At 58.2% G+C, this 115,343-nt stretch carries 89 protein-coding genes and 2 pseudogenes (2 of these 91 cut by a window edge); 51 read left to right on the top strand and 40 right to left on the bottom strand.

From position 1 onward, the window contains the following. The 10 genes from CIC07_RS12655 to CIC07_RS12610 all read left to right on the top strand — a co-directional run. Positions 1-378, top strand: the 3' end of a protein-coding gene (locus tag CIC07_RS12655) for a response regulator transcription factor (RefSeq protein WP_234992912.1). It extends 1,287 nt beyond the left edge of the window; the window shows 378 of its 1,665 coding nt (coding positions 1,288-1,665); its start codon lies beyond the left edge, outside the window; it ends in the stop codon at positions 376-378. Further along, positions 365-688 carry an L-rhamnose mutarotase gene (locus CIC07_RS12650; protein WP_076355794.1) on the top strand — a complete coding sequence of 108 codons (324 nt, stop codon included), beginning with the start codon at positions 365-367 and terminating at the stop codon, positions 686-688. The genes CIC07_RS12655 and CIC07_RS12650 overlap by 14 nt, the downstream gene beginning before the upstream one ends. A 692-nt stretch (positions 689-1,380) precedes the next feature. Continuing rightward, positions 1,381-2,901 (top strand): sugar ABC transporter ATP-binding protein, encoded by a 1,521-nt coding sequence (locus CIC07_RS12645; RefSeq protein ID WP_076355798.1) that lies wholly within the window; start codon positions 1,381-1,383, stop codon positions 2,899-2,901. Beyond that, positions 2,898-3,950, top strand: coding sequence for an ABC transporter permease (locus tag CIC07_RS12640; protein ID WP_076355800.1), 1,053 nt, complete (start codon positions 2,898-2,900; stop codon positions 3,948-3,950). The genes CIC07_RS12645 and CIC07_RS12640 overlap by 4 nt, the downstream gene beginning before the upstream one ends. A 1-nt stretch (position 3,951) precedes the next feature. Continuing rightward, a complete protein-coding gene (locus CIC07_RS12635; RefSeq protein WP_076355802.1) occupies positions 3,952-4,941 on the top strand; it encodes an ABC transporter permease in 990 nt (329 codons plus the stop codon). A gap of 71 nt (positions 4,942-5,012) precedes the next feature. Beyond that, positions 5,013-6,068, top strand: coding sequence for a rhamnose ABC transporter substrate-binding protein (gene rhaS, locus CIC07_RS12630; RefSeq protein WP_076355804.1), 1,056 nt, complete (start codon positions 5,013-5,015; stop codon positions 6,066-6,068). Between the two features lie 195 nt (positions 6,069-6,263). Continuing rightward, complete coding sequence (locus CIC07_RS12625; protein ID WP_076355806.1) at positions 6,264-8,015, top strand: methyl-accepting chemotaxis protein; 1,752 nt, start codon at positions 6,264-6,266, stop codon at positions 8,013-8,015. Between the two features lie 188 nt (positions 8,016-8,203). Continuing rightward, on the top strand, positions 8,204-9,685 hold the full coding sequence (locus tag CIC07_RS12620) for a protein adenylyltransferase SelO (protein ID WP_076356992.1): 1,482 nt from the start codon (positions 8,204-8,206) through the stop codon (positions 9,683-9,685). Between the two features lie 95 nt (positions 9,686-9,780). After that, positions 9,781-10,767 (top strand): cation diffusion facilitator family transporter, encoded by a 987-nt coding sequence (locus CIC07_RS12615; protein ID WP_076355808.1) that lies wholly within the window; start codon positions 9,781-9,783, stop codon positions 10,765-10,767. A gap of 265 nt (positions 10,768-11,032) precedes the next feature. Next, positions 11,033-11,602 (top strand): NUDIX hydrolase, encoded by a 570-nt coding sequence (locus CIC07_RS12610; RefSeq protein ID WP_076355810.1) that lies wholly within the window; start codon positions 11,033-11,035, stop codon positions 11,600-11,602. Between the two features lie 19 nt (positions 11,603-11,621). Here CIC07_RS12610 and thpR read toward each other — a convergent pair whose 3' ends face one another. Continuing rightward, positions 11,622-12,272, bottom strand: coding sequence for an RNA 2',3'-cyclic phosphodiesterase (gene thpR, locus CIC07_RS12605; protein ID WP_076355812.1), 651 nt, complete (start codon positions 12,270-12,272; stop codon positions 11,622-11,624). A gap of 89 nt (positions 12,273-12,361) precedes the next feature. Here thpR and CIC07_RS12600 point away from each other — a divergent pair, with 89 nt between their 5' ends. The 9 genes from CIC07_RS12600 (at position 12,362) to CIC07_RS12560 (ending at position 22,941) form a co-directional block, all read left to right on the top strand. After that, the gene (locus CIC07_RS12600; RefSeq protein WP_076355814.1) at positions 12,362-14,161 is read left to right on the top strand and encodes an ABC transporter substrate-binding protein; all 1,800 of its coding nucleotides are present in this window, start codon (positions 12,362-12,364) and stop codon (positions 14,159-14,161) included. A 212-nt stretch (positions 14,162-14,373) separates the two neighbouring features. Beyond that, positions 14,374-14,715 carry a DUF5658 family protein gene (locus tag CIC07_RS12595; protein ID WP_083687969.1) on the top strand — a complete coding sequence of 114 codons (342 nt, stop codon included), beginning with the start codon at positions 14,374-14,376 and terminating at the stop codon, positions 14,713-14,715. A gap of 140 nt (positions 14,716-14,855) precedes the next feature. Then, the gene (locus CIC07_RS12590; RefSeq protein WP_076355816.1) at positions 14,856-15,563 is read left to right on the top strand and encodes a GntR family transcriptional regulator; all 708 of its coding nucleotides are present in this window, start codon (positions 14,856-14,858) and stop codon (positions 15,561-15,563) included. Positions 15,564-15,719: 156 nt separating this feature from the next. Further along, a complete protein-coding gene (locus CIC07_RS12585; protein ID WP_076355818.1) occupies positions 15,720-16,832 on the top strand; it encodes an ABC transporter substrate-binding protein in 1,113 nt (370 codons plus the stop codon). A gap of 103 nt (positions 16,833-16,935) precedes the next feature. After that, the gene (locus tag CIC07_RS12580) at positions 16,936-18,579 is read left to right on the top strand and encodes an ABC transporter permease (protein ID WP_076355820.1); all 1,644 of its coding nucleotides are present in this window, start codon (positions 16,936-16,938) and stop codon (positions 18,577-18,579) included. After that, a complete protein-coding gene (locus CIC07_RS12575; protein ID WP_076355822.1) occupies positions 18,576-19,658 on the top strand; it encodes an ABC transporter ATP-binding protein in 1,083 nt (360 codons plus the stop codon). The genes CIC07_RS12580 and CIC07_RS12575 overlap by 4 nt, the downstream gene beginning before the upstream one ends. 35 nt (positions 19,659-19,693) lie before the next feature. Next, positions 19,694-20,656: a ComEC/Rec2 family competence protein gene (locus tag CIC07_RS12570; protein WP_157741909.1), complete on the top strand. Its 963-nt coding sequence runs from the start codon at positions 19,694-19,696 to the stop codon at positions 20,654-20,656. A gap of 2 nt (positions 20,657-20,658) precedes the next feature. Next, the gene (locus CIC07_RS12565; RefSeq protein ID WP_157741908.1) at positions 20,659-21,483 is read left to right on the top strand and encodes an inositol monophosphatase family protein; all 825 of its coding nucleotides are present in this window, start codon (positions 20,659-20,661) and stop codon (positions 21,481-21,483) included. Positions 21,484-21,588: 105 nt separating this feature from the next. Beyond that, positions 21,589-22,941, top strand: coding sequence for a hypothetical protein (locus CIC07_RS12560; RefSeq protein WP_076355828.1), 1,353 nt, complete (start codon positions 21,589-21,591; stop codon positions 22,939-22,941). Positions 22,942-23,059: 118 nt separating this feature from the next. On the opposite strand, the gene CIC07_RS12555 is transcribed toward CIC07_RS12560, so the two are convergent. After that, positions 23,060-23,491, bottom strand: coding sequence for a MarR family winged helix-turn-helix transcriptional regulator (locus CIC07_RS12555; RefSeq protein ID WP_175619185.1), 432 nt, complete (start codon positions 23,489-23,491; stop codon positions 23,060-23,062). 449 nt (positions 23,492-23,940) lie between these two features. Between CIC07_RS12555 and CIC07_RS12550 the strand changes: the two genes are divergently transcribed. Continuing rightward, entirely contained in the window at positions 23,941-24,846 is a 906-nt protein-coding gene (locus CIC07_RS12550; protein WP_076355832.1) for a cation diffusion facilitator family transporter, read from the top strand. A 94-nt stretch (positions 24,847-24,940) separates the two neighbouring features. On the opposite strand, the gene CIC07_RS12545 is transcribed toward CIC07_RS12550, so the two are convergent. Next, positions 24,941-25,819, bottom strand: a complete 879-nt coding sequence (locus CIC07_RS12545; RefSeq protein ID WP_076355834.1) for a radical SAM/SPASM domain-containing protein — start codon at positions 25,817-25,819, stop codon at positions 24,941-24,943. 201 nt (positions 25,820-26,020) lie between these two features. Here CIC07_RS12545 and CIC07_RS12540 point away from each other — a divergent pair, with 201 nt between their 5' ends. Both CIC07_RS12540 and CIC07_RS12535 read left to right on the top strand, forming a co-directional pair. Continuing rightward, a complete protein-coding gene (locus tag CIC07_RS12540) occupies positions 26,021-26,425 on the top strand; it encodes a RidA family protein (protein ID WP_076355836.1) in 405 nt (134 codons plus the stop codon). Positions 26,426-26,495: 70 nt separating this feature from the next. Then, a complete protein-coding gene (locus tag CIC07_RS12535) occupies positions 26,496-26,852 on the top strand; it encodes a nucleotide excision repair endonuclease (RefSeq protein ID WP_076355838.1) in 357 nt (118 codons plus the stop codon). A 123-nt stretch (positions 26,853-26,975) separates the two neighbouring features. Here the strand turns inward: CIC07_RS12535 and CIC07_RS12530 are convergent, their stop codons facing one another. Both CIC07_RS12530 and CIC07_RS12525 read right to left on the bottom strand, forming a co-directional pair. Next, positions 26,976-27,740 carry a YheC/YheD family protein gene (locus CIC07_RS12530; RefSeq protein ID WP_083687972.1) on the bottom strand — a complete coding sequence of 255 codons (765 nt, stop codon included), beginning with the start codon at positions 27,738-27,740 and terminating at the stop codon, positions 26,976-26,978. Between the two features lie 144 nt (positions 27,741-27,884). Continuing rightward, a complete protein-coding gene (locus tag CIC07_RS12525) occupies positions 27,885-28,733 on the bottom strand; it encodes an AraC family transcriptional regulator (RefSeq protein ID WP_076355840.1) in 849 nt (282 codons plus the stop codon). A 180-nt stretch (positions 28,734-28,913) separates the two neighbouring features. On the opposite strand from CIC07_RS12525, the gene CIC07_RS12520 reads away from it, so the two are divergent. Continuing rightward, positions 28,914-30,173, top strand: a complete 1,260-nt coding sequence (locus tag CIC07_RS12520) for a glucuronate isomerase (protein WP_076355842.1) — start codon at positions 28,914-28,916, stop codon at positions 30,171-30,173. Between the two features lie 24 nt (positions 30,174-30,197). Here CIC07_RS12520 and CIC07_RS12515 read toward each other — a convergent pair whose 3' ends face one another. The 4 genes from CIC07_RS12515 to CIC07_RS12500 all read right to left on the bottom strand — a co-directional run bounded on the left by CIC07_RS12515 (position 30,198) and on the right by CIC07_RS12500 (position 34,058). Continuing rightward, the gene (locus CIC07_RS12515) at positions 30,198-31,406 is read right to left on the bottom strand and encodes a chromate transporter (protein WP_076356998.1); all 1,209 of its coding nucleotides are present in this window, start codon (positions 31,404-31,406) and stop codon (positions 30,198-30,200) included. A gap of 208 nt (positions 31,407-31,614) precedes the next feature. Beyond that, positions 31,615-32,085 carry a hypothetical protein gene (locus CIC07_RS12510; protein ID WP_076355844.1) on the bottom strand — a complete coding sequence of 157 codons (471 nt, stop codon included), beginning with the start codon at positions 32,083-32,085 and terminating at the stop codon, positions 31,615-31,617. A 118-nt stretch (positions 32,086-32,203) separates the two neighbouring features. Then, positions 32,204-33,688, bottom strand: coding sequence for an alpha-N-arabinofuranosidase (locus CIC07_RS12505; protein WP_076355846.1), 1,485 nt, complete (start codon positions 33,686-33,688; stop codon positions 32,204-32,206). 13 nt (positions 33,689-33,701) lie between these two features. Continuing rightward, entirely contained in the window at positions 33,702-34,058 is a 357-nt protein-coding gene (locus CIC07_RS12500) for a DUF6171 family protein (protein ID WP_234992913.1), read from the bottom strand. Positions 34,059-34,191: 133 nt separating this feature from the next. Here CIC07_RS12500 and CIC07_RS12495 point away from each other — a divergent pair, with 133 nt between their 5' ends. After that, positions 34,192-34,986: a helix-turn-helix domain-containing protein gene (locus CIC07_RS12495; protein ID WP_076355848.1), complete on the top strand. Its 795-nt coding sequence runs from the start codon at positions 34,192-34,194 to the stop codon at positions 34,984-34,986. Positions 34,987-35,041: 55 nt separating this feature from the next. Here the strand turns inward: CIC07_RS12495 and CIC07_RS12490 are convergent, their stop codons facing one another. Next, a complete protein-coding gene (locus CIC07_RS12490) occupies positions 35,042-35,917 on the bottom strand; it encodes a helix-turn-helix transcriptional regulator (protein WP_076355850.1) in 876 nt (291 codons plus the stop codon). Positions 35,918-36,095: 178 nt separating this feature from the next. On the opposite strand from CIC07_RS12490, the gene CIC07_RS12485 reads away from it, so the two are divergent. Beyond that, positions 36,096-37,958, top strand: a complete 1,863-nt coding sequence (locus CIC07_RS12485) for a beta-L-arabinofuranosidase domain-containing protein (protein WP_076355852.1) — start codon at positions 36,096-36,098, stop codon at positions 37,956-37,958. Between the two features lie 163 nt (positions 37,959-38,121). Here the strand turns inward: CIC07_RS12485 and CIC07_RS12480 are convergent, their stop codons facing one another. Then, the gene (locus CIC07_RS12480; protein WP_076355854.1) at positions 38,122-39,399 is read right to left on the bottom strand and encodes an MFS transporter; all 1,278 of its coding nucleotides are present in this window, start codon (positions 39,397-39,399) and stop codon (positions 38,122-38,124) included. Then, on the bottom strand, positions 39,396-40,040 hold the full coding sequence (locus CIC07_RS12475) for a TetR/AcrR family transcriptional regulator (RefSeq protein WP_076355856.1): 645 nt from the start codon (positions 40,038-40,040) through the stop codon (positions 39,396-39,398). The genes CIC07_RS12480 and CIC07_RS12475 overlap by 4 nt, the downstream gene beginning before the upstream one ends. 341 nt (positions 40,041-40,381) lie before the next feature. Between CIC07_RS12475 and CIC07_RS12470 the strand changes: the two genes are divergently transcribed. The 7 genes from CIC07_RS12470 (at position 40,382) to pepF (ending at position 67,778) form a co-directional block, all read left to right on the top strand. Next, a complete protein-coding gene (locus CIC07_RS12470; protein WP_157741907.1) occupies positions 40,382-41,566 on the top strand; it encodes an ACP S-malonyltransferase in 1,185 nt (394 codons plus the stop codon). After that, positions 41,550-44,135, top strand: a complete 2,586-nt coding sequence (locus CIC07_RS12465; protein ID WP_076355860.1) for a non-ribosomal peptide synthetase — start codon at positions 41,550-41,552, stop codon at positions 44,133-44,135. Before CIC07_RS12470 ends, CIC07_RS12465 begins: the two co-directional genes overlap by 17 nt. Before the next feature lie 23 nt (positions 44,136-44,158). Further along, positions 44,159-56,101: a non-ribosomal peptide synthetase gene (locus tag CIC07_RS12460; protein WP_076355862.1), complete on the top strand. Its 11,943-nt coding sequence runs from the start codon at positions 44,159-44,161 to the stop codon at positions 56,099-56,101. Between the two features lie 28 nt (positions 56,102-56,129). Then, positions 56,130-63,107: a non-ribosomal peptide synthetase gene (locus CIC07_RS12455; protein WP_083687976.1), complete on the top strand. Its 6,978-nt coding sequence runs from the start codon at positions 56,130-56,132 to the stop codon at positions 63,105-63,107. Between the two features lie 90 nt (positions 63,108-63,197). Continuing rightward, on the top strand, positions 63,198-64,454 hold the full coding sequence (locus CIC07_RS12450; RefSeq protein WP_076355866.1) for a macrolide family glycosyltransferase: 1,257 nt from the start codon (positions 63,198-63,200) through the stop codon (positions 64,452-64,454). A 25-nt stretch (positions 64,455-64,479) separates the two neighbouring features. Then, a complete protein-coding gene (locus CIC07_RS12445) occupies positions 64,480-65,715 on the top strand; it encodes a macrolide family glycosyltransferase (RefSeq protein ID WP_076355868.1) in 1,236 nt (411 codons plus the stop codon). Positions 65,716-65,978: 263 nt separating this feature from the next. Further along, entirely contained in the window at positions 65,979-67,778 is a 1,800-nt protein-coding gene (gene pepF, locus CIC07_RS12440; RefSeq protein WP_076355870.1) for an oligoendopeptidase F, read from the top strand. A gap of 85 nt (positions 67,779-67,863) precedes the next feature. On the opposite strand, the gene CIC07_RS12435 is transcribed toward pepF, so the two are convergent. Next, positions 67,864-68,694 (bottom strand): helix-turn-helix domain-containing protein, encoded by an 831-nt coding sequence (locus CIC07_RS12435; protein ID WP_094248036.1) that lies wholly within the window; start codon positions 68,692-68,694, stop codon positions 67,864-67,866. Positions 68,695-68,806: 112 nt separating this feature from the next. Here CIC07_RS12435 and CIC07_RS12430 point away from each other — a divergent pair, with 112 nt between their 5' ends. Then, on the top strand, positions 68,807-70,216 hold the full coding sequence (locus CIC07_RS12430; RefSeq protein ID WP_076355874.1) for a HEAT repeat domain-containing protein: 1,410 nt from the start codon (positions 68,807-68,809) through the stop codon (positions 70,214-70,216). A gap of 207 nt (positions 70,217-70,423) precedes the next feature. On the opposite strand, the gene CIC07_RS12425 is transcribed toward CIC07_RS12430, so the two are convergent. From CIC07_RS12425 to CIC07_RS12410, 4 genes and pseudogenes are all read right to left on the bottom strand, one after another. Further along, entirely contained in the window at positions 70,424-70,870 is a 447-nt protein-coding gene (locus tag CIC07_RS12425) for an alanine racemase (RefSeq protein ID WP_076355876.1), read from the bottom strand. A 115-nt stretch (positions 70,871-70,985) separates the two neighbouring features. Continuing rightward, positions 70,986-71,093 (bottom strand): annotated as a pseudogene (locus CIC07_RS25425) (D-alanine--D-alanine ligase A); the annotation flags it as partial. Between the two features lie 284 nt (positions 71,094-71,377). Continuing rightward, complete coding sequence (locus tag CIC07_RS12415) at positions 71,378-72,022, bottom strand: C40 family peptidase (RefSeq protein WP_083687979.1); 645 nt, start codon at positions 72,020-72,022, stop codon at positions 71,378-71,380. Between the two features lie 138 nt (positions 72,023-72,160). Then, positions 72,161-72,313 (bottom strand): hypothetical protein, encoded by a 153-nt coding sequence (locus CIC07_RS12410; RefSeq protein WP_157741906.1) that lies wholly within the window; start codon positions 72,311-72,313, stop codon positions 72,161-72,163. A gap of 57 nt (positions 72,314-72,370) precedes the next feature. Here CIC07_RS12410 and CIC07_RS12405 point away from each other — a divergent pair, with 57 nt between their 5' ends. Further along, on the top strand, positions 72,371-72,973 hold the full coding sequence (locus CIC07_RS12405; RefSeq protein WP_076355880.1) for a DUF1349 domain-containing protein: 603 nt from the start codon (positions 72,371-72,373) through the stop codon (positions 72,971-72,973). Positions 72,974-73,071: 98 nt separating this feature from the next. Here the strand turns inward: CIC07_RS12405 and CIC07_RS12400 are convergent, their stop codons facing one another. The 6 genes from CIC07_RS12400 to CIC07_RS12375 form a co-directional block, all read right to left on the bottom strand. Next, the gene (locus CIC07_RS12400) at positions 73,072-73,791 is read right to left on the bottom strand and encodes an HAD family hydrolase (RefSeq protein WP_076355882.1); all 720 of its coding nucleotides are present in this window, start codon (positions 73,789-73,791) and stop codon (positions 73,072-73,074) included. Between the two features lie 39 nt (positions 73,792-73,830). Continuing rightward, on the bottom strand, positions 73,831-74,868 hold the full coding sequence (locus CIC07_RS12395) for a zinc-dependent alcohol dehydrogenase (protein WP_076355884.1): 1,038 nt from the start codon (positions 74,866-74,868) through the stop codon (positions 73,831-73,833). A 13-nt stretch (positions 74,869-74,881) separates the two neighbouring features. Beyond that, on the bottom strand, positions 74,882-76,126 hold the full coding sequence (locus CIC07_RS12390; RefSeq protein ID WP_076355886.1) for an aspartate aminotransferase family protein: 1,245 nt from the start codon (positions 76,124-76,126) through the stop codon (positions 74,882-74,884). A gap of 99 nt (positions 76,127-76,225) precedes the next feature. Further along, the gene (locus CIC07_RS12385; protein WP_076355888.1) at positions 76,226-77,422 is read right to left on the bottom strand and encodes an MFS transporter; all 1,197 of its coding nucleotides are present in this window, start codon (positions 77,420-77,422) and stop codon (positions 76,226-76,228) included. A 717-nt stretch (positions 77,423-78,139) separates the two neighbouring features. After that, positions 78,140-79,060, bottom strand: a complete 921-nt coding sequence (locus CIC07_RS12380; protein WP_157741905.1) for an ABC transporter permease — start codon at positions 79,058-79,060, stop codon at positions 78,140-78,142. Further along, positions 79,057-79,932: an ABC transporter permease subunit gene (locus CIC07_RS12375; RefSeq protein ID WP_157741904.1), complete on the bottom strand. Its 876-nt coding sequence runs from the start codon at positions 79,930-79,932 to the stop codon at positions 79,057-79,059. Before CIC07_RS12375 ends, CIC07_RS12380 begins: the two co-directional genes overlap by 4 nt. 176 nt (positions 79,933-80,108) lie before the next feature. Here CIC07_RS12375 and CIC07_RS12370 point away from each other — a divergent pair, with 176 nt between their 5' ends. The 3 genes from CIC07_RS12370 (at position 80,109) to CIC07_RS12360 (ending at position 84,070) form a co-directional block, all read left to right on the top strand. After that, positions 80,109-81,089, top strand: coding sequence for an aldo/keto reductase (locus tag CIC07_RS12370; RefSeq protein WP_076355890.1), 981 nt, complete (start codon positions 80,109-80,111; stop codon positions 81,087-81,089). A gap of 3 nt (positions 81,090-81,092) precedes the next feature. Then, entirely contained in the window at positions 81,093-82,337 is a 1,245-nt protein-coding gene (locus tag CIC07_RS12365; RefSeq protein WP_346775660.1) for an MFS transporter, read from the top strand. 155 nt (positions 82,338-82,492) lie between these two features. Next, entirely contained in the window at positions 82,493-84,070 is a 1,578-nt protein-coding gene (locus tag CIC07_RS12360; RefSeq protein WP_157741903.1) for a copper amine oxidase N-terminal domain-containing protein, read from the top strand. 216 nt (positions 84,071-84,286) lie between these two features. Here the strand turns inward: CIC07_RS12360 and CIC07_RS12355 are convergent, their stop codons facing one another. Continuing rightward, on the bottom strand, positions 84,287-87,214 hold the full coding sequence (locus CIC07_RS12355) for a glycoside hydrolase family 78 protein (protein WP_240923507.1): 2,928 nt from the start codon (positions 87,212-87,214) through the stop codon (positions 84,287-84,289). Positions 87,215-87,359: 145 nt separating this feature from the next. On the opposite strand from CIC07_RS12355, the gene CIC07_RS12350 reads away from it, so the two are divergent. Further along, positions 87,360-88,289, top strand: a complete 930-nt coding sequence (locus tag CIC07_RS12350) for an AraC family transcriptional regulator (protein WP_076355898.1) — start codon at positions 87,360-87,362, stop codon at positions 88,287-88,289. A 23-nt stretch (positions 88,290-88,312) separates the two neighbouring features. Here the strand turns inward: CIC07_RS12350 and CIC07_RS12345 are convergent, their stop codons facing one another. Beyond that, positions 88,313-89,200: a helix-turn-helix domain-containing protein gene (locus CIC07_RS12345; protein ID WP_076355900.1), complete on the bottom strand. Its 888-nt coding sequence runs from the start codon at positions 89,198-89,200 to the stop codon at positions 88,313-88,315. Between the two features lie 139 nt (positions 89,201-89,339). On the opposite strand from CIC07_RS12345, the gene CIC07_RS12340 reads away from it, so the two are divergent. After that, complete coding sequence (locus CIC07_RS12340) at positions 89,340-90,116, top strand: phytanoyl-CoA dioxygenase family protein (RefSeq protein WP_076355902.1); 777 nt, start codon at positions 89,340-89,342, stop codon at positions 90,114-90,116. On the opposite strand, the gene CIC07_RS12335 is transcribed toward CIC07_RS12340, so the two are convergent. Next, on the bottom strand, positions 90,106-90,510 hold the full coding sequence (locus CIC07_RS12335) for a helix-turn-helix domain-containing protein (protein WP_083687982.1): 405 nt from the start codon (positions 90,508-90,510) through the stop codon (positions 90,106-90,108). The two genes, CIC07_RS12340 and CIC07_RS12335, sit on opposite strands and share 11 nt — an antisense overlap. A gap of 2 nt (positions 90,511-90,512) precedes the next feature. Continuing rightward, complete coding sequence (locus tag CIC07_RS12330; protein WP_234992914.1) at positions 90,513-90,941, bottom strand: AraC family ligand binding domain-containing protein; 429 nt, start codon at positions 90,939-90,941, stop codon at positions 90,513-90,515. Positions 90,942-91,097: 156 nt separating this feature from the next. Here CIC07_RS12330 and CIC07_RS12325 point away from each other — a divergent pair, with 156 nt between their 5' ends. The 3 genes from CIC07_RS12325 to CIC07_RS12315 all read left to right on the top strand — a co-directional run bounded on the left by CIC07_RS12325 (position 91,098) and on the right by CIC07_RS12315 (position 92,905). Continuing rightward, on the top strand, positions 91,098-91,835 hold the full coding sequence (locus CIC07_RS12325) for a phytanoyl-CoA dioxygenase family protein (protein ID WP_076355904.1): 738 nt from the start codon (positions 91,098-91,100) through the stop codon (positions 91,833-91,835). Between the two features lie 15 nt (positions 91,836-91,850). Continuing rightward, a complete protein-coding gene (locus tag CIC07_RS12320; RefSeq protein ID WP_076355906.1) occupies positions 91,851-92,639 on the top strand; it encodes a xylose isomerase in 789 nt (262 codons plus the stop codon). 77 nt (positions 92,640-92,716) lie between these two features. Further along, complete coding sequence (locus CIC07_RS12315) at positions 92,717-92,905, top strand: hypothetical protein (RefSeq protein ID WP_076355908.1); 189 nt, start codon at positions 92,717-92,719, stop codon at positions 92,903-92,905. A 72-nt stretch (positions 92,906-92,977) separates the two neighbouring features. On the opposite strand, the gene CIC07_RS12310 is transcribed toward CIC07_RS12315, so the two are convergent. Next, positions 92,978-93,790 (bottom strand): serine/threonine protein kinase, encoded by an 813-nt coding sequence (locus tag CIC07_RS12310; protein ID WP_076355910.1) that lies wholly within the window; start codon positions 93,788-93,790, stop codon positions 92,978-92,980. Positions 93,791-94,254: 464 nt separating this feature from the next. Here CIC07_RS12310 and CIC07_RS25420 point away from each other — a divergent pair. Then, positions 94,255-94,474, top strand: a pseudogene (locus CIC07_RS25420) (SDR family NAD(P)-dependent oxidoreductase); the annotation flags it as partial. 129 nt (positions 94,475-94,603) lie between these two features. Here the strand turns inward: CIC07_RS25420 and CIC07_RS12305 are convergent. Then, the gene (locus CIC07_RS12305; protein WP_139334416.1) at positions 94,604-94,840 is read right to left on the bottom strand and encodes a hypothetical protein; all 237 of its coding nucleotides are present in this window, start codon (positions 94,838-94,840) and stop codon (positions 94,604-94,606) included. 288 nt (positions 94,841-95,128) lie between these two features. On the opposite strand from CIC07_RS12305, the gene CIC07_RS12300 reads away from it, so the two are divergent. From CIC07_RS12300 to CIC07_RS12270, 7 genes are all read left to right on the top strand, one after another. Beyond that, positions 95,129-96,205, top strand: coding sequence for a glycoside hydrolase family 11 protein (locus CIC07_RS12300; RefSeq protein ID WP_076355914.1), 1,077 nt, complete (start codon positions 95,129-95,131; stop codon positions 96,203-96,205). 46 nt (positions 96,206-96,251) lie between these two features. Beyond that, positions 96,252-97,334, top strand: coding sequence for a polysaccharide deacetylase family protein (locus CIC07_RS12295; protein ID WP_076355916.1), 1,083 nt, complete (start codon positions 96,252-96,254; stop codon positions 97,332-97,334). A gap of 276 nt (positions 97,335-97,610) precedes the next feature. Further along, a complete protein-coding gene (locus CIC07_RS12290) occupies positions 97,611-97,994 on the top strand; it encodes a VOC family protein (RefSeq protein ID WP_076355918.1) in 384 nt (127 codons plus the stop codon). A 75-nt stretch (positions 97,995-98,069) separates the two neighbouring features. Continuing rightward, complete coding sequence (locus CIC07_RS12285) at positions 98,070-98,612, top strand: GNAT family N-acetyltransferase (protein ID WP_076355920.1); 543 nt, start codon at positions 98,070-98,072, stop codon at positions 98,610-98,612. Positions 98,613-99,312: 700 nt separating this feature from the next. After that, positions 99,313-104,472 carry a DUF7507 domain-containing protein gene (locus CIC07_RS12280; RefSeq protein ID WP_076355921.1) on the top strand — a complete coding sequence of 1,720 codons (5,160 nt, stop codon included), beginning with the start codon at positions 99,313-99,315 and terminating at the stop codon, positions 104,470-104,472. 132 nt (positions 104,473-104,604) lie between these two features. Then, on the top strand, positions 104,605-105,051 hold the full coding sequence (locus CIC07_RS12275; protein WP_076355923.1) for a zinc-binding dehydrogenase: 447 nt from the start codon (positions 104,605-104,607) through the stop codon (positions 105,049-105,051). 27 nt (positions 105,052-105,078) lie between these two features. Continuing rightward, complete coding sequence (locus tag CIC07_RS12270) at positions 105,079-105,912, top strand: alpha/beta hydrolase (protein WP_076355924.1); 834 nt, start codon at positions 105,079-105,081, stop codon at positions 105,910-105,912. An 82-nt stretch (positions 105,913-105,994) separates the two neighbouring features. Here the strand turns inward: CIC07_RS12270 and CIC07_RS12265 are convergent, their stop codons facing one another. The 5 genes from CIC07_RS12265 to CIC07_RS12245 are packed head-to-tail and all read right to left on the bottom strand — an operon-like array spanning position 105,995 to position 108,552. Beyond that, positions 105,995-106,765, bottom strand: coding sequence for an ABC transporter permease (locus CIC07_RS12265; RefSeq protein ID WP_076355926.1), 771 nt, complete (start codon positions 106,763-106,765; stop codon positions 105,995-105,997). Continuing rightward, entirely contained in the window at positions 106,765-107,523 is a 759-nt protein-coding gene (locus tag CIC07_RS12260) for an ABC transporter ATP-binding protein (protein ID WP_076355927.1), read from the bottom strand. Before CIC07_RS12260 ends, CIC07_RS12265 begins: the two co-directional genes overlap by 1 nt. Further along, complete coding sequence (locus CIC07_RS12255; protein ID WP_076355929.1) at positions 107,507-107,887, bottom strand: DUF1048 domain-containing protein; 381 nt, start codon at positions 107,885-107,887, stop codon at positions 107,507-107,509. The genes CIC07_RS12260 and CIC07_RS12255 overlap by 17 nt, the downstream gene beginning before the upstream one ends. A 3-nt stretch (positions 107,888-107,890) precedes the next feature. Further along, complete coding sequence (locus CIC07_RS12250) at positions 107,891-108,247, bottom strand: DUF1048 domain-containing protein (protein ID WP_076355931.1); 357 nt, start codon at positions 108,245-108,247, stop codon at positions 107,891-107,893. After that, entirely contained in the window at positions 108,244-108,552 is a 309-nt protein-coding gene (locus CIC07_RS12245; RefSeq protein WP_277345212.1) for a PadR family transcriptional regulator, read from the bottom strand. Before CIC07_RS12245 ends, CIC07_RS12250 begins: the two co-directional genes overlap by 4 nt. Before the next feature lie 280 nt (positions 108,553-108,832). Here CIC07_RS12245 and CIC07_RS12240 point away from each other — a divergent pair, with 280 nt between their 5' ends. Continuing rightward, complete coding sequence (locus CIC07_RS12240) at positions 108,833-110,182, top strand: FAD-binding oxidoreductase (protein WP_076355935.1); 1,350 nt, start codon at positions 108,833-108,835, stop codon at positions 110,180-110,182. Positions 110,183-110,380: 198 nt separating this feature from the next. Here CIC07_RS12240 and map read toward each other — a convergent pair whose 3' ends face one another. The 6 genes from map to opp1C all read right to left on the bottom strand — a co-directional run. Next, entirely contained in the window at positions 110,381-111,127 is a 747-nt protein-coding gene (map, locus tag CIC07_RS12235) for a type I methionyl aminopeptidase (RefSeq protein WP_076355937.1), read from the bottom strand. Further along, entirely contained in the window at positions 111,124-111,927 is an 804-nt protein-coding gene (locus tag CIC07_RS12230; protein WP_076355939.1) for a TetR/AcrR family transcriptional regulator, read from the bottom strand. Before CIC07_RS12230 ends, map begins: the two co-directional genes overlap by 4 nt. Before the next feature lie 301 nt (positions 111,928-112,228). Next, entirely contained in the window at positions 112,229-113,437 is a 1,209-nt protein-coding gene (gene cntE, locus CIC07_RS12225; protein ID WP_076355941.1) for a staphylopine family metallophore export MFS transporter CntE, read from the bottom strand. Beyond that, positions 113,434-114,234, bottom strand: a complete 801-nt coding sequence (locus CIC07_RS12220) for an ABC transporter ATP-binding protein (protein WP_076355943.1) — start codon at positions 114,232-114,234, stop codon at positions 113,434-113,436. Before CIC07_RS12220 ends, cntE begins: the two co-directional genes overlap by 4 nt. Further along, positions 114,221-115,042 (bottom strand): ATP-binding cassette domain-containing protein, encoded by an 822-nt coding sequence (locus CIC07_RS12215; RefSeq protein ID WP_076355945.1) that lies wholly within the window; start codon positions 115,040-115,042, stop codon positions 114,221-114,223. The genes CIC07_RS12220 and CIC07_RS12215 overlap by 14 nt, the downstream gene beginning before the upstream one ends. A 1-nt stretch (position 115,043) precedes the next feature. Then, positions 115,044-115,343, bottom strand: the 3' portion of a protein-coding gene (opp1C, locus tag CIC07_RS12210; protein ID WP_076355947.1) for a nickel/cobalt ABC transporter permease. Its footprint extends 585 nt past the window's final position; 300 of the gene's 885 nt are visible here — the last part of the coding sequence; the start codon falls outside the window, past its right edge; it ends in the stop codon at positions 115,044-115,046.

The following is a 115,343-nucleotide window of genomic DNA, read 5'->3' as shown; positions in this document are numbered from 1 at the left end:
TCTGCCCGCCGGAGCGGCAGCAGCAAGCCCGTCGAGCTGGCCAAGCAGTGGATACGGGAGCATCTGGCCGAGGAGGTCACGATCAAGAAAATAGCCGATCATGTCTATTTGAATCCGACCTATCTCAGCGAATACTTCAAGCTGCAGACCGGAGAAACGATTCTGGATTACCTGACGACGCAGCGTATGGAGAAAGCCAGGGAGCTGCTCGGCGATCCGGAGCTCAGGCTGCAGGATCTGAGCGGCAAGGTCGGCTATCAGGATGTCAAGTATTTCAGCCGCCTGTTCAAGCAGAAGACCGGAATGACGCCCTCCGCCTACAGAGAGCGAACGCTCCGGTCGATACGAGAGGAGACGAAGCATCATGCCAAGCCGTAAATTCGCCTGGACCTGGACCGTGAAGGAGGAATGCCTCGAGGAGTATGTGAGGATGCATCTGGATCCCTGGCCGGAAATCATGTCCGAGCATTCCAGGGCGGGCATCCGCAATTATTCCATCTTCCAGAACGGCCGCCAGTTCTTTTATTGCTTCGAATGCGACGATGTCGAGGCGGCATTCGCCGTCATCGACGAGAGCGAGGCTTGCCGGCGCTGGAACGCCATCACCTCCGGCATGGTCGAGGGCTCGTTCGACTTCAGCCGGGCGGAGCCGATCCGGCCGCTGCGCGAAGTCTTTTATCTGAGCTGATTCGAACCGGACAAGGCGGGCTTCCCGCCTTTTTTCTGTTGGTGCCATAGCAGCGATTTCGAGGGCTTTCCCTGACTGCACCCAAGAGATTCATGTGCAAGCGGTTTCCGTCGAGGATTGGAGAGTTGAGGTATAGTAAATGAAGCGAAATCCATGATAAGGGAATCCGGGCTTGGAGGGAGAACTTGATGTCTGTTGCGCTCTGCAAGTTCATTCCATCATCCTTGAACCAGCTGCTGTTCATCCGCAATTTATACAGGAATGCCGACACGGATCCAGGGGCATTTCCGGACATCGGGCGAAACCTGGAAGGATTGTTGAGGCCCGAACGCTGGGAGGCATGGTCTAGATGATGGATGAGCGATTAATCCTGCCCAAAAATTGCGGAGGAAGGATTGCTCGATCCGTTCCTTTCAAGCTGGCATGGCCTGAGCAAGCTCCTTGTCGGAGCAAGCCCCGGTCATGCCTTTTTTGGGCTGCAGGAGCCCTCGATGACGTATCGTTCCAAGGAGATCCGCTGCCGCATCGATTCTTCCGAGGAAGAGCAGGCCGGACAATCTTATGCAAGCGCTGCCAACTGCCGAAGCCTTTCCCCCTTAACCGAGCTTTGTCTCCTTCTTGGCCTGCCGTCCTGGATGTAAGGTAGAGACATAAGAGGGAACTTCGAAGAAACAGTCCGAGGAGGTAAGGTCATGTCCGAGACAGGATACGTTCTGGAGCTGAACGGCATCACCAAAATATTTCCCGGCGTCAAGGCGCTCGATCAAGTCTACTTCAAGCTGAAGCCGGGCGAAATCCACGCTCTCATGGGGGAGAACGGCGCGGGAAAATCGACATTCATCAAAGTGATCACAGGGGTGTACTCGCCGGAGGAGGGAGAGGTGTTCCTGGACGGAGCCAGGGTGGACTTCCGCCATCCGACCGATGCCCAGAAGGCAGGCATCGCAGCCATCTACCAGCATGTCACCTGCTACCCCGATCTCAGCGTCACCGAGAATATCTTCATGGGCCACGAAAAGGTCCGGCGCGGTACAGGACGCATTCGCTGGAGCGAGATGCATGAGGAGGCCGGACGCCTGCTGAACGAGCTCGGAGCCGCCTTCAGCCCGAAAACGCCGATGGGCTCGCTGAGCGTCGCCGAGCAGCAGATCGTCGAGATCGCCAAGGCGCTCTCGGTCGACGCCAAGATCATCATCATGGACGAGCCGACGGCGGCGCTGACCGGCAGCGAGAGCGAGGAGCTGTACCGGATTGCGGAGCGGCTGCGGGATCAGGGCAAAGCCATCATATTCATCTCCCACCGCTTCGAGGATATGTACCGGCTGGCCAGCCGCGTCACGGTATTCCGGGATTCGAAATACATCGGGACCTGGAACGTCGATGAAATCTCCAACCACGATCTGATCGTCGCCATGGTCGGCCGGGAAATCTCCCAGCTGTTCCCCAAGACGGAGGCGGAGCGGGGGGAGGAGCTGCTGCGGGTCGAGAGACTGGGCCGAACCGGCTACTTCGCGGATATTTCCTTCTCGCTGCGGCGCGGCGAGATTCTCGGCCTGACCGGCCTCGTCGGCGCGGGCCGGACGGAGGTGTGCGAGACGCTGTTCGGCATCGCCCGGCCCGATGCGGGAAGCATCTACATCCACGGCGCCAGGCGGAGCCTGAGGAATCCGCTCGACGCGATGAGAGCCGGCATCGGCTATCTGCCCGAGGACCGGCAGAAGCAGGGACTCGTGCTGGAATGGGGCATCGGCGCCAACATCACGCTGCCGACGCTGGAGAAGTTCCGGGAGAAAGGCGGCATCAGCCTCCGCAAGGAGCAGGAGACTTCCAAGCGGCTGGCGGAGAAGCTGAGAGTGAAGGCCAAGAGCGTCTTCGATCTCGTCAGCTCCCTCTCCGGCGGCAATCAGCAGAAGGTCGTCTTCGCCAAGCTGTTGAATGCGGATCTGGATGTGCTCATCCTCGACGAGCCGACAAAAGGCGTCGATGTCGGCGCCAAATCGGCCATCTATGAAATCATCAGCGAGCTGGCGTGCCAAGGCTACGGCATCGTCATGGTATCGTCCGAGATGCCGGAGATCATCGGCATGTGCGACCGGGTGGCCGTCATGAGGGAAGGCCGAATCACGGCTGTGCTGGACCGCGAGGGCCTGACACAGGAAGCGATCCTGTCCGCTTCCATGGACGACAGCCGAGCCAAGGGGGTGGGAGCATGAGCAGCGAGCCGGCCCCTCAGGCTTCGGCAGACGGCCGCGCAGCCGTTGCCGCCAAGTCCAAGAAGCCTTCGCTTAGCGCGACGGTCGCCAAGTTCAGGGAGCTTGGACTGCTCGTCTTCATTATCCTGCTGTCGGCAGGCGTCCAGCTCCGCAATCCGAGCTTCCTTACGCTGGAGAATCTGACCGATATCGCGACCAATACTGCCATTCTCTCCATTCTGGCCGTCGGCATGATGCTCGTCATCATCACCCGCGGCATCGATCTGTCGATCGGAGCGACGCTTGCGCTGTCCGGAATGGTGTCCGCCTTGACGGTCAAAAACGTTCCGGGCATCCATCCTCTGATCGCGGTGGCGATCGGCGTCGGAATCGGCCTGCTGTGCGGCATGATCATCGGCATGCTCGTCTCGTGGTGGAGGATCCTCCCGATCATCGCCACCCTCGGCATGATGAACGTCTTCCGCGGACTCACCTTCGAGGCCAGCGGCGGCAAATGGATCAGCGCCCATCAGATGCCGGCCAGCTTCAAGGGGATCGCGACCGGAAGCGTGCTCGGCATCAACAATCTGATTCTGATCGCCATCGTCGTCTACATCATCGCAGCTTGCTTTGTCAGCCATACCCGCACCGGCCGCAGAATCTACGCCGTCGGCAGCAATCCCGATTCGGCCGAGGTGAGCGGCATCCGCTCCGGCAGAATTCTCTGGCTCGTCTATACGATCATGGGCGGACTGTCCGGGCTCGCCGGCGTGCTGTGGGTGTCCAAATTCGCCTCCGCCCAAGGGGATACGGCATCCGGATACGAGCTCAGCGTCATCGCGGCCTGCGTCCTCGGCGGCGTCAGCATCGCAGGCGGAGTGGGCAAAATATCCGGCATCATCCTCGGCTCAATCCTGCTCGGCATCCTGAACAACGCCTTGCCGATGATCAACGTGTCGCCGTTCTGGCAGATGTTCATCCAGGGCGCCATCATCCTCGTCGCCGTCCTGATCAATGCGATGGTGAAGCGGGGAATCGACCGCACCAACCTGATGAGGAGGAAGCTATAACATGGAACCCCGACTGCTCGCGAACAGGAGAGAGTTCTCCCTGAAGGCGTTCATCCTCCAGTGGGAATGGCTGCTCGTCGTCCTGATCGCCGCCATCTTCATCATGAATACGAATCTGTCGTCCTACTTCCTGGACTACGCCAACCTCAGGGACGCCACGATGGGCTTCCTCGACAAAGCGTTCATCGTGCTGCCGATGGTGTTCATCATCCTGATGGGGGACATCGACATCTCGGTCGCCTCCATCATCGCCTTGTCCTCCGTCATCATGGCCGATCTGTACAACCATGGCGTGCCCATGGCGCTGGCGATGCTCATCTGTCTGGCCGTCGGCACGGCGTGCGGCTGGATCAACGGAATGCTGATCGTGCGGTTCAAGGAATTGTCCGCCGTCATCGTCACCTTGTCGACCATGATCATCTACCGCGGCATCGCCTATATGCTGCTGGAGGATCAGGCATCGGGCAAATTCCCGGCCTGGTTCAAATTTCTCGGCTGGGGTTATGCCGGCTCGATCCCGTTCATCCTGATCGCCTTCGCCGTCTTCGCTGTCGGGTTCGCCTATCTGCTGCACCGCACCGCCTTCGGGCGGAGGGTGTACGCCATCGGCAACAACGCCATGGCGGCCCGCTACTCCGGGGTGCGGGTAGACCGGATCAAGATCATCGTCTTCACGCTCACCGGCCTGATGTCCGCAGTCGCCGCCCTGTTCCTCACTTCCCGGATGGGGAGCACCCGTCCCAACATCGCAACGGGCTATGAGCTGGAGGTCATCGCGATGGTCGTGCTCGGCGGCATCAGCACGGCTGGGGGCAAAGGCAGGATGATCGGCGCGATCCTCGCCGTCTTCCTGATCGGCTTCCTCCGCTACGGCTTGGGCCTGGTCAACGTATCCGCCCAATCGCTGCTCATCATTCTCGGCCTGCTCCTGATCTTCTCCGTCGCCATCCCGCAGATCAAGCTGCGCCGGGCCGGCGGCCGCAAAACCTGAACAGGCTTGCGACGCGCTTCTGCCGCTTTGCATAGATGACCTTGCTTACAGCTGAAAGGGAGGAAAGAAAAATGAAAAAGATCGTTGCAACGCTCGTATCCGCCATCCTGATCGTGGGCTTGCTGGCCGCCTGCAGCTCCAACGGCAACGGCGCCAATGCGGGACAGGAAGGCACATCCGGAGGCGCTGCCGGAGACAAGCAGAAGTATGCCATCATCTTCAAGAATACCGGCAACCCTTACGGAGAGAAGGAGATGGAGGGGTACAAGGAAGCGATACAGGAGCTCGGCCATGAGGTCATCCTGAAAGCTCCCGACCAGCCTACGGCCGAAGCCCAAATCGCGATGATCGACGAGCTCATTTCCCAGAAGGTAAGCTCCATCGCCATCGCCGCCAACGATCCGGACGCGCTGCAGCCGGCGCTTGAGAAGGCGATGAACGCCGGCATCAAAGTCGTCTCGCTCGATTCGGCCGTCAACGCCGAGAGCCGCCAGCTGCACGTCAACCAAGCCGATCCCGAGCGGATCGGACGCACGCTGGTCCAGGGCATCGTGGACATGATCGGCGGCTCCGGCGAAATCGCCATTTTGAGCGCAACGTCCCAGGCGACGAACCAGAACGCATGGATCGAATGGATGAAGAAGGAGCTTGAAGATCCGAAGTACAAGGACGTGAAGCTGGTGAAAGTCGCTTACGGCGACGATCTTCGCGACAAGAGCGTATCCGAGACGGAAGCTCTGCTGAAGTCCTACCCGAACCTGAAGGGCATCATCGCTCCTACGACCGTAGGCGTGGCGGCAGCCGGCAAGGTGCTTACGGACAAAGGCCTCAAAGGCAAGGTCCAGCTGACGGGACTCGGTCTTCCGAGCGAAATGGCCGAGTACATTGAAAGCGGCATCTGCCAATGGATGTATCTGTGGAACCCGATCGATGTCGGCTACCTGGCCGGTTTCGCTTCCGAAGGTCTCGTAAGCGGCAAGATCACAGGCAAGGTCGGCGACAAGATCGCCGCCGGCAAGCTTGGCGAGAAGGAAGTCATCCAGGACGGAGACGGCACGCAGATCATGCTCGGTGATCCGTTCAAATTCGATGCGGGCAACATCGCGGAGTGGAAAGCGGTTTATTGAGCCTTTTGATCAAGCCTTTTGATCAAGCCCCCGGTCCGCCTGGGGCTTTTTTTGCCGTCTCTGGACCGGCCGCGGATCGCTTCGGCATAGTCATAGCCATGCTATCAAAAAGTTGTCCGCTGCCGGGAAATATCTAAAGGATCGCCTCATCAATGTCGATATAATACTATCCCAACATGAGAGGTTGCCTATTGAATGAAAAAATACCGGTTCTTGCCCAAACGAAGTCTGATTCGAACGAGCGTGCTGCTGCTGGCTGTCCTTTTCCTCGGGGTCATGAGCCTGACTGCGGCTTTTGCCTATCAGAGCCAGAAAAATGAGTTCCACAACCAGCTGCGCGAATTGGGCAAGGCCATGAAAGGCCAGGTGCAGCTCCATGCCGTCGAGATCGCGGAAGCATCGGCTGTGCTGGACCGCAAGGAAGCTCCCGCGGCAGAAGCCTTCAAGATGCTCAAGGCGCAGCTCGTCGCCATGTCCGCCGAAGACCTCGTCATCAGCAACGCCTATCTGATGCTGCCCGAAGTCCGGGAAGACGGCGGTAAGCGCGCCCTTGTCAATCTTCAGGGAAATATGGATACCGAAGCCATGCAGCCGGGCTCCGTCTACGAGATGTCCGCTGTTTTCGAGGATGCGTTCAACAAGGCGATGAAGGAAGGCTTCGCGCTGACGGTTCCTTACGCCGATTCCGAAGGCGAGTGGGTCTCGTATTTGTCCCCGATCAAGGACGCCCAAGGCAAGACGCTCGCCCTGTTCGGCGTCGATTTCCACTACGATGACGTCAAGTCGAGCCTGTCCCGGATGTTGTGGAAGGATATTTTGGCCGGGGGAGGATTCACCGTAGTCGCTCTCCTGCTCATCATTTACTTCGTCTACCGCACGCTCAAGCCGCTTCGTCAGCTGGCCGAAGTGGCGAAGCTGGCGGCGGAAGGCGATCTGACCCAAGAAATTCCGGTCAACAGCGAAAATGAGATCGGACAGGCAGCCGCAGCCTTCAACCGGATGATCGCCAGCCTGCGGGAGCTCACCGGCAACATCCAGCTGGCGGCGAGGAGCGTGTCCAGCTCCTCCAACCGGCTTCAGGACAGCTCGAGGCAGGCCGTGGAGGCGACGAATGAGATCGCCGCTTCGACAGGCCAGGCGGCAGCGGGCTCCGAGCAGCAATTCCAGAGCACGAGGGAATGCCAGACGGCGATGACGGAAATGGCGATCGGCATCCAGCGCATCGCCGAATCCACCTCGATCGTATCGGAGCTCGCCGCCGAGACGTCGGAGAAAGCGGCTGATGGCGAAGGCGACATGGAGCGCGTCGTCGGGCAGATGAGAAAAATCGAAATCGATCTGAACGACACGGCCGCGATCATTCGGGAGCTGGAGGAGCATGGCGGCAGAATCGGAGAGATCATGGCGATGATCTCGGATATCGCGAGCCAGACCAATCTGCTCGCGCTGAACGCTTCGATCGAATCGGCCCGCGCGGGCGAGCATGGCAAGGGCTTCGCGGTCGTCGCCCAGGAAATCCGCAAGCTGGCCGAGCGTTCGGTGTCCTCTTCCAAGCAGATCACGGAAATATTGTCGGCAATCGGCAACGGCACGAGCGGGGCGGCGGCATCGCTGGAGCGTTCGGCCCATGAAGCGAGGTATGGAACGGAAATCGCCCAGCAGACCGGTCTGGCGTTCAGCTCCATCGTAAAATCGATTCAGGAAGTGAACAGCCAGGTGCAGGAGGTATCGGCTTCCTCGGAGCAGATGTCGGCAGGGACCGAGGAGATCGCCGCCTCGCTTGACGAGCTGGAAAGGATCGCGGTTACCGCGGCCAAGCTTGCGGGCAGCATCGCCACGGCGGCGGAGCAGCAATCCGCGGCTATGGGCCAAGTGGCCGGCTCCTCGGAGCAGCTGCAGCAGATGGCGGAAAATCTGACCGGAATCGTGAGCAAGTTCAAGATCTGATTCCTTCATGCATGAATCAGCCTCTTCAGCCGCGCGGATAGCGCGGCTGTTTTTCTGTTATCATCCGGGCTGGTTTCGGAGCTGCCTGGACTTGAGGATCCGCATAAATCTCGATGAAGCGAGGAAAGCGGGCCGTCTCAGGGTATAATAAGAAAATGATGCCAAATTCGAATTCCAATGGAGATGTCATGAAAGAAACCGATAGCAAGACCAGCTTTGGCTGGAACTTCGACAACAGCTACGCCCGCCTGCCGGAGCTCTTCTTTACCCGGCTCGATCCCAAGCCCGTATCGTCCCCGAGCCTGATCGTGCTCAACGAGCGGCTGGCGGCCGCCATGGGACTGGATCCCGAGGCGCTTCGCAGCGGTCAGGGAGCCGATTACCTGTCCGGCAACGCCGTTCCGGAAGGAGCGGAGCCGCTGGCCCAAGCCTATGCCGGCCATCAGTTCGGGCATTTCAACAGGCTTGGCGACGGCAGGGCGATCCTGCTCGGTGAACAGATCACCCCTGAGGGGCATCGGATCGATATCCAGCTGAAGGGCTCCGGACCGACGCCGTATTCCCGCCGCGGAGACGGCAGGGCGGCTCTGGGGCCGATGCTGAGGGAGCATATCATCAGCGAAGCGATGCACGGACTCGGCATTCCGACGACGCGCAGCCTCGCCGTGACCGCAACGGGAGATGAGGTTTACCGCGAATCCGTGCTGCCCGGCGCCGTCCTGACGAGGACGGCCGCCAGCCATCTGCGAGTCGGAACGTTCCAGTTCGCGGCACAGTGGGGGACGATGGACGATCTCGAGCGGCTGTCCGACTATGCCTTGCGGAGGCATTATGCCGGCCTCTACAGACCGGACGATGCCGGCCGCCATCTCGTCCTGCTCCGGGAGGTCATCTTCCGCCAAGCTTCGCTGATCGCGAAGTGGATGCTCGCCGGCTTCATCCATGGCGTGATGAATACCGACAACATGGCGATCAGCGGGGAAACGATCGATTACGGGCCTTGCGCCTTCATGGATGCCTTCGATCCCGCCACCGTGTTCAGCTCCATCGATTCGCAAGGTCGGTACGCCTATGGCAGCCAGCCGCAGATCGCGGCATGGAACCTAGCCCGCCTGGCGGAGTCGCTGCTGCCGCTGCTGCATGACGACGAGGAAGAGGCGGTCCGGCTGGCCGAGCATGAGCTCAGAAGATTCGCCGAGTCCTATGGCAGGCACTGGCTGGACGGAATGCGCGCTAAGCTCGGTTTATTCCATGAAGAGCCTGAGGATCAAGAGCTCGTGGACGAGCTGCTGCGGCTGATGAAGGAGCATAGGGCCGACTATACGAACACATTCCGCTTCCTGGCGACCGGCAAGCGGATGCCGGACGACATCCTGTGCGATTCGCAGGCATTCTCGGCTTGGATGGCCAAGCGGCAGGCGAGACTGGACAGGCAGCCGCAGACGGCCGAGCAGTCGGCCGTTCTGATGCGCGCCAGCAATCCGGCGGTGATTCCGCGCAATCATCGGGTGGAAGAAGCGCTGGCGGCGGCGGAACAAGGAGATCCGAGCGTCATGGAAAAGCTGCTGGCGGCGCTCGAAAACCCTTACGGCCATCGTCCCGGCCAAGACGAATTCGCTGTTTCATCCGGACAATCCGCAGGCTCCTACCGTACCTTCTGCGGAACCTGATTCCGGCAGCGTTTCGGTGTCGAAATTCCGAAACATAACGGGCGGCATCTGCGTATAACCGCTTCAGTTTGGAACTTACAGGAGGAAACGCTACGATGACTACCGATTCGACGAAAACCGGCTTCTGGCAATTAGTGAAGAAAGGAAACACTTCGTCCGCGACAGCGGCGATCGGCAATACAGGCCTTGCCATCGTTAAGGGCATCGCCGCCGCCACGACGGGAAGCGGCGCCATGTTCGCATCCACGATGCATTCCATCGCCGACGCGATCAATCAGGGGTTCGTGTTCGCAGGCAGCGTCCTGGCGGAGAAGAAGCCGACCAAGCGGTTTCCGACCGGATTCGGACGTGTCATCAATCTGTTCTGCATGATCGCCGTTCTCGTCGTCACCGTCATGGCGTATGAAACGATCCGCGAAGGCTTTCATCTCCTTGCGCATCCGGTCCATTCGAGCGGCTTCTGGCTCAATCTGATCGTGCTGCTCCTGTCGCTGGCGGTGGACGGATTCGTACTCGTCAAGGCGATGAAGGAGATCATGCATGAAGCCCGGGTGGAAGCCAAGGGAACGGGCATCGTCGCCGCAGCCTTCCGCAACGTAGGCAGGGCCGCCCCTCCGACCCGGCTGGTCTTCTACGAGGATCTCGTCGCCACGACAGGAGCATTGCTCGCGCTGATCGCGGTCATCGTGACGTCGCTGACGAGCTTCGAGCTGCTGGACGGCATCTCGACCATCCTCATCGGCTTCCTCATGATCGGCGTCGCCTTCCGGGTCGGCTACGACAATATGGTCGGCTTGATCGGCGTTGCCGCGCCGAGGGATGTCGAGGACAAGGTCGCCCGCATCATCCTGGCGCATCCTCAAGTCCGGGACATCTTCCAGATGAGGATCCTTCAGGAAGGCCGCTATTATCATATCGACGGCACACTCGAGCTGGAGCCGGGCCTTACGCTGGCGAATGCGGACGACATCATCTTCAAGGTCAGGGACAGCCTGCTCGGCGATCCCGATATCGCGGATGTCGCCCTCGGCATCATCGAGGATCAGGGCGTCCCCAACTGGAAGTTCGAGACGCAGGAGTAAGATCGGCAGACTTGGCAGACATGCGGAATTCCTTTCCGCATGTCTTTTTGTTTTGCCTGTATTATTTTGGATAAGTGCCGTTCAGGCCTCGCCGCCGAAATCGCTCCTCCCGCCGAAAATACCGATGGCGGATGGAGCGATAGTTCGATAGTATAGGGATTAAACGTCTTCAGCTCGTTATTTCACGGATGGAAGGCTCGGTGCCAAGCCATCAAAAGAGGCGACGGCAGGACGGCCGCGCGAATGATTTCAGAGGAGTGGGCATATGGAAGTCAATTTTTGCTCCGCATGCGGGGATGCCATGGAGACGAGGGATATCGACGGAACGCCGAGACGGGCTTGTGTTTCGTGCAGCTTCGTTCATTGGGGCCATTACAGCGTCGGAGTCGGCGCCTTGGTGGAGCGAGGCGGCAAGCTGCTGCTCGTGCGGCGTGCCCAGGAACCGGGAAGGGGATACTGGACCAATCCCGGCGGATACGCCGAACAGCTGGAGCAGCTGCATGAGACCGTGCAGCGGGAAGTGCTCGAAGAGGCGGGCATTCAAGCCGTCGCCACCGGCATTGCCGCCCTGCGCGATCAGCCGCGGCAGATCCATAATGTGTATGTGGCGTTCTCGATGGACTATGTCGGCGGCGAGCCGGTTCCCGATGGCGTGGAGGTCGATGCGGCAGGCTTTTTCAGCCTGGAGGAGATGGAATCCATGCATGTCGCCCCGTTCACGCGCTGGCTCGTCGACGTCGCGCTGAACGGCCGGTCGGACGGCTTGAGCTATGATTCCGATCCGCTCGTGCCTCTGGCCGGCTACGGGCTGTTCCGCATCCGACCCCAAGCGTGAGCCGCGCCGCGCTTTCCTATTATCCGAATGGAAAGCGGGCCACGGTTTCGTACATAGGCAGCCGATGCATATGCGTCCGGTACAAGACGATTTCATCGACGGTCCAGGACAACGATGCTGCGAAGTCGTCCGTTGCCCGGACTTCCGTCCCTCCGGAGCTCCCGGCAACTGAAGCTGCCGAATGCAGACGCAGCTGGGGCATCCGAAACGGCTCCGTTCCCCGGTAGTTCCGGGCGAGCGTAAGATGGGGGCTGTAAGCCCGCTCTTCGGCCTTGTATCCAAGGACAGAGGCCGCTTCCGCGACGATGCTCCTTGCTTGCTGCAACTCTTCCCTGTCGCCGCCGATTCCTGCCCAGAACACTTTCGGCGACTCGGGAATGCCGAAGGTGCCCGTGCCGCTCAAGCTCAAGACGAACGGCCGGAGCCGTCCGGACTGCATCGCCGCCGCGAGTGCGGAACGGAGCTCCGATACACGCTCCGGCGGCGTATCGCCGATGAATTGAAGCGTGATATGCAGATCTGCAGCATCCGTCCATTTTCGGAACGGATAGACGGTGCGCAGCTCATCCGACCAAGCTCCGATCCGGTCTTTCAAGGGACCCGGCAGAGGAACGGCGACAAAAACGCGCTGTCCGTCGCGGGCAGGTTTCGTTAAAGTAGTCTGATACAAAATAGCAGACCTCCTCCTGAAGAATTGTCTTTCCTATTGTAACCCAATCCCGGATTCGGCAGGCGAAGCGGGGAAAGGAGCGGCCAACGATGATTGAAACCGAGCGCTACCTCATTCTCTACGATAAGTATTCGACAGGAAGCCCCCTCGGGACGCCGATCGAGGTTGCCCTTGAAGAGCTGGCCGAAGCGCTGCGCTGCACGACAAGAAACGTGAAGCTCATCCTGAAAAAACTCGAGGACGACCACTGCTTGGGCTGGCTTCCCGGCAGAGGCAGAGGCCATCGTTCCCGCCTTGTCTTCAAGCAGGACCGGGATCGCTTGCTGCTCGAAGCATGCAAGACGGAGGCCAGTCAAGGCAATTATCGGATCGCTCTCGAGCTGGTGAACCGGTTCGGGAACGGGACGTCTGCCAAGGACGAGTTCATGGGCTGGCTGGGCGGCAGCTTCGGGGTCCGCAAGGAAACGGTTGAAGGCCAAGTCTGCTGCGATACGCTCCGATTCCCCGTCTATCGGAATGTATATACGCTCGATCCCGCCGAAGTTGAATTCGCCTTCGATTCCCATCTCATCCATCACATTTTCGATGGTCTTGTCGCCTACGACGAATCGAGCGAGCGTATCGTACCCGGACTCGCGCATGCTTGGAATGTCAATTCGGAAGGGACGGAATGGACCTTCTATCTGCGCAAGGGCGTCCACTTCCACGACGGAAGGGAGCTGACTTCGCAGGATGCGCTCTTCACTTTTGAACGTCTGCGGCAATCCCGATCGTCGAACGCCTGGCTGATGAGGAATGTCGCTTCCATCGAGGCGCTGGGGCGGCGCACCATCCGGTTCCGCCTGGCCAAGCCGAATCGGATTTTCGACCGTTTTTTGAGTTCTTCGATCGCGTCCGTGCTGCCCGCCGGCTTCAGTGCGATGGACGAATCCTCCTATTGGAGGCTGCCGGCCGGGACGGGAGCATTCCGATTGGAATCCCGAACTCCGCAGAAAATCGTTCTGACCGCGAACGAGTCCTATTACGCGGAGCGGCCTTATCTGGACCGCGTCGAAATTCTTGTTTTTGCCGAGGAGATGGAGCAGCCCTCCACGATCGGCTTGCCGGACATAATGCCGCTGGCAATGGATTCCGGGGTCCATCCGCCGCCTCAAGAAGACTGGCAGTCTCTGGCGCGCCTGTACAATGGCTGCACCATGCTGACCTGGAACGGAAAGCGGGACGGATGGGTGCGGAGCGGCGACCTCCGCAAGGCTGTCCGCCTCATGCTGGATCCCGTCGCGATGCAGGCGGAGCTTGGCGGAGAGCGGGCGATGCCTGCTTACCGTCTTCGTCCCCAGGACAGCGTGAACCACCTGCCGAGAACGGCTCCGGAATCCGAAGTGCGGGGGCTGATGGCACGCTCCGGCTACGATGGAACGCCGCTGAGACTGCTGGCTCATGAGAAGTATCGGAAAGACAGCAAATGGATCGCCTCGCGGCTGGGGAAATTCGGAATCAACGTGGAGCTGGTCGTCGCCGACTGGATGCAGCTGGTCGACGAGGCGATCATTGCCGGGGCCGACATGGCGCTCTCCGGCATGTTCCTCTCCGACGAATATGTGTGCGAGATCGACATGTATGAGCATGGAGGAGGCATCGTAAGCCTGTATACGGATGACCAGAAGGGCTGGATGCTGGAGCGGATCGATGCCGCGCTTGCTTCTTACAGCGAGGAGGAGCGGTACAGCCATCTGCGCGCGGTCGAGCTCCGTCTGCTGGAGGAGTCCCGCATCGTCTTCCTCCATCACAGGAGGCTGAATACGTTCGTTCACCCGACTATCCGGGGGGCGGCCTTCAATGCCAGAGGCTGGATCGACTTCAAGCGGATCTGGCTGGAGGAACAATAGCCGAGAAGGTGGGTCCGTCGCCCCGATCTGGTCAGCGGCAGCGATCTGCTCCGGTGCTACGAGCGGGTTCGGCAAGTAATGGCCGGAGAGGTCGCGCCCAGCCTAGAAAACGGCCCGGAATTCATATGATGCCATCCATGAAGCAAAGGACGCAGCTGGAAATGGAACCCCCAATCATGATACAATATGTATCATGATTGGGGGTTCCATTCATGCAGGCAAGAACATCGATGTCCGTATCGAACATCAAATCACGGAACGCCATCGCGAAGTGGCTTCTTCTCGTTCTGTCCGTCTTCGACGCCATCGCGACCGATGCAGGCATCCGGCTGCATGTCATACAGGAAGCCAACCCGTTCGCGGCTTTATTGTACGAGACGCATCCCGCGCTCTTCTATGGGTATAAGATCGTCCTGCCGTCGCTCCTTCTGCTCATGGGAGGAAGGACGGGCTCGATGCTGCTGTCCCGATTGATCCTCTTCGCTGCGGCCGTATATGCCTTGCTTGCCGCTTATCATCTCGTGTGGATCGTCCTGGCCGCCGGCGCAGGCTGAAGTAAGCTCCCGCCGTCCGCCCATCGGAGGCGTCCAGGAGGACAGCGGGCGAAATTCGCCAGACTGGCAGTTTCCGCTGAATTTTGATACCCTAATTCCAAATAGACCGGTATTTCCTATGGCGAGAGGATCGACACTTCATGGAAAAAAAGCTTCTATATATTCGTGTCAAAGAAGAGATTGAACGCAGGATCAAGAGCGGGGAGCTGAAGCCCGGGGACAAGCTTCCTTCCGAGCCCGCCTTGGCGAAGGAGTTCGAAGTGAGCCGCCCGACACTCAGGGAGTCGCTGAAGATGCTTCAGAGAGAGGGTGTGCTTCTAAGCAAAAATGGCGTTGGAACCTATGTGAACGAGCAGGGCTCCCTCATCATGAACCCGCTCAACAAGCTGAGCAGTCTCGGAGAGATGATCAAGCGGGTCGGCTACAAGGACAGCGAAGCCTATGTGAAGATCTATTCGCAGCAGCCGGAGCCGGACTGGTCCGATAAGCTGCAAAGCGGGGACCCGGTCGTCGTTCTGGAGCGGCTGAGAACGGCGGACGACCAGAAGGTGGCCTTCTATTACAACATTTTCCCGAAGGCAATCGCCGCCCGTCATTTCGAGGATGGCTTTTCCGGCGCTATTTTCGACTTCCTGCAGGAAAGGCTTGGAATCCGGATTTCCTACGCCTTGACCGAGATCTGTCCTGTCGGCACTGTCGAGGAAAGGGACCTGAAGGCTGCCGGGCTCCTCGGAGGGGATCTCATTCTCCTGAAGCAGCTTCATTTTGGAGAGGATGACCGTCCTGTCTTCTACTCGCTCGACTATTTGAAGAGCAGCGCGTTCAAGCTGTATGTCAAACGGGATTGAACGGCTGTTTGCAAGACCGCATCGCCTGGAATCGGGCGATGCGGTTTTTTTGTTTTCGTTCATAAAACCTTAACGGCTTGATTATGTTCCGCAAACATTTCTTTTTTAAAGTTATAGATGTCAGACAGCTTGGCAGATGAATGAGGAGGATGGATCATGATAAACAGTTGGGGGAAAAGAAAGAAGCATTCTTTGGGGCTGGTCGTGCTTGCCGCTGCAACCGTTCTGAGCGCTTGCGGCCAGAACAACGCGGGAGGCGCGGAGCCGAGTCCTCTGAAAGGCGCTGCGGCGGCGAACCAGGCCGGGTCGGAGTCCGGCGCGCCGAAATCGGACAAACTCGTCGTTTATTCCGCTTTGAACGAAGACGACATGATCCAGCTGAAGCAGAGATTCAAGGAAGATACGGGCATCGAGATGGAGTATTTGAACCTGGGCAGCGCGGGCGAAGCAAGCACGCGGGTGCAGGCCGAGAAAAGCTCGCCGAAGGCGGATGTGCTCGTAGGCGGTTCCGTGGAGTTTTACCAGCCGCTGGCCGAGCAAGGCGTTCTGGAGAAGTACACGTCTCCGAATGTAGCCGATATCGACGCCAAATTCAACGATCCGAACGGATATTGGCAGGGCTGGTACATGGGCGTTCTCGGCATCGTGCTGAACACCGAGAGATACAAGAAGGAGCTGGAGCCAAAGGGCGTTCAAGAGCCCAGAACCTGGGATGACCTGCTCGATCCGGCCTACAAGGGCCAATTCGTCACATCCAACCCGGCAACGGCGGGCGGCGGCTATATCTTCGTAGCCGATCAGCTGTTCCGTCTCGGCGAGCAGCAGGGGTGGGACTACCTGAAGAAATTGAACGCCAACGTCCACCACTACACGCCCAAAGCGGGCGACGGCATCCAGCTGACCGCAACGGGCGAGTTCATCGCCGGAATGTCCTGGGCCCATGATATCGTGAAATCGGCCAAGCAGGGCTATCCGATCAAGGTCATCGTACCGGAGCAGACCGCCTATGAGATCGGCGGAGCCGGCATCATCCATGGCGGAGCCAACACGGACAACGCCCGGAAATTCATGGATTGGCTGCTGACGAAGGAAACGGGAGAGCTGAATACGAAGATGTCGAACCGCTACTCCGTACGCGGCGACGTCGCGCCTCCGGAAGGAATGATTCCGGTATCCGAAGTCGATCTCGTCGATTACGACCGGGCCAAAGCGGCCGCGATGAAGGCCGATGTCGTGAAGCAGTTCACCGACATGGCCGGAACGAAGTAACGGACTGCGCATCGGCAAGGCTAGCGGGAACCCTCCCTGCCTTACGGCGAGAGGAGCGTTCCCGTCTCTTTTTCCGCCATGTTCTGGAACGGAGTGAATCTTAATGGCTGCAACAGCGTTGATGGACGCATGGAAACAAATGAAAAAAATGAAGCAAGAGCCCGTTCTGGCGACGGCGGCCGCCGCCGTCCTGCTGATCACCGCCTTTTTTGTCCTCTGGCCGATCGCCAAGGTGGTCAGCTACCCGCATCCAGCGGACTACATGCAGCTGTTCACCAACTCCAGATGGCTGCAGGCGGCCCGCAACAGTCTGATGATGACCGTGCTCTCCACGTTCTCCTGCACGGCGATCGCCTTTCTGTTCGCCTTTACGGTTGCCAGGCTGGATGTGCCGCTCAAGGGACTGTTTCGTTTCGTGACGCTGCTTCCGATCGTTTCTCCGCCCTTTATCGTGGCTTTGTCCTATATTCTGCTTTTCGGCAGGCAAGGCCTGATCACCAGGCAGCTGCTTCATTTCAATGTGGATATTTACGGGTGGCATGGGCTTTGGCTTGTCCAGACGATTACTTTTTTCCCCTACGCCTATGCCGTCATCTATGGCGTACTGCAATCGTCCGCCGTCCATCTGGAGTATGCCGCGCATAATCTGGGCGCGACGAGATGGCAGGCGTTCAGGCATGTCTTTCTGCCGCTGTGCAGGCCCGGAATCGCAGGAGGAGCTTTGATTACGGCAATGAACGTTTTGGCGGACTTCGGAAACCCGATGATCATCGGGGGCAACTTCACGCTGCTTCCCACCGAGGCTTACATGCAGATGTCCGGCTGGTTCGATCTATCCTCGGCTGCCGTGCTGTCGACGGCTCTGCTGCTGCCCGCTCTCGGCCTGTTTCTCGTCAACCGTCTGTGGGTCGGCAGGAGCTCCTATATCACCGTCACCGGGAGAGAGTCCAGCCTCAAGGCCTACCCGGCTTCTCCGCCGGTCAAGTGGATTCTATTTGCTTGCTGCCTGTCGATCGCCTTGTTCATCCTTGCGGTCTATGGAGTGCTGGTTTACGGCGCCTTCACAAAAACCTGGGGCTACGACTGGAGCTTTACGCTGGACAACCTGAACTACGTCACGGCGAAGCAGCAGGAGCTGTACAACAGCATCTCTTATGCTTTGCTGTCTTCGATAGGAGCTGCCGTGCTGGGCATCATTCTCGCCTATATCGTCCATCGCAAGCGAATCGGCGTCAACCGGCTGCTCGATTTCCTGGCGATCCTGCCGGGAGCCGTCCCCGGCGTGTTCCTCGGGCTGGGCTTCGCCTTGACCTTCAACCAGCCGCCGCTCCAGCTCGGCGGCACATCCGCGATCATGATTCTGGCCTTGATGTTCTGGAACCTGCCGACATGCTACAGCGCCTGCTCGGCCGGGTTTCAGCAGATCGGCCGTTCGCTGGAGGACGCTTCGCATAACCTCGGAGCGGGCAGCTTCCGCACGCTGCTCGGCGTTCTGCTTCCGCTGCTCAAGGGGCCGTTCCTCTCCGGAATGTCCGTTTCGTTTCTCCGGTCCGTCACCTGCCTGAGCGTGATCATCTTCCTATACTCCGTCCACACCTCGGTCGGCACGGTATCCATTCTCGGTCTCGTCCAGAGCGGGGCGTGGGGAGGAGCCTCGGCCTTCACTGTCGTCCTCATATCGATTGCCTTCGCCGTGCTGGCCTTGTCGCGGCTTATCCCATTCACCCAGGATCGGAGGAAACGATGAATCCATATCAAGTCCATATTCAGATCGACAGCCTATCCAAGTCGTTCGGCTCCTTCGCCGCCATCCGCAACGTGAGCCTCGATATTCCGGCAGGCAGCTTCACGACGCTGCTCGGACCGAGCGGCTGCGGCAAAACGACCTTGATGAGACTGATCGCCGGCTTCGACGAGCCGGATAGCGGCAGCATCCGGATCGATGGGCGCCAGGTCAACGGTATTCCGGCGTTCAAGCGCCAAACCCCGCTCGTCTTTCAGGATTACGCTCTCTTTCCCCATATGACGGTCGACGAGAATATCGGCTACGGCCTGAAGCTCCAGAAAATATCCCGGAACGAAAGCAGGCGGAGAGTGGACGAAATGCTCGGCATGTTCGGCCTGGATGGGCTCGGGAGCCGCTTGCCCAAAGAGCTGAGCGGCGGACAGCAGCAGCGTGTCGCCTTCGCGCGCGCGCTCGTAACCGGTCAGAAGATTCTGATGATGGACGAGCCCCTCAGCAATCTCGACGCCAAGATGCGGGTCGAGGTCAGGCAAGAGCTGCGGGAGCTTCAGCGCAGGACCGGCATCACCGCCGTGTTCGTTACCCACGACCAGGACGAGGCTCTGTCGATGTCGGACCGGATCGCCGTGTTCGAGCAGGGAACCATCCGCCAGGCCGGAACTCCATGGGAAATCTATTTCAAGCCCAACGATGCCTTCGTCGCTTCGTTTGTCGGAACGGCCAATTTCATCCGAGGGCAGGTAGCGGATCTAAAAGGGGATGAGCTGACCGTCCGCTGCGAGTCCTCCATCATCCGAGTCCGATCCCACGGCCGGCAATACGCGGTTGGGGAAGAGATTGCGATGGTGGCGCGTCCGGAATGCATCTCGATCGACGTCCAAGAGGATGGCGGGACCGAGCCCTATCCTAGCTGGACCGGCGAGATCCAGAGCAGCAGCTTCCTCGGCCGGATGTTCCGGTATGAGGTCCGCTGCGGTTCGACGACCTTCCTGGTGGATGATGCCGATCCGAGTCTGCGCGGCTTCCTGCAGGGCAGGGTCCGATTGCGCCTGAATCCCGATCGCATTCATGTCCTTCCCTGAAGCGTCGAAGGGAAAATTAAAGAGGAGGAATTACGTTGCCATTGCCTACTGCCGTTCACTTCCTCAACGTCGGATGGGGAGATGCCCACTTGATCCTTACCCCTTCGGGAAGCGTCACGTTGATTGACGGCGGAGACAGCCTTCAGGCTCCTTGCCGTGATCACCCGCTGTCCTGGATGAAGAGGCAGCGCATCGGACGTCTGGATTGGATGATCCTGACGCATCTTCACGAAGACCATTTGAACGGACTGCTGGATGTCGCCCGCAGCCTTCCGGTCGTCCATGCCGTGCTGCCTTATGAAATCCCCGACCTTCACCCCGATGCGGCAGCATCCATGACAGGCCGCCGCATCGAGGAGAGCCCGCAAGCGCTGCGGGTCAGCGGAATACTGGCCGGCTACCGGGAGCTGGTCAGGCTGCTCAGGGAACAGGGAACCAGGATCCGGTGGAGATCCGATTACAGCTCCGCGGGCAGCTCGACCGTATGGGAGGAAGGGCCTTGCCGTCTGGTCCACTTGTATCCGTGGCTGGGAGACCCGCTTCCAGGGCTGGAAGTTCTGGCAGAAGCCTCAAGGGAAGGAAATCTTTCTGCCGAGGATGCACTGGAGAAGCTGGAGCTTTTTTTTGACCGCTCCAACGACGACAGCTCCGTCTACCGTCTGGAGGAGGCCGGCGCCGAGGGGCAGGGCGTCCTGTTCGGAGGAGACTTGCTGGCTGCCGGCTGGGAGCGCCTCTCCGAGCGGATGGAGCTGAAATGCAGCGTGCTGAAAGTGCCTCATCATGGCTTGGAGGATGCTTTTGGCGAGCTGCTGCTGTCTGCTGCGCTGCCGGCTCATGCCGTCATCCCCATCTCGATCGCCCGCTCCGAACCTCTGGAGGGGCGTTGGAACGGGTTATGCTCCCCGCTCGGAGTCGCCGTTCACCTGACAGGCGCAACTGCGCCTATGGAGAAGAAGCGGCTGACTTCCGGATCGATCGAAGCGTGGATTGGAGGATGAGAATGAGCGGACTATACGAGCCGGAGATCGAGGAGGAGCTGCTGACAGCGGCGATCGCTTATGCGAGAGAAGCCGGAGAGCAGATCCTGCGCCGGATGAAAGAGCCCTATGCGCTCGGAGACAAGGTCAACCGGAGCGATCTCGTGACGGAAGTCGATCTGCATAGCGAGAACCTGATCCGGAGCCGGATCGGCTGCCGCTATCCGGACCATTGGATCCTCTCGGAGGAGCAGGATGGTTCCCGGGATTGCTTCCGCTTCATCGCCGATCCGCCGCCGGGATACGGATGGATCGTCGATCCGATCGACGGAACCGTCAACTTTGTCCACGGAATTCCGCATTTCGCCGTATCCATCGGCATCGTCAAGGACGGAAGCCCTCTTCACGGAGTTGTGTACAATCCGGCGACGGACGAGCTGTACCAAGCTTCTAGAGGCGGAGGGGCTTATCTCAACGGAAATCAGCTCCGGGCCGACGCGGAAGGAGATTTGGCCTGCTCGCTGCTTGCCACCGGCTTCCAAGCCTCGGATTGGAGAAAGGATTCCGTAGCCGCTTCCCAGGTCGCGCGGGTAGCGGGCGTTTCTCGCAGCGTGAGGGTGCTGGGCGCCGCCAGCCTGGATTTATGCCACGTCGCGAGCGGCCGCCTGACCGGATTTTGGCATGACGGGCTTTATCCTTGGGACGTGGCTGCGGGAATGCTGATCCTACAGGAGTCGGGAGGAGTCGTGAGCAATGCGGGCGGCGAGCCTTTTGCCCTGCACGACAAGACGCTGGTCGCATCCAACCCGAGCCTGCAGCCCGGCCTGCTCTCGCTGTTGTTTACATAAGCTTGAGAAGCCGATAACGCGAACCTTACAAAAGCCCTATATGATGAATAAGCTGTCTGACATCAAGATGTCAGACAGCAAAAGAATATTTGGGAGGTAGTAGGGATGAAGCAGCTTCGCAAATGGCTTGGATTGGTCGTGGCCGGCATCATTTGCTTGTCGGCGGCGGGATTGGGAAACCCGGGCCAGGCTCATGCGGCCTCGGAGCGGGAGCTGGCCGCTTATTGGGCGCCGGAGTTCTATCAGGATGTCAACGACACGTATGGGTACCGGGCCGATTATGTGACCAATTTCAACTATGACGGAGATTGGGTCGGCAACAACAATTGGGAGAACATCGACCGTTTTCCATTGAAGTCGTACATCTATTATTCACTCGTGGAGACGGAGACCCATTACTTCATCGGGTATTACGACTACCATGCACGCGATGACGGCCCCCTGAGCCTGGACAAGCACGAGAACGACCTGGAGGGCTTGATGGTTGTCGTACGCAAGGATGGAAGCGCGTATGGCTCCTTCCAGCTCATGGAGACGGTGGCGCACAACCAGATGTATCAGTACAGCAATCTTCCCCTGACGAACGGATCCGACAATCTGGATGGAGGCGTCCTGTTCAACGGCTCCCATCCCAAAGTATTCATTCAATCCAACGGCCAAAGTCCGATCGGGGGCCACGGCAACCACGCCTACGACGGCACCGGCGCACCTGGCGGAGACGGCATCGTCTATTATTACGGAGCCCGCGCCGATGTCGTCACGGACGCTTCGGGTAGCTATTCCAAACGGTACAGCTATGACTTGCTTTCCTTCGACGACTTCTGGAACCGCCGTTATGACATCGGAGACGGACACACCTTCGGCGGCTGGGGCAAGCTGGACGGCGACAATTATCAGGCGGACTCGGCCGCCATGCCTTGGGTTTGGGACGATCTTGATGACGGCCCGACGTTCGCAGGCGATTTTCTCAGCGACCCCGCCCATATGGTGGACACGCATTTGAACGGGCTCGGCGCCTTCTCGCATGCATATGTACGCCATCCCTATTATTCCCATCGCATTCAGGTCCAAAAAATGACCAGCTTGGCGAATCGGGATCCATTCGGAGGAAGCAGCGACATCTACGTCAAAATCCGCGCCAACGGAAGCGGAGTTTCCGACGACAGATTATGGAAGAAGAACGATGCGCCGATCGGCCAATCCTTCTCCGTCGCATGGGGAACGCTGGACGCTGCCTTCCCGAACCAATACAGCTCGGCCTACAACGACCGCTACGTCAATGTTCCTGCAGGCAGCGCCATTTCCATCGAGATCAACGATTCCGACGGAACGAGCGGCGACGATGCGATGGGCGCGCTGACGGCCTCGCCTCAACCTGGCCAAGTCGTCGCCTGGACGGATGCGCTCACCAGCACCGGCGAAGCCAGAGTGACCGCGACCATCTGGGCTGCCAATTAAGCGGCCTGAAGGCAGAGGCGGCTCGCTTGATCCTTCAAGAATGCGATCCGCTTCATGCGTTCTTGCCACGAAACGAAAAAACCGCGGATATCCGCGGTTTTTCGTTTCGTCCTTTCAGCTATGATTTGGTTTTGGGTGCTGAGCTGAGGGAATAGATCTGCTCCTCGATGATGTCGCTCGCCTTGCCCAGGAACTCGGCAATGAGCTCAAGCTCCTCCGGCGCGTAGGAGGCGGCCAGCTGGATCATCCTCGCATGCAGCGGGTCGTACGTCTCGCTGACCTCTTTCTTATCCTCGTACAGGGGAACGATGATGACCTTGCGGCGGTCCTTCGGATCGTTCTGCCTGCGCACGAATCCGTTTTTTTCGAGCCGGTCGATCAGAGCGGTGACGCTGCCCGTCGCAAGTCCGGTGAGCTTGGACAGCTCGCCCGCGGTAATCGGGCCTTTTTCATGAAGAATATCCACGGAAAGGTAATCGTTATTGTACAGCCCGAGAGAGGAGGCGGCATATTGCTGGTAAAGGACGGTACGGGTGCCGAGGCTCCGCATCCGCAGCGTGAGGCGCTCCTGCTCTGCTGTCGGTTGTTCTTGTTTCTGTTCGCTGGACAAAGGGCAGCCCTCCTTTTACTGTGCGAATATCTTGACTATCAAGATATTCGATTAAAGAGATGCTTGATGAGTTTAGATTGATTGTATCAAAACCGGAACCATTTGCAAAGGAATGTCGGATGACGGCAACAAGAAGCTGCGGGCCAGGTAGCGGGAGGGGGAATCACCCTATCCCTAGTTGCCGGCCTGCCAAGCGGCTCTCGTTATTTCCATGCCTTTCATAGGACATATTTGAACATGTCCTAAAGAGTGGCGTGGAAGAAACATTATTTACATGCCTAAATTAATTGAGCGCTAAGAAAAAACGTTTCTCTAGACCCACTTGCTCCTTTCTTGTTACCATAACCAGGTTGGTTGGAAGAGGGGTTCGAGGGGAGTCAGAATAACGGATGGAAGAGCAGCAAAAGAGATTCGATAATCTAAAATTGGGCGAACGAGGGGCCATCATAAGCATTCTGGCCTATATCTGCCTATCGGCGCTCAAGCTGATCATAGGATATGCTTCGAATTCGGAGGCGCTGCGCGCGGACGGCTTGAACAATGCGACAGACATCGTCGCCTCGATCGCGGTTCTGATCGGACTGAGGCTCGCCCAAAGGCCGGCCGACGAGGATCATCCTTACGGCCACTGGAAGTCGGAGACGATCGCATCCCTGGTCGCATCGTTCATCATGATGGCCGTTGGCTTTCAGGTGCTCTACGGAGCGGTCATGTCGATCTTCCAAGGCAAGGAGCAATCTCCGGATCTCGCTGCCGCATGGACCGGCCTTGCCAGCGCCGCCGTCATGTACTTCGTCTACCGCTACAACAAGAAATTGGCGGTTAAGATCAACAGCCAAGCCGTCATGGCGGCTGCGAAGGACAATATTTCCGACGCTTTCGTCAGCATCGGCACGGTCATCGGCATTGTCGGCTCCCAGTTCCACCTTCCCTGGCTCGACCCGCTGACGGCCGTTCTGGTCGGATTCATCATCTGCAAGACGGCCTGGGATATATTCCGCGAAGCTTCGCATCATCTATCCGACGGCTTCGACGAAACCCGGATCCAATCGTTCAAGGCAATCGTGCTGGGCGTCGCTGGCGTACGCGGAGTCAAGAGCATCCGGGCCAGAAACTACGGAAGCAACGCGGTCGTCGACATCGTCATTCTCGTAGCGGCGGATTCGGAGTTCCGGGCGGCGCACGATATCGCGACGAAAGTGGAGGAGGAATTGATCCTCACCGAGGATGTGTACGAGGTTCATGTCCATTACGAGCCGACCCGCTCCCCTAAGAAGCAAATCCGCGAAACATGAACAGCAAAAGCTCATCTCCATGCGCCCACTTGAGGCGGCTGCATGGAGATGAGCTTTTTGGCTGTCGTTGAGGCCGCTGCCGGACGTTGTGTCCCTACGTTCCGAAGCGCTTGCGATAGCCGCATTTGCGGCATAATTCCTCGACGGCTTCCCGGCGGGAAAACCCGTCGTACAGCTTGTTCGCGCGGTCGCCTTCGATGATCTCGGCGAACGGCTGCTGGTTGATGTTGCCGAGGTTGATGACGCCTTCGCCATCCAGGCAGCATGGAACGACCGTACCATTGGCGAGAATCGCGGCCTGGTTGCGGAGGCCATGGCAGAATCCTTTGCCGTCGTCCTCTTCGGCGTCCAGATCCGGCCATTCGAACTCGTGATCCTGGTTCAGATAGAGCCGGTCGGCGATTTTGAGTCCCGAGCCGCGCTGGAACTGCTCTTCGATCTGATAGTCCAGGCCGAACTCCCGCTCGATGATCTCCAGCACCTGGCGGTTGCGCTTGATCTCCTGGTTGGTGGCATTGTCCGTTCGCAGATTCCAGAGCCGGAGCGAGAACAGAATGTCCGTCGATTCCAGAGCCTCCTTGATGAACGACAGGATCGTCGATACATAGGCTTCTTTGTTGGTGGAGCCGATATGGCCGTCGAAGCTGTGCAAGGAAAAGTTCATCTGGCGCAGCGCAGGCTTGTTCAGCAGCTTGGCTTTATTTTTCATGATCAACGTTCCGTTGGTCGTAATGTTCACCTTGAAGCCGCGCTCATGGCTGAGATCCAGCAGCTGATCGATTTTGGGATGCAGCAGCGGCTCGCCCTTCACGTGAAGATAGATGTAGTCGGTATGAGGCTTGATTTCATCGAGTCTCTTGACGAAGTCGTCGACCTTGATGAAGCTGGCCTCCCTCTTGGTCGGAGGGCAGAACGTGCAGGCGAGGTTGCACACGCTCGTAATTTCAATATAGAACTTTTTGAATTTCTTCAAGACGGATCCTCAATTCTCTCTATGCGGATGCAAGTTAATGATCTCAGGACAGATATGGATCTATCATAGCATCTTCATTCTCTATAATCATCTTAATCTATGAACCAGGCTGTCGATGAGCCGGGGAAAAGGGAGAATGGCGGCCGAAGGAGAATATAACCTGGACCCGCTTACAACCATAAGAACAGAGAGGTGCTTAACATGAGTGAACAACATCACACCCGTTTCGTGAATCCGGACAAGCTGGCTCCGGCTTTCGGTTATACGCATGCCGTAGAGACGACTGCCTCCAGAACCGTGCACGTCTCGGGGCAAGTGGCATTCGGAGAACAAGGGCAGCTGATAGGCGAAGGCGACCTTGCCGCGCAGACGAGACAGGTGTTTGAAAATATCGCCGCTGCGCTCGAGGCCGTCGGCATGACCTTCCGGGATGTCGTGAAACTGACCTTCTTCATGACCGACATTTCCGGCATGCCGGTCGTCCGGGAGATCCGGGATCAATTCATCGACACGGCGCAGCCCCCGGCAAGCTCGGCAGTGGAAGTGCGCAGGCTGATCCGGGAAGAGCTGCTGATTGAGATCGAAGCCATTGCCGCCGGCAACTGACCGATAAGGAATTCCTTCCCCATCCATGGTATAATTCTTCTGATAGATAGGAAAAAGGACGTGAACAGCCTTGATAAGCATCACCATTCCGACACCGGAAGTGACCATCGCCAAACAGAGCAATCCCGATCAGAGCCATATTTTCGGATTTACGGATTTCCACCTGATCACGAGAGAAAAAGGCGGCATCTTCATGTTCTACAACGCCAAGGACGAGCTGCTGTTCGTCGGCAAGGCGCGGAAGCTGCGGCCTAGAATCAAGAAGCATTTCGAGGACTCCGTGTCGCCCATGAAGAAGCATCGCGACGAAGTGGCCAAAATCTCGGTCTGCGTCGTCGAGGACGCGGTTGACCGGGACATTTATGAAACCTATATCATCAATAAGTTCAAGTCGAAATACAATGTGGACAAGCAGTTCTACAACTGATTCAAGCAACGAAGCCCCCGTGCAGGATACAGCCGTATCTTGCACGGGGGCTTTGCGTTATGCCTTATGACGGCTGCGGAGCCGAAAAGGCATGCCTGATCGGCTCTCGGTTGTTGCTCTTGGCTATTTCTTCGTCGTGGACCTTTGTCCTCTCGCCGTTCTATCGAGGCGCCCGTAACGCAGTATTTTGCGGTACATCCGTTTGTCCGGCAGCGCGTTGAAGATGGATTTGTCCGGCTTGGAATTCACTTCAATGATCCAGGGACGCAGCTTCTCGTCGATGCCGACATCGACTCCATAGGCTCGGAAACGCGGGAAATAGGCGCCCAGATGGCTGCTGGCCTGCAGCGCAAGCCGGTTCAGCCGCTTCTCGTAAGCGGGACGATCCGCCTCTGGAACCTTGGAGCCGAGCAGCTCCCACAACGGCATCGGCTTGCCTCCGCTATGATAGTTGGTCACGATTTTGCGGGGAAGGGCGAGCCGCGCGACCGTTCCCGTTACTTCCCATTCATGCCGGGAATTGCGCTGCACCATGATTCGAAGATCGAAAGGCCTTCCTTCAATGCGCAGAAGCGGAATGCTCTTCTGAACCAAATACCGTTTTTTTTGCGACGAGGAAGCGAATGCGGCGTACGCTTTTTCGTACTGCCCGAATATACGGCTTCGAGTGCCGTTCTGAAGCCGGAACTTGCCGTTTTCCTTGGACAGCTTGAAGATGCCGAAACCTCCCGTGCCGAGGATGGGTTTCAAATAAACCGATCCATGCCGCTCCGCCATTCGCCGGACGGATTCCTTCGAGGCCATTGCCGTTGGCGGCAAATGCCCGGCAAGCTCTTCCTTTTTCATCATAATCCGATGTTTGCCGTGCTTGTTGTTCCAAAAAGGCACAGGATCCCTCCGTCGTTGATTGTCTCCAACTCAACTATATTCGCGATAGAGAAGGTCGGCCTGGACCATTCAACTAGATGGAACGAAGAAATATAGAATCAGTCCATAGAGGAGAGGCTTCCGTCCCTATGTAGCAGATTGCGATCAAGAATCCGGGCGGATCCCTTTCCGGTACAGATCGGGAGACATGCCGGTGTATTTCTTGAACGTCTTGCTGAAGTGGGAACCATGCTTGAAGCCGACCCGGTAGGCGATATCGGTGACAGGCCGCTGCCGGTCCATAGCGAACAGCACCTTGGCTTCATTTACACGTCGTTGGTACAAATAGTGGAACGGGGTGAGGCCTGTCACTTCCTTGAACAGCTTCGCCAGATAGTGCTTGTTCACATGCAGCTCCGCGGCCATCCCCTCCAGCGTGATGTCTTCCGCGAAATTCGCCTCGATATACGAGATGACCCGCTGCGCGCTGGCTTGCTTGGCGGAGGAAGGATCGGAGCCTTCTGCTTGAGGCTTCAGGGAAAATTCACGGATGAGCAGCAGCAGCTCGGTGAAGGCAACGAGGAAGCGGTCATGCGAGAGCGCATCGGTGGAGGAATAGAGCAGGCAGAGCCGCTGCAGCAGCGGCTCCAGCCTTTCCCGGTCGGATCGCTCCAGAGAAAGGCGCATGTTCTTGCTCTCTTCGAACGTCTTCAGAACGTCGGGCTCAATGAATGGAGGCCGCATCAGCTGGCCGGCAAACGAAGGATTGAAGTGGATGATCGTCCGGACGTAGTCGGCCTGCGCATCCACTTTCGGATAATGCAGCGTCGTGCCGTTGAGAAGAATCAGATCGCCTGGCTCCAGATCATAGATTTTGTCTCCGATCAGATAGATGCATTTGCCGCTGTGGAAATAATAGATTTCGTAATCCAGATGGGAATGGAAGGTTGCAGGTATCCGCGAAGTATTATGAAGCGCTTCAATAGGAAGCTGGAATTGCTCGCGCAGCGTCATTTTGGGACGGCTCCTTAGGTCGAGAGTTTCCTATTACCGTAACATAGTTTCCATATCATGACACCAACCAGGTATAAATAAGGAGCCGAGCAAGCCAATGAAGAACATGCCGGGAAAGACGTTGCAATGTTACACTGGCCGTAATGCGATGGATTTCTACTTTAAAGGAGAGCGATCACAATGACGACTGCATCTCAGCAGCAAGCTTCCTCCGTGCGCGCCACCGTCATGCGGCTGGCCCGGACGATGCCGGTGACGGACATGCACACGCATCTATACGCTCCTCAATTCGGGGAGCTGCTGTTATGGGGCATCGACGAGCTTTTGATCTATCATTACCTGATCTCGGAATCGTTCCGCTGGTCGGATGAAGACTACGACGCATTCTGGTCCAAGTCCAAGAAAGAGCAGGCCGACTTTATCTGGCAGCATCTGTTCGTCGACCATTCGCCCGTGAGCGAAGCGGCCAGCGGAGTCGTTGCCGTCCTGCATCAGCTTGGCCTCCCGGTCGCTTCCCGCAATCTGGACGACTATAGGCAAGCTTTCGCGGATCGGACGGCGAGCCAGCAGACGGACATCGTCATGCGCATTGCCGGCATCGGCAAGATCGTCATGACCAACGACCCGTTCGATCCGGCGGAACGGGAGGTGTGGCTTGCCGGAAAAGGCGCAGAGGATGAGCGCTTCCTGGCCGCCCTTCGGGTGGACGCTCTGCTCAATGATTGGCCGAATGCGGTGATCCAGCTGCGCAGTCTCGATTATGACGTGCAGGAGGAATGGACGGAGCGGACCAAGCAGGAGACCAGACGCTTCCTCTCGGAATGGGTGGACCGGATGAATGCGCTGTATCTCGCCGTATCCATGCCGGGCGATTTCGCCTATCCTGCCGAGGATCACCGCAGCCGGATGATCGATGAAGCGATGATTCCGGTCTGCACGGACAAGGGCATTCCGTTCGCGCTCATGATCGGTGTCCGCAGACGGGTGAATCCGCAGCTGCAGTCGGCCGGCGACATGAGCATGCGTTCCGACAGCGGAGCTGTGGAGGCGCTTTGCCGGAAATATCCCCGCCAGAAGTTTCTCGTCACGATGCTCGCACGGGAAAATCAGCATGAGCTTGCCGTGCTGGCCCGCAAATTCAGAAACCTGATGATATTCGGATGCTGGTGGTTCCTCCATATCGACTCCATGGTGGAGGAGATGACCCGGATGCGGATCGAGCTGCTGGGCACTTCCGTCATTCCCCAGCATTCGGATTGCCGGGTGCTTGAGCAGCTGATCTACAAATGGGGATATTCCCGAACGATCATCGGGAACGTTATGGCCGACAAATACGAACGGCTGCAGGACAGCGGCTGGCCGATCACCGAGCAGGAGATCGAAAGGGATCTGAACGACCTGTTCCATCAGAACTTCTGGCGCTTTCTCGGCAAAGCCTGACCGACGTCGATCCTGTTGGCAGCATCAGATGAATCCGATGAGCATGCCTCCAGCCGCTCCGGCGATGACCACGATCCAAGGCGGCAGCTTCCATAACGTCAGCATGAGAAACAGAATGGAAGCGAGAGCGAAATCGGCGGGACCGGCAATGGCGGAGGTCCACAGCGGGTCGTACAGCGCAGCGAGCAGAATGCCGACTACGGCAGCGTTGATGCCGGTCATCGCCCCTTGGATCCGGGGGCTTCGCCGAAGGGAATCCCAGAACGGCAAGGCGCCGGCGATGATCAGGAACGCTGGCAAGAAGATCGCGGCCGTAGCGACAGCCGCTCCGGATACGCCTTTGGCCATCGCGCCCAAGTAAGCGGCGAATGTGAACAGCGGTCCGGGGACGGCCTGCGCCGCTCCGTATCCGGCGAGAAAGTCCGCTTTGCTTACCAATCCGGCCGGTACCACTTCCCGTTCCAACAGCGGCAGCACGACATGGCCGCCTCCGAATACGAGGGAGCCAGCGCGGTAAAAACGATCGAATAGCGAAATCCATCCCCCCGGATACAACCGGCTCAGCAAGGGGAGAAGAAGCAGCAATCCGAAGAAGAGCGCCAGGCACGCGGCAGAGAATCTGCGGCTGATCGGGACCGGCAGGCTCGGCGCATCCGCGACATCTGATTTCCGGTACAGCCATATTCCGGCCAGTCCGGCCGCCGCGATCAGCAGCACCTGGCTGAATGCCGTTTGCCACATCAGCGTAACGGCCGATACGAGCACGACAATCGTTGCCCTGATCCTGTCAGGCGCTAGTTTCGGCCTCATGATTGCAATCGCCTGTGCCACAATGGCTACGGCTACGATCTTCAAGCCATGGATCCAGCCCATGCCTCCTATATCGAATCCCTTCAGCAGAAGCGCGAAGCCTGCGAGCGCGATGACGGAAGGCAGTGTAAAACCGAGCCAGGCAACGAGGCCGCCCAAAAAACCTGCCCGGACAAGCCCGATTCCGATGCCGACCTGGCTGCTCGCGGGACCGGGGAGCAGCTGGCAAAGCGCGACAAGATCGGCATAGCTTCGTTCGTCCATCCATCTGCGCTTGACGATGTATTCATGATGGAAATAGCCCAAATGGGCGACCGGACCTCCGAAAGCCGTCAATCCCAGCTTCATCGATACTTGAAGGACTTCCTTGAGAGCCCGCTGTTTGTCCAGCGGAGCATTTTCTGCGTTCGTGCCCGGATTCATCCGCTTCATCACTCCGATAGATTCATTCCATTCTTGATTCGCGATCGGCATGCCGACGAATCAGCCCTTCCATTATGGCATGAACGGGCGGAGGATGGATTCTCGACTTATCCGTCAAAGATTAAGATTATGTATAGCTGCCGATCCGATAACATGCTTGACCACATGGGAAATGGGAGAGGGAGTAAGACAGGAAGCAGAGCCGGCTTCAATGAACAGAGAGTCCATCCAGCCTTCCGCTGCGGATCAGCTGCCGCATGCGCGCATGTCTGAAGACGAAAAACAAATACACGCCGATATAAGTGGGCCAAGTCAGAAGGCCGTTCCTGAAATGAAGCTCATCTTGAAAAACGGCCGTACGACCCGAAGAAGCGGCTTGAACGCTCATTGTGTGCCTCCATGTTCTGATGATCGTGCCCGACTCGTCCGTCGACAGGACCTTGTTGCGGTCATCGATGGCGAGAAACGAAATCGTATGGGTGCCGAGCGGAACGAGCTTGAACAGATACATTCTAAGCTGATATGCCCGTGTCGACCATTGTTCAGGCAGCCGGTCCCTGCCGAGAGGCTTGAAGCCCAGGAGCGGAGAGGCGACGAGCTGAAAGGCTGCAGGGGATTTCAACTGATTCCATAAAACGTCTGGTGAGATGGGAAGTTCCGATTTCATCACGATGATCATGGGTTCGATTCCTCCTGGCTTGTCCGGTTCAAGGATGAATGCCGCCGAGCAAAAAAAGCGGGCCGCTTCGGCGGCCCGCTTTTTTTGCCCATTCATTTCAAGAGCCGCTGCTCCGAGTCTACACGGCGAACCGGATCGTCGCAACCGATGCGGGAGGCAGCTTCACCGCATACCCGGACCCAACCTGTCCGATGCTGTCGAGCGGCTTCAGGACGACCTGCCCGGGATTGGCGAACGTATTGGCGGCATGGATGGAGCCGCCGGCCAGAAGCTGTCCGCTGCATTCGAACCGACCGTTCGACCCGCGCAGCTCCAGCGCAATGTCCGCCTGCTTCTCCGGATGGAGATTGTACAGGCTCACATGGATGACGCCGTCTTTGCGGGAAGCCGTTGCGCCGATCTGCGGCATCGCTGCTTGATTGGAGCCCGCCTCATACGATCCGAACTGCCCGTGCAAGGCGAGCGCTTCGGCATCCTGATGCACGGCATACAGCTGGAAGGCATGATATGTCGGCGTCAGCAGCATGCGCTCGCCCTCGGTCAGAACGACGGCCTGCAGCACATTGACCATCTGGGCGATATTGGCCATCTGGACCCGATCGCAATGCTTGTGGAAGAGGTGGAAATGAATGGCGGCGACGAGAGCGTCCCTCATCGTATTCTGCTGGAAGAGAAAGCCGGGATTGCTTCCCGGCTCCGCATCGAACCAGCCGCCCCATTCATCGACGATCAGCCCGACCCGCCTTTGCGGATCGTATCGGTCCATTACCGTGCTGTGGCGGGTCAGCAGCTCATCCATATGGAATGCCCTGCCGAGAGTACGGGCGTATTCATCGGCGCCGAACTCCGTCGCCGAGCCTTTCTCCTGCCACGTTCCCGGAACGGTGTAGTAATGCAGGCTGAGGCCGTCCATTTGACCGGCGGCTTTCTGCATGAGCACCTCGGTCCAGCGGTAGTCGTCGGAATTCGCTCCGCCGGCTATTTTGTACAGCTTGTTGTCCCCGTATTGGCGGCAGTACGTCTGATATCGGCGGTACAGGTCGGCATAATGCTCCGGCAGCATATTGCCGCCGCAGCCCCAATTCTCGTTGCCGACGCCGAAGTAGGCGAGCTTCCATGGCTTGTCCCGGCCGTTCTGCCTGCGCAGATCGGCCAGGGGGGACTCGCCGTCGAACGTCATGTACTCCAGCCACTCCGACATTTCCTGCACCGTGCCGCTGCCGACATTGCCGCATATATAAGGCTCAGCTCCGATCAGCTCGCAGAGGCGGAAAAACTCGTGCGTACCGAAATGATTGTTCTCGACGACGCCGCCCCAGTGGGTGTTGATCATCCGCTTGCGCGACTCGCGGGGGCCGATGCCGTCCCGCCAATGGTATTCGTCGGCGAAGCAGCCTCCGGGCCATCTCAGCACCGGAATATGGAGCTTGCGCAGCGCTTCCAGAACATCGTTGCGGATTCCGTCCGTATTCGGGATGGGGGAGTCTTCTCCGACCCACAGGCCTTCGTAGATGCAGCGGCCGAGATGCTCGGCGAAATGTCCGTAAAGATTGCGGTTGATCGTGCCCGTTGTCCAATCGGTATGTACGACGGCTTTCAACATGCGGATTCTCCTCTCAAATTTGAGCGTGCTCTCCTGCTTGGACGGCCATTTCCCAGCTTGCGCGCTTGTCGGCCGAAGGGTGCGGGCAATGGCTGGGCTTGAGCCTGGCGCGGATGGCAACGAGGCAGCCGCAGTGCATGCAAGTCGTTCCGTAGGACAGGCTCTCGCATGAGGCGCAAGCCGACAGCCGCTGTTCATACAGCTGCTCGGACACGCTGTCTTCGGGACGGATCTTGGCCAAGATCCTCGCCAGATGCGATTCCGGAACGGCGACACTCTCGCGGCAGCCTTTGCAGGAATTACCGCTGCCAGCTGCCCTATCGGCCTTTAGATCGACGCTTAGGTCCCGGGCGCGCATGCTCTCAGACAAGCTTGCCGCCTCCTTTCTGTATGCGCTTTCTCAGTCGTTCTGGTATGATTATACCGGTCCCGAGCGCCATCGATCCATCCATTATGATCTTCAAAAAACTGACCTATCGTGCTGAGAGAGGAGAGTGCCAGCCTTGTTCCATCTGGTCAGCTGCGGATACCATTATGTTCATCCAGGCGGACTCGCCATCGAACGCCCACGCGGAGCGGGCAATTTCGCATTCGTCTTCTTCCGCAGCAAGTCGGAAATCATCGTAGAAGGAGTCCGCACGGTCGTCCCGTCCGGCACCCATATTCTGTTCCATCCCGCAGCCTCCCATCGCTATGCCGGAATCGAGCCGCCTTTCGTCAACGATTGGCTCCACTGCGAGGGCGAGGGGATGGAGGAATGGCTTCGGGACATCCAGTACCCGGTCAACGAGCCCGTAAAGGCGATCGATCCCCATCTCATTTCCAGAGGCATCATTGAGCTCCAGAGAATCAGCAGCCATGGAGGACAGCTCGCAGCCTCCATACTGGATCTTGAACTCCGGAGCCTGTTCATGAAGATCTGCAGTTCAAAGGGAGCATGGACGCTTCCCGAAGGGCAGAACCATTCCTACGGCGCTTTTGTCGATTTGAGGAGCGAGCTCCATAACTCGCCTCAGACGCGAGTCTCCGTCGAAGAGCTCGCAGCGCGCGTCAATATGAGCAAATCGTACTTCCAGCATGTGTACAAGCAGTTTTTCGGGGTGTCGGTCATGGCCGACATCATCAGAGGGAGACTGGAGTACGCCCAATATCTGCTCGTGAACAGCAGCCTGCCTGTAGCGGAGATATCGGGAATATGCGGATACGACAACGACACCCACTTCATGCGCCAGTTCAAGAAATTCATCGGCGTCACACCGCGGGGATACAGGGTATCCAGGCTTGAAATGAAACCGTGACCGCTGCGGCGCCGCATGACTGACTATCAGCACAACGCATGCGCCTGCCGCTCCCTCAGCGGTCGTCGATCGTCCGATGCTTCCTCCGGAATTCCCGCGGCCGAAAGCCGGTATGCTTGGCGAAGGTCCGAACGAAGAAGGGGAAGGAGCCGAAGCCCGCTTCTTCGGCGATGGAGCCGATGGGCTCGTCGGTATGGATGAGGCGCAGCTTGGCCTGCTCGATCCGATACCGGGTCAAATAGGACAACGGCGTGCAGCCGAACACGCTGCGCATGCAGCGGGAAATGTAGTTCGGGTGGAAGTGGACCGCCTCCGCGAGATCCGCATAGGAGATCGGGTCGCGGTAGTGTTGGCGAAGATAGGAGGCCGCATGCTCCGCGATCGCCAGACGAGGGTTCGCGGGCGGCTGCAAAACGGCGCCTTGAAGCAGCGTGAGCAGCATCTCCTGGAATAGGTTCTGCTGCTTCAGACGGTCGAGCGCGGAAGGCTCGTCCAGCAGCTGGTTCAGCTGGCGCAGCAGGCTGTAGACGGAATCGGGCTGGATGATGCTGCCGAACCGGGGAAGCTGAAAGGCGAACTGATGGATGCGGATGAAAGGATCGTCGGCCGTACGGGCATGCGGCTCCGCACTGTCCGCCGTCTCGCTCCAGGCTCCAAGCGTCTGCAGATGGACCCAGTAGAAATGGGTTTCGCTGCTGCACGGCTTATAGGAGCGGTGGGCGCGATCCGGCCTCAGCAGCAAGTATCGACCGGCACCGACATCGAATGTCGATTGCTCCTCGGCAACATGGAGGCAGCCCTTCGTAACGACGAGAAGGTCGAACACTCCGATGTCCCTCCGCGCGGGATGCGTGCGCCCGGGTCCGTAGGCATCTTCGCCGCTGAAGATGTAATGGGGCAGCGGAGGCGCGACAAAACGTATTTCCGGCATATAGGTGTAGCTCCTGACGGTATAATCAATTTTTAGAATAGAAGAGTCTCATCCTATTAGAACATTATGGCCGTGCTAAAGTCCAGATCGGACAAAAGCAGGTCGTGATTCGATCTTATCCGCATGACGCCGGCCGTGATATATTCCCTGGGTAATGCAACCGAAGGGGGAATCGGATATGAGCTTGAACAGATCGGCGTTTGAAACGCTGCCGCTTGGCCGCATCCTGCCGCTTGGCTGGATGAAGGATCAGCTGCTGCTGCAAGCGGATGGCCTGACAGGTCATCTGGAGGAGCATTGGGAGGATGTCGGTCCGGGCAACGGCTGGATAGGAGGCTCGGGCGAAAGCTGGGAACGGGGACCCTATTACTTGGACGGACTCGTTCCGCTCGCCTATCTGCTCCAGGACGAGCGCCTGATCGCCAAAGCCCGGCGATGGATCGAATGGTCTTTGGCCAGCCAGAGGGAGGACGGCTCCTTCGGTCCGGACCGGATCGAGTCTGTCAATCAGGATATAGATAAAAGCCAGGATTGGTGGCATTACATGATCATGATGAAGGTCATGATCCAGTACGAGGAGGCGACCGGCGACAGCCGCATCGTTCCTTTCCTCATCCGATTTTTCCGGCACATGCACAGGAACATCCAAGACCATCCGCTCAAGGACTGGGCTGTTCCGCGCGGCGCGGAGCTGATGCTGGCGCTTCATTGGACATACGGCAGGAGTCCGGAGCCTTTTCTTCTGGAGCTGTCGCAGACGGTGTCGGAACAGACGACGGACTGGACCGCCATCCTGGAACGCTTTCCGTTCTGGCGGAAGGTCGAGCACTGGGATCACCGCACGCATGTCGTCAACGTAGCGATGGGAATCAAGACGCCTGGCCTGCTCTACGAGCTGACGGGCGACGAGAAGCTCCGTTCGGCCGTCCACTGCGGCATCGACAGCCTGATGGCCTATCACGGGCAAGCCCATGGGATGTTCTCGGGAGATGAGTGGCTGTCCGGGACGCATCCTTCCCAAGGCGTTGAATTATGCGCCGTCGTCGAATATATGTTCACCTTGGAGCAGCTGGTCCGCATTTTCGGAGACGGACGATTCGGAGACATCCTGGAGAAGGTCGCCTTCAACGCGCTTCCTGCGGCGGTATCGGCCGATTGGACCTCCCATCAATATGACCAGCAGGTCAACCAGATCATGTGCAGCGTAGCCAAGCGGAGCTGGAGCAACGGCGACGAGGCCAATCTGTTCGGCCTTGAGCCGAACTTCGGCTGCTGTACGGCCAATATGCATCAAGGCTGGCCCAAGCTGGCTTCGCATGCCTGGATGTCCGACCGCCGCGGCGGGCTTGCCGCCGTCTCTTACATTCCTTGCATCGTAAAAGCCGCTGTCGGGAGCGGCAGCGAAGCCGAGCTGACCGTCAGCGGCGGTTATCCGTTCCGGGAGAACGTCTCCATCGGATTGAAGCTCGCCGGACCGGAGAAGTTTGCCCTTCATCTGCGCATCCCGGCTTGGTGCAAGGAACCGGCGCTGTCCATCAACGGCAAGCACTTGCGGCTGCAAGCTGCAAAAGGCTTTGCGATTGTGGAGCGGGAGTGGAAGGACGGCGATGCCATCGAGCTGAGTCTGCCGATGCAGGTCGAGCTGGCCTCGCGCAATATGGATGCGCTCAGCGTCGGACGCGGTCCTCTTGTGTATGCGCTTCCGATCGGCGAGAACTGGCTGCCGCATATCTCCAGGGAGAAGTTCGGCGATTGGGAGATCTTTCCGACGACGGCATGGCGGTACGGGCTTATCGAGGATGCCGGCTTTGAATTCGCGAGCGACGAGATTCCTTCCCAGCCCTTCCTGGCAGCGCATTCGCCCGTGAAGCTGAAGACGAAGGGCAAGCTCGTGCGCAATTGGCCAATGGCCGGAAACAATGCGGACGCTCCGCCTCTGAATCCCGTGACAGAAGGGCAGGAGGAGCAAGAGCTCGTTCTCGTTCCTTACGGCGGCGCGAAGCTTCGGATCGGAGAGTTTCCGAGAATTCAATCCCGCTAGCAGAGGAGAGAAAGGCGGAACGGGAACAACGGCTCGGCCGAAGGCTTCTTATGTCCCGAGCCTCCGGCCGAGCCGGCAACGCTCCGAACGACAGCCTCGTCGCATTCCGACGGGCTGTCTCTTCGCATTTGTGGCTAGCGGCCGCGTCGCATTCCGACTGGCGTCAGCCTTGCTCGCCATCGGCGGCGACTGCCGCTTGCGGTCCCTGATGCAGCTTGCGGACAAGCCGGGGGAGCGAGGCCAGATAAAATCCGCTGACCGCAACCGTGCAGATGGCAACGGAATAATGGAGCCAGGTGACCGAGATCCAGGCCGGGAATGCAAGAGCGATGCAGCCGAGAGCCAGTGAATGTCCCAGCATCATGACAGGCTCGATCAGGGCATTGACCCGGCCCATTCTATCCGGAGGGACGAGCTCCGGCATCCAGCTCCCGAGCGCGATGTTGATCGGGGCGATGGCGATTCCGGCAAAAAAGATGAGGACGAAATAGACATCGATCCGATCCGCCAAGCCCAGGCCGGCGATAAGCAGGCTGGAGAGGAAGAGGCCGCCGATCAGGATCGGAGCTCTCGTCAGCCGCCGTATCATCCATGGGCCGAGCACGCTGCCGATGAGGAAGCCTACTCCGAGGAATACCGTGATCAGCGATGAGTGGACGACGTATTGATCGGGGCTCAGCTTGTATTTCATGGCGAAGATGGGGAGCACGGCGAACACGCCGTTGACCAGGCCGAAAAACAGGAATCCGCTGATCAGGACCAATAACAGCCGATTGCCCATCAGGTATCGGAGGCCATGCCAAAAATCCTTGAGAAGCAGGGAGAAGCGGAGATCTTGGAGGCGGCCCGTTCCGTTCGGAGTGCGGGCATGGCCAGGGAAATCCCCCCGCGAAATCAGCAGGCCCGAGACCATGAAGCTGACGGCGTCCACGATGATGGCGCCTTCAATTCCGATGAAATGATAGGCGGCCGCGCCGAGGCTCATGCCGAAAAGCATGAACATGCCCATCACCATCTGATTGAGGCCCGAAGCCTGCACATAAGCGTCCTGAGGGATGCTGCCTTGAAGCAGCCCCATTTCGGCGGGACCGAAAAATTTGGAGATCGCGCTGCGGAGGAACAGAACCAGGAAGCAGGCGAACAGCAGGTCGAAATGGACGAACAGAAGCAGCAGCGCGGTAAGGCCCGCCCGTATCCAGTCGCTGTACGCCGCGATGATCTTGCGGTCGAATCGATCCGCAATGACGCCGACGATCCAGAATACCGCCAGTGTCGGGAGGGAGTACATGAGCTCGGCCGTCGTCGCCAGCGAAGGCTTTTCGCTGTACCGGTCGACCAGATAGAAGGCGAATGCCATATTGCCGACTACGCTGCCCAGCTGCGATGCGAAGGCCGCGAAGAACAGCTTGTTGAACGTCGAATTGCGAAACAGCGTCTTCATAGCGTTTCCTCCCTGGAGTTGGCTTGACCGGCGTGCCCCGGCCGAAGCATGCTGCTCAAATAAGTCAAAAGCGCCTGCAGCTGCATCCGGGTATTCGCCTTATCCATTCCCACGGTAAAAGAATGGGTGACGATTCCCTCTTGGAAAGAGGCGGCGATTCGGGAAATGTCCGTGACTTCCATGACGGGAATGAACTCTCCCCGGTCGACGCCTTTCTGCAGCAGGGCCGCAAATTGCGCGATGCCGCGGTCATAGCGGCTGCGAAGCAGGATTCGTCGCGTCTCGTCGCGCCAGCCGATCAGGAAATATTCATAGAAGGCGGGCATGAGCGACGAGTCGGTCAAATCCTGCAGCTGCCGGGAGTAAAGCTTGGTTACGACCTCCCAGATGGATGAGGACGATTCCTCCAGCGAATCGAGATACGGGCCGTAATCCGCATCCTGATGATCGAGCAAGGCTTCGAAAATCTCTTCCTTGGTTTGATAGTACAAGTAGATCCAGCCCCGGCTCATGCCCGTCTCCTCGATGATATCCTTGAGAGTTGCCGAGGCGTAGCCCTTATCCGCAAATACCCGCTTGGCCGCATCCAATATTTGCAGGCTCCTCTGTTCTTTTCGGCTCGTCGACAGCTTGGGCGACATTCCAACGACTCCTTTCCTGATTCCCCGACAAAATGAATCCTGTGTCATTTTCAGATTATATCGACCGCCCTTGTTTTTTTCAACCCGAAATTACGTCACCACCTAAAATATATAGATATTGATGAATATGGAATTATTTTGCTATACTGTGTTCAGTTCTTCCGCCTACACACCCCTACATCCGCAAGACAACGACTCTTCTGCCGTCTTTGTCCGCTTCTCTCAGCTGCAGTCATGCCCGATTGCTTCCGCATTCGTTCCGTCCCATACTCACTCATGGAGGGAAGGCAAAGATGAAAACGGCGCTGTTGTTTCCAGGTCAAGGTTCACAATATGCAGGCATGGGAAAAGCTCTTTACGACCGTTACGACACCGCCCGAAGAACCTTCGAGGAAGCTTCCGACACGATCGGCTACAGCGTTTCGAAGCTCTGCTTCGATGGAACCAAGGAAGACTTGACCCGCACAGACCGCGCCCAGCCCTGCATCCTCACCGTCAGCATGGCAGCCTTCCGGGTGCTGAACGAGCATATGGAGCTCGAGCCTTTCTACTATGCCGGCCATAGCCTTGGAGAGTTCTCGGCGCTCGCCGCCTCCGGAGCGCTCGGCTTCGCCGATGCCGTACGGCTGGTGACAGCCAGAGGGCGGCTCATGCACGAGTCGCAGCTGCAGGGGGAGGGAGGAATGATTGCTGTCCATGGACTTGAAGTTCCTATGCTTGAGGAAGAATGCGCTCGCCCGGAATACCGCGGCGCAGCGGTCGTTTCCAATCTGAATCTCGCCGGGCAGACCGTCATCTCGGGCAGGCGCGCCTCCCTTGCGGGCTTGAAGGAAAGGCTCGCTTCGCATGGAGCTGACATCGTCGAGCTCCAGGTCGGGGCTGCCTTCCACAGTCCTCTGATGAAGGAAGCGTCCATCCGTTTCAAAGACGAGCTGTCCCGTGTTTCCTTCGGGCCCATGCGCGGCTCGGTTCTTTCCAACGTAACGGCGCGCCCCTATCCCGACTCCGGAAGCATACCGGCCTTGCTGGCGGAGCAGATGGTTTCGGTCGTGGATTGGCGCGGCTGCATGCAATATCTCTTTGCCAGAGAGACGCGTCGCATGATAGAAGCAGGTCCGGGAGCGACACTGGGCAACATGCTGCGCCGGGATCCATCCACCTCCTGCCTCCTGGCATCAACCGACCGCGAAGCCGACTGGAGAAGCCTCGTCGGAGACGGGAAGCGGCCGCCGCGAGAGGCCGATATCGGCAGGATGCTGAAAGAAGCCTTGTGCGCAAGGAATGACAACCACAACGATTCCGCCTCCGAATACAAGCAGCGGATTTCCGCGCCATTCGCTGAGCTGAAGCGGCTGGCGCAGCTGGAACGGGAGGGGGCCGCCCTGCCTTCGGAAGCGGAGCATATAGCCCTTCAGGCTCTGGAACAAGTGCTGGACGCCAAGATGACTCCATCCGCACAGCGACAAGAAATCATGAACCGCCTAGTCCAAGAAGGAGGGATCCGGCTGCATGTACAATACGCTTAATGAAGCGTTGAGAAGAACATCCGAAGCCGAAGGGAGGGGAATTACATTCATATCCGGAGAGTCCGAGAGCGAGTTCATGGATTATGCGGCCTTGCGTGAAGCGGCTCTGGGCGCGCTCCATCGGCTTAGGGAGCATGGAGTCGAAGCCGGGGCTGAAGTCATCCTTCAGATCGACAGCAACCGCGACCTGCTCATCGTTTTTTGGGCCTGCCTTCTCGGAGGCCATATTCCGGTGCCGCTGTCGGTGGCGGGCAACGAGGAGCATGAGGCCAAGCTGGCGAGAATCGCATGCCAGCTGGATAATCCATACATGGTATCGGATTCAGTCCATGGCGGCGATCCCGGCTGGACAACAAGGTTTGAACATGCGCCTCGGCGCCGCTTGACCGCCGCGGCCCTAATGGACCGGTCCGTCCTCGCGACCGAGAACGAAACGGTAGGCCCCGACGATATCGCGTTCATCCAGTTCTCCTCCGGCACGACCGGCGATCCCAAGGGAGTGGTGCTCACCCACCGGAACCTGTTGGCGAATGTCTGCAACCTGAAGGACCGCTTCGGAACCGGCGATCGGGATTCCTTTCTCAGCTGGATGCCGCTGACGCATGATCTGGGCATGATCATGTTCCATCTGCTGCCGCTCGTCTGCGGTGCGGTCCAGTCCTTTCTTCCGACCTGGCTGTTCATCCGGCGGCCGATCTTGTGGATGAACAAGGCGGACCAGCTTGGAGCCACGATGCTGGCGTCGCCGAATTTCGGCCTCAAATATTTCCTGACCGCTTATCATAAGGCGGCTGCGCAAAAGGAAATCTCCTGGGATCTGAGCCGCATCCGAGCTGTGGTCAATGGCGCAGAGCCGATCGATGTCGAGGTATGCGGGCAGTTCCTCTCCGAGCTGGGTCCGTTCGGGCTCGACCGGAAGGCGATGAAGATGGGCTATGGAATGGCGGAAGCCTGTGTCGGCGTCTGCATACAGGAAGAGGACGAGGCGTTCACCACCTTCTACGTCCGGAGGGACAGCTTGAAGGTTGGCGATGCTGCCGTATTCATGCCTGCCGACGATCCGGAGGGATTGGCGCTGGCCGGTACGGGCACTCCTCTCGACGATTGCCGGGTCCGGATCTGCGACGACCTCGATCAACCGCTGCCGGAAGGTACGGTGGGGCATATCCAGATCGCCGGAAAAAATGTGACCCGCGGATATTACAACCGTCCCAAGGCGACCGAGCAGCTGTTCACGCCGGACGGCTGGGCGCGCACGGGTGATCTTGGATTTCAGATGGACCGCCGGCTGGCGGTTACGGGAAGAGCCAAGGACATCATTTTCATCAACGGAGCCAACTACTTCCCTCATGATATCGAGCGGCTGGCGGAAGAATGCTCGCAGCTGAAGATCAAACGGATGGTCGCATGCGGAATCTACAACAAAAACACGGGAACGGAAGAGGCGGCCTTGTTCATCCTGTACCGGGACAAGCTGGAGCAGTTCCTGCCCGAATCGGAGCGGATCCGCCGATATCTGAGCCGAGTCCTTGGGCTGCAGCTTTCCATCATCCTTCCCGTCTCCAAAATCTACAAGACGACGAGCGGCAAGCTCCAGCGGTACAAATACGCCGCTAGGTATAAGGAAGGCGCCTATGAACAAATCGAAGCTGAGCTCGCCAAGCTGATGCTTGCATCGGCCGCTCTACCCGGCCATGAACGGACCGGACCGGCGGGAGAAATCGAGCAGTCAGTCAGCCGGATATGGAGAGAGCTCCTGGGCAGGGATTCTATCGGCCTCCAGGACAGCTTTTTTGAAATCGGGGGCTCTTCCATGCTTTTGGCGCAGATGTACGAGCGGATCGAAGAGCTGTACCCTGGCGCGATCCTCATGACCGATATATTCGGAGCTCCATCGATTGAGCGGCTATCCGCGCTGATCGCAGGCTCAGCCCTCAGCGGCCGAGCCCACATCCGTCCAGATGCGGTGAAGCTTGCGCCCGGATTTTTCGCACCGGAATCGAGCGGGGCGGAAAACCGCTACCGGATGCTGCTGGACGGCGAGCGGCGCGGCAGGCTGCGCGCTTTCTGCCAACGCCTCGGCATCGGGGAAGAATCGGCCTATCTGGCCATGATGGCCTATTCTCTCTATGAACGCTCCGAGGAATCCTCCGTGACGGTGCATACGATGATGGACGGGCCAGGCTGGATCGTTCCCTTCACCGCCGATATCGGAGGCATGGACAGCATCGAGCAGCTGCTCCTTCTGGCTGCCGTAAGAAAGAAGCCTGGCGAAGCGCTCGTATACCATCTTTCCGATCTGGCGAAAGCAGGATTTGCTCCCGAAGCGGGACAAGCCCTATGCTTTCTCGGGATCAAGCGATGGGGGCTGCAGTGTGCAGATGTGCCGGATCCATTCGACATCAAGCTCGAATGGGAGGACACAGCGGGAGGAACGGTAGTGGAGTTCAGCTACCAGGCTTCCAGGATGAGCGGAATCCGGATGCGCGAGCTGTTCGGCTCGTTCGTCGACTCGCTGGAATCCTTGCTGTCTCCGGATCGAATGCCTGCCGAACCGGCTGCGCCATGAGCTTGGAAGGGAGAGAGCCTGCAGTGAAGAAAAATCTGCTGTCGCGCCCGGTGAGCGAAGGAAGCTTTTCCCCGGCCATCGAGGAATTGTCGGGCAAGGATATCGCCATCATCGGAATGGCTGTGAAGGTGCCGGGAGCGGACGCCCTGGATTCGTTCTGGAGCAATCTGTGCCGGGGCGAAGACTGGATCCGGGAGGCGCCTGAGGCGCGAGCGGGGCAATCGCCTGCGGAGGGCGGCCGGCCGGCTCCGGCAAGGGGCGGGTATTTGACGGAGATCGACGCCTTCGATTCGACCTTCTTCCGCATCCCGCCCAAGGAAGCGGACTTGATGGATCCGTATCAGAGAATTTTCCTGGAAACCGCCTGGAGCGCCATTGAAGATGCCGGGTACGGGGGAGAGCGCCTGAAAGGAAGCCGGACCGGCGTGTATGTCGGATCCGGTCACGAGCATGAGTACAAGCAGCTGATTGCCGCCGCCGATCCGAGGCTTGTCTCCGCGGCGGCAGCCGGGAATCTGCCGCCCATCATCGCGAGCCGGATATCCTACCTGCTGGATTTGAAAGGCCCGAGCATGGTCGTGGATACAGCCTGCTCCTCTTCTCTCGTTGCGGTTCATCTTGCCTGCCAGGCTTTGGCTTCGCGGGAATGCGACACGGCCATTGCCGGAGGCATCCAGCTGATGGTGGATCTGTCCAGCCCTCAGCCCAAGATCGGCATCGAATCGGCTTCCTCGACGGTGAGGGCATTTGACGACGAGGCGGACGGCACGGTCAGGGGAGAAGGGTCGGGCGCGATCCTGCTGAAGCCGCTGTCCAGGGCGATCGCCGACAAGGATCCGATCTATGCGGTCATCAAAAGCAGCGTCTCCAATCAGGACGGAAAATCCATCGGTATCACGACGCCCAATCTGACCGCGCAAGAACGCCTGATCATCAGCGCCTGGGAAAAGGCCGGCATCGATCCGTTGTCGGTCTCCTACATAGAGACGCATGGCACGGGAACGCCGATCGGCGATCCGATCGAGATCCATGCCATACAAAACGCTTTCCGGACTTACAGCGACAGGCAGCAGTTCTGCGCGATCGGCTCCATCAAGCCGAACATCGGACATCTGTATCATGCGGCGGGCATCGTCGGCCTGATCAAGTCTGCCCTTGCCTTGAGCCGCGAGCAGCTCCCGCCGTCTATCCACTTCAGCCAGCCAAGCTCAAAAATCGATTTCCAGCATTCTCCTGTCTATGTCAACGCTTCTCTCGCCGCTTGGAAGAGGAGCGGGCGCCCTCGCAGATGCGGTGTCAGCTCGTTCGGCATGAGCGGAACGAATGCCCATGTGCTGCTGGAGGAGGCGCCTGTTCTGGCGGCACTGTCTCCGCAGCCGGACGGCGGCGATGAGCCGGCTGTTCTCACCTTGTCGGCCCGGTCGCTTCCTTCCCTGCGTTCCTTGATCAAGAAGTACTTCCTTTTCCTCCTTGCAGCCGACCCGGCCGCTTTCCGGGACATCTGCTACACATCCAATATCGGCAGAGGCCATTACGGGCAAAGATTGGCGATAGCGGCCCATAACATGCAGGAACTGATGGACAAGCTGCATCCGCTCCTTCATGAACCCTTCTCCAGTCCGATTGCCGATCCGGAGGAAGGCGTCTGGTTTGGAGGCTTTAGACCGGATGGCGGTGCCGAATGGGAGCTGTCCGGCGAAGCCGTCATTTCCTTGGCGTCCGGCAGCAGCTGGAAGCAGGCCGCCCGCAGCTATGCTGGAGGCAAGGACATCGATTGGATTGAACTCCATACGGGAAGCAACCGCCGGGTCGTCGCGGTTCCGACTTATGCTTTTGACAGGCATAAGCATTGGTTCGCCGCCTCTTCGGCGCCCGGAACCGACAGCAAAGCCGTTGGAAAAGAACAGGGGGAGGCCGTGAAAGCCATGACAGCTGCAGGGAAAGCCAAGACAGATGAGGGAAAGGCTCTTACGGAACGCAGCCAGGCGCATGCGGAGGCCGTTCGGAAAATCATCACCGACGTGTCCGGATACGGCCAAGGCGAAATCGGAACGCATGCCAGCTTCATGGAGCTCGGTCTGGACTCCATCCTGCTTGTCAATGCGAGGCATGCGATCAAGGATCAATTCGGGATCGACATTCCGATGCGTCTCTTCTTTGAAGAGCTGTCGACGGCGGCCGAAGTCGGGAAGTACATTGCCGGCCTGTCATCGGAGCCGTCCGGCAAGCCGGATTTCATGCAGGCAAGCGAGGCCCGCCTCGAAGCCGCATCAGCCCTTGCCGAGGAGCTCGCCGCAGATGGAGAGTCCGCGGAGAAGGGCGATCTCGAAGGAATGGGGGACACCGAAGCCGTCATCCACAAACAGCTGGATCTTATGGCCAGGCAGCTCCGCCTGCTGGAGCGAGGCTCCTCCTCCCGAGAGAAGCGATTTCCCCCACCGCTCACCGGCCTGCCGAGTGTGTCGAAGCAGCCTTCAATCCGCCCTGAACCCCTTGCGGTCCACCGGACAGCCGCTGCGCCGCCTCTAGCCGCCAAGGACCGTCCTTACGTTCCTTACCAGCCGATTCAAACTTCGGCGAGATCGGGCTTCACCCCGTCTCAGCAGCAATTCATAGAATCCTTCATGGCCGCTTATACGGAAAAGGCAAGAAAGTCACAGCTTCATACCCAGAAGTACAGGCAGGCTGTCGCCAACAACCGGAACGTCGCCGGCTTCCGTCCTTATTGGAAGGACATGGTGTACCAGATCGTCGTGGACAAAGCGGAGTCGGCTGCCATTACGGATATCGACGGCAATGAATATATCGACCTGACCATGGGATTCGGCGTGAATCTGTTCGGCCATCGGGCTCCCTTCATTCAGAACGCGGTGAAGGATGCGCTGGACAAGGGCATGTGCATCGGTCCGATCAATGCTGTTGCCGGCCAGGTTGCCGTCCTTCTGAACGAATTGACGGGCATGGAGAGATCCGCCTTCTTCAATTCCGGCACGGAGGCGATCATGGTCGCCTTGCGTCTGGCGCGCGCTGCGACCGGCCGCTCCAAAATCGTGCTGTTTTCCGGTTCCTACCACGGCACCTTCGACGGCGTGCTCGCGATGGGCGGCGGAGCGGAAGGAGCGGGAGCTCCGATCGCGCCAGGCATACCGGGAGGCATGATCGATGACGTCATCGTGCTGAACTATGCCCATGATGATACAATTCGTATCATTGAGAGGCATGGGGATCAATTGGCGGCGGTGCTGGTGGAGCCCGTGCAGAGCCGAAGGCCGGACGTGCAGCCCGCCGAGTTCCTGAAAAAGCTCCGCGCCGTCACGTCGGAGCGAGGCATCGCCCTCATCTTCGACGAGGTGATCACCGGCTTCCGGATCCATCCGGGCGGTGCCCAAGCCTGGTTCGGTGTGCAAGCCGACATGGCGGTATACGGCAAAGTCGTCGGCGGCGGACTCCCGATCGGCATTGTCGCGGGAAGACCGGAGTACCTGGACGGCATCGACGGGGGCATGTGGTCGTTCGGAGACGGCTCGTTCCCTCCGAACGAGGAGCGGAGAACGTTCGTGGCCGGCACGTTCTGCCAGCATCCGCTGGCGATGAATGCCGCTCTGGCCGTACTGAGACGTCTGAAGGAGGAGGGACCCTCCCTGCAGGAGGAGCTGAACCGGAAAACGGGCCTGTTGGCCGACGGGCTGAACGCTTATTTCGAGAGGGAACAGCTTCCCCTGCAGATCGTCCGCTTCGGCTCCTTGTTTCGTTTTGTCCAGAAATCGGATTTGGAGCTGCTCTATTATCTGCTGATCGACAAAGGCGTCTATGTGTGGGAAGGCCGGAACTGCTTCCTGTCGACCGAGCATACGCATGAGGATATCGGGAACATCATCTCCGCCGTAAAGTCCAGCATCGCGGACTTGCGGAACGCCGGTTTCCTCCCGCCATCGCCATCGCCATCGCCGGAGCCGGAACCGGAGCGTTTCAAGGATAAAAGCCTGGAACCGGATCCCGCCGAATGCAGAGGCATGCCGCTGACGGAGGAGCAGCAGCAGCTCTGGTTCGCCTCCCGGATGAGCCCGGAGCTGTCTGCGGCCTATACGGAATCTGCGGTCTTGAGGCTGAAAGGAACGGTGGATCCGGCACGCCTGCAAGCGGCCGTGCATGCGGTCGTCAGGAGACATCCCATGCTGCGGACACGGTTTGCCGAGGATGGAAGCGCCCAATTCACGGAAACGGCTGAAACCGCTCTCCCGCATTTTGCGATCCATGGAGCGGAGGCGGACGGCGACGCCAATACGCCTCTTCCGCTGCCGGAGCTGGAGAGGGACTTTGATCTGACCCATGACTTCCTGATCCGGTTCGGATTCATCCATGCCGGCAATCAGGAGCATCTGTTCATCGTCAAAGCCCACCATATCGCAGCGGACGGCTGGTCGCTCATCCGGATCCTGGAGGAAATCGCAGGGTATTACACCGAGGAGGAGCGCTGCCCGGCGCCGGAAGCCGTTCCGTTTGCCGCGTATGCCGAGTGGCAGCGGCAGCTTGCATCCGACGAGCTCGAACGGGCTCGCGCATACTGGAAATCGAGGCTCTCGAACCCGATCCCGGATCTGGTTTTCCCGGTGTCGAATGGACTCGGAACCGAAAGCGCATCCTCGGGCGGCATGCTTCGCAGTGTGATCGGCGCCAAGCTGACCGAGGAGCTGAAAGCAAGCGGCAGGCGCAGCGGCACGTCGCTGTTCATGACCATGCTCGCCGCTTACAATGTGCTGCTGTACAGGTTATCCGGCCTGCAGCGAATCACGGTCGGAATTCCCGTCTCCGGACAGCTTCAGATGGGAGCCTCGAATCTGGTCGGCCAATGCGTCAACATGCTGCCTCTTACAAGCTGCCTTCCCACAGACGCTCATCGATTCGCAGCCTACAGGAAGCAATTGAAGCAGGAGCTTCTGGAGCTGCTCGAGCATCAGCGCGCCTCCTACGCCATCGTTGTCAAAGAGCTGGCAATGCAGGACGCCGCCCTCGTCCCGCCGGTTCTCCGAACGGCCTTCAATTTCGACAAGCCTTCCTCATTCCGGTTCGGCGAGGCGGAAGCGCAGCTCGAGCCTGCGGCTGTGGCAGCCGTCAAATACCCGCTCAGCCTGAACGTTCTTGACCTCGGAGGCGAGCTTGTCCTTGAGTTCGATTACGACAGCCGAATGATCGACGGGCGGGACGCCGATGCGTGGATGAAGGAGTACAGCCGGCTGCTGGCGGCGATCGCGGGCGACCGGGAGGATGATCTTCCGCTGCATGGCTTCGAGACTGCATTCGGAATGCTGGAGCACGGAAGCCATGGACCGGATGGTGTCGGGTCCGGAGACGGCTTCGTTGCGGATGAGCGCGGCTTCCCTTGCCTGCAGGGCGTTCCGGGACGCTTGCATTGGAGGCCGGAGGGAGAAAGGGATGTCCGGCCGACCGGGCTCGCGGCCGTGCTGAAGCCCGATGGGCGCATCGGCATTTTGGGGAGCATGGATAGGCTCGTGCATGCAAAGGGTTATGCTGTGCATCTGGACCAGCTGGAGGCTTTGCTCAACCGGAATCTGGATGAGGCACCTGCGGCTCTCGCATGGAGAGCCGATGCCGACGGCTCCCCAAGACTTGTGGCCTATGCAGGGACGCAGGCCGATGGCTGCGGCGGACGGAGACGCAGACAGGCTGCGGCATTGCTGCCGGAAGCGCTTATGCCGGATAGATGGCTGAGCGATCGAGGAGAATCGCCCCTCGCAGAGGAAGGAGCGGAAGCTGCCGCTTTGGCCGCCGATCCTGCCTTGCCGGCTGTTCGGACCGCAGCTCCGGAGACCGCCTTGCAAGCGCTCATCCTCGGCTTGTGGCAGGATGTGCTGAAGCGCAAGGATATCGGGATACACGATCCTTTTGTCCAGGCGGGAGGGAATTCGCTGGCCGCGACGATCATCGCCGCGAGACTGCAGGAAAAACGGGGCGCAAGGATGACCCTGAGCATGCTGTTCCGCTACCCGACAATCGCACAGTTGGCCGAAGCGCTGGATGATGCGCCGCTGTCCAAGGCCGGCGGCATTCCGCCTGCCGAAGCAGCGCCCTATTACCCGCTCTCTGCGCCGCAGCGCTCCATCTTCGCGGCGGAACGGTCGGGAGAAGCGGGAACCGCATACAACGTCGCCGGCTTGATCCGGGTAGAAGGAGAACTGGAGCTCGAGAGGATGGCCCTGGCCCTCCGTGAGCTGGCCGGCCGGCATGAATGCCTGAGGACGACCTTCCATCTCGAGGATGACGAGCCGGTGCAACGGGTCCATGTCTCTACCGCTGTCGATATAGCTGTCCATGAACTGCCCCATTCGGGTATAGACACAGCGATAAGGACCTCGATACGGCCGTTCGATCTGGAGAATGGACCGCTGCTGAGGCTGGAAGCTTGGCGGGAAGCGGAGGGGAGGATACGGTATTTGCTCCTGGACCTTCATCATCTGATCGCGGACGGGCTGTCGGCCCGATTGATTGTAGAGGAGCTGATCTCCCTGTATGCCGGCGGCAAGCTGCCAGCGGTCAGGCTGCATGCCAAAGACTACACCCAGTGGCAGCTCGGAAGGCTCGGCTCCGGATACTTGCGGGAGGCAGAGAAGTATTGGACCCGGCTCCTGCAAGGGGAAATCCCCCGCCTGGACTGGACGACCGATTATCCGTATCCCGCCGCTCGCCGGTACGAAGGCGCCCGCTATTCCTTCGCCATGCCGCCTGGGCTGCTGAAGAGCGTCTCGGCATACGCCACGTCCAATGGCCTGACCTTGTATGCGTACCTGCTTGCCGCTTATCTTGTGCTGCTGTCCGCCTATGGACGCCAAGAAGACGTCATCGTCGGAACAAGTGTCTCCGGCAGGCAGCATCCCGATATCGAGACCGTTCCCGGCATGTTCGTCCAGACCGTTCCATTGAGGAACCGCGTTCTGCCGGAGCAGGCATTCGCCGATTTCGTCCGGCAGGTTCAAGCCGGCTCTCTGGAAGCGTTCGAGCACCAGGAGTTCCCGCTGGAACGGATGCTGCCGTCGCTGGATCTCGACCGCAGCCTCAGCCGCAACCCGCTGTTCGACGCCGTGTACGTCTATCAGCATGAAGCGCTGGAGCCGAAGGCGATGAAGGGCGGCGGTGCCGTCTTTGAAGCGGTTGAATGCAAGACCGGCACCGCCAAGTTCGATCTCACTCTGGAAGCGGTCGAGTCTGCGGGCGGGCTCCGCCTTCATCTCGACTATGCGACGGCGTTGTTCCACCCGGGATCCGTGCGGGCGATGTCCGGACATCTGCTCCAAATTCTGCAAGCCGCTGCCGGAAACCCGTTGATTCCTTTATCCGAAATCAGCCTGCTTCCTGATGCGGAACAAGAGGAGCTCCGGCACGCGTTCAATGACACCTTGGCTGAATATCCGGCGGACCGGCCTGCGTACAGGCTGTTCGAGGAGCAGGCGCTGCGGACGCCACAGGCTGTAGCCGTCTCCTGCGGCGGGCAGCATCTTACCTACGAGCAGCTCAATGCCGGCGCGAATTCCCTTGCTGCGAGGCTGAGAGGCAAGGGGGTCGGTGCGGATGCTGCCGTCGGTCTCTTAATGAAGCGTTCGCCGATGCTGATAACCGCCATGCTGGGCATATGGAAGGCCGGCGGCTGTTATGTTCCGATCGATCCGTCCTATCCAAGAGAGCGGATAGCCTATATTTTGTCCGACAGCGAGGCCAAGTGGCTGATTACGGATGGGACGGGAGAGGATGCCGAAGGTTTCGCCGGAGAGATCATCCTTGGCGTCGAAGACCCGGATGAAGGGCAGGAGAGGCCGGGCAATCCGGCGCCTGCCAGCGATGCCGGCAATCTGGCGTATATCATGTACACGTCGGGATCGACAGGCAAGCCGAAGGGAGTCATGGTCGAGCATAGGGGGCTGACCCACTATCTATGGTGGGCGGACAAGACCTATGTGCGCGGGGACGAAGTCGCTTTCCCGCTGTATTCCTCCATTTCCTTCGATCTTACGGTCACCTCCCTGTTCACCCCCCTCTTGTCCGGCAACCGGATTCTGGTCTATCCGGAGGATGCGGAGAAAGCGCTGGAGAGAATCATCGAGGAAGGCGAAGCGGGCATCCTCAAGCTGACTCCATCCCATTTGAAGCTGCTCCATCTATACGATACAAGCCGTTCAGCCTTGAAACGGTTCATCGTTGGAGGTGAGGCGCTGGAGACGGCGGCTGCCGCGGAAGTAGCGGGGCTGTTCGGAGAGGATGCCGAAATCTACAACGAGTACGGACCGACCGAAACGGTCGTCGGCTGCATGATCGAACGGTTCGACCCGCTCAACCGTCGCAGCCAGGTGCCGATCGGCAAGCCGATCGACAATATCCGGCTCTATATCGCCGATCCGCAAGGGAAGCTGCAGGCGAAGCATCTGCCGGGAGAGCTCTGCATCGCCGGAGCCGGAGTAGCCCGGGGCTATTGGAAGCGTCCCGATCTGACCGACGAGAAATTCGTTCCGGGAATGTTCGGGGAATCCGGAAGAGTGTACCGGACGGGCGACCTGGTCCGCTGGCTGCCTGAAGGCGGGATGATCTATATGGGAAGAATCGACGAGCAGGTGAAGATCAGGGGCCATCGGATCGAGACCGGGGAGATACAGAACCTGCTGCTGGACCACCCCCTCATCCGGGAAGCGGCTGTCGCCGCCAAACCGGGTCCGGGAGGCGGACTTGCCCTATGCGCCTACTACGCGCTGGAAGAAGGGACTGAACTCGCCCAGGACCGGCTGGAAGCCTATCTGGAGGAGCGTCTTCCTTCTTATATGATGCCGACAGGGTTTATCCGCCTGGATCGTATTCCTCTGTCTCCCAATGGAAAGGTCGCCTATGGCAGGCTCCCGGAAATCGAGAGCGGGCAGGGGGAGAATAGCCCCGCCCCGCAGCCTCTGACCTCCATCGAAGCGGAGCTGCTGGACGCTTGGCGTGAAATTCTCCGAGCGCCTGAATCTACGATCGACGATGACTTCATGAGGCTGGGCGGAGATTCGATCAAGGCGATCCAGCTCGCTTCGCGGATGAAAAAAAGGGGAATCCGGCTTGAGGTGGCCGACATTCTGCGGGAAAAGAATATCCGAAAAATGGCGAGGAAGGCTGTCCGATCCGAACAATCGGACTCAGATTGCACTTCGCATCCGCTGGAAGGAGAAGTCCCGCTCTCTCCGATCCAGCAGTGGTTTTTCGGCTGCCGCTTCACGGAGATGGACTACTGGAATCAAAGTGTCACTCTCCGGGCAGCTCCCCGATTCGATGAAGATAAAGTCAAGGAAACGCTTGCCCGGCTTGTCGCCCATCATGACGTTCTCCGAATGAGATTCAGCCATGAAGCGGGCACTGCCGTGCAGCGCTTCGGTACAGGATCGGCCTGGTCCTATCGTTCCGCGGACGCTGCCGGTCCGGACAAGGGAGCCCGCGAAGCGGCTGCCATGGTTCAAGATCTGCACCGCTCGATCCGCTTGGAGAACGGTCCGCTGCTGGCCGCCGGACATCTGCGGAAAGAAAATGCCGACGAGCTGGTCCTGGTCGTACACCACCTCGCCATCGACGCGGTTTCCTGGAGAATCCTGCTGGAGGATTTCCACGATATCTACTCGGACTTGGCGCAGGGAAAGGCAGCGGCGCTGCCGGTCAAAACGGACTCCTACCGGACCTACTCGGAGATGATGCGCATTTATGCCTCAGGCGATTCGGGACAGAAGGAGCTTCGATATTGGCAGGGGCAGGCGGAGCTGCCGGCATCGGAGCTGCCCAAGGACGGTCCCGCAGACAATGGCCTGCTGAGGGATGCGGCATACGCAAGCCTTCACTGGACCGAGCAAGAGACGTCATCGCTGCTGAAGGCGGCTGCATGGACCTACCGCAGCGACCCGTCTGTCCTGCTGCTCGCCGCGTTGGCCCATGCTCTGGGCAGTTGGGGGGTCGCGGACGGCGTCTGGATCAATATGGAGGGACACGGCAGGGAAGCGCTGGAGGGAAGTCCGGACTTCTCGCGGACGATGGGATGGTTCACCTCCCACTATCCCGTCTATCTCGACGCCAGAGCCGCAGCCGATCCGGTCTCCTACGCGAAGCGGCTTCTGCAGGTCATGGAGGGCATTCCGAACCGGGGCGCCGGTTATCCCGCGCTGGCCTATCTGCCGTCAGGGACAGACGCCGCCGGAAGCAGGCTTCCGGCATTCAAGACGGAGATCAGCTTCAACTACTTGGGGGAGATGGACGACGAGCCTTACCGCGACGTCTTCAGCCTGGCAGACATTCCTTTGCACGGCACGGAAAGCCCGAGCTCTCAGCGGCCGTTCTCGATTGCGTTCAACGCGATGCTTGCCGATCGCCGATTGACCGTCGAAGCGGAATACAACCGCGATCAATATAAGGAAGCAACCGTTCAAAGGCTGCTGCAGGAGCTCATGCGCGGGGTGGAGGAAATGGTCTCGGCGGACAGCCCTTCAGGCATCCCGGAGCCGCCGTCCATGCTGGACGGTTCCGTCCAGCCGGATGGCCTCGAACCCGCAGCCGAGAACGGGTTCTCGATGCCGATCAGCGGGCCTGCCGGACCAGCGCCGAACGGCTCTGCCGAGGAGCAGCAAGCGTATCCTCTGTCCCCGATGCAGGAAAGCATGCTGTTCCATCATTTGCGCTATCCGGATTCGGAAGCCTACTTCGAGCAGTGCGTCCTTCATTTCAAGGGAAGGCTGCAGCCCGATCTGGTCCGGCGCTGCTTCCAGAGCCTGTCGGACAGGCATGATATCCTTCGGACCTCCTTCGCGGTGCGCGGCCTGGATCGTCCGCTCCAGGTCGTAGCTCCATCCCGGATCGTTCCTTTCCTCTACGAGGATTGGTCGGAAATGCCGGTCCAGGAGGGCAAGGACAGGCTGAGCGCGCATCTGGCGCTGGACCGCGAGCAGCGCTTCGACCTGCAGGGAGAAATTCCGCTCCGCGTCGCTCTAGTGCGGACCGAGCAGGAAGCCTACAGCCTGATTTGGAGCTTTCATCATATCCTTCTGGACGGCTGGAGCGTGGGCATCATCATGAGGGAGCTGTTCGGCCTGTACGCCGCGCTGAGCTCGGGAAGACAGCCCCGCATGGAGCCGGCCCATCCCTTCGGCGACTATATCCGCTGGATCGAAGGCAAGGACCGGACCGTATCGGAAGCTTTTTGGAAGGCTTACTTGGCGGGCTGCAAGAGCCGGCCGCTTCTTCCCAAGAAGGAAGGGGCGGAGGCAGGGCCATATATTCACGGGCATATCAGCCGAGTCTTATCCGGGGAGCTTCGAAGCGGCCTGGCCGGCCTGTCGGCGGAGAGGGGAATCACGCTCAGCAGCCTGTTCCAGGCGGCTTGGGCAGCAGTGCTGCAGAGGCTGAACGATGTCGGGGACGTCCTGTTCGGAGCTGTCGTATCCGGCAGGAATCCGGAGGCGGCGAACAGCGATGAGACGGTCGGGCTGTTCATCAATACGGTGCCGGTCCGGGCTGCGCGGCCGAACTCCAGCATAGTGGAGCTGGCTGCGGGGCTGCAGCGAGACATGGTGGAGAAGGAGGCGCACGCCCATGTTCCGCTGTCGGTTATCCAGAGCTCCGGGAACGCCATCGACCATGTGTTGATCGTGGAAAACTATCCTCTCCAGCTGGAGCTTCCCTTCGGGCTGGAATTGGCGGGTTACGACTGGTTCGAGCATACGAATTACGATTTCAATCTCATCATCGAGCCTCATGAGAGCCTTCTGATCCGGTTTGTCTTCAATCACGCCGTCTTTCAGGAGGAAGAGCTGGAGGAGCTGCTGGAAAGCTTGATTTCCGTACTGGAACAAATCGTGGAGCAGCCCGATGCCGAGCTCGAGAAGATCGGATCGGCTCAAGAGGACGAGAGCATGCCGCTGAACGCCGGAACCGCCATTGAGTTCCATTTTTGAACCGACAGCCTAGCCTAGGGGGAAAACGATGAATACGGAACGATCATTGCCGGAGGGCGGACCCTCCATACAAGAATTGAGAAGGCAGAAAAAGCATTGGATCAAGCAGCTGCTGGACCTCCATGAAGAGGAGACGCTGCTCGCCCTGTCCGTATCCCGCTCTGCCGAGGAGCCCTTCATCCACCAGGCCGTTCTCGAGATTCCAAAGGAGCTGGACGAACGGCTGCGTGTCATGAGCGGAAATGAACCCGAGGCTCTCTTTTTGATTTTGCTGGCCGCATTCAAGGCGATGGTTCAGAAGCATGCCGGAGGGGAAACCGTGACGGTGTCCTGTCCCCGCGGCTTCCGCCCTCAAGCGGAGCCGGACGTACATCCGGCCCCTGTATCCTGGCTGCCGACCATAGACTCCAGGCCGGGCAAGCGTACTTTCCGGGAATGGCTGTATGCCGTGAAGGCTTCTTATGAAGCCGCCCTCGGCAATGGGGATTATCCGCTGGAGAAGGTCGTTCAGGATATGAAGGTCATCCACGAGCGGGATTATGCGTTCCTGAACCACATCCGGCTGACGATGAAAGAGCTTCACGGAGAAGCTTCCTCCGACGAGAGCGGGAACGTTCACGGGCTGCTCCTCCGCTTCAGCCGGGAAAGCGGCCGCCTCGAAGGGCGCCTCGCCGGATCCGGCCGGTTTTTCGCCGCCAAGGATGTGAAGAGCCTGGCCGGCCGATTCGTCCACATGCTGGGCCAATGGGCATTCCATCCCGACCGCGCCATCGGCGGGAGCGGATGGATGCCGGAGGAGGAGCGGGCGAAGATTGTCCATGACTTCGGCTCCGGGAATAGCCGTCCTTATGGCGGCAGCGTCATGGAGCTGTTCGAGGAGCAGGTCCGGCTCCATCCGGATGCGCTGGCGATTGTGACGCCCGAGCATTCCGCAAGCTATATCGAGCTCCATGGCAAAGCGGCGCGGTGGGCTCGCCGCCTCATCCGCTCCGGAACGCTGCCGGGACAGATCGTCGCCCTTTACCTGGAACGGAGCCTGGAGACGGCTGTCGCGATGCTGGCTGTAATGAAAGCAGGCGCTTGCATCCTGCCCATCGACATCCAGACGCCGGGAGACCGCATCCGCTTCATGCTGGAAGATTCCGCCGCGAACGCGGTCATCACGCATTCGCGCTATGCTGAGAATCCTTTCTTCGCTGGAATAGACAAGGTGCTTCCCTGCGAGTCGCTGGATGAAGAAAGCGAAGGGGAATTCCAACCGCATCCTGTTGACGGGCAATCGGCGGCTTATATCATCTATACTTCCGGCACGACGGGGAAACCGAAGGGCGTGGTCGTCCCGCACGGCGGCTTGGCCAATTCCATCGCCTGGAGAAAGGAAGAATACGGCCTGACGGGGGAAGACCGGGCAATGCAGCTCTTTTCCTATTCCTTCGACGGCTTCATGACCGGATTCTTCACTCCGCTCGCATCCGGAGCGGGTCTGTTCCTTCCGACCGAAATCCAGGTCAAGGATCCCATGAGGCTCAGGCAGCTGATCGACGTCCATCGGATCACGCATTTTATTTGCGTGCCATCCTTGTACCGGCTGCTTCTGGAGCAGATCGGCCCGGAGGCTTCAAGCCCTCTGCGCATCGTAACGCTCGCTGGCGAGCCGCTGCCGCCATCGCTGATCCGGGACAGCCGGATCCGCCTGCCCAGGACGGAAATCGTGAATGAATACGGGCCTACTGAAGCCAGTGTCGTCGCCGTATTCAAGCGGAATGTCGCGGAATCGGCCGAAATCGCGATCGGGCGTCCCATTGCCAATATGCAGGCCTATATTCTGGATGACTCCTTGGAGCCTGTTCCTCCGGGCATCGTTGGCGAGCTGTGCCTCTCGGGGCCGGGATTGGCCGAGGGCTATCTTCGCCAGCCGGAGCGGACAGAGGAAGCGTTCCTGCCTCATCCGTTCCTGCCAGGCCAAAGGCTTTACCGGACGGGCGATCTGGCCAAATGGACGGAGGAAGGCGAGATCCGCTGCATCGGAAGGAAGGACGCCCAGGTCAAGCTGAGAGGCTATCGCATCGAGCTTGCGGAAATCGAGCAGCGCTTGGCCGCATATCCGGGCATTAGCGCCGCGGCGGCCATCTGCGAAGAAGAAGGCGGCGTGCCGGTCCGGATCTCCGCTTACCTTCAATGCGGCATCCTCCAGGCGAAGGAAATCAGGGACTATCTGGCGGGCGAGCTGCCGTCCTATATGATTCCCTCCCGCTTCTATCGGGTCGGCCGCCTTCCGCTGTCCGACAACGGCAAGACGGACAAGAAGGCTCTTCCGGCGCTCAAGGATGCCGCCGATCTGGACGAGGAATTCATCGAGCCGCGCAATGAAACCGAGCGGTTGCTGGCCGGGATATTCTCGGAGGTGCTGAGCCTCGGGAAGGTTTCGGCCGAAGCGAGCTTCTTCGAGGTCGGCGGACATTCCCTCAAGGCGACGATGCTGATGGCGAGAATCCAGAAAGCGTTCGAGGTCGACATCAGCATCGATGAAATCTTCGAGAAGCAGACCGTGAGCGCGCTCGCCGAAGCCGTCGCCGCCAAAAGCGCGAAGGCGTTCCGAGCCGTAACGCCAGCGGAAAAAGCGCCTTCTTATCCGCTCTCCTCCGCTCAAAAACGGATGTACGCCCTCTATTGCCGGGACCCGCGTTCCGTCGCCTACAACATGTCGGAAGCCCTGCTCATCGACGGCGATCTGGACAAGGAGCGGCTGAAGCAAGCTGTCGCCAAGCTGGTGGAGCGCCATGAGATTCTGCGCACGACTTTTGCAGCGGCAGGCAGCGGGCCGGTGCAAGTGGTGCATGAGGACAGCGCGTTCGAGCTGGATTTCGTGGAAGGACGGCCGATCGATCCGATGACCGCGATGCAGAGCTTTGTTCGTCCTTTCGATCTCGAAGCCGGACCTCTTTTCCGGATCCGAATCATTCGAATGGAAGAGAGGAAGCATCTTCTGCTTGTCGATCTGCATCATATCCTCGCCGACGGCTCCTCCGTAGGCCTCTTCATCAGCGAGCTGGCGCGGCTTTACAACGGGGAAAGGCTGGCAGAGCCCGCGCTGCAGTACAAGGATTTCGCCGTATGGCAGCATCGGAACCGCGATCATGAAGATGTCCGCAGCCAGGAACGATACTGGCTGAGCCGGTTTGCGGACGGCGTTCCTTCCTTGGAGCTGCCAAGCGATTTCCCCAGACCGAAGTTCAAGAGCATGGAGGGGGCGCGCATCTCCTTCACCGTAGACGCGGAGCTTGCCGCTGCCTTGAAGCGGCTGGCAGGCGATCAGGGCGCCACCTTGTTCATGGTTCTCTTGTCGGTCTATAATCTGTTGCTGTCGAAGCTGTCGGGACAGGAGGATCTGGTCGTCGGAACCCCGGTATCGGGACGGGTGCAGGCAGCGCTGGAAGAGACGATGGGAATGTTCGTCAATGTCGTTCCGATCCGGACATCGGTGGAGCCGGATCTCGATTTCGTCCAGCTCCTTGCCCGGGTCAAAAAGAACGCTCTCGGGGCGTTCGAGAACCAGCTCTATCCCTACGACGAGCTTGCCGTCAAGCTGGATTGCGCTCGGGATCTGAGCCGCAATCCGCTCTTTGATGTCATGTTCGTCCTGCAGAACATGCAGGAGAACCGCTTTGACTTCCGCGGGCTTCATTTCACGCATGCCGCGTTCGAGCCGAGCATTTCCAAGTTCGACCTGACCCTCGCCGGCTTCGAGGGCGGAGACGGGCTGCTGTACTTCGATCTGGAATACTCGACCCATCTGTTCCGCGAGACGACGGCCCGCCGAATTGCCGAATGCTTCCTGCATCTGCTGCGGAACGCAGCGGAGCAGCCTGGATCAAGGCTGGATTCCTTGACCTTGCTGCCTGCCGATCACCTGCGCCGGCAGCTGGAGCATGCTCATGCCGATGTCCTGAAGGAGGCGCCGGCCTCGTCGCTGCCGGAGCAGTTCAGGAAGCTGGCGAGGCTCCAGCCGGACCGGACCGCAATCATGCACGGCAAGAAGCGGCTGACGTACGGAGAGCTGGATGAGTTGTCCGACCGCTGGGCTGCTTGGCTGCTTGATAACGGGGTCGGCTTCGAGGATGTTGTTGCCGTACGGCTGGAACGGTCCTTCGAGAGCATCGTCTGCTTCCTCGCCCTGCTCAAGTCCGGCGCCGCCTATCTGCCTATCGATCCTGCCTTCCCTGTCGAGCGGGCTCGGCATATGCTGGAGGACAGCCGGGCAGTGCTCCTCATCACGGATGGCGATCACGACTGGAGCGGAATCTTCCGCGGCAAGATCGCCAAGCCGGGAGAAGTTCCGCTGCCGGAGAAGGGCAAGTTCGTTCCGGCCCGCGAGCCGGACCTGAACAGCCTCGCCTATATCATCTATACATCCGGGACGACAGGCAATCCGAAGGGAGTCGCGCTGGAGCATGCCGGACTGGCCAATCTGCCGTTCGTGTTCCGGGAGAGGCTCGGCATCGGACCGGATGATGTCATCCTTCAATTCGCGCCTTGCTCCTTCGACGCCTCTGTATGGGAGTTTTCCATGGCGCTGGGGACAGGCGGCTCGCTCTGCCTGGCAAGCAAGGAAACGATCGGCGATCCGGAGCTGTTCCGGCGTTACGCCGAAGAGATGGGCATCACGGCGGCCACATTCCCGCCGTCCTACATGGAGCGCCTGCAGCCGGAGACGCTAGGCAGCCTTCGCCTTGTCGTGACGGCCGGCTCGGAACCGTCCTCCGACATGCTCCGGGAGTGGTCGCGGCATATGCGCGTCGCCAATGCCTACGGGCCGACTGAAGCCTCCGTATGCGCGGCGATGTGGGATTATGCGGAAGATTCCGCGCATGCCAAAGTTCCTATCGGCAAGCCGATACCGAACAGCCGCATCTGTATCGTGGATGCCGCGCTCAATCCTCTTCCGCCGGGAGTCGCGGGACAGCTGGGCATCGCCGGCATCGGCCTGGCCAGAGAGTATCTGAATCAGCCTGAGATTACCGCCCGGCAGTTCGTCCGCAGCTCCATTCCCGGGTTTGAACGGATGTACTTGACCGGGGACCTGGCCAAGCGGCTGGAGGACGGCAGCCTTGTCTACCTAGGCAGGATCGACAGTCAGTTGAAGATCAGAGGATGCCGGGTCGAGCCGGGCGAGATCGAATCTCGGCTGACACAGCTGGGCGGGGTGAAGAGCGCCGCCGTCCGGCTGAGGCGGCAGCCGGACGGCAGGGGCGTTCTGGCAGCCTACTATAGCGGAGATGCCGCGCCTAATCCCCGGGAGCTTAAGGCGGCGCTGTCGGGCATGCTCCCCGGCTACATGGTTCCAGCCTTGTACTTCGAGCTGGAGGAGCTGCCCTTGACGGTCAACGGCAAGGTCGATGGAAAGGCGCTCGATCTCCTGCAGCAGCCGGGCGAATCCCCTCTAGGCTCCAGGCCACCGGCTGCCGGAGCGGAAGCTCTCGTTGCCGAGGTGTTCGAGGAGGTGCTCGCCATCAAGGGAGTCGGAGCCGACGACACGTTCAATGAGCTCGGAGGAGACTCCATATCTGCGATGAAGGCTGTATTCCTGCTGAAGAAAAAAGGATTTTCCGTGGAAGTCAGGGATCTTCTCCTGCGGCAGACGCCGGCAGCGTTGAGCCGCATAAAGCACCGGGGCGCAGGGGCAGCGGCCGAAGGAGAGAAGGCTGAACAAGCGATGACGGAGCCTTCGGCAGGCTGCGGCGAGGACGCGGCGGACTTGGCGGATATCCGCCGCCGGCTTGCCGTCCAGCAGGCCGCTTATGCCGCCCAGCTGCGGGAGCGTCCGGCTGTCGCCGCGATTCCGATCTTGGCCGTGCCGTCCTTGTTCCTGACGCGATCCGAGAATGTCGGCGCCATCATTCCGATTCCCGCGAGCAGAAGTCGGAAGGACATCGAGCTCACCGTCCTCGGTGTCGTCCGCAGCCAGGAAATGCTCCGATGCTTCCTTTCCGGGGAAGGAGACGGGGCCTGGAGCCTGCATGGCCGTCCGGACCGTCTGGATCTCCCTTATGTCGCGGTGAACAGCCCTCAGGCCGACGAGCTTATTCGGAGCGCAGCGGCGGAATGCTACCATGACCGCTTCGAGTTCGATCAGCCAGGCAGCCTGCTGTACCGGCTGGCGCTGATCGAGAACGGAGTGTCCGGCGAGAAGGTCCTCGTCTATTCCTCCCACCATTCCTTGTCCGACGGACTGACCTGCAGCCTTATCGCCGAGACGATCCGCCTGCCGGAAGCATCGGCTTCGGCGGAGTACGGCCGGCAGCCGGAAACGGGCTATCGCGATTATGTCGAAATGGTGGAGGCGGGGCCTCAAGGCATCCCGCTCGAGGTGCTGGAGCGCCGATTCCAGCTGGACGAGTACCGCCATGCCCTGAACGGCCTTGAACACAGCATCAGCCTGTTGCCGGCACAAAGCTCGAGCTCCATCACGCTGGAATTCCCGCTGGACGACGAGCGTCCGGAGCAAGGCTGGCATACCGTTCTCGGACTCGTGGCTTCCTTCGGGAAGGAAGTCCTGCGCATGGACGCTCTTCCGGTCCGGCTGGTCAGCAGCGGAAGAAGATATGGAAGCCGGTCCTATTATCATCTGGCCGGCAATTTCATCGACTATATTCCTGTCCTGCTCCGCACCGAAGAGGATGAAGAGCTTCGCTTAAGCCGAATCCGCGAGCTCATCCAGACCTCGTCCATCCATAACATCCATTTTGCAGCCCTGGACCTGACTCCTGCAGGCCGGCCGATTCTGCTCAATTACTTCGGAGCCGTTCAGAAGGACCACGAGCTGGAGCCTGTTCCCTATGAATCGGATGCTTCCTACGAGCAGGCTGCTGCGGACTACGGCATCAGCTTTTATGCCAGGCATACGAAATCCGGGCTCAGGGTGGACATCGCGCTTCCCTTCGTCATCGATGCGGACAGACTCGGCAATCGATTGGCCGGCAAGCCCGATCTGGAAATCCTGTCCTAGCTGCGCACCGCTTGAACCGATGCTTTCGGATGCCGAAGCAGAGCAGCAGCGATCCGAAAGCGTCGCATTATCAGTGAAAGGCAGGGACATATGGGAAAAGTCGCCTTTTTCAGCTATCCATTTTTCGGTCATGTCAATCCGACGGCAGATCTGGTGAGAGAACTGGTGGAGCGCGGGGAGCAGGTCTATTACTACTCGACGGATCCATATCTGGACTATATCTCCATGGAAGGCGTCATATGCCGAAGCTACGGGGACTTGACCGGTCTGCTCAACGACGAGATTCCGATCCATTCCTCGGATCCGCTGGAAATCATGCGGATTCTCGTCCCGCGCAAGCTAAGGGAACATCAGCGGATGGCCCAGCTGCTCATGAGAAGGGTCATGGAGGACGAGCCCGATTACATCATTCGGGACTGCGAGGCATATTGGGGCAAAATGATCGGCTGCACGCTTGAAATTCCCGTCATCTGCTTCATCACGACGATCGCCTTAAATGAAGAGATCATGGATGGGCAGACGGACTATTTTGCCCGCCATGTGCTCGGAACTCCGCTGGAGGGGCTCTCTTCCAGGCCCGGCGGAAGCCGGTTCAGCGACTATCTGAACGAATGCACGCGGGAGCTGTCCAGGCCTTACTCCATCGAATACAAAGCCATCGACGCGTTCTCCGGAGCGGATGCGTTCAATCTCGTCTTTACTTCCCGGGAATTCCAGCCGTTCGCGGATACATTCGGATCGGATTATCTGTTTCTAGGCCCTTCCATCCGGAAGGCCGAGGAAGGGCCGGCATTGCCGAAGCCGCCGGGGAGCCCGCCGCTTGTCTATATTTCCATGGGAACCGTCTACAACGACTGCCTGCCTTTCTATCGGAAATGCATCGATGCTTTCCGGGACAGCTCCTGGCAGGTCATGATGTCCATCGGCAAGCATATCCCCGTGGAAGAGCTTGGCGATATTCCCGACCATATCAGGGTCGGTTCCCATATGCCCCAGATCCGCATCCTGCAGCAGGCGGACGTGTTCATTACCCACGGCGGGCACAACAGCGCCAGCGAAGCGCTGTATTACGAAGTGCCGATGGTCATGTTTCCCCAAGCCGCCGACCAGTTCGCCGTCTCCGGCCGCATCCAGGAGATCGGCGCCGGGCTGGCTGGCAGCAGCCGGGACAGCTCGCCGGAGGAGATCGCATCCATGGCGCGCCAGGTTCTGGATGATCCCGCTTTCCGGCATTCCTGCCGGCAAGCCGGGCAGGCCATACGGGCTTCGGGCGGTGCCGGGCTGGCGGTCGACGGCATCTTCGCCTTTCTGAACCGGGCTGCGCTTCATGAATCCATGCAAGAATGATTTTACCGAGAAGGAGCATCGGACGATGGGCAAAGCCATGATTTTCAGCCTCCCCTTTTACAGCCATGTCAAGCCGACCTTGCCTCTCGTAACGGAGCTTCTGGCAAGAGGGGAAGAGGTCGTCTATTATTCCGACGAAGCTCAAAGAGAGCTTCTTCACGGTTATGGCGTCGAATTCCGCAGTTATGGAGAGACGCAGGGGCTGTTCCTCGACAACGACCCCGGCATCTATCTGAGCAATACGAGCCTGATGCTGGAGCACCTCGTCTCCGGCGTCATCGGCAAGAGCAAGACGGTTCTGAATGCCATCCTCTCCGAGGTGCTGGCCGATCCTCCCGACTATATCCTGCGGGATTGCGACGCCTTCTGGGGGAGAACGATCGGCGAGCTGCTCGACCTTCCGGTCGCCTGTTATTCGCCTACCTTCGCAATCAGCCGCGATCTGTTCGAGAAGGATCCGATGTTCATGATCCGGAACGTATTCAAGATCAAGGACGGCGAATCCAAGCAGCCGCCATCCGTCCAAGAGCTGGACCGCGAGGCGGCGGAGATCGCCATGAGGCATCAAGTCCGGGGCTTCGGGCTGGTCGATGCCTTCAGCGGGAATGAACCGCTGACTCTCGTATTCACATCCAAGGAGTTCCAGCCGCATGCGGATGCCTTGGATGAGCGGTTCGTCTTCATGGGGCCTCCGTTTCCGGCTGAAATGACGGAATCCTGCCTTCGGCTGGAGAAACGGGAGAGGGAGGGGCAGCCTCTCATTTATATCTCTTTCGGATCAATCTATACGGATCGGCCGGAATTTTACCGAACTTGCCTGGAAGCCTTCAAGGACGCCGAGGCGAGAATCATCCTGTCCGTAGGCAAAAATGTCGACCTGTCTCTGATCGGCGAGCCTCCGGCCCATATAACCGTCCGAAGATTCGTTCCCCAGCTTGAGATTCTTCGGGAAGCGGATCTGTTCATCTCTCATGGCGGATACAACAGCGTGTGCGAAGCGCTCCTGTTCGGAGTTCCCATGATTCTCATTCCGCAGGGTGCGGATCAATTCGCCATTGCGGACAGGCTGGACGAGCTGGAGGCGGGCGTTTATATCCGGGAGCCGGAACTATCCCCCGAACGGCTGAAGGAGATCGCTTGGCGGACGTTGAACGACATCCGCATCCGGACCCGGGCAAGAGAGCTGGGGCTGACGTTCTCCGGCAGCGGAGGAGCAGCCAAGGGAGTGGACGCGCTGTTCGAATACGTCGGAAGCTTTTGAGGCTTCGGCCATGACGATCGGTAAGAAGCCATGACAGCGGCCGGCGGCCATTCCGTCAGGGGACTTCCGGGAGGGAAGTGCCCGCGCTTCGGCTTGCGAGCCGGGCATTCCGGCGGACACAACCAGGCTTAATCCCATGAAGCATCCCGCGAAGCCGGCGGGATGCTTCTCTTTCGTTCCATCCTCGGCGGACCATGGTACAATGGAAAGGACTGGCGCCTGATGAAGGTCCAACAAGGTCATGAGGAGAGGGGTTTGGCGAAATGTCGAAAATCTTGGCCCGGTCCGAGGTCGACGTAGAGACGACTTGGGATCTGCGCGACATTTTTGAAACGAAGGAAGCTTGGGAGCAGGAATGGAATGCCATTCGGCGCGATCTGCCTTCCGTCACGAAATACGAAGGCACGCTAGGCGAAGGCGCGGACAAGCTGCTCGCCTGCCTGGTCGCGCAGGAAGAGCTGCAGAGCCGGATCAGCCGGGTGTACGCGTATGCCCATCTGCATCAATCCGGAGACAGCATCGATCCGGACAATCAGATGAACGCCGCCAAAGCGCGCGATCTTTCCTCGCAGGCCGGCTCCGCTTTTTCCTTCATCAAATCCGAAATCATCTCGCTCCCGGACGGAACGATCGCCGCGTACATGAGCGAGCAGCCCGCTTTGCGGGATTTCGAGCGGAGCCTCGGCCTGCTGCTGCAGAGCAAGCCCCATCGGCTGAATGCGGAGACGGAAAAGGTTCTGGCCTCCTTCGGCGAAGTGCTGGGCGCGCCATACCGCATCTATGAACGCGGCAAGCTGACGGATATGACCTTCCCGGCCGCGAAGGACGGGAGCGGGAAAGAGCTGCCGGTTTCCTTTGCGCTCTATGAGAACAAATACGTGGAATCGCCGGATACGGAGCTGCGGCGCAATGCGTTCAAAGCGTTCAGCGGAACGCTGCACAAATACCGCAACACCTTCGCCGAAGCCTACGGCACCGAAGTGAAGCGGCAGGTGATCGAGTCGCGCCTGCGGGGATATGATTCCGTCACGGACATGCTCTTGTCGCCGCAGCAGGTCACGACCGAAATGTACGCCAACATCCTGGACATTCTGCAGGAAGAGCTGGCGCCGCACATGCGCAAGTACGCGGCGCTCAAGAAGCGGGTGCTCCAGCTGGACGAGATGACGTTCGCCGATCTGAAAGCTCCGCTCGATCCTGATTTCAGTCCCGGCATCACGTTCCAGGAAGCGGGGGAGCTGATCAAGGAAGCCCTGGCCGTCCTCGGTCCCGAGTACGGCGAGATCGTGTCGGAGGCGTTCCGGGACCGCTGGGTCGATTATGCGGACAACGCCGGAAAGAGAACCGGCGCGTTCTGCATGTCGATTCCCGGTGTCCACTCCTATATTCTGATCAGCTGGGCGGACAGCATGAGAGGCGCATTCACGCTCGCCCACGAGGTCGGGCATGCAGGCCATCTGATGCTGGGAAGCCGTTATCAGAGGCCGACGAACGCAAGGCCGTCGCTTTACTTCATCGAAGCGCCATCGACGATGAACGAGCTGCTGCTGGCGGACCATCTGCTGTCGCGCTCGGAGGATCCCCGCATGCGCCGCTGGGTCATATCCCAGCTGCTCGGCACTTATTTCCACAACTTCGTCACCCATCTGCTCGAAGGGGAGCTTCAGCGGCGAGTCTACGGCCTCGCCATGAAGGATGTGCCGATCACGGCCGTGAAGCTGTGCGAGCTGAAGGGAGACATCCTCACTTCGTTCTGGGGCGAGGACGTCGTCATCGATGACGATGCCAAGCTGACATGGATGCGCCAGCCGCATTATTACATGAGCCTGTATCCTTACACCTATGCGGCTGGCTTGACCGTCTCCACTGCGGCCGCGCAGCTCATCCGGGAGGAAGGCCAGCCTGCTGTCGACCGCTGGCTGGAGGTGCTCCGCGCCGGCGGCTCGATGAGTCCTCTGGAGCTGATCCGGCTGGCAGGCGTCGACATGTCGAAGCCGGATCCGATCCGTACCGCCGCGACCTACGTCGGCTCCCTGATCGAAGAGCTGGAAAGCTTGTACTGACCGGCCCTCGCCTCGCGTTGCGGGCGAACGATAGACGACAAAAAAACCAGCTTTTGCCGGATGGATCGGCTCAAGCTGGTTTTTGTCATGCATACGCCGAGCGGTACTCCGTCGGACTGAGACCTGTTTCCTTGCGGAAGCATTTGGCGAAATAGTGGGTGTCCGGGTATCCGGTCCGTTCCGCTACGTCCTTGACGCTGAGGGAGGTGGAGGCAAGCAGCTTGCGCGCCATGTCCATCCGCTTGCGGCTGATGTATTTGGCCGGCGGCATCCCGAAGTGCTTCTTGAAGTAAGAGATGAAATAGTTCGGGTGGAGATGGAGGGAAGCCGCCAGATCGTTGATGCTCAAGCTGTCCTGCAGATGGGATTCCACATAGTCCTGGATGATGCGGATCCTCTGCATCTCCTCGCTGCGGTGGGTAAGCACCTGCACCGGGATGCTTTCCAGGAAGGAGGACAGAATTTCCAGCATGACGGCCTTCTCCCGGAGCAGCGATACGAGGGAGGGGCGGGCATTCAGCTCCGCCAGCTCGGCGAACAGCCTCTGCATCCGCTGCGGGTCGGGCGCATCGATGCAGAGCGGGGCGTCGATCCATTGGAACAAGTCGAACGGACCGACGCCGGCGTTGAAGTGGCACCAATACTTGGAGAAAGGCGGCTTGTCCGGAACAGCCGAATACGACTGCTTGACGAATGCGGGCATCAGGCACAGCTGGCCCGGCTTCGGGAAGCATTCCCGGCCATCCACCTTGAGCCAGCCTTCTCCGTCCATAATGAAGTAAAGCCGGTTGAATTCAGGCACATAGTCCAGATCCCGCCAGTCCGCCGTGCACTGGGTGCGGTGGGCGACCTGAACCCGGATCTGCAGGTTGCCGAGCAATTCAAGCAGCGTGGATTCCTCTTGTCGAAGCATCATTCGTCCAGCCCCATCGCTTAGTTTTGTCCCCTATTCCCTTAGGAACTTCCATTCTCGCCCATGGAATCGCGAACTATAATCAGTGTATCAGATTCCGGGAGGGACATCGATCATGACCACTATCCACAAGCCTGCCTTGCTTACAGACGAACAGATGAAAACGTTTATCCGCGACGGAGTGCTGCTGCTCCAAACCGACTTTCCGCAGGAGTTCCACGACGGACTGGTGTCTCAGCTTAACGAGGTCTACAACGAAGAAGGCAATCCGGGCAACAACATCCTGCCGCGGATCAGGGACCTGCAAAGGGTGTTCGACCATCCGGTCGTGACCGGCGCGCTAACAAGCGTGCTCGGACCCGATTACCTGCTGCATACTCACCGTCACGGCCACTTCAACGCCTCTGCGCAGCCGGGAGGCTGGCATAAGGACAGCTACTGGGGCTATGACCGGATGAGGAACCACCATCCCTGGTGGGCGATGATCATGTATTTCCCGCAGGATACGCCTCTTGAGCTGGGACCGACAGGAATCTTCCCGGGCACCCAGTGGCTGGAATCCCGCGTCTTCGAGGAGGAGAACCCGAAGGAAGAGGTGACGGCGAAGGGCGGAGCCGGCACCTTCGCCCTCATCCATTACGACATCTGGCACCGTTCCACGGCCAATATGCTTGGCCAGCCCCGTTATATGCTTAAGTTCGAATTCATGCGTACGACGGCGCCGACGGAGCCATCCTGGGACTGCCGGAATCCGGTATGGGCACCGGCGGCGGATGCGGCTGCCGGGCAAGGTGATGCGGCCATCATCTGGGAAGAGACGTGGAACTGGCTCTCCGGACGGATCGGCAGCCTGGCGGATTCGCAGCCGGACGATGCGGAAGCCATTGCCGGACTTGCGGCCGCTCTTGCCGGATCGGATGAGCGATCGGCCCTTGATGCGGCATACAGCCTAGCCGCCAGAGGACAGGGGGGAATCGCCGTTCTGGAGAAGGCGCTCCGACAGGAGAACAGCCGGATTTCCCGTTTGGCCGCCTACGGCCTGTCGGCTGCCGGAGCCGGATCGGTTGCCGGCCTGCAGGCTGCGCTTGGCAGCTCCGACAACGCGACAGCATGCCATGCAGCGTTCGCGCTTGGCGAGCTGAGAGAGCTTGCAGAGCTTGCAGTTCCGCAGCTTGCCGCGCTGCTGGCGGGACAGTCGGTGGAGGTGCGGCGCCAGGTCGTCGATTCGCTCGGAATGATCGGCAGCCCGGCAGAGCGGATCGTGCCGGCGCTCATCCGCGGCCTGCGCGACGAGGACGATCAAGTCCGGTTCATGGCTGCCCTCTCGCTGCTGCGCTTGAAGGGAGCGGCGGCGGACGCCGTGCCGGAGCTGGCTGAAGCTCTGCAGGATTCGAACCGCTATGTGCGAGGTCATGCGGCGGAAGCTCTGCGCTACATCGACAGCCCGGAAGCGAGGGAGGTTCTATTCCGCGAGCTGTTCAACCTGCGGTGGTGCTCCGACACGACCAAGGCCAGCACGTTCTGACCGACGGCGCCGACGGACCATGGACTTGTTCCCCATACGCTGTTAAGAAGCAGCGGACAGGAGCGGCTTGAGCCGCTCCTTTTTTTTATGCGCGAAGAGGATAATGGCCTTCCGATCGCATATCCGGGCTATCGGGCGGTCAAGAGGCGGTTGGCCAACAGGGTTCCGATTCCAGACGGAAACCAATAAGGCTTGACCGGCTTCAGCTTAGCACCGATACATCCGCTTCAGTCGAGGTCCGAGCCTGCTGATTACCTCGTTCACGATCGTTCCGGACGATGCGGCCATGTCGCAGGCCGTAATGGCTTCGGCTCCGTCCCGGCCGATCAGCGTGGCGGCATCTCCCTGCCTGACTCCTTCGATATTCGTGACGTCGACGGTCATCTGATCCATCGAGATGCGTCCGACGATAGGGGCGCGCTTCCCATGCAGCAGAACCGAGCCCCCTGTCTCGGACAGTCTCCTCGGAATGCCGTCCGCATAACCGACCGATAGCGTAGCCAGCATCGTGGCGCGGGAAGCGGTGAAGTCCCGGTTGTAGCCGACCGTATCTCCGCGCTCGACCCGGCTCACCCGAGTCACGCTTGCCTTGAGGGACAGAACCGGGCGCAGCTCGACATCGGCCGGACCCAGGCCTGCCGGACCGGAAATCAAGCCGTACGGGCACGCAGCTTGGATGCGACCTCCAGCGGTCTTCGCGGATCGCGACGGGATCGCCTCCGTACCGGAACCATTCTCCTTGTCTTGTGATGCCGATCTGGACGATCTCATAGCGGTCTCGGTCCAAGCTCTCCATGACCGCAGCTGCGGAGGAAAGGGAAACCTCGTGCTCAGTGGACCGGCCGCCGAAAAGGATGCCGACAATGGATTTTTTCATAGGGATTGCTTCACTCCTAGCCATGATTGCAAGCAGGACAGTCGGTTTATTGTTCTCCTGCATGGATTGTAGGAAAGACCGAGATCAATGAAAAATTGTATCAGGCAGAGTGGATAGAGGCGTACAATCCATGTCATCAGCGGGTTGTCCATGGGTTCGAACAAGGTCGCTGAGGTCAGCGTGCTTTGCCGCGCCGCCAAGAGCAATTGCAAAAAAAAAGGCTCTCTGCTTTGGACAACAAGCAGAGAGCCTTTGGGGAGATTCTTTCGGGCCGTGCGGTCATGTCAGCTATGCCTGGACGGATTCCACTTCGATCTTTTTTTGCTTTCTGCAGTGGCCGGTGTAGCCGATTCAGCCGATTTGCCCGTGTTTGCAGATATGGAGGCCGTCTCGTCCGATTGAGGAAGAGCTACCGTTCCGCTGTCGCCTGGAATGACATGACGGGCGGTCACGAACGTGTTGTCCCAAGTGCTGCCGGCAAAGGTCGAGACCGTGACGCCGATGCCGACACGGTAAGTATGAAGCAGCTTGCCGTCTCCGATGTAAAGGCTGACGTGATTGATGATTCCGTCCCGATTCGTATCCGAGAACACCAGGTCGCCCGGCTGCAGCTGGTCCTTCGCTACCGGCGTGCCGACAGCCGCTTGCTGCTTGGAAGAGCGGGGCAGATCGATGCCGTTTTTCTTGAAGATATATTGCATGAACGAGGAGCAATCGAAGGCATCGGTTGATCCGGAACTTGCCCCGAATTTGTACGGCACGCCCAAGTATTGCTTTCCCGTTGCGATAATGGCATCCGCTGCGGAAGCTTCCGCTGCCGCAGCATGAGTCGTGCTCGGAGCCAGAAGCATGGCTCCGGAAAAGGCCATGGACAGGCTCAGCGTAACGCCAAGCAGCTTCGTTCTCATTCGATTGTTGCGAGTTTGCATGGTTAAGTTCCTCCCGCTCGGTAAAGTCGTTGACGATGGCTGTCTTGATCGTCTGGGAAAACCATACCATAGCCGGAATCCCCACAACTTCCCAATGTGGACGGAAGTCCTGCCCGGCCTTGCGGTTGAGCCCGATTGTTAGAAAACCATGAGAAAAAAATCATCAAGGCCGTATTGACTATGAGAAAAACCGATGGCAAAGGCGGCGGCATGAACGAAAGCCGCCCGGTACTCCGGGCAGCGTTGCGCGCTTCCCGCCATAGAACGGCTGGAAAAGCTGTAGGCAAACAACCCCATCTCTTTTATACTTAGTGGAAATATGGGGATCATAGCCAAAGGAGAACGATCATGTCCGAGAAAATAGCCTGGTCAAGCGGAGAATGGCTGACAAAGCCGCTGTCTTGGGAAGAAATCGATGGCAAGCTTCATGTGGAGGCTGTGGAAGGAAGCGATTTCTGGCAAAAAACGATGTACGGATTTCAGCGCGACAGCGGCCACTCCCTGCTTGCTCCATGGAATGGCCAAAAGGCCATCGAGGTCGGGTTCCGCCTTGACGGCATGGATCATTTGTACGATCAGGCGGGACTCATGCTGTGGAGCCATTCGGAGCAATGGATAAAAGCCGGCATCGAAATGAACGACGGAATCCCGCATGTGGGAGCCGTAGTCACTTCGGGGCTGTCGGATTGGTCGCTTTCCCCGGTTCCCGAATGGGCGGGGGAAGTCGTGACGATCCGGGCATCCCGGCTGGAGGATGCGGTCATTGTGAGAGCGAGGACGGAGCATCATCCCTGGAGAACGATCCGCGTCAGTCCTTTGCCGATCCGCGAGGATTGGCAAGCCGGTCCTTTCCTCTGCGCGCCTACGAGCGGAGGACTCAAGGTGGCCTTCACCCGATGGGTGCTGGCCGAGCCCGATACGGATGTCCATGCCGAGCCTGGCGAGGACTGATTCCAGCCGCCAGCAGCCCGAAGATCCCGCCTCGTTCCGGAGGCAGGATCTTCGGGCTTTTCTTTTTCCCCCTTACCTTGTCTGTTGTTCCGTCGCCTTCAAGCCTTGTTCTCCAGAACAAGCGGAGAGATCGGCAGCGTATCCCGAATATCCAACAGCTCCCGGTAAGCCGTTATGACGACATCGGCCATGGCAAGGTCCTGGTTGCCGGATCCCGGATTGCGGTAGCCGATGCATCGCATTCCCGCGCTCTTCGCAGCCTGGACTCCATTGCGCGAATCTTCGATGACGAGGCAGGAGGCAGGCTCCGCATTCAGCAAGCTCGCCGCATGAAGGAAAATATCCGGCGCCGGCTTGCCTCGATCGACTTCCTCGCCGCTGACCTTGACGTCGAAGTACTTCCCGAGCCCGGTGCGCTCCATGATGATCTCGATCAATGCCCGAGGGGAGGAGGAGGCGACAGCGAGCGGAACTTGCCTCTCCTGGAGAAAGCCCAGCAAGCGCTCGACATCCGGCATGGCCTCGAGACGGTCCGGCCGGGCCAAAGTCGTCAGCACCTTTTCCTTGTGATGGGACAAAACCTCCTCGAGGCTGGCGTTGATCCGATGCTTGTCCAGCACACGCCGCCACATCGTTTCCAGCGTAATGCCGACATAGCCATGATGCTCCTCATCATCGACGGAAGCGCCGAAGTGGACGAACGAGCTTCGCTCGATCTCGAAATAAATCGGCTCGCTGTCGACGAGCACGCCGTCCATATCGAACAGAACCGCCTGGATCGGGCTTTCTTGCCAGTCGGATAAACTCCATGCGTTCATGAATTTCTCTCCCTTGATTGCAGAATGATTGGAACGGGATCAGCTGGACTGAAGAATGACCTTGATCGCATGGGAGGACGGATGGAGCGTTCTTCCGTTCAGATCGCATCCGAGAGCCTGGAAGGCTTCCTTGTACCGGTCCAGTGGAAACGTATGGGTAATGATTTCTTTGGCGGGAACGATCCGCTGTCCGATCAAGTAATGAGCGGTCGAAAAGGTTCCCAAGGAATCGATGGAGCCGATGATCTTCAAGCTCCGGTCCACGATTTCCTTCGGATTGAACGTGCTTGTGCCGTCTCTTAAGCCTACCAGCATCAGGTAGCCGCCGTTGGCCAGGTTGGAGATGACCTGAGTGCCGACAACGCCTGTCGTGTCTACGATCAGATCGACCTGCCGCCCAGCTGGATCGGCCGCCTCGGCGGCTGCCTGGAAGGAATCGTAGGCCTCCCAGCGGTCGGGAGCGATCGAGGCCGCTTTGGCGAGCCTTTCCTTGGAAATGTCCACCAGAGAGCCCGATACGCCTTTGGAAGCGAGCGCATGGCTGTACAGAATGCCGATCGGACCGGCACCCAGAATGATCGTCCGGAAATTGGGAAGAAGGTTGATGTGGTTGATTCCGGTCAGGATGCAGCTGAGCGGCTCGGTCAAGGTCGCCTCCTCATAGCTGATATGGTCCTGCAGCTTGTACAAAAAGCGGTCTTCGGCAACATAATAGTCGGTGAACGTGCCGTCGGCGCTGACGCCCGTTTCCGTGACGGACTTGTGGGCGCAGTGGTTTTGCCGGCCCGTCCTGCACATCCCGCACTGCCCGCAGTAGTAGGTCGGATCGATCACGACCCGGTCTCCTGGCTGCAGCGTCGTGACGGCCTTGCCGACAAGGACCACTTCTCCCGCCGATTCATGGCCGAGGATGATGGAGGACGACGCCTGATATTTCCCGCTCACGATTCCGAGATCCGTGCCGCATACGCCTGTAGCCTTGATGCGGACCAGCACCTGGTTATCCTTTTTAATCGCAGGTACGGGCCTTTCTTCAAGAGCGACATCCCAAGCCGAGTTGTACACCAATGCTTGCATCCGTTTCTCCTCCTCAACTGTTTTCAAGACTGTCCAGAACCGAATCCAATCTGCCCACGATTTCCACGAGCTCATCCGCGGTGACTGTCAGGGAAGGACGCACCTTCACGACATTGCCGAAGCCGTACCGCGATCCCCTCAAGATGAGGCGCTGGTCGCTGAAAGCCCGGTTGATGGCCGCATTTGCCTTCGCCACATCGGGAGCGTCCTCGCTGTCGACGATTTCAAGGCCCCACATAAGCCCGACGCCGCGCGCTTCGCCGATGCAGGAGTGCTTTTCCGCCAGCTCGCCCAGCAGCTCGCCCAATATCTCGCCTTTCAGCTTCACCTCGTCAAGGAAGCCAGGCTCGGACACGACATCCAAGGTTGATTTGGCGGCCGTGACCGAGATCAGATTGCTGCCGGACGTGAAGGAATGTTCATGCTTCTCCAGCACATCCAATCGGGATTGCATCAGCACCGCCGCCACCGGCACCCCGATTCCTCCCAACCCCTTGGCAAGGGTGATCATATCGGGCCGGATGTCGAAGAGCTCGCTTGCAAACATGTAGCCGGTGCGGCCGATGCCGGTCTGGACCTCGTCGGCGATTAGAATGAGGTTGTATTCATCGCATAATTTGCGGAGGCGCTCGAAGTAGCCCTCAGGAGGAATGATATTGCCCCCATTGCCAAGAATGGGCTCGATAATCATGCAGGCGACCGATCCCGAGCTCGCATATTCGATATGGTCGGAGATGGCTTCGATGCATTGAAACCCGCAATTCGGGCGCGAAGCGTTGAACGGGCACCGATAGCAATAGGGAGCAGGCACATGCAGGGAATTCGCGGCGGCGGAATTGGGGAATTTCTTGCGCCGGAAAGCATTGCCAGAAATCCCTGTCGCAAATTGGGTTTGGCCGTGATGGGACAAGAACAGGCTGACGATGTCCGTGGACTGGGTATACTTCTGAGCGATTTTCGTCGCGCATTCGTTGGCGGTGGAGCCGGTGATATCCCGCATCCAACCGGTGTTGATTCCGTTGGGAGCATACTCGACAAGATGATCCAAGACCTCATTCACATAAGGCTCGGTAAAGGAAGAGGACATATGGGTAAGATTGCCGACCTGCTCCTGCACTTTTTCCACGACATAGGGGTGGTTGTAGCCGAGGGAAAGGTTGAAGGTGCCGGATACCCCGTCGAGGTATTCGACTCCTGAATCATCGATCAGCTTAATTCCTTTTCCGTACCTGAACCGGTCTTTTGTCAACGTTTGCATGATTGTACCTCCAATAGGGATAGGAATGATTTCATCGGAGCCTCACGTATTTGCGGCATCACCTCCTCAACAACGACCTGCCGATTGAATCCGGAGCGCCTACAGCTCCTTGCCGGGCTGGATCAGGGGAGCGCTTCTAACCGCGGCGCTCCATTTGTCGGCCAGGCCAATAGACAGAAGCAGTACAGCGCTAAAGCCCGCAAACAGCCAGATCGTATGAATGGCGGCGCCTCGGGCCATGCTCCAGCCGATCAAATATTGCAGAACCGCACCGCCGATCCCGCCTGAAGCGATCAGGATGCTGGTCGTTTTCTCGGTCCGTCCGGGAATCAGCGTGTTGGCGTACACGAGAGCGATGGAGAACAGCCCCGACATGGACAGACCGACTCCGAACACGAGCAGATAGGGGGCCCACTCGCTGGATAGGATGGCCATGGCGGAAAGGAGCAGAAGCGTCCCGGCCGCGCTCCAGAACAAGAAAGGGATATACCGGATCGATTCCGCGATCCTCCCTACGAACAGCCGGCCGATCACCATGGCAGTCCACAGGATCGTGACGCTCAATGAAGCTTCGGAATTCTTGGCATGAATCGTTTCGATGAATAGAGAGGGGAGGAAATTCATGAGTCCCAGCTCCAAGCCCATATAGACGAAGAAGAAGGCCGCGAATAGAATCAGGATCCGAAGGCTCCTTCCTGAATACCGGAGCTTCCGATTTCCGGGTTCCGCCGCCCCGGCTTCAATGACACCTGCCGAGCCTGCGCCGGGCACCTTGCTCCAGAGCAGCAGCAGCAGGAAGGTCATGGCCGATAGGGTGAAAAAGGTGTAGCGCCAGAGATCAAAAAAGATGTACAGGCTGGCCAAAGCCGGAATCAGAAGCGCGCCGACACCGAAATAAACGTCCAGCTTGGTCATGGCAACCGCTTTTTGTTCCTCCGCGAATTCAATCGTGAAGGCTCCGATCGTGGATTCGATCATGCCGGAGCCGAAGCCTGCGGCGATGGTCATGATGAGCATCCAAGTCCAATGGGGCAGCAAGCCCATCACGAAATATCCGCCGGCAATGCATGCCAAGGCCAGCGTCAGCAGCCTCTTCCTTCCCAACCGGGCTGACATGACAGGAGACGCCATCACACCAGCCAAAAAGCCGAGAAACTGCAAAAACAACAACGTTCCGCCATCGCTGTACGAGCGATTGTAGGTGGTCAACAGCTGGGGCAAAAGAGTGCCTAAAACAACGCTGGTAACACCGATCAAGAAATAAAATCCGCAGCTTAAACCAAAAATCCTTTTCAACAATCAATCCTCCGCTCTTTTTTTATTTTACAAATGAATAACAATACGATTTGTTATTTCATTTCAAAACTAGTACGTATTGTACATTTAGAGCTAATCGGAATTATATAGACCGATTGAATCAAAATAAAAGGCGATTTTCATGTCGAAAAGAATCATAACCAGCGGAATTAACATCCGATAAATATTGCTGCTTCAAATGTTGTCGACTGAGCGCGAAATCCATGAAGCGAGCCTGCCTTCCAGCGTTCATGCCAACCTGAACGGCATTCATTAAAGAAAGAAGGCATCGCGGTTTCACCTCATGCCGGAGGCACAAAATGGAAGAAGAGCATCGATCTGGGACTGAAGGCTCTTGTGCCGTGTGGCCGGAGGACAGAATCGAAGCGAAAGGATAAAACCAGGTTGATTCGGATCGGAGCGCTGACGATGGCGACCGTCTTCGACAAAGGCGATGACGGTCCAAGCTTCGAGGGTCTCCGCCGGCAACGCTGCAGGCGGACCGCAGTCATGGTCTTGCATAGCGGAACAGACAAGAACTTTCATCGCATGCTGTCGAAGGCATGATGGGGAGTCGATGAAGCCCGCTTGAAAGGCTAAGTGCCGAAAAAGCGGATGCCCAGTGGGCATCCGCTTTTCGTTTCTTCTATGGATCTATAACAAGAAATCCTATGGAGCCATGACCAAGAAGAAGGTGGGCGTTCATGCGTGCAGCAGCTAAAGACGGGAGGGCTTCGTGTATTTTTGATTGAACAGGGCTTGAAGTCCTCTGGCAAGCAGCTGGAATCCCATAATCAGGACGAGGTAAGCGGCGAGAGGCACAAACAGGATCCATGGGTAGACGTCCAGGCTGCTCCGTCCGGCCGCGATGAGTCCGGCCCATTCGTTGGTGCGGCTGTTGTATTCGATCGGATCGAAGGTCATGACCGTACCTCCGACGAACAGATGGAAGATGGCCAATTGCCCGAACAGAGTCAAGACCAGCACGACTTCCTGGACGATCAGGATCAGGAAGCTGTCCTTCAAATGGGGAAAGAGATGCGCGCCGATCATTTTCCGATGACCCGTACCGATCGACCGGGCGGCGAGGATGAACGGCTTTTCTCGAATAAGCTCCGTTTTTTCCTTGATCGAGATGACGATCGACGGAATCCCGATGGCAGCAAGCACAATTCCCATCACCACGCATAAGAGAATCGGCGAGAGACTGGAGTTGATCGACAATCCGGCCAGCAGCAGCCAAACGACCAAGAAAATCGGAATCCCATTCAGCAGCTTCCAGGCTGTCGCCGGCTTTCTTCGTTTAGCGGACTTTTGGGCGAAATAGCCCAGCAGCATGCCTGTGATTCCGCCGAAAAACACTCGTGCAAAAGCGATCGAGACGGCCAGGAAAATCGTGTACTTGGCGCCAACCAATATGCGGGTCATAAGGTCATAGCCGTAAAAGTCGGTTCCAAGCGGGTACTCCTTGCCCGGAGCCAGCGGCGGCGCAACGATCGTTCCTTTTCCGCTGCTGTCGACTGCATAGTGAATTTTCAACGGCTCGTCCAATTCATGCTGGATAAAAAACGGGCCGAAAATGGCCGCGCCTATAATTGCGGTTGTGAGGACCAATCCTGCCAGCAGCGTTTTGTTCATCGAGACAACACCTTTTCCCATCCCCATAGATAAGTTTTCAGCAACGCGTAAATAACGGCATAAAGAACCAGCAGCGAGAGCAGTCCGTTCACCACAAGCGGGAATTGGTAGCCGCCCGATGAGTAGACATTGCTGAACAAGAGCATCGTCAGGCCGTGCAGATTATACAAATACTCCACGATGAAGATATTCCCGATCAGAATCCCCAGAAACTTATGCAGATCCGCTCTTATGAAAGGAAGCACATTGGGAAGAGCGTGATAGAAGACGATGTAGAGCTTCCTCAATCCGCGGGCTTTGGCAAAGCCGATATAATCTTCGGCCAGCGTATACGTCATCTGCATCGTTACGTTTCGGATCATATAGCTGGCCGGAATGAGAATCGACGATGCGAGGGGAAGCACGACCGCAGGCTCTTTGACCGATAAGGTCGCGATTTGAAAAAGGACGACTCCGGTTTTCGACGCTACGAATACGACCAGAAACTGAAGAAGGAGGATGGATACGAAATCGGGCATCGCCCCCGAAAACTCCACGATCCGCTTCAGCCATTCCGCACGGGACAACGAGAAATAGACTCCGATCAGGACGCCTATCGTCGTGCCGATCAGAGCGCCGCATGCGAGATAGCCGAATGAAATGCTAAAGTAGCTTCCGACCTGCTCCCAGAAGGAGAGCGTGTTCTGTCCGGATAGGAACCGGAAGGATTCGCCGGTCGCGATGCCGGAAACATAGTCCTTCATGCTTGCCGCGCTCTGAGGCCAATCGAGCCGGATGGAGTGGCTCCCGTCCGGCTGCAGCAAGAGAGGCAGCGCAGCCATGATCAAGACGAGGATGAAGACCATTGGAATGCTTAAAACAAATCGGTTCATTTTTGACATCGCTATCGCTGGATTCCCTTCCTATGGAAATTCCATTAAGTATATCTTTTAAAACCTGGAGAAGTCTAGATTTGTTTCCTTTCAACGGGAAGCCGTTTTTTGCTTGACTTGGAGTTGACTCCAAGGAGTAGAATTTCGGTAGACCCGGTGAAGGAGCGTGCTGACGAATGGACTATGCGAAACTTGGAAATACCGGCATGGATGTATCCCGGATTTGCCTGGGCTGCATGGGCTTTGGAATTGCCGAGCGCGGACATCATCAATGGGTGCTGGACGAAGAGAGGAGCCGGCCCGTGATCAAGCAGGCCCTGGAGCTCGGCATCAACTTTTTCGATACGGCCAATGTGTATGCGGACGGGACGAGCGAGGAGATCGTCGGTCGGGCTCTGAAGGATTATGCCAACCGAGATGAGGTTGTCCTGGCGACGAAGGTCCATTTCCGCATGCATCCAGGTCCGAACGGGGCTGGACTTTCCCGGAAGTCGATCATGAGTGAAATCGATAAGAGCCTGAAGCGGCTTGGAACCGATTACGTGGACCTGTACCAGATTCACCGCTGGGATCCCCATACGCCCATCGAAGAAACGATGGAAGCGCTGCATGACGTCGTCAAGGCGGGAAAGGCCAGATACATAGGCGCATCCGCTATGTATGCCTGGCAGTTTTCCAAAGCGCTGCATGTCGCCCGGAGCAATGGCTGGACCCGGTTTGTGTCCATGCAGAATCATTTGAACCTCATCTATCGCGAAGAGGAGCGGGAGATGCTTCCGCTCTGCAAGGAAGAGAAAATCGGCGTCATTCCTTACAGCCCGCTCGCCGGAGGAAGATTGACACGAGATCCTCGGCAAAGCACGCATCGATCCGAAACCGATTCGATCGCGAAGCAGAAATACGATGCGACATCGGATGCGGATCGATCGGTCATCGATCAGGTCGCGGCTCTCGCCGAACGGCACGGCGTTCCCCGCGTCCAAATCGCGCTAGCCTGGCTGCTGCAGAAGCAGCCCGTAACCGCTCCCATCGTCGGCGCGACGAAAATATCGCATCTCGAGGACGCTGCAGCCGCCCTGTCGGTCAGCTTGACGCCCGAAGAAGTGGCTTCGCTGGAGGAACCCTATGTGCCTCACCGGCTTGTCGGCCATCACTAATCCATGAAGTCGGACCGCCGGATCTGGACGGGGGTCCGTCTTTCTCCTAAAGCGCTTATGAGGTGGAGTACCGGCTTGGAGCGACTATGGACGAAACCCTTTCTTCTGATGACTATCGGAAATCTCTTTCTTTTTGTCGCCTTTTATATGCTGTATCCGACGCTGCCGCTGTTCATACAACAGTTCGGGGGCAGCGAAACGCAGGTAGGTTTGGCGATGGGCGCGTTCATGCTGTCCGCCGTTGTATTTCGTCCGATCGTCGGGGGGCTGCTGGACCGGTTCGGCCGGCGGCCGTTCATCATCTGGGGAATGCTGTTTTTCACTCTGGCTATGTATTTGTATACATGGGCGGGAGGGATGGCCGGGTTGATGGGGCTCAGAATTTTGCATGGCATGACTTGGGCGGTGTCAACGACTGCTGCCATTACGGCTGCGACCGACATGATTCCGGCCGAACGCCGCGGGGAAGGCATAGGCTGGTTCAGTACTTCCATGACGTTGGCCATGGCGATCGGACCGATGGCTGGCCTTTGGACTGCGGAGAGCTTGTCGTACGATTCGCTGTTTCTATTCGCCGCCGGCCTTTCGGCCGCAGCGATGCTGCTTATGGCAGGGGTGAAGATGCCTGTTCGAGCGCGGGCGGCCTCAAAAAGAATCGAGTGGATTGAAAAGCCGGTTTTGCCTATCGCTGTATCCGTCTTTTTTCTGTTTGTCGCTTACGGCGGCATTACGACGTTTGTTCCGCTGTTCGCCGCCTCTATTCAACTCAATTCCGGGGCATTCTTTCTGGCCTATGCCGCAGCGCTGGCGCTGATCCGTCCCTTTGCCGGAAAGCTGTCGGATCGGCGCGGGGAGGCTTTCGTCCTTGTACCTGCGATTCTCCTGACGGTTTGCGCCTTGATCGTCTTGAGCCTTTCGACCGGCTTGGCCGGCGTTCTCGTATCGGCTGTGCTGTATGGGGTCGGCTTCGGCTCGGCGCAGCCGGCGCTTCAAGCGGCAGCGCTGCGTTGGGCGCGGCCGGATCGTGCAGGAGCTGCGAATGCGACTTTATCGACCGCCAACGATCTCGGCATCGGGTTGGGAGCGATTATGCTCGGCTGGATTTCCCAGCAACTGAGCTTCCAGGCGCTGTTCGCGGTCAGCGCCGTGTCTGCTGCTTTTGCCTTGATCTTTTTCATTGCTTTCCGGAAACGTTCCTCAACCAGACAGCCGGCAAATGCCGATGCCGTCCCTTTTGAATCCGATTGAGGACAGCCTAAACAGGTTCTGATGCGGCCAAATGCGAAGATCGATGCCACCTTCCATCGACATCGCGATTGATGCTGAAAAAGCACTCTTCCATCTATATCCTCTTGTGATAGAATAATCTAGCATTCAGGAGAGATAAAGGGGAAATGTCGTCGATGAGAGAGTCAGGATGGAACAAAATCCGGAAAGCGTCCCTGTTCGGCCTATGCTTGCTCATGCTGACAGCCGCAGGCTGTCAGGCGGTTGGAGGCCTGGATATGAACGGCGCGATCGCAAAATCGTTTGCGACGCAATCCAGCGAAAGCCGGGGAAGCTTGATGCTGAGCGTGGATTTCAGCCGTTTCGCCTATGAAGATGTCAGCGCCCGCAACAAGCAGGCAATGAAGCTGCTGGAAAATCTGCAGGTACGCATCGATTCATGGAAACTCGAGAACGAAAAGCGTCAATCGCTTGACGGCGCGATGCTCTTAGGAAGCCGCAGCATCGGCTTTTCCGCGCAAGTGGATGAACAGCAAGCCGTTATCCGACTCGAAGGACTGAAAAAGCCCTTGGTCATCGCTATGGACGAAGAGGATTACAGCTATGGCGATAGCTTCAGCGCTTCCGCTGTCGGAATCGGCGGCTCGGCTGACCCGCTGCAATCCGCGCTGATCGGCCGCGAGCTGGTGGATAAGGCAGGAGGATTCTGGATCTCCAAGCTGCCGAATCCCGAGCGCCTCTCCGTGCTTCCGGTATCCGCTGCCGTATATGGCGGAGGCCAGGCAAGCTGGAAGGTAACGACAGAGTGGCAGGGCATGGAGCTTTGGGGCTGGCTCAAAAAATATGTGACGGAATTGGCGTCGGACCGCAGCGGCCTGAATGAGTCCATGAGCGCCCTGTACGATGTCATGCTGGCGCATCCCGAGCTTGGAGCGGCCGATGACAACGGCGAGCCTCTGTCCGCTGCCGGGAAGGAAGAGCTTGTCGCCAACGCTGTCGAGTCCATCAGCGACGGCCTTGCATCCGGCCTGGACAGCATGGATCAGGCGGAGGAGGAAGGGGATCTCGAGAAACTGTTTACGAAGGGCTCCTCGCTCAAGGCAGAGCTGCTGCTGGATTCCTCGCTGCATATCCGCAGCTTGAAAGCGGCTGCCGTATGGCAGCCGGAGCAAGCCACCGTGGAGCGGGAGAAGCTTCCCATCAACGGAATCAGCCTGGTCATCCAGCGGGAACAGTGGCGTATCGATGAAGAGGTGGCTGCGGACAAGCCGGATGCCGGCAAGGACAGCTGGACATCGGATCGCTGGGCGGACGCCCCGAGCTTCCGGATCATGCAGGACTTCGATAAAGGAAGCGCCGCCTACGAGATTCTCAAAAACGAGCTGCAAGCCGGACGGCAAAGAGCCATGTTCTATCCGTTCGGACCGGATTCGTTCATCCTGACGGCATCCGGCCAATCTCTGGTGCCTCTGAGAAGCGTCGCGGAACGCATGGGAGGAACGGTCGCGTACGATTCCTCGAAGAAGAAATGGAGCCTGCAGGATCCAGCGACCGGCAAGACGGCTTGGTTCCAAAAAGACAGCCGGTCGATTCAGATCAGCGGGAAGAGCTCAGAGCTGTCCTATCCGGCAAGCGTCGTGAGGGGCAGCCTGTACGTCCCGGCGAGGGATATTGCCCGCTTCCTCGGAGCCTCGATAAGCGTCGAGAAAGAAAGCTACACCCAATATGTCGCGCTTGAGCGCGAGGTCGGCTGAACGAGCCGCCGCTAAACGAACTGTTGCTGCGGGTCTGACCGGGGATTGACCACAGCTTTGACTCGCCGGTATGCAACCCATCGCCGATTGAGTATTTCATGGAATGACCAAGAACGCGTTCTGGGAACCGGACAAGCCTTTCATGGCTTCCGGAACCGAGCACGCGTTCTTTTGTTTGGGATGGGGCGTTATGGAGCCGGCGCGGCCAACGATCTTTCACATCCGCGCCGTCTTCAAATGCTCCACCTTACCGGTATGGCCTTCCGGCCATCGCACCTGAATGGCGATATCGGATGGAGCTTCCGCCCGAAGTGAAATCGAATTCCCTGCAACCCGCCAGCTGACGCTGATCTCGCCGCCGTCCGGCAGCGGCATGATGCCTTCGGCCCAGCTCAGGCCTGCGGGCTGGGGCGCGATCTCAACGGAACGCCAGCCTGCCGACAGCTTGCGGACGCCAAGAATGGACGCGCCGAGGAAATATCCGGGAGCGGCCGACCAGGCATGGCAGTGGCTGCGGGTAAGCAGATCGGGATTGGCGCGGTTCTCCGCGAAATCGGGATACATCTCCCAGCAGGTCGTCGCACCATGCTCCAGCATCCGGCCATAGTTGAGGCGGATGTCGTCCAGCATGAGCTCATGGCGGCCCAGCTTGGAGAGCGCTTCATAATAGAAGAAGCTCATGAACGGGCTGCCGATCTGGACCCATTGAGCCGGCGGCTCCGCCAGGTATCGCTCCAGAGCGGCCAAGCGCTCTCCTTCCGCCGCCTCGCACAGGTAGGCGGCGACTTGAGTCTGCATGCTGAAGATGGATGACCGCCTGCCGTCGGCATGGATGCAGTCCAGATAGGCCTGCTGCCGCTCATCCCAGAGGCTCTCGTTGACAGCGGCCTGCAGGGACGACGCTAGCTCCCGCCATCCATGGGCCGTGCCGGCTTCGCCTGCGGTTTCGGCCAGCCGGGCCGCCTGGCGAAGCGCCTTGATCATGAACAGGTTCTGATGGGTGACGATGCCCTCGCCGGGCTGGTCGATCGGAGCCCAGTCGAGCAGGTTCCAGCCCCGCATGTTCAGCAGTCCTGAGCTGTCAATGCGGGAGGAATAGGCCTCGATCGTCCGGCGGACATGCGGCAGGATCTCGCGGGCAAATTCCATGTCCGCCGTATGCTCCACGAACTCCTCGCAGGCGATGATCCAGAAGAACGTCCAGTTGGGAATGACGCTGCTCCAGCCGCTCGGCACCTGGTCCAGATACAGCGGCGTATCGGAGGCGGACCCCGGGACGAGGTTCAGGCAGCGCTTCACGATCTCTGTCGATCCGAACACATAGTAGTTGACCAGCGCCTCGTTGCGCGCGTCGCCTACCCAGAACACCTGCTCGTACGAAGGGCAATCGACGAACGTATCTTCCATGCAGAGCCTCGTCGTCCGGCGGCTGATGCTCCAGATCTCGTTCAGAAGGGCATCCGAGCAGCGGAAGCTGCCGTTGTCTGCTGCGGGATAAGAGCTTTGACGGAAATGAATCTCCTGCAGCAGGACGGGACGATCTGCCGCTCTTAGGGTCAGGATCAGGTAGCGGCAGCCCCGGCGGACGGGGGACAGATAACTCTGCCTGCCTTCGCGGCATATGTAGCGCAGCGTGTTGTCCAGTCCGTACGTATGCTGCCGGAAGCCATGCCGAATATGCTCGATACCGTAAATATCCACGACCGTACCAGCCGCAGCATCCAGCTCGAAGCCGATGAAGCCGGAGCGTTGCTCGCCGAGATCGATGACAAGCTCGCAGTCCCAGCCCGGGAACAGCGGCAGCTCGGCCGGCTCCGGCACAGGCAGCACGGCGTTCTGGAGCGAGGCCGGCACGGCCAGCCGCTCCTGCTCGCGCTGCCAGACGCTGAGCCCGAAGGCATCCTGCCCGGTAATCAGGCGGGGATCGATGCCGCGAAGCCAGCCTTTCAGCTCGGGATCGTCCATCGCTACCGCGCCTTCCTTGAGCCGCACATAGAGGAGATGATCCGTGTCCAGCTCTCTGCCTTCTTGATGATCGACATGCTTGACAGCGTCGAACGGTCCGATTGCGGCAAACGGAGCTGGCATGGAAATCACATCCGCCGCTGGTGAGCCTGTAGCAGAAGCGGAATACAGCTCTCCTCCGGGCGTTTGGGACGGAGCCGCCAAAGCGAACGGCACCTCCGCATCCACGCCGAGATGGAAGCTGCTTCCATGGTCGCCGGAGGTGACGTCGATGAGCAGCGTATGGGTTCCGGCTGCAAGCTCCAGATCGTAATAGCGTTCCGGCTGGACGCCCCGGTGCGCAACGATGGGGACGCCGTCCACGAGAATGCCCCCAGGCCGCGCTCCTCCGGGGAACCCGATCGTGACACGGCCCTTGTCCTCAAGCTGCAGGACAGAGGCGAGAAATCCGCAATAGCTTACGGGGTTGGCGTGGCCGACACTGTCCGGAACCATGATTGTCCGCAGGTCGATGGCAGCCATGAAGGCAGGAGGCTTGACTCGGCGCAGACCGGCAATCCGGGCAGGATAGCGGATCTCTTCCGTCAAGAACGGGATGTCGCGGGAAACGAGCTTTTTCCATGGCCCTTCTCCGGCAGCGCAGACAGCTGCCGCAGACGACCAGGCCATGAGCCGGGATGCTCCCGTCATCCAGCCCTCGTCCTGCCCGCGGGCATCGATGACCTCGGCGAACGCCTGCTGGCAGGACATCCGCGGCGAGCTGGGCAGCTGGCCTCCCAGCAGGGCGGTATCCCATTCCTCGCCGGTAGCCAGGCTGATCCCGCGGGGCGTCTCGAGCTCCGCGATGAGACCGCCTTGCCCGCGCAGGTAGCAGAAGTTCGAGATGCCGAAGTGGAGCACAAGCACGGCAATCGTGTTCCGACAGCCGGGATTCAGCAGGCGGCCGATATCGTAGCTGTCGTAGGACTGCTCCTCCGGCCAGGACCTCACCGGTCCGCGGCCGGCCAGGGCGCCGTTCACATAGAGGACGTAGCGGGAGTCGGCGCTGATGTGGAGGGCGGCTTCCTTCTCCGCAGAGGACGGGTGGTCGAAGCTGCGGCGGAAGCAGCGCCACTCATTCCGCGGACTCGCCTCCAAGCCTCCCCATATCCATTTGGCTTGCCAAGTGCGTTCGGTCATGATTTGCTCCTCTTCCTTTCGGGCTGGGATGGACAAGCATGGCATGCCGGCATTGTCTTTTTCTTATTGTAAGCGCAGGCATTTGCTGAAAAGGGGTTGATCCGGCCATATTTGTTGGTTATCCTGACAAAAAGGAGGGAGTCGGATGGCGCAGCAGTCGGTTGCGGTCACTCCGGCGCATCTGTTCTTCGACGACAATCGGCCTTACTATATCAACCGGGTATCGGAGTCGTTCGAGCTGCAGCTGCATCGGCATGAATTCACGGAGATTTGCCTGGTTATGGAGGGAGCTGGAGTGCATTATATCGGGGAGCAGTCCATGGATGTGCACGCCGGAGATGTCTTTGTCCTGCCGCTGGGTACCCCCCATGTGTTCCGGCCGAGATCGACATCGTCCAGGTATCCGCTCATGATCGGCAACTTCATCCTTGTTCCCGGGCAGGCGGAGGCAGCGCTGAGCAGCTTCCCGGGGCTGGAGGAGCTGCAGTCGGCCCGGAAGGCGCTCAATCTGCTGCCCGGCTCTCCGGAATGGTTCCGGCTGCGGGATGACAGGGGCGTCATCCGCCGCATCATGGAGGAAGGGCTGGAGGTGCTGCGGGATAAGCGGCCGGGAGGGACGGCACAGCTGCATGCTCTGTTCATCCTTCTGCTGGCGGAGCTGGAGGAGCACTGCCGTGGCGGGGCGAAAAGCCATAGCCTGGGCAGCAGGAGCCGCCCCGGAATCGAAGCCGTTATCCGCAAGCTGCGCAGCGATCCCGGCATCCCGTTCCGGGCGGAGGAGCTTGCCGGCGAGGCGGGACTTAGCGTCCGCCATTTCCACCGGCTGTTCGCCGAAACGGCCGGCAAGCCCTTCAGCCGCTTCGTGCAGGAGCTGCGCATCCGCGAAGCATGCCGCTTGCTCCGGAGTACCGCGATGGGCGTGGAGCAGATCGCGGAGGCATGCGGGTACCAGGACCGCAGCTTCTTCACGGTGCTGTTCCGGCGCCATACAGGGCTGAGCCCGCGGGAGTATCGGGAACGGCGGCAGCCCCGTTCGACTCAGCAGGCGGATCTTGAACGATGTGCCGAGAAATAAGCCGCTTCCGATGGAGGAACGGCTTATTCGGCATGCGCGGAACTCGCCGATCGGGCTCGCCGGCGGAATACGCCAGGCGGAGCATGCATCATGGACGCGAACGTGCGGGAGAAATAGTGGACGGAAGAAAAGCCGGCCATCTCGGCAATTTCTTTGATCGGCAGCTCGGATTCGTTCAGCAGGCGTGCCGCCTCGCGCACGCGCTCCCGGCGGATATAACCGGTGAAGCTCTCGTGGATGCCGCCTGAGAACAGCCTGGACAGATGGCGTTCGGACACATTGAGCATCGCCGCCATCTCAGGCAGCGGGAGAGGCTTCGACAGATTGTCTCGGATGTAGAGCTTGGCCCGGCGCAGAACCATGTTGTCGCGCGGCATGCCGGCCTTGAGCGAGGATGATTGCTCTCCGAACAGCCCAAGGAAAGACAGCAGAAGCGCGGAAGCGGCTGGCGCAACCGCGCTTTCCGGAAGATTGTGCCGCTCCTCATCGCGGAGCAGAAGCGATTCCCAGAGCAGCGCGGTCGGCGTGCGGGAGCCGTCCTCTACGCAGACTCGCTCAGCATCGGCCAGAGCGCGGAAGGCGGATAGCGTGTCCGGATCTGTTCTGGCTTCATCGGGCTCGAAAGCGACAAATAGAAGGCTGAGGCCATCTTCCGTGAGAATTTGATGCGTCGCGCCGGGACGGGAGAGAAACAGCGTTCCGCTCTTCAGCGCGTATGTCCTTCCATTGTCCGTATAGGTACCCGTCCCGCCGAGCACATAACAAGCCTCGAAAAAGGAATGCTTGTGAATCGGATTGCTGTGCAGCCGCTCGTCGGCTCCCCAATAGTAAATGACAAAGCGGGCATTGGGATGGATCGCTTCCATGATCCGGCTGTTCAGCATGGCATCGCTTGCCTGATATCGGTACATCGGTCTTGTCCTCCAGTATAGGTTGGCGTCAACGTGCAAAAACCAGACGCCTAATCGCAAAGACGTCCATCGTGGCTATGACTATGATTATAAGCAAGAAACGTTTCCTATCAATCTTTCCATTCAAGGAGGAGCATGCATGATCAGTCGGCGCGATGTGGATTTTTACAAAGAAAACGGGTATCTGCTCGTCAAAGGAGTTTTCAGCCAGACGGAAGTGGAGGAGATGCGGGGAGCGGTGGAGCGGATCATCCAGCGCGCCGCCCAGGCCAAGCGGGACGACAACTCCGCCTGGCAAGGCGACTTCCTGCCGCCGGCGGAGCTGAAGAAGCTGGTGCTCAAAGGCTTCCATGACGTCCATTATCATGAGGCCTGCTTCACGCTGGCTGTCGTGCACCCGAATATGACCGCGATCCTGTCGCAGCTCATCGGACCCGATGTCCAGCTCCACCATACGAAAATGCTCGTCAAGCCGCCGGAAAACGGAGCCGCCTTCCCTATGCATCAGGATTATCCTTATTTCCCTCATGCAAGGCATTCCATGCTGGCGGCCAGCGTGCACCTGGACATGGCGGACGAGAAGAACGGCTGCCTGAGGGTCGTGCCGGGCTCGCATGTGCAGGGCAGCCTGCCTCATGTCGGTTCTTACTATTTGAACCACAAGGAATACCCGATAGCGGAAGGACTGCCTTGCCCGGCGGAGGCAGGAGATGTGCTGTTCTTCAACTACTTGACGATCCACGGCTCGGACGCCAATCGCAGCGAGCGCACGCGGCGGAATGTGCTGTTCCAATACAAGGACGCTTCGGATGAGCCGACGGAAAATGTCCATATCGACTGGGGCTCCGGCCTTATGGTATGCGGGGGCAATCCACGGTTCGACAAGGCGAGGCCGGATTTCAGCATCAAGGAATAGAACGGCGGCAGCGGCTCGGCGGATGGCCGTATTTGCGCTTGAACATTTTTTCGAAATGAGTCAGCGTGTTGAAGCCCGAAGCGTAACAGATCTCGGACACGGGCAGTGACGATGCTTGCAGCAGCGACCGGGAAAATCCGAGGCGCAGGTCAAGCAGATGCTGCTGGAAGCCGACGCCGAGCTGCTGCCGGAAGCACTCGCTGAAATAATTCGGCGACAGGCTTGCAGCCTTGGCTGCTTCGCTGAGCGTCAGCGGCTCGCGGAAATGATGCTGGAGAAAGAAAAGCGCTTGCTGGATGCTGGGATGCAGGGGGGCCACTGCGGCTTCACCGCTGACGGCTGCCTCTCCATCCCGGCACAGCATCAGCAGCAGGCAGCCCAGCAGGTTCCTCACGATCAGCTCTCCGGTCCGGCTATTGCGGCTGTCCTCCTCATCCAGGATCGAGAACAGCTCTCCAGCCCGCGCGCATCAAGCTTCATCAGCACAGGCGACAGCATGCGGCCGCCGAATAGAAGCGTCCGGATCTCCTCCGGGATCATCGATTCCTTGAAGATCAGATTGTAGATCTTGAGCGTCGACGCTTCCAAAGGACGGATTTCGTGAAAATCGGCCGGAGTCAGCAGGAACAGCGTTCCCGCGCCGATCGCGATGTCCGCTCCGTTGACACTGTTGACTCCGTTGCCGGAGCGGACATAGGTCAGCTCATAAAATTCATGCCAATGCAGATGGCATGGCGTATCGAGCTCCTGCCGGAACAGGCAATGGGACGATTCCGCCATGTACTCATCGATCGTCAAGCGATCCGGATGCTCCTTCAGCTCCATGACGGAATCAGCTCCTTCGTTTCATTTATCCGGATTATACCGGAAGAGCGGAAAGACCGGAAGATATGCGTATCATTTCGTAAGCGAGAAGGAGAGGCGGAGCGGGCGGCAGAGCTACAATAAGCTCGAAGCCAACTCAAGGGAGGAAGTCATGTCATGGAATATGCTGAATGGAGTCAAGAAGAAGTCGAGCGTTACCGGGAGCGCGGTTATGTGCTTCATAAGAAGCCGCTGTTCAGCTCCGAAAAAATGCGTACGCTGACGGATATTTTCGAGGAACAGCTCGCCATGAAAGGCAGCAGGCTGTCCGATGAGCTGGACACGCCCCATTTCCGCGACGAGCGGCTGCTCGACTTCCTGCTCAGCGATGAAGTCCTCGATCTTGTCGAGCCGATCATCGGCCCCAACATCGGACTGTGGTCCAGCCACTTCATCTGCAAAGACCCCTACGTCGGCCGGGCGACTCCATGGCATGAAGACTCCGCCTACTGGAAAGGCCGGCTGAGCTCTTTCGACAAGATCGTTACGGTATGGCTGGCCATAGACCGAAGCTCGAAGGAGAACGGCTGCATGCGGGTGCTTCCCGGCACGCACGGCAACGGATTCTCGGATTATGAAGCGATCGACGGGACCAAGAATACGTTCTCGACCCAAATCAAAAACGTGGACGAGTCGAATGCGGTTTATTTCGAGCTGGAACCGGGTGAATGCTCCTTGCACGATTCCAGGATCATCCACGGAGCAGCCGCGAATACAAGCGAATTCCGCAGATGCGGATATACGATGCGCTATTTTTCTACCGAAGCGGAAGTATATCCCGATAAAAATCCGGGCTTCAAAATATGGCTGGCAAGAGGCGTGAATAAGGCCGGGAGCCAGTTCGTTAACGAATGAAGGAGTGGGGATGCAATGGAAATCAAGCTATTCCAAGCGTTATGGGGATTGGAGGGAAGGGTTTCCGAGCTGATGAAGCGGGCTGCCGGTGACGGGTATGCGGGAATCGAGGCTCCGCTGCCTCCGGTCGGCATGGAGGAGGAATTCAAGGAGCAGCTTTCTGCACACGGGTTGTCCTTTATTGCCCAGATCGTCACATCCGGGAACCACTCGGCCTCTTTCGCCGCCCAGGCGGAACGCGCCGCAGCCTTCGGTCCGGTGCTGATCGTTTCCCATAGCGCCAGAGACTTCATGCCCTTTCGGGAGCAGCTCCTATTCTTCGAAGGCGCGCTCAAGGTGGAGCGCTCGATCGGCATTGCAGTCGGTCATGAGACGCATCGCTCCAGAGCGATGTTCACGCCTTGGAATACGTCGGCGCTTCTCAGGGAACTGCCCGATCTTGCCATCACGGCGGATTTCAGCCATTGGTGCTGCGTAACCGAAACCATGCTCGAGGAGTTTGAAGAGGATCTGCGGCTGGCCATCGAGCGGACGGTGCATATCCATGCCCGGCTCGGCCATCCGGAAGGTCCCCAGGTCGCCCATCCGGCAGCTCCCGAAAACAAGGATGTCCTTCAAGCCTTCAAGAAATGGTGGGGGGCTGTCCTGGCCGAAAGAGCCCGCAACGGCGCGGGCCTGACTACCGTAACGCCGGAGTTCGGTCCGGCCGGTTACATGCCGTCGCTTCCGTTCACGCGCCAGCCGGTAGCCGATCTTCGGGAGGTCAACGACTGGATGGCAGGCTGGTTCAGAGAAGCGTTTTGATCGGCTCCGCGCGAACATGTTGAAACCAAGCTGCCGACTATGCGTAGTACGGATAAATCCAAAGGAGGAATGAAGACATGATCAAACGTTTGATCAATAAACTGTTAGGATCAGCCCAGCATTCCAAGCATGGACGCCATCGGTACAGCTCGAGCGGCGGGAAAAAACAATACGGCCACAGCCGGCTCAGCTCATCCGATCAGGCGTATGGACATAAAAACAACGGCCACAGCTATTACAAGAGCCGCAAAAGAAGCTCAAGCTGAATCATCTACATCTGCATCAGCCCCTGCAAGCTTCATCCTGCATGCCCCAGCCAACCGTACACCGGTTGGCTTTTATATTTCCGAATGCGGATTCCGACATCGCTCCAGATCGCCAATGAAGGCATCGATGCCCTCATAAGGAGCTTCAATGTGCAGAAGCCTGCGAAGTAGATGCCTGGCCCCGGGAGTCAGATCCAGCTCTTGCTCCCATCCCTTGTCGGCCATCTCTGCCGGATGATAGCTTGAATACAGCATGAATAGAAGCAAATGGCCCATATCCGACAGATCGGCTGCGGGATCAGCGTCTTGAGCCAGCCTGACGCCTGACCGGAAAGGCGGCACCAGCGCCGCCGCTTCGCCGATCCGCCTGGCCAAGCCGAAGTCGATCAGATGAATTCGATTCCCGTCGGCAATGACATTAGGGATGCGGATATCGAGATGAACATACCCTTGCCGGTGGACATAAGCGACAATCTCCGTCAGCTTGCCGATGAAATCCAGAGCTTCTCTTTCCGAAAACAGCCGGCCCCGCTCAAAGATCAGCTCCTCGACCGTCTGGCCTCCGGCAAACTCGCTTGCCATAAAGAGCCGGTTCTTATCGTCGAACAAGTCCCGGACGCGAGGAATGGACGGATGGCGCAGCTTGGCCAGCACCGTCATCTCCCGCCGCAGCAGCTCCCGTCCGAGCTCACCCTTGCTCGGCTTGGCTTGCTTTATCGCCACTTGTTGTCCCGACTGCAGATCCAGGCAGCGATAGGTCAAGCCGTAGCTTCCGATGCCGAGCAGCTGGATTATGCGGTATCGGTCCGCAATGACATCGCCATTCTGTAGGGGATAATCGATCCAAGCCAGATAAAAACCTCTTACATGCTCCAATATGTTCATGTCCATCTCCTCATCGGCCAATGACAGCGTTATTCCCGTTTCTTAGTGGGCGGAGCATGGCGGCAGGGCACGCCAGCTCTCGATCCGCAGCGGTTCAACCGGGATTTCTTTATATACGGGACAGAGAAGATTCCGTTCTGTGGAATGGGGAAGACGTAACCATCTGGAACGATGCGGTGATGGACCATGGACCGGAGTGTTGGAGCGTGGTAGACACGTAAACCTAATGATGAGTAGGGTTAGGGATGCTTGAGCTTGGCCGGCAGCTGCCAAAGGCGGCTGCCCATACCCGGAAACGAACGAGACCACTCTAGGCGCGTCGGACAAGAACGTTGTCGCATCAGGCTAGTTACCGAACCATCCAAGCAAGGCAAGATGAATCCCTGTCCGGAGCACAGAAACGACAATAAGGGAGTTTTTCCAAATGGATATGGGATTGAAACATAAAACGGCTTTAGGTACGGGAGATGCCGCAGTACAGGATGACCTAATCCATGCTGCTGTCCTTGTCCAAAAGCTTGTCCAAATTGACGAGAGGAGCGGAAGTCGCCGTCAAACACGATCATGCCGGGACCAACCCTCTCGGAAAAGGTGCAGGAAATCTCCTCAACCGTATATCGGCTCTCTATGATGTCCTTCGCGGAAAAAGAGATCGACTTCATGACGAACAATCTGCCCCAATCGGTGCCGACTATTTTCTAACGCCCGCCCGCTAAGATGTACCGATCTCCAAATCCAGTTCCGTGCATCCATTTCACCCGCATTCCTAAAAGGAATGCGGGTGATTGCATGTCAAGGGCCTATCGGCTGTTGCTAGGTTCCGGAGGCTTCACGGCTTCTTCGTTCTTCTTCGAGACTTTGCAGCTCTTCTTCCGCTTTGATGATCGAGAAGTAGCCGAACAGATCTCCGATCACATTCAAGGTGAGTCCGATTTTAGCTAAGTCCAAGGAGGAGAGTTCGTTGGTCAATAAGGTATTTTGTCTGGGTTTGGCCACATCATCACCCCATGAGTCCATTTTTCTCCAACATATGCCGGTGCTGTCCTGCATTCCTATGTGGCTGCCCAATCGCAGCATATATTGATGGCCAGCGACCTAAGTCAACCGGAATACAAGCGGCAAGAACGGACCTGATGCATCATGCCGGAGAAAAGGCTAAGCTTTTTAGGGTATCATCTAAGCTTTTCTAAGTGATAAAAAAAGGAACCCTTTGATAATATTAGAAATGTAATCGCTTTCACTTAATATGAAAAGGATGTGGTGGCGGAGGCCAGCAGCGGCCTGCCTATCTTCCAGGCGATACCGACCTGCATGTTACCAAAAAAAGGAGGAAGACTTATGAAACCAAGATCGACGAAATTCCTGCTATCGATGTTCATCTGCTTCGTGCTTGCCTTGCCTGCAGGAATCGCACAAGCGGCCACAACGATTACTTCGAACCAGACAGGCACCCAGGACGGATACGACTATGAATTGTGGAAGGATTCCGGCAATACAAGCATGACGCTCAATAGCGGCGGCACGTTCAGCGCCCAGTGGAGCAACATCAACAACGCGTTGTTCCGCAAAGGCAAGAAATTCGACTCGACGAAGACATACGCCCAGCTGGGCAACATTTCAATCAACTACAACGCCACGTTCAATCCCGGCGGCAACTCCTACCTGTGCGTCTATGGATGGACGAAGGATCCGCTCGTGGAATATTACATCGTCGACAACTGGGGAACCTATCGCCCGACCGGCACCTTCAAGGGAACCTTCTCCGTTGACGGGGGAACGTATGACATCTACGAGACGACCCGGGTCAACCAGCCGTCCATTATCGGAACGGCTACGTTCAAGCAGTACTGGAGCGTCCGGCAGACGAAGCGTACGGGCGGCACGATCTCGGTCAGCGAGCACTTCAAAAAATGGGAAAGCCTAGGCATGCCGATGGGCAAAATGTATGAAGTCGCGCTTACGGTCGAGGGCTATCAGAGCAGCGGAAGCGCGGATATTACGAGCCATACCCTTACGATCGGCGGGAGCGGCGGTGGAGGCGGAACTCCCGGCACAGCTGCCCGAACAGAAGCCGAGTCGATGACGAAAGGCGGCTCATACACTTCCGCCATCAGCTCGCCGTTCACGGGAGTCGCTTTGTACGCCAACAACGACCTGGTGAAGTACACGCAGAATTTCACGACCGGCACCCACAGCTTCTCCCTCCGCGGCGCTTCGAGCAACTCGAACATGGCCAAGGTGGATTTGAAGATCGGCGGCGTGACAAAAGGAACCTTCTACTTCGGAGGCAGCAATCCTGCGGTCTATACCATCAGCAATGTCAGCCATGGAACCGGCAATCAAGAAATACAGCTCGTCTGCACATCCGATGACGGAACTTGGGATGCTTACTTGGATTATCTGGAGATCAGTTAGGATCACGGCAACCAAACGATCCATTCCAAATCGGAGGTGTTGATCCATGCTCAAGGCCAAGGCGGCTGCAGCTAAATGGGCAGCGGTCGGAACGCTTGTCGTATCTCTTCTTACGGGTTCACTGGCGATGTCGGGCAACGAGGCGTTCGCAGCCGATTGCTCAAACGGTTATGTAGGCTTGACGTTCGACGACGGTCCGAATCCGAGCAACACGACAACGCTGCTGAACGCGCTGAAACTAAACGGCTTGCGTGCGACCCTTTTCAACCTGGGACAGAATGCGCAGAACTATCCGTCGCTCGTACGCGATCAGCAGGCGGCAGGCATGTGGATAGGCAACCACTCCTGGTCGCATCCGCATATGACGCAGCTCAGCGGCGCACAGATGGCATCAGAAATCACAAGCACGCAGCAGGCCATCCAGACCATCACCGGAGCGGCGCCGAAGCTGTTCCGTCCGCCTTACGGAGAGACCAATGCGGCTTTGAAGTCCATCGAAGCTCAAAATGGACTTACGGAAGTGATCTGGAACGTCGACTCCCAGGACTGGAACGGAGCCACGGCCGCACAGATCGCCGCCGCAGCGGGACGGCTGCAAAACGGCGATGTCATCCTGATGCATGACCAATATCAGACCACGATCCAAGCGATCCCGCAAATCGCGCAAAACCTCAAAAGCCGAGGACTATGCTCCGGCATGATCTCGACGAGCACAGGGCGGGCAGTCGCGCCCGACGGGGGAGGCGGAGGCGGTACGCCAGGTACAGGCACGAAGGTGGAAGCGGAGAGCATGACCAGAGGGGGACAGTACGCCTCAACGATCAGCTCGCCGTTCTCGGGCGTCGCTTTGTACGCCAACAATGACCTGGTGAAGTACACGCAGAATTTTACGAGCGGAACCCATACGTTCTCTCTCCGCGGCGCTTCGAGCAATTCTGCGATGGCCAGGGTCGACTTGAAGATCGGCGGCGTGACGAAGGGGAGCTTCTACTTCGGAGGCAGCAGCCCAGCCGTCTATACGCTGAGCAATGTCAGCCATGGAACCGGCAATCAAGAAATTCAGCTTGTATGCACAACCGACAATGGGACATGGGATGTATATCTGGATTACTTGGAAATCAGCGGATGAGATAGGGGATCTGCATGAAAGGAAGGATTAGATTCTAGATCGTGGGTTGGACACCGTCCCGGCGAGCTTTCGCCGGGATTTTTCATGTTCATCTAGCCATGAGAATATAGGGTTCATTAATAAGCGTTCCGGATGAGGCAAAGGAAATCGATGGCGCCGTGGAGAAATGAATGGTCATACGAGTCGGCCCAGACACGCCGATTGAGCGGGAAGAGGCCATGAGGATGCGGCCAAGGCATGCCAATGGGCGGGTGGGGGCTATGAGGAGGCGAATCCATGTTTGAGTATGAGCATCTGCATCATGTCAGCCTATCAGTCCGGAATTTGGAGCAGGCGCACAAGTTTTATTCCGGGCTCCTGGGCTTCAGGCAGCTCCAGCGGCCGCCGTTCGATTCCAAGGGAGCTTGGTACGAAGTCGGCTCGCAGCAGCTTCATCTGCTGGAGAATCCTCAAGGAGAGACGCTGCGGCGGGGGCCGATCGACACGATCGACGGGCATTTCGCCATATGGGTGAGAAGCTTCGCGAACACGATCGCCGAACTCGAGGCAAAGGGAATTCCTTATGAAGCCAGGCCAGACAGCCTGGCGGGATTCTCGCAAATATTCGTGCTCGATCCGGACCACAACATCATTGAGTTCGACGCCGCTTACGGCTCTTGATTGGATTGGGGTACAACCGAGAATTCATCCCGTGATATAATGAACCATATATTTTCATGAATAGGGATGGTGCAGATGTCGGAGCAGCAAGTATACGTCCGGTTTCCCGAGGAAGCCGACGCTTACGATTTGTCTGAGCTTTACAAGCGCAATCGGGAGTTCTTTGAGAGATTCTCTCCAAGCAACAAGGATGAGTACTATACGGAAGAGCATCAGCTCCAAGCGATCAGAAAGAGCAAGATGGATATGGCGGAGGATCGCAAATACGAATTTGTCATCTGCCGCAAAGAGGACGACAGGATCATCGGCAGTGCGGGGCTTGCCTTTGTGGCGCGGGGATCGCTGCAGAGCTGCATGATCGGATATAGCCTGGATCAGGCTTATAACGGCAAAGGCTATATGACAGAGGCGGTCTCGCAGGTAGTTCGTTATGCCTTTGAAGAGCTGAAGTTCCACCGCATCGTAGGGGAAGTCTCGCCCCGGAATCCCGGATCGATTCGCGTGCTTGAGAAAGCCGGCTTCCACAAAGAAGGCGTTTCCCGCAGCAACCTGAAAATCAACGGGGTGTGGGAGGATCATCAGGTTCTGGCTCTTATCAATCCTTCCGGTGATGTCTAGGATTTGGATTTATCCCTTTTTAAGGGCATAGCTGATGGCAGTGCAATTGGCGACGCTTTCAAATGAAAATTCCGAACTCAAGGGATCAAGATCGAAAGGTTATAGAACCGCGCCAAGCGCGGTTATTTTTTTATTTCTTGTGGGACTGGCTTTCCAATCAACTTGCGCGCAGGATTTGAAGAGTTCTTTGAATAGCCTTGGGCCACGATGTGGGAAGCGATAAAGGCAGTGCGAGAACCATTTGAATAATTGGGGAACAAAGCTCAGGGCACCAATTGAAGCATTGGAAATATGGGAAGTTCAGTCTCATTCGTTATAGATGTTCACAAAACTCGTATTTTGTACGTATGTATAAAAAGAGTTAAATCCTTTATACAGCCGTCTTTCTATTTATAATTCTCTGTCTCTAATGACAGACTGCAGACTCCTCCTCGATCCTGACACAAATTCAATTAAAAACAGCCTCCAATCCTATAAAATAGTCAATTCCTCGAAGCCCATAACCGTCTGACGAATTGGGGGCTGTTTTGTGTCTTACTCGACGCCCATAACCGTCTGACGTTCTGCTGGTTTACAAGTAGTTCCACCGACCTTAACTTATCCCATTATAATCATTTTCCCTCTGTAATAAGGACTAGAATCAACGAGTATGCATGTTATATGATCGCGTTTTGACGGACAAATCGGGAGGCATACAAGGATGGCAGCAACCATTACCGGCGTTGTCTTTAATGATTTAAATCACAATGGTCTATTTGATCCGGGCGAGCCTGGAATACCTAACGTATTTGTCGTTTTATTCAACAGTACCGGTGGAACCTGCGCTTCTGTTCTAACCAATGCAAGCGGAGTTTACAGTTTAACGGTTGCCGCGGCGGGCGCCTATACGGTTTACGAACCGGTGGCGAACCCCGGAGCTGCCTGTCCGCCCGTTACGTTCACCCAACCCGCTGGCTTTACGATGTCAAACGGACCGAGAAAAATTACGCTGACCGTCACGGCAGCCCAGATCAGCGGGAATGCCGTTATTGCCAGCCAAAACTTCAGCCACGATACGGTCAACAATCCGTTAAGCTGCACTACGAATCTGATTCAATTTTCCGGGAGGCCCTCCGTCTGGTTCAACATCAATGTCGTAACAGGCGAAACGGCGGTCCAAGGTACCGTCATTCCTCCAGTGGATATCAACGCTATCGGATACAACACGCTGGATAACTATATCTATGGGTACGATCAGCTCAATAATGCTATTGTCCGAGTGGACAATAGCGGAAATGTAAGTGCACTGTCTCCCCTGCCTACAGGCTTTCCGGCAGATGCCTATACGACGGGAACCTTTGATTTGAGCGGATTTTTATACCTTTTCGTCAATAATGAAACCAGATTCTATGTCATCGATTTGCGGCCCAATTCCTCCACGTACATGAAACTGGTCAATCCGGCCAACGGATTTCAGGAACAGACCAGCAACTTCGGAGTCGCACTGAGCCGAGCGCTGAATGTCAGCGACTGGGTCTTCAGGTCCCAAGACAGCAATCTATATGGCATAACGCCGCAAGGCACAGTGCAGAGAATTGTTCCGACAACAGGGAATGTCGTCAATGTGACGACCACCCCTTCCAATACCGGTCCATTCGGTGCCATAGCCTTGGATGCCACCGGAACCATTTACGCAATATCCAATAGCAATGGAATCATATTTAGATATACGATTGTCGGAAATACCGCAACAGCTGCAGCCTTTTCAAGCACCACCACGACCTCATTCAATGATGCCACTATTTGTCCCAACACCACGGTAGCCATTGATTTTGGAGACGCTCCGGACACCTCCGCAGGAAATGGCCCTAATGACTATTCTACGTTGCTGGCCAATAACGGCCCTCGTCATCAGCTGGTGAACGTACTTTTCCTCGGAACGCAAGCAACGGCGGAGACCGATGCCTATCAGAACCCTACCGCTACCGGTGATGATATTTCCAAGGGCATTCAGGATGACGGAGTCGTAGTCCCTCTTCCTCCTCTCGCCATCAATGCGTCCACTTATGAGCTTAATGTGACAGTCACCAATCTTACAGGCCGCAGCGCGAATTTATACGGCTGGGTCGATTTTAATGGAGATGGCATCTTTCAGGGCAATGAAGCGGCTCCTGTCGCAGTTGTTCCTTCTCAAGGCGGAACGCAGGCGGCAACGCTCCAGTTCACCGTTCCTGCAGGCACAGCCTTGACTCCAGGTCAAACATTCGTCAGGCTCAGGTTGACGACAGATACCCTGATCGATCAGAATTCCACTTCGTTAGCCGGCTCAGTTTCTGTTGTTCCGGCATCATCGTTAGAGGATACAAGAAGTCTAGGGCCTGCTTCTGACGGAGAGGTGGAAGATTATTTTCTCCAAATCGCTTTGCCGGCCATCCTTGCCTTTTCCAAAACCGCATCCCAAAGCAGTGTTGAGCCCGGCGATACGATCCCGTACATTTTCATTGTATCCAACCCGGGAAATACGACGCTGACGAACGTCGTCATTCAAGATTCGCTGCTCGGCTTGATCGATATCATATCCAGCCTGGATCCAGGCACCCAGTTCACGATTACGGCAATCTATACTGTTCCCGCCGATACTCCGGCAGGCACGATAATCACCAACGTCGCAACCGCCGCCTCCGATCAGACCCCGCCCGTGTCGGATTCGGAGCAGGTTGCCGTACTGCCGCGTTTCAGTCTCGCTATTTCCAAAACGCCTGACCGAATTTCCGTTGCGCCTGGCGAAACTGTAAACTATGCCATTACCGTAACGAACACATCCAATGCCCCTATTACCGACGTAATCGTTAAAGATGACCTGGTCGGTTTTACCCAAGCCATCCCGGTTCTGAATCCGGGAGAATCGCAGACTTTCACAGCCTCCTTCACTGTACCTCCCGGAACGCTTGCCGGTACAGTGTTCACGAACCAAACCGTTGCCACTTCCAATGAAACGGGGCCAGCCTCGGACACTGCGTCCATCATCGTTACTCCGATACCGCAAATCGTCATCTTCAAAAGCGTCAGCCCGCAAATCGCTGCTCCGGGCGAGACCGTCATTTATACGATAACAGCTACCAACGCAGGCAATGAACCGCTTACCAACGTTCACATCACAGATCCGATCGTCGGAGTGGATGAAACGTTCGCGGCCCTGAATCCAGGAGACTCCGTCATCATCTCCACACCGTTCGAAGTGCCGATAACGGCCATGCAAGGGGATTCCTTGGTCAATGTCGCGACCGTCACATCGACTCAGAGCGGTCCCAGCGAAGCGAATGCTGTCGTCACCGTCATCAGCAATCCAAGTATTTCGTTGTCCAAATCGGTTTCGCCTGCTCAAGGGATTGTCGGCAGTACCGTCATCTATACGTTCATTGTCACCAACACAGGAAACACGCCTTTAACCGCTGTTCAGCTTGCCGATCCTCGAATCGGCTTGAACCAATCGATCGGTGCATTGGCTGTCGGCGAATCGAGGACCGTGGAATTCCCCTTCGTCATTCCAAGCTCGGCTGAAAATCCGATCCCAAACACAGCCACAGTTACTGGAACGAGCGGTTCTCAAACGGTTCAGGACGATGACTCCGCCGCGCTGATTGTGCTCCTGCCTTCATTTACAGTAACAAAAACGGTCGATCAAGCACTCGTGAATCCGGGAGATACGGTTCTGTTTACCATTCGTGTAAGCAACACCGGCAGCATCCCGCTGACCGATCTTGCGATCGTAGATCCCCTGTTGTCTCTCAATACGATCATTCCTTTGCTTGACCCCGGCGCGACCGTGATCGAGACCGTTCCTTTCGTCGTTCCCTTAAATGCAGCAGCAGGCTCTGCCATTGCCAATGTCGTCACGGCAACGCCAGCCGAGACCGGGCCGCAGCAAGGTGCAACGACGATTATCGTCAACGAAGTTCCGGCGATAACGCTGGCCAAAACGGCGAATGCCGCCAACGCTCTTCCAGGAGAGACGATCACCTATACCCTTACGGTCAGCAATACCGGCAACGTGGATCTGACGAACGTTACTGTAACCGATCCGCTTCTGGGCTTCAGCACGGTCATTCCATCGCTTGCGGTGTCGCAGTCGCTAACCTTTGCGCCGCCATTCACCGTGCCGTTGGGAACTCCAGTCGGAACCCTCATCACGAACGTCAGTACGGCTGTGTCGGATCAGACCGAACCGGCAGATGCAGCGGCAAGCGTTCTAATCGATCCTTTGACGCCTGCGTTAACCGTCGTGAAAACGCCAAGCAGCCTGACCGCTGCTCCAGGCGATACGATTACTTATTCCATCGCCGTCACCAATACCGGGGCTGTTCCTCTCACCAACGTTTTCTTGAGTGATCCTTCCCTCGGTATCAGCCAAGACATCGGTACGCTTGATATCGGCCAAAGCCAGTTCGTAACGATTTTATTCACGATACCGCCAGGAACGCTGAACGGTTCCGTCATCGTCAACACTGCAGTCGTGACAACCGATCAGACGAATCCTTCGGAAGGTTCCTCCACGGTCGTAGTCGATCCAAGTCCCGGTTTGCAGATCGCCAAAATCCTCGACCCGGTTCATGCGGTTCCAGGACAGACAGTGACCGCAACCATCACGGTCCAAAATACGGGCAACATCGATTTGACTGACGTTCTCATAACCGATGCGACATTGGACTACAGTTCGGTCATTCCCTTCCTCTCTGCGGGAGCGATCGTATCCGCCGTCATTCCATTTACGGTGCCTGCCGTTGCCGCCGGTACCGTACTGACCAATACAGCTGCCGCATCCTCCGATGAGACGGGCGAGACAACATCGACCGCGGCAATCACCGTCCTCCCCGGCTCGCCAGAGCTGACGATGGTCAAAAGTGTAGACCGTACCGAAGCGCTGCCCGGCGATGTCGTTACGTTTACCTTTGAAATCCGAAATTCATCGAACTCGCCGCTTACGAATTTGCATTTTGTGGATGATTTGCTCGGTATCGACAAGACGGTAGAATTTGTCCCGACCGGTTTCTTTATTAGGCTGTCCCGCACCTTCACCATTCCTGCCGACGCACGCGGAGGAACGACAATCCTCAATACGGCCGTGTTGAACACCGCGCAGACCGAGCCGATTACCGCCACGGCCGAAGTAGCCATACCTGCGGATCCAAAGCTTTCAATCAGCAAAACGGTATTTCCTGCCACTGCTTTTCCCGGCGAAATCGTGTTTTTCAATCTCATAGGCGTCAATACCGGAAACATAAGGCTGACGAACATTCAGTACAGCGATCCATTTCTCGGATTCAATGGAACCGTTGCATCCCAGGACGTCGGTGCTGTTCAGTTTCTGATCGTCCCTTATACGGTCCCATTGACCGCGATGCCGGGAGATCTGATTCACAATACGGTTACCGTAAGCTCTTCTCAAATCGGCCAGCAAAGCGCTGCGGCGACGGTACGGGTAGTCGAACCTCCGCTTGTTATTACGAAGAGCGCAGACGCTCAAGTATTCGTGGGTGACATCGTACGGTTTTCATTGACGGTAACCAATCGAAGCCAGGTCATTGCGACAAATGTCGTACTGACCGACGTCCTGCAAAAGGGGACTGTATTCGTTGCGAACAGCGTGAAGGTCGACAATAAGGCTGATCCAGGAGCCGATCCCAATACGGGCTTGAACATCGGTTCCATCGCTCCGGGACAGTCGGTGGTCGTCTCGTTCTCGGCGACACAAGCAATAGAGCTGTCTTCGCGTCAGATCCGCAATCAGGCTTCGGCTACCTTCCGGCTTCAGGGCATCGGTCCGCTCTTTACCGTCCGTTCGAACATCATCACCATTCTTGTCGAGGAGCATGAAGAGTAACGCGAAGGACACTTGATCTCAAAAACAGCCGACCCGTTGGGTCGGCTGCCTTCTATTTCGTTGCCTCGACCTGAGCTGAGGCTACGCGCCTATATGTTTGGATGAAGTCTCGCGCCAATAGGAGCTGATATCGTGATCAATTATGAAGAACAGCATGTTGGCGACTTGCCGGATAAGGTCGATGTCGTTCTGGACACGATTGGCGGAGACGTATTGGCCAGGAGTTATGAGGTATTGAAACCTGAAGGAAGATTGGTAACGATCACCGGCCAGCCCGATCTGGAGCTGGCGCGCGGAAAGGGAATCACGGCATATAGGGTCAGAATGGAGACCAATACCGAACAATTGGCCGCCATAGCGGACTTGGTGTCGATCGGAAGCGTAAAAGTGGTTGTTATCGCCTATGATTCTGACCAACCCGGCGTCCTTATAAGGACGCCGGGTCTCCATACCTCCGAATACCTTCCACTCGAACCACCCGCCCTCCCTGCTCCCGATCACAATGCTCAAAGAATGGATCTGCTGCGACCTCTAGTAAAACGTCCATTGCATTCATTGGACCCGCTCGTTAAGATTTAGGGAATACATAGACTGGGAGGCTCTTTCATGAAGATCAACTCTGTGCCTTGGCGAGAAGTTTTGACCGACGAGGCCGCCCACACCATCACGGGCAATGTGAACCTATACGAATCCTTTCCGATTCCACAGCTGCGGACGGAGCGTAGAATTTGGATCTATTTGCCGAGGAGCTACAACGAAAGCAACCGCTGCTACCCGGTCTATTACATGCAGGATGGCCAGAACATGTTTGATCAAGCGACGTCTTGGGGACGCGAATGGGGCGTCGACGAGACATTGGAACAGATGGCGCAGGAGGATCCGGCGCTGGAGGCGATCGTGGTCGCTATCGATCATGGGGGTGCTGAGCGCAACCATGAATATAACTTTACAACCAATGAGGAGTACAAGTTCGGAGGCAAAGGCGAGGCGTATGCGGATTTCCTGGCGAAAACACTCAAACCCTATATCGACAGCCGCTACCGGACGCTCCCTGAAGCGGAGCATACGATCATTGCCGGAAGCTCGTTTGGCGCATACATCTCGTTGTATACGGCTATTCGCTATCCGGATCAGTTTGGCTGTGTGGGCGGGGTTTCCTTTGTCATGTGGCATGACAGCGGCGCCATCATCCAATGGATTCAAGAATCGGATCTCTCCCCTGCGCTTCGCGTCTATCTAAGCATTGGAGAGCTGGAAACCGACAATTCCGACTTCAATCGGGCTGCCCGCGAGCATGTCGAGTTGACCCGCCAGACCTTAATGACATCAGGGATTCCGGAACAGCAGATTCGATTCGACTATATTCCTGGCGGAACCCATCACGAATCCACGTGGAGCGTGCTGTTTCCTGAAATGCATCGATGGCTGCTGCAGCCATAGGGCGGATAGAAGCAAGGGAACCCGACTTCTTGGATCCATCCTTGACCTGCCTGGGAACGGGTTTCCATCGTCCGGCAAAGCATCAAGCCGCATTCCGTCTGTAAGCTCGCACCGCAAATAGATAAGCGACGACCATGATTCCTACGCACCACGCTAAAGCGACCCAAATCTCATTGCCCACCGGTTGATTGGACAAAAGCGCACGGATGGTCTCAACGATAGACGTCACCGGCTGGTTTTCGGCAAAGGCGCGTACGGCCGCAGGCATCGACTCGGTAGGGACAAAAGCGGAACTGATGAAAGGCAGGAAGATCAACGGATAGGAAAAGGCGCTTGCGCCTTCCATCGTCTTGGCGGACAGTCCGGCAATGGCAGCGATCCAGGTCAAAGCCAGCGTAAACAGCACGAGGATGCCGGCAACCGCAAGCCAGGACAGCATCCCCGCCGACGAGCGGAAGCCCATCGGAAGCGCAACGAGAATGATGACGACAACGGTCATGACGTTGGATACCACCGAGGTCAGCACATGCCCCCACAGCAATGCGGAACGTTGTATCGGCATCGAGCGGAACCGCTCGATGATGCCCCGCTGCTTATCCATGAACAGGCGGTAAGCCACATAGGCCACCCCGCTGGCGATAGCCATAAGCAATATGCCGGGCAGCAGGTAATTCACATAGCTGTCCGTACCGGTCTCGATCGCGCCGCCGAACACATAGACGAAGAGCAGCATCATGGCTATCGGAGTGATGCAGACAGTGAAGATGGTGTCCAGGCTGCGGAAAATATGGCGCATGGAGCGTCCGATCATGACACTCATGTCGCTGAAGAAATACGTTTTTTTCGTCTCCATCAGATGGCCTCCTTCTTGCCGATGATGGCGAGGAATAGTTCCTCCAGGGTCGGCTGTTTTTCCACGTACTGCACCTGCGTTTTCGGGAACAGCTGCTTCAGTTCCGCGAGCGTGCCGCTGGCAATGATCCTGCCCTCGTGCAAAATGGCCATTCGGTCGGCAAGCTGCTCGGCTTCCTCTAAATGCTGCGTGGTCAGGAATACCGTCGTGCCTCCATCTGCAAGCTCCTTTACAATCCTCCAAACCTCGATGCGCGCCTCGGGGTCAAGCCCGGTTGTCGGCTCGTCGAGGAATAAGATCTGCGGTTTGCCCACAAGGCTCAATGCGATGTCCATCCTGCGGCGCATGCCGCCCGAATAAGTCGACGGCTTGCGGTCCGCCGCGTCCATCAAGCCGAAACGGTTCAGCAAATCGTCCGCAACTTGACGGGGACGATCCAGATGGCGCAGCTTGGCGATCATGATCACATTTTCCCGACCGGTCAACATCTCGTCTACGGCGGCAAATTGCCCGGTGAGGCTGATGGCATGCCGAACCTGATGCGGCTTTGACGCGACGTCGAATCCGTTTACGGTGACGGTGCCTCCGTCCTGCTTTTGCAGCGTAGCAAGGATTTTGACCATGGTCGTCTTGCCTGCGCCGTTGGAGCCGAGCAAGGCGAATATCTCCCCGCGCTTCACTTCCAGATCGACGCCCTTCAGGACTTCCGTGTTCTTGAAGGACATGCGCAGACCGTTCACTTCAATGGCTTTTTCCATCCCGATCCCCCCGTTTATTATGTTTTTCGGCCATTTTCTTCATCGCCTTGCTGACTTCTTGAGCGACAGATTCTTGATAGAGATCCGAGTACGTTTTTGAATCCTTGATCAGTTCGTCGCAGAATGCCGCTACATCACGCCCTGTCACCTCGAGCACGCCTTTCCCCAAGGCCGCCCCCTCTTCAAACAGATCGACGATCCCCGAGAGCAGACCCGTTCCCTCGGCCAGCTCGATCGGGCCGACCTTGAAGTAATAGCTCTGGATCTCTTTGTACACAATCTGATAATCCTGCGGGAGGGCTTTGACTCGCGCCATATGCGCACGCCACTCTTTTTTGCCTTTGATGATGTCTTGTATCCTCATGACTCATCCCCCTAATTTGCCTAATTTTTTAGCGACAGCAGCATTGAGCTGCTCACGCCACTTGTCGTGATGGGACTTCGCTCCTTCTTCGCCGGCCAGCGCCGAGCAGAAGCCTTTGATATCGCCGCCCAAAACCTCCTGGACACTCTGTCCGTTTCCCGCCGTTTCTTCGAGCAAGCCAAGCACGCCGTCAAAAATGGGCATGAGGTTGCGTCCGGTGAAGTCGGAGTTCGGCCAAAGATAAGCTTGGATTTGTTCCCATGCCGCTTGATAATCGGGCGGCAGCTTTTCAACCCGTGCTTCAAAGGCCTTCATTTCTTTCGTCATGTCGCTGCCCGTGATTTTTTCCCAAAAATTCATGGTTTGTTCTCCTTCAGCTCATTGATTTTCGAGGATACGAATTCCCATTTTTCCCAGAACTTCCGCAGCTCCTCGCGCCCGGCGTCGTTGATCGCGAAAAACTTCCGTGGCGGTCCCATGTCCGAGGGCTTCTTGGTGATTTCCACCAGCTTATTCTTCTCAAGCCGGATCAGGATCGTATACACCGTCCCTTCCACAACATCCGCAAAGCCGAGAGCATTCAGCCGCCGTGTAATTTCGTACCCGTAGGTTTCCTGGCGGCTTATGATTTCAAGAACACAGCCCTCAAGCGCTCCTTTGAGCATTTCCGTCAAATTTTCCAGCACAATCACCCTTTGCTATTCAGTACGACTGGTATCAAGTGTCACTTACTACCTCTACAAAGTAACACGCAGTAGTGTGGATGTCAACGGCATTTGCGAAAATATTCCATCCGTCTCGGCTATGCTGTCCAACCTCTCCGACATTTTAATCTGGCTATCGTTTCTCCCCCCGCCAGCAGCCCACTACCCAGACGAGATGTCCTTCATACGATAGTAAAGGTTCAATCAATGCCATCATAGGAGCAAAGGGAGCTGGGCATTAGTGAGATCCAAAACGAAACTTACCGGACTTGTGATTTTCAAGGGCGATCCCGGGTACGAGGTCGCGCGCAAAAATTGGGATCCCCATACAGACCGATTTCCTAAAGTGTTTGTTTTTGCGAAAAGAACGCAGGATGTGGCCAACGCCATCAAGTGGGCCAACGAAAACAAGGTTCCCATCCGTCCGAGAGGCGGCAGGCATTCCTTGGAGGTCAATCTCTCGCAGGTCAACGGCGGCATGGTCATCGATGTAAGCAAAATGAAAAAAATTTCGCTCCATCGAAAAAAGAGCAGCGTGATAGTGGGATCGGGAAATACCGTGGGGAGAATCGCTAAAACGCTTGCTCCGCTAGGCTATATCGCTCCATTCGGAGACAGCCCGACGGTCGGGATCGGCGGAATCACGCTCGGCGGAGGAATAGGACCTTTGCAGCGGACTGTCGGCCTCGTCAGCGACAATCTGATCGCGCTTGAAATGGTTGACGCCAAGGGCAGGGTCATCCGCGCCAACAAAAAGCGCAACGCCGATCTCCTGTGGGCTTCCAAAGGCGGCGGCGGCGGAAATTTCGGCGTGTACACCCGGTACAAATTCAAAGTCCACTCCGCGCCGGAGAAGGCTACAGTATATCGCATCACCTGGCCGTGGGAGCAATTCCCGGAAGTGCTCAAAGCCTGGCAGAAATGGGCGCCATGCGTCGATGACAGACTGGGCAGCGAGCTGTCGATCGGTCCGAAAAAAGGCGGCAACGTCACCATGAACGGACTTTTCCTCGGCTCGAAAACAGAAGCGCTCCGCCTGTTGAAGCCCATGACGAGCGTCGGCACGACAACGAGCAAGATCATCCGTTTATTGCCGTATCCGAAGGTCGTGGACTTCCTCCTGCCTCCGGATCCTGTCCTAACGCAAAGGGAAAGCAATCAGTTCTCCAGCGGCTTCGGCCGGCATCCTTTCCCGGATAAAGCGATCAGATCCATGCGGAAGTTTTTGGAGCAGGTAGAGGGGCAATTCGCAGGGTTTTTCTTTCTCAACTGGGGTGGTGCCGTAAGCCGCGTAGCTCCTAGAGCTACCGCGTTCTACTGGCGGAAAGCGAAGTTTTATGTCGAGTGGAACAGCTCCTGGGTCAAAAAATCCGATGCGGCCAAAAATATTGCTCTGGCCCGCGGATTGCGCAAGAAGCTGCAGCCTTATATCGTAGGCTCCTACATCAACGTGCCGGATCAGGGAATCAAAAATTCCGGGCCGGTATACTATGGGGCCAACTATCCCCGGCTGAAGAGAGTGAAAGCGAAATACGATCCAGGCAATGTGTTCAATAATCCCCAAAGCATTCCGCCGGCAGGCAGATCTTAAGCCTTACGAAAAGTCCGCCGGCCGACAGAAAGCAATGAACATCCTTATCCCTGCGCCCCATCTATAAATTCAAGATGGGTTTTTTTCCGTTTGTTCTTCATCCTGCAAGAGTTATACACGAGATAATCGTCGGCAAAAGCCCAACAGGCCGGGTTGGCGGCTCGCTTGCGAAAGGACCGCTTTCCCATCCGTCCAGCTTTACTGGGCCGTTAAAATCAGCGGTCCGTCCGATGTGATGGCGATCGTATGCTCATATTGCGCCGACAGCCTGCCGTCGGCCGTCCTCGCCGTCCACTGGTCGTCGTCGATGGAGATACGGAAGGTCCCTTCGTTGACCATCGGCTCAATCGTAAACACCATGCCTTCCTTCAACCGAATGCCTTTGCCGGCTGCGCCGATATGCTCGTAATTCGGCTCCTCGTGCAGGCTGCGCCCGATTCCGTGCGCCAGCAGATCGCGAACGAGCGAATACCCGTTCGATTCCGCATGCTGCTGGATGGCCGACGTGATGTCGCCGAGCCGGCCCCCGGGGAGAGCCCGGGCGATTCCCAGATCCAGGCATTCCTTAGCCACCTGCATGATCTTTTGCGCCTCCGGCCGGATATTGCCTACCGCATAACACCAGCATGAATCGCCGAACCATCCGCCGTATTCCACGACGATGTCGAGCTTCAGCAAATCCCCGTCCTTAAGCGCCCGCTTCGAAGGTATTCCGTGGGCTACGACATCGTTGAGCGAAGTGCAGGTTTCGGCGGGGAAACCGTTATATCCTTTCGTGAACTGCTTGCCGCCCAGCTTGGTCATATGCCGGGCGACAAAGGCATTGATTTCCATTGTGGTGATCCCGGGCTCGATTAATTTGGCCACCTCTCGGTGGCAGTCCGCAACGATTTGGCTCGCCGTCTTCATTTCTTCGATTTCCCTGGGCGATTTTATGACGATCATCCGGTTTCATTCCCTCCCCATCCATTCTGTACATTTAAAAAGCGGACGATATCTCCGGCCTCTTCGCCGAGCTTGCCCCGGCGAAGCGATAGCGAGGCGCAGCCGACCAACGCGGCCAGCAGCATCTCCGCGCGCTGCAGCCGGTACGGCGGCTCCGCAATTCCGCCGGAAGTGGAGGCCCCGTCCGCCTCGCGCCCGCTCTCCAGCAGCGCGGCGAGCGGTACGAGCACATCGCGGCGGAAGGCGGCCGATAGCGCGGCCGAACGCGCATCAGGCAGCGCGGCAAATTCCTCGCCGGCGTGTTTATACAGCAGGTACAAGGCATGGTCCTCCGCCCAAAGCCGCAGCAGCCGTACACCTGCGGCGGCGATGGGGCCGAGCTCCTCGGGAGCGGCTCCCTCGCGGCTTCTGCTTCGAGAGCCTGTTGCAGCATAGCTGCCGGTGTCGGCCTCAGCCAGGCTCAGATGCCTTCCCCCCGGCGCCTCCCCCGAAGCCGGAGTGCGCGCTTCCAACGGAACCTTCAGCATGGCTTCCAGACGATTGTCCTCTGGAGCCTCCACGGAGCCGCCGAGCCATCCCGACGCGCGTTCCAACGCGTCCCAGAGCAGATCATGGAGCAGATCGCCCTTGTTGGTGTAATAATGGTATACGGTTCCATAGCCGAGTCCCGCCTGCTGAGCCACTTCGCGGATTTCCAGCAAAGGCCCTTTAGTCAGAAACACATCGGCAGCGGCCTTCCGAATTTGCGCCAGACGCCGCAGCCGGATTTCTTCGTTCTGTTCCTTCGTACGTGGAGTCATCTCGCCCGTTCACCTCTTTTAATTTTGACCTTCTGTCATGTCAATATAAAACATCGGCTTGGAAAAAACAAGAGAAAGCCCTCATGGACTTGAGGGAATGCTCCCGCTGGACAAAGACGAAGCTCTCATTCGGGTTTCCATTGCCAGCACCCCTCTATCGACTTAAATATGAAAAGAGCCCTCTGCTTAGTTTAACTAAGCCGGAGAGCTCTTTCATTTGTTGCCTTTTCCCCCTTATTAGTACCTTGCCGTTTGGAAAGAGCCTCCCTTGAGGGTGGGCGGCATAAGCTGCGGCCATTGGTCATACCGGGAGCGAATTCGCCCTGCGGCTTCTCGCCTCGCGCGCCGAAACGAGCAGCAGCGAGGCGCCGATGGCGGCGCAGAACATATACATGGCTGAATAAGAGGTCAGATCCGCGACGGGACCCATGGCGATCGCGCCTAGAGAGACGCCGAGATCGGCCATGGCGATGAACAGACCCATGAGGATGTTGCGGCTCTCCTTCGGCAGGACGAAGCTCAAATACGTCGTGAGCGTCGGATATACCATCGCCTGAGCGATGCCCATCAGGAACGCGCCCGCGTAGAACAGCGCCCCTCCACCGTGAGCGGCCAGGCCGACACAAAGTGCGGCCGCCGCCAGGCAGAGCAGGATCAGGCGCATGAAAGCTGGATGCCACTGTCCATCGGACGGAATCCGCTTGCGCAGCCAGAAGCGGGCCGCGACCACCGTGCCGGCCTGCAGCATGAGGTACACGGCGGCGCTGGCGCCGCTAACCTGCGCCGCATACAGCGGGATGAAGGTCGTCGCCGCGCCGAATATGACCGACGCCCCAAGCATGAGCAGGCTGCACCGAAGCAGCTGGGGATGTCGAACCAGCTCCCCGAACCATTGCAGAACACCGCCTCCAAGGGGCTTTCCCTCCTTCCATCCCGCCGCCGCTTCCGCTGCGGCCGAGTTTCCGACGCGGGCGCTGAAGCCGACCGCTCCCGTGATTACGCCGAGACCGATCAGCACAGCGGCGAGCAGACCCGGATCATCCGCCTCCCACAAGCCGATCGCCAGCAGCGGACCGACGATGCCGGGCATCGTGGCGCAGAGCGAGTACATGGAAATGCCTTGAGACCGCTCCTCGTCAGGCAGCGCGTCGATGAGCCCGAGCTGGAGCGCCATCGAAAAGAATGCCGTGCAGACGCCTTGGAGAACGCGTGCAGCGAAATAGCCCTCCAGGCCCGTGAATGCGTACAGGGCGAGCGCGATCGCATTGAGCGCCAGAACGGACCGAAGCACGGCGATCGGCCCTTGCTTGCGGATGATGTGCCCGGCCCATGGACGAAGCAGCATCGTCGTGAACAGATAGGCTCCCATGACGATGCCGATCACCGCATTGCTGGCGCCAAGCGAGCCTCCCTTCAGCGGAATGATGACATTCAGAATCGCATTGGCGCAAAAGTAAAGCACCGTCAGCAGGTAAAGCCGCATGAACGGCCAGGACAATGCTCCCTTCATTCCTGTTCCTCCTCTGCCATTGCCGCATGCTGTCGCGGAACTGGCGCATGGCCGATTCGGAATTTATCGAGCAGCTCACGCGCGCAAGGCGTCCTCAGCTCGCCGAGCCGCTGTGTCTCGATCGTCTCGATGATGCGGCCTTCATGCAGCACGGCGATTCGGTCGCACAGAAAAGCCGCCGCCTCCAGGTCATGCGTGATGAACAGATAGCCGGTGCCATAGATTCCGCGAGCCTTCCGCAGCACCTCAAGCACCTGCACCTGCACCGGAGCATCGAGCGAGCTGACCGCTTCGTCGAGCACAATCCAGCGCGCCTCGGTCAGCAGCGCCCGCGCGAGGCAGACCCGCTGCGCCTGACCGCCGGACAGCTCATGGGGATAGCGCTCCAGATAGGAGGCTTCCAACCCGACTTGCTCCAGCGCGGTTTCCAGCTTTCGGGTCCTTTCCGCCTTGGACTTGCCTGAGCTCCGAGTTCCCAATGCCTCCAGCAGCGCCTGGCGGACCGTGAAGAACGGGTGGATCGACGAGCGGCAGTCTTGAAACACCGCGCTCACCGCTCCTCGGCGCGATCGGCGTCCCAGCTCCTCGCCGTCGATCCGGATCGAGCCCGCGTCCGGCCGCTCCAATCCGAGGATGATGCGGCCGAGCGTCGACTTGCCGCTGCCGCTCGCCCCGATGATGCCGACGCATTCACCCGATCGGCACTCCAGCGACATCTCCTTCAGCACCGGCTGTCTGCCTGAGCCTCGCCATCCGCCAGTGGAATAAGACTTGGAGATCTTCTCAACGCTCAACATGTCTCAGCCCTCCCAGCGCTTGCGCGAAACGGCTGCTCAAGGCATGCTTCGACTCCACGAGATAGCGGGTATAGGCATGTCTCGGCGAAGTCAGCAATTCTGCGGCTGTCCCCCGCTCCACCGCCATGCCGCCGCGCAGGACAAGCACCTCGTCGGCGATCCGCTCCACAGCGGACAAATCATGCGAGACCAGGATCATCGAGCACCCGGTCTGCCTCCGCAGCGAGATCAACTGGCCGATCGCTTCCTGCCGGGAGGCCGCATCCAGCGCAGTCGTCGGCTCGTCGGCGATGACCAGCTCCGGCTGGAGCACGAGCGACAGCGCGATCATGAGCCGCTGCAGCATGCCTCCGGAGAGCTCATGCGGATAGCGTTCCAGCACGGCTGTCGGGCTTCGCAGCAGCAGCAGCTCCATCGCCTCCGCCAACCGCTCTCTGCTCTGTCCGCGGCTCCACCCGAAATGCGTCTTCAGCACCGCATGGAGCTGCCTGCCCAGCTTCAGGCCAGGATCGAAAGCACGCATCCCGTTCTGCAGAATCATGCCGATCTGCGCGCCCCGCAGCCGGCGCATCTGGTCGTCGGCCAGCTCCGTCAGCTCCGTGCCCTTGAACCGGATGCTGCCGCTCTGCTCCAGCGCCGGACCGTTCAGCCTCATGATCGCCTTGCAGACGATCGACTTGCCGCTGCCGCTTTCCCCGACGATCGCCAGGCAGCTTTTTTCCTTCACGCGGAAGGACAGCTCCGGCAAGAGCGCCTCACCCGATCCGGCATGCGAGATACGGAGCCGGCTCACCTCCAGCACATCCACTTCATACGACCTCCTTTCCGATCAAGGCGGCTTCGGCCCTTGCCGGCTGATGGCGCTTGGACGATCCCGCTTGCGGATCGACAGCCTGCTGCATCGCATCGGACAGGAAGTTGACCGCCGATACGGTGAGGACAATCATCAGCCCCGGCGCCAGCATGAGCTCCGGCCGCGAAAACATCGACTGCCTCGCTTCGCTCAGCATCATTCCCCACTCCGCTTGAGGAGCTTGGATGCCGAGGCCCAGGAAGGACAAGCCCGACACCTGCAGCAGCGTCGAGCCGAAGGAGCTGCTCGCGACGAC

It is taken from the genome of Paenibacillus sp. RUD330 (genome assembly GCF_002243345.2).
Taxonomy (GTDB): Bacteria; Bacillota; Bacilli; order Paenibacillales; family Paenibacillaceae; genus Paenibacillus_O.
The sequence above is the reverse complement of the archived record's forward strand: the minus strand, read 5'-3'. Positions and strand labels throughout refer to the sequence as shown.

Excerpts from the sequence above, each read along its gene's own strand:
- CIC07_RS12650 (WP_076355794.1), top strand. The coding sequence starts at position 365 with ATGCCAAGCCGTAAATTCGCCTGGACCTGGACCGTGAAGGAGGAATGC.
- CIC07_RS12645 (WP_076355798.1), top strand. The coding sequence starts at position 1,381 with ATGTCCGAGACAGGATACGTTCTGGAGCTGAACGGCATCACCAAAATA.
- CIC07_RS12640 (WP_076355800.1), top strand. The coding sequence starts at position 2,898 with ATGAGCAGCGAGCCGGCCCCTCAGGCTTCGGCAGACGGCCGCGCAGCC.
- CIC07_RS12635 (WP_076355802.1), top strand. The coding sequence starts at position 3,952 with ATGGAACCCCGACTGCTCGCGAACAGGAGAGAGTTCTCCCTGAAGGCG.
- rhaS (WP_076355804.1), top strand. The coding sequence starts at position 5,013 with ATGAAAAAGATCGTTGCAACGCTCGTATCCGCCATCCTGATCGTGGGC.
- CIC07_RS12625 (WP_076355806.1), top strand. The coding sequence starts at position 6,264 with ATGAAAAAATACCGGTTCTTGCCCAAACGAAGTCTGATTCGAACGAGC.
- CIC07_RS12620 (WP_076356992.1), top strand. The coding sequence starts at position 8,204 with ATGAAAGAAACCGATAGCAAGACCAGCTTTGGCTGGAACTTCGACAAC.
- CIC07_RS12615 (WP_076355808.1), top strand. The coding sequence starts at position 9,781 with ATGACTACCGATTCGACGAAAACCGGCTTCTGGCAATTAGTGAAGAAA.
- CIC07_RS12610 (WP_076355810.1), top strand. The coding sequence starts at position 11,033 with ATGGAAGTCAATTTTTGCTCCGCATGCGGGGATGCCATGGAGACGAGG.
- CIC07_RS12600 (WP_076355814.1), top strand. The coding sequence starts at position 12,362 with ATGATTGAAACCGAGCGCTACCTCATTCTCTACGATAAGTATTCGACA.
- CIC07_RS12595 (WP_083687969.1), top strand. The coding sequence starts at position 14,374 with ATGCAGGCAAGAACATCGATGTCCGTATCGAACATCAAATCACGGAAC.
- CIC07_RS12590 (WP_076355816.1), top strand. The coding sequence starts at position 14,856 with ATGGAAAAAAAGCTTCTATATATTCGTGTCAAAGAAGAGATTGAACGC.
- CIC07_RS12585 (WP_076355818.1), top strand. The coding sequence starts at position 15,720 with ATGATAAACAGTTGGGGGAAAAGAAAGAAGCATTCTTTGGGGCTGGTC.
- CIC07_RS12580 (WP_076355820.1), top strand. The coding sequence starts at position 16,936 with ATGGCTGCAACAGCGTTGATGGACGCATGGAAACAAATGAAAAAAATG.
- CIC07_RS12575 (WP_076355822.1), top strand. The coding sequence starts at position 18,576 with ATGAATCCATATCAAGTCCATATTCAGATCGACAGCCTATCCAAGTCG.
- CIC07_RS12565 (WP_157741908.1), top strand. The coding sequence starts at position 20,659 with ATGAGCGGACTATACGAGCCGGAGATCGAGGAGGAGCTGCTGACAGCG.
- CIC07_RS12560 (WP_076355828.1), top strand. The coding sequence starts at position 21,589 with ATGAAGCAGCTTCGCAAATGGCTTGGATTGGTCGTGGCCGGCATCATT.
- CIC07_RS12555 (WP_175619185.1), bottom strand. The coding sequence starts at position 23,491 with ATGCGGAGCCTCGGCACCCGTACCGTCCTTTACCAGCAATATGCCGCC.
- CIC07_RS12550 (WP_076355832.1), top strand. The coding sequence starts at position 23,941 with ATGGAAGAGCAGCAAAAGAGATTCGATAATCTAAAATTGGGCGAACGA.
- CIC07_RS12540 (WP_076355836.1), top strand. The coding sequence starts at position 26,021 with ATGAGTGAACAACATCACACCCGTTTCGTGAATCCGGACAAGCTGGCT.
- CIC07_RS12525 (WP_076355840.1), bottom strand. The coding sequence starts at position 28,733 with ATGACGCTGCGCGAGCAATTCCAGCTTCCTATTGAAGCGCTTCATAAT.
- CIC07_RS12520 (WP_076355842.1), top strand. The coding sequence starts at position 28,914 with ATGACGACTGCATCTCAGCAGCAAGCTTCCTCCGTGCGCGCCACCGTC.
- CIC07_RS12515 (WP_076356998.1), bottom strand. The coding sequence starts at position 31,406 with ATGAATCCGGGCACGAACGCAGAAAATGCTCCGCTGGACAAACAGCGG.
- CIC07_RS12510 (WP_076355844.1), bottom strand. The coding sequence starts at position 32,085 with ATGATCATCGTGATGAAATCGGAACTTCCCATCTCACCAGACGTTTTA.
- CIC07_RS12505 (WP_076355846.1), bottom strand. The coding sequence starts at position 33,688 with ATGTTGAAAGCCGTCGTACATACCGATTGGACAACGGGCACGATCAAC.
- CIC07_RS12490 (WP_076355850.1), bottom strand. The coding sequence starts at position 35,917 with ATGCCGGAAATACGTTTTGTCGCGCCTCCGCTGCCCCATTACATCTTC.
- CIC07_RS12485 (WP_076355852.1), top strand. The coding sequence starts at position 36,096 with ATGAGCTTGAACAGATCGGCGTTTGAAACGCTGCCGCTTGGCCGCATC.
- CIC07_RS12480 (WP_076355854.1), bottom strand. The coding sequence starts at position 39,399 with ATGAAGACGCTGTTTCGCAATTCGACGTTCAACAAGCTGTTCTTCGCG.
- CIC07_RS12475 (WP_076355856.1), bottom strand. The coding sequence starts at position 40,040 with ATGTCGCCCAAGCTGTCGACGAGCCGAAAAGAACAGAGGAGCCTGCAA.
- CIC07_RS12470 (WP_157741907.1), top strand. The coding sequence starts at position 40,382 with ATGGGAAAAGCTCTTTACGACCGTTACGACACCGCCCGAAGAACCTTC.
- CIC07_RS12465 (WP_076355860.1), top strand. The coding sequence starts at position 41,550 with ATGTACAATACGCTTAATGAAGCGTTGAGAAGAACATCCGAAGCCGAA.
- CIC07_RS12455 (WP_083687976.1), top strand. The coding sequence starts at position 56,130 with ATGAATACGGAACGATCATTGCCGGAGGGCGGACCCTCCATACAAGAA.
- CIC07_RS12450 (WP_076355866.1), top strand. The coding sequence starts at position 63,198 with ATGGGAAAAGTCGCCTTTTTCAGCTATCCATTTTTCGGTCATGTCAAT.
- CIC07_RS12445 (WP_076355868.1), top strand. The coding sequence starts at position 64,480 with ATGGGCAAAGCCATGATTTTCAGCCTCCCCTTTTACAGCCATGTCAAG.
- pepF (WP_076355870.1), top strand. The coding sequence starts at position 65,979 with ATGTCGAAAATCTTGGCCCGGTCCGAGGTCGACGTAGAGACGACTTGG.
- CIC07_RS12435 (WP_094248036.1), bottom strand. The coding sequence starts at position 68,694 with ATGATGCTTCGACAAGAGGAATCCACGCTGCTTGAATTGCTCGGCAAC.
- CIC07_RS12430 (WP_076355874.1), top strand. The coding sequence starts at position 68,807 with ATGACCACTATCCACAAGCCTGCCTTGCTTACAGACGAACAGATGAAA.
- CIC07_RS12415 (WP_083687979.1), bottom strand. The coding sequence starts at position 72,022 with ATGCAAACTCGCAACAATCGAATGAGAACGAAGCTGCTTGGCGTTACG.
- CIC07_RS12405 (WP_076355880.1), top strand. The coding sequence starts at position 72,371 with ATGTCCGAGAAAATAGCCTGGTCAAGCGGAGAATGGCTGACAAAGCCG.
- CIC07_RS12400 (WP_076355882.1), bottom strand. The coding sequence starts at position 73,791 with ATGAACGCATGGAGTTTATCCGACTGGCAAGAAAGCCCGATCCAGGCG.
- CIC07_RS12395 (WP_076355884.1), bottom strand. The coding sequence starts at position 74,868 with ATGCAAGCATTGGTGTACAACTCGGCTTGGGATGTCGCTCTTGAAGAA.
- CIC07_RS12390 (WP_076355886.1), bottom strand. The coding sequence starts at position 76,126 with ATGCAAACGTTGACAAAAGACCGGTTCAGGTACGGAAAAGGAATTAAG.
- CIC07_RS12380 (WP_157741905.1), bottom strand. The coding sequence starts at position 79,060 with ATGAACAAAACGCTGCTGGCAGGATTGGTCCTCACAACCGCAATTATA.
- CIC07_RS12375 (WP_157741904.1), bottom strand. The coding sequence starts at position 79,932 with ATGAACCGATTTGTTTTAAGCATTCCAATGGTCTTCATCCTCGTCTTG.
- CIC07_RS12370 (WP_076355890.1), top strand. The coding sequence starts at position 80,109 with ATGGACTATGCGAAACTTGGAAATACCGGCATGGATGTATCCCGGATT.
- CIC07_RS12365 (WP_346775660.1), top strand. The coding sequence starts at position 81,093 with ATGAAGTCGGACCGCCGGATCTGGACGGGGGTCCGTCTTTCTCCTAAA.
- CIC07_RS12360 (WP_157741903.1), top strand. The coding sequence starts at position 82,493 with ATGAGAGAGTCAGGATGGAACAAAATCCGGAAAGCGTCCCTGTTCGGC.
- CIC07_RS12355 (WP_240923507.1), bottom strand. The coding sequence starts at position 87,214 with ATGACCGAACGCACTTGGCAAGCCAAATGGATATGGGGAGGCTTGGAG.
- CIC07_RS12350 (WP_076355898.1), top strand. The coding sequence starts at position 87,360 with ATGGCGCAGCAGTCGGTTGCGGTCACTCCGGCGCATCTGTTCTTCGAC.
- CIC07_RS12345 (WP_076355900.1), bottom strand. The coding sequence starts at position 89,200 with ATGTACCGATATCAGGCAAGCGATGCCATGCTGAACAGCCGGATCATG.
- CIC07_RS12340 (WP_076355902.1), top strand. The coding sequence starts at position 89,340 with ATGATCAGTCGGCGCGATGTGGATTTTTACAAAGAAAACGGGTATCTG.
- CIC07_RS12330 (WP_234992914.1), bottom strand. The coding sequence starts at position 90,941 with ATGGAGCTGAAGGAGCATCCGGATCGCTTGACGATCGATGAGTACATG.
- CIC07_RS12325 (WP_076355904.1), top strand. The coding sequence starts at position 91,098 with ATGGAATATGCTGAATGGAGTCAAGAAGAAGTCGAGCGTTACCGGGAG.
- CIC07_RS12320 (WP_076355906.1), top strand. The coding sequence starts at position 91,851 with ATGGAAATCAAGCTATTCCAAGCGTTATGGGGATTGGAGGGAAGGGTT.
- CIC07_RS12315 (WP_076355908.1), top strand. The coding sequence starts at position 92,717 with ATGATCAAACGTTTGATCAATAAACTGTTAGGATCAGCCCAGCATTCC.
- CIC07_RS12310 (WP_076355910.1), bottom strand. The coding sequence starts at position 93,790 with ATGAACATATTGGAGCATGTAAGAGGTTTTTATCTGGCTTGGATCGAT.
- CIC07_RS12305 (WP_139334416.1), bottom strand. The coding sequence starts at position 94,840 with ATGCAGGACAGCACCGGCATATGTTGGAGAAAAATGGACTCATGGGGT.
- CIC07_RS12300 (WP_076355914.1), top strand. The coding sequence starts at position 95,129 with ATGAAACCAAGATCGACGAAATTCCTGCTATCGATGTTCATCTGCTTC.
- CIC07_RS12295 (WP_076355916.1), top strand. The coding sequence starts at position 96,252 with ATGCTCAAGGCCAAGGCGGCTGCAGCTAAATGGGCAGCGGTCGGAACG.
- CIC07_RS12290 (WP_076355918.1), top strand. The coding sequence starts at position 97,611 with ATGTTTGAGTATGAGCATCTGCATCATGTCAGCCTATCAGTCCGGAAT.
- CIC07_RS12285 (WP_076355920.1), top strand. The coding sequence starts at position 98,070 with ATGTCGGAGCAGCAAGTATACGTCCGGTTTCCCGAGGAAGCCGACGCT.
- CIC07_RS12280 (WP_076355921.1), top strand. The coding sequence starts at position 99,313 with ATGGCAGCAACCATTACCGGCGTTGTCTTTAATGATTTAAATCACAAT.
- CIC07_RS12270 (WP_076355924.1), top strand. The coding sequence starts at position 105,079 with ATGAAGATCAACTCTGTGCCTTGGCGAGAAGTTTTGACCGACGAGGCC.
- CIC07_RS12265 (WP_076355926.1), bottom strand. The coding sequence starts at position 106,765 with ATGGAGACGAAAAAAACGTATTTCTTCAGCGACATGAGTGTCATGATC.
- CIC07_RS12260 (WP_076355927.1), bottom strand. The coding sequence starts at position 107,523 with ATGGAAAAAGCCATTGAAGTGAACGGTCTGCGCATGTCCTTCAAGAAC.
- CIC07_RS12255 (WP_076355929.1), bottom strand. The coding sequence starts at position 107,887 with ATGAGGATACAAGACATCATCAAAGGCAAAAAAGAGTGGCGTGCGCAT.
- CIC07_RS12250 (WP_076355931.1), bottom strand. The coding sequence starts at position 108,247 with ATGAATTTTTGGGAAAAAATCACGGGCAGCGACATGACGAAAGAAATG.
- CIC07_RS12245 (WP_277345212.1), bottom strand. The coding sequence starts at position 108,552 with ATGCTCAAAGGAGCGCTTGAGGGCTGTGTTCTTGAAATCATAAGCCGC.
- map (WP_076355937.1), bottom strand. The coding sequence starts at position 111,127 with ATGATCGTCATAAAATCGCCCAGGGAAATCGAAGAAATGAAGACGGCG.
- CIC07_RS12230 (WP_076355939.1), bottom strand. The coding sequence starts at position 111,927 with ATGACTCCACGTACGAAGGAACAGAACGAAGAAATCCGGCTGCGGCGT.
- cntE (WP_076355941.1), bottom strand. The coding sequence starts at position 113,437 with ATGAAGGGAGCATTGTCCTGGCCGTTCATGCGGCTTTACCTGCTGACG.
- CIC07_RS12220 (WP_076355943.1), bottom strand. The coding sequence starts at position 114,234 with ATGTTGAGCGTTGAGAAGATCTCCAAGTCTTATTCCACTGGCGGATGG.